This is a genomic window from Photobacterium sp. ABD4_091 (genome assembly GCF_056160145.1).
In genome coordinates this window covers 519,045-634,387 of sequence record NZ_JBSWWQ010000001.1, presented here as the reverse complement: position 1 = coordinate 634,387, position 115,343 = coordinate 519,045, and the positions used below count along the sequence as shown (strand labels likewise).

Below are 115,343 nucleotides of genomic sequence, written 5' to 3'. Positions count from 1 at the left end.
CCCGTTACGAGACGACAGATAACGGTCATATGGGCGCAGACAGCACTTTCACTGGTGAAGGTACTGAACTTGGCCTGAGCATTAATTACTTCATGGACAACAACATGTACATCAACGGTGATGTACTGAAAGAATTCAACATCATCCCTGAAGATGGCGATGGTTCTGACGATGACGACTTCTTGAAGTTTGGCTCGGTAGCTATCGGTGGCGACTTCGGTGAATTCCGTATGGGTCGTATGTCAGCGGTTCAAGATACATTGGCTGGCCAGTACGATATCTCTTGGGAGTACGGTGGTACGGCCAACATCAAAGATGATGCTTTTGCCACTGACCGCTTAACCAACGGTATCCAGTACAAGATTGATGTAAACAACTTTACGGTAATGGCGCAGTACCACACTGGAACGGAAAGCAGCGGTGTCGATATTGACCAAGCATTTGCATTGGGTGGTGCGTGGACTTCTGACTTTGGCCTAGGCCTATCGGGTACTTACACCCAGTCAGAGCGTACGGAACGAGATGCTGAGTTTGGTGGTGACAAGGACAAGTCTTGGACTCTGAACGCCACCTACGAGTGGCAGGCGCTATCTCTGGCAGCAATGTACTCTGATTACGACCTATCAGGTGATGAGCGGACAGGTGTTGGTGCGATGGCACGATACGACTTCCCAATGGGCTTCGGTGTGTACGGTGTGTATGACTACGTAGATTACGACACTCAGAACGACAAGCTGAATCAGTACACTATTGGTGCTGACTACTGGCTAACTAGCCAAGTGGTTTCTTACATGGAATACGCTGACCAAGACTTCGATAAGGCTAACGCCGGTCAGGATGACAACGCATTCACCATTGGTATGCGTCTGTACTTCTAATTTTAGATAATTGCTAGACTGTTCATTGTGTTTGGGGGAAGCTTGGCTTCCCCCCTTTTTTGTTAAAGTGGTTCTATGGATAGAGCGGTGCAATGATCCATATAAGAACACAGAACCACTCTTCAACGTCTCATCATCAAAACGCTGTCTACCTTGTGAGAGATCTCTTACAAGCACGTGGGATATTAAGGTTATAAACATAGGCTGAAATCACCTTGTTGTTGTTTAAATTACTGTATTTATTGATTTTTAAATTGTAATTGTCATATTTCAATAGTTTTGCAGGTGAGAGATCCGTTAGGAGTTGCTACTTAAATCGGTTCATCAGCGTATATTTATAAGTGTCGGAAGGAACTGACGGAACGGAACAGGAACCACCCAAGGATTCGGGGAGTCTCAGGATGAGGACGGTGTACTAGGACGGTATATCGAACAAGGACTGTGAAGGGATAGCCGAGGAACGGCAAAACGGTAACCTGGACGTTTACCAGTCAGGATGACACAAGGACCACTTCAGGACGAAGTCAGGGACACCTCCAGGAAGGATGTTGAGAGTCAGTACAGGATATGCTGACGGGTCAGGATGGCCAAGGGACAACTTCAGGACGAAGAATAAAAGGAATCTGCTGACGGATTACAGCAATTCAACGGAATGATGCAGGGAGCACCATAGTAGCGGGAATGCTGCATGTAAGACCTAAGGGCGCAACGAAAGTTGCGCCCGTTCTTTTATTGGTTTCCAGCCAACCACTCCGATTACCCTCAAGATACGCTTCACTAAGCTCACTTGTCTTCCAATGCTTCACATAGACCCTAGGAAAAGCAGATCCTAGTTCCTAACAAGAGCAGGATTTGAATCTGTGCTGCCATCCTTTTCAATGCTGCAGGATCTAGGATCTAGAGCCCCATTGCGTCTCAGTGCTAATATTCTATCTAGCTTGTGAGAGATCTCTTACAAGCGCGTGGGAAATTAAGGTTATTGAGGTAGGCTTAAGTCGCTCTTGTTGATCTTAAGTTACTGTATTTATGGTTATTTTATTGTTTTGGTTATCTTTGCAATATTATGGCGGATAAGATATTTGCCAGGAGCGGCTACTTAAACCGGCTGATCGGCGTATATTTATAAGTGTCGGAAGGAGCTGACGGAACGGAACAGGAAATACCCAAGGATTCGGGGAGTCTCAGGATGAGGCCGGTGTACTAGGACGGTATATCGAACAAGGACTGTGAAGGGATAGCCGAGGAACGGCAAGGCAAGCAGGACGTTTGCTAGTCAGGATGACAAAGGATCACTTCAGGACGAAGTCAAGGACCCCTCCAGGAAGGATGTTGAGAGTCAGTACGGGATATGCTGACGGGTCAGGATGGCCAAGGGACAACTTCAGGACGAAGAATAAAAGGAATCTGCTGACGGATTACAGCAATTCAATGGAATGATGCAGGGAGCACCATAGTAGCGGGACTGCTGCAAGTAAGACCTAAGGGCGCAACGAAAGTTGCGCCCGTTCTTTTTGCGTCAAGCAAAACACTTTCTATCTCCCCATTTAAGCGCTTTAGCTTTATCACTTATCTTATTGAATATCGCACTGGCCCTAGGAAGAGCTGGCCCTCGGACCTAGGAAAAGCAAAGTCAAAAGCTTGAAGTGATTGACTTTATTGCAAATGCGACTGCATAACCCAGATGTATGGACTCCCTCTCCCTGAGGAGTTACGGTCTTAATCCGACGAAAGATTAGCCAAAAGGAGTCCATACATGAACGACCTTAATACATTGGCCATCGACTTAGCAAAGAATGTTTTCCAAGTTTGCAAGCGAAGCCCGCAAGGCAAAGTATTCTTCAATCGGGAAATGACCCGGGCAAAGCTCAAGGAGCTGCTTGCTAACGAGAAAGTGGCTTTAGTCGCAATGGAAGCCTGCAGTAGTTCCCATTATTGGGCAAGGTATGCTGCTGAGCTCGGGCATGAAGTAAAAGTCATCAATGCCCGAGCTGTTAAGGCTTTCCAAATCAAGCAGAAAACGGATAGGAATGATGCATTGGCAATAGCTGTTGCTGCTGCTCAAGCCCATATCCCTAGTGTCCGTGTCCAATCGGCCGATGAACAGGCACTGCAATCCTTAGAGCGAGCCCGCCAATTAGCAACGTCCCATCAAATTGCACAAAGTAATCAAATTAGAGGGCTATTAGCCGAGTTTGGTATCGTCGCTCCAAAAGGCCTCAAAAGCTTGAGAGAGAAAATACCCTATATTCTCGAAGATGGGGATAACCGGTTACCTGGTAGTTTTAGGGAAATGTTACACCGATTATGGGAACACCTCCTTGCCCAGATTGAACATACCGAAGCCTTAGAAAAGCAGCTTGAAGCCACGGTAAAGTCGAACAATGTTTGCCAAAAGTTGATGAAGCTTGAAGGCGTTGGGCCGATATGTGCAATAGGTTTAGCCGTCAAACTAGGACGAGGAGAGAGCTTTGCCAATGGCAGGCAGGCTTCAGCCAATATAGGTCTCACCCCAAGGCAGCATAGTTCTGGTGGCCAAGAACGGATAATCAATATCTCAAAGTACAGTGCAGACAAGCGACTTCGTTCAACACTTTTTCAAGGAGCGCTTTCAGTCATTACTCAGGTAATGAAACGTCCAGCGAGAACGCATAAAGAACAATGGCTCCAAGCATTAGTCATGAGAAGGGGACAGAAGATAGCCGCGGTAGCCCTTGCCAATAAGACAGTGCGTACAGCGTATGCGATATTAAAGAATGACTCAGTGTACCAGCCAGTTGAGTTGACTTAGTACACTGCTCATAATCTGCAAAGAGCGATGTAAAACAGGTAAGACCGACCAGTAAAAGCTAGATGGGTTCTGAGGTACCTAAATACCGCTTCCTAGAGTTAGCTTACTGGTGCGACTACATTTTAGGGCGGGGTAGCTCCCCAAAGAAGCCCGTATATAAGTGCGCATCTATACCTTGTTTTGGTTTTTTTCTTTGTTGATTTCCCAAGGGAGTCCATATAAGAACCCAGGATCCAGGCCCCTAGAAAAACCAAAACCGCCCATTGCTGAGCGGTTTGGAATTTATCTAGCTGCGAATACTTAGCTTACAGCGAGTAGAGGATATGCGAGCCGTAAGACAAGCTGGTGAGCAGTATCGTCTTCTCGTCGATGATATCCATCCGGCGGCTCTGCTGGGCATCCATCCGGTAGATTTGGTTGATGATCTTCAGGTGTTCCGGCTTGAAGTCTTCGTTAGTACCAGAGGTGATATCTTTGAATTCTTTCGGTTCGGTTAGCAGGTACTTACCGCTGACATCCCAGTTGCCAGATTCAGAAATATGAATGGTTAACGGCTGCTCATGGTCACTGAACAATCTCATCAAAGTGATTCGTGAATACGTCATGTTCGGCAGGTAAACGACATGACTGGTCTGTTCAACACGGCGCAGCATACCCAGCTGCTCCAGTTCCGTTTCCTCAATACGGCTAACCGTTCTCGATTGCCATTCTCGGGAGATCAGCAGCTGTTCTTGCTTGTAGTCGCTGGAAAAATAGAGCCAAGCGCTGAAGGCAACAGACAGGCCTAGCAGGATAAATGCCCAGTATTTGTAGATGAGGTGCTTGATTGACTGCTTGTGGGTATTTACTGACATATCGCGGTATTGTCCTTGTGGCTAGTCAACAAACGAAGGGTGACATTCTCTGCTGGGTTCTCGTACGAGTGAACGTAATTAACCCAAAGCTGGGAGTTTTGACCACCGGATACGATAATTTCCATTGGCCGCTTCAGATCTGAGTGATAATTCAGATAACTTTCAACGCACTGGGTGATCATGCTCTTCCATTGGATGAGGGATGGATGATTGGTAGGGGTTAATACCGGTACATCATTGACAACGGTGAATTGATCGAAAGCGGCTGACTTTGGCGGCATGATGAGATTGACGACTACTGGAAGCAGCAGTGCAATAACGACCAGCATACCTGAAATGATCGGCATTGGCAGGATTGGCTGCTTGCTTTGGCGGTGTGTGGCCGCCGGCTTATGAGGCGTCGACTGCTGGCTGTGCTCGAACAATTCGCGCTCTAGCTTGGAAGGCTCTTCGAATTGTTGCGCAAGGATATCGTCTTCTTCGGTACTTGGGCTTGGGACCGACTCCGACAAAGGCTCAACCACGGCAATCATCTGGTAGCCGCGTTTAGGCACCGTTTTGATGAACTCTGGTGATTTCGTCGAGTCTTTAAGCGCTTTTCGCAAAGTAGAAATAGCTTGGGTCAGGCTTGAGTCATCGACCTCAAAGCCTTGCTCCCGCCAAACGAAGTCATGAAGGCGGTTGCGGGTAATGATGGCGCCCGGATCCTCGATCAACAAGCTGAGTGCCCGGCTTTCATTGCTACCTAGGCGGGTAAGCTCATCATTTTCATTTTGGTCAATTAAGCTGTTGTCATAGGGGTCAAACAAAAATCGTTGACCAATAAGGAATTTATTTTCTAATTTATTCATTTTTAGCACCAAGGGTACACTATCTGCGCATATCATACGCATTTACCCTGAATCTCTTCTGAATATAAAAAGTATAAAAATTGGTTCTGAAAAAATATCAAAAACATAAAACGTGTATTTTAGGTTGAAATCGCTGCGTTTGACCACATGTATAAAAGGAAATGTAGGGAGTGGCTGCATGGTGCGGCTGTTTTTAGATCCCCGAATGTTTATTGATACAAGTTTCGGAGTTGAAATGAGCGAACAAACTACCCACAACAATAAGGAAACCCGTGGTTTTCAGTCAGAGGTGAAGCAGCTGCTGCAACTGATGATCCATTCTTTGTATTCCAACAAAGAGATCTTTTTGCGTGAGCTGATTTCGAATGCGTCCGATGCGGCCGACAAGCTGCGTTTCCGTGCGTTGTCTCAGCCAGACTTGTATGAAAATGACGCCGAGCTCGGTGTGAAGCTGTCGTTCAACGAGCAGGCAGGTACGTTGACGATCAGTGACAACGGCATTGGTATGACCCGTGATGATGTGATTGAGCACCTGGGTACCATTGCCAAATCAGGTACTAAAGATTTCTTTGCCAAGCTAAGCGAAGATGAATCAAAAGATTCACAATTGATCGGCCAATTTGGTGTTGGATTCTATTCAGCCTTTATTGTGGCGGATGCTGTGACAGTGAATACCCGTGCGGCGGGTATTTCAGCTGACCAAGCTGTTAGCTGGCAGTCTGGCGGTGAAGGCGACTATACAGTTGAAGATATCACCAAAGAAACCCGTGGTACTGACATCGTTCTTCACCTGCGTGATGAAGAGAAAGAGTTCCTGAGTGAGCACCGCCTGCGTGACATTATCGGTAAATACTCTGACCATATCGGTATCCCAGTTCATATCCAGACTGTGGAGCGTGACGAGGAAGGCAAAGAAACCGGCCGCAAGTGGGAGCAAATCAACAAGGCGCAAGCGCTTTGGACCCGCAATAAGTCAGATATCTCAGAAGACGAATATAAAGAATTCTACAAGCATGTCTCCCATGACTTTGCTGAGCCGCTGACGTGGAGCCACAACCGTGTCGAAGGTAAGCAGGACTACACCAGCTTGCTATATATCCCATCGAAAGCACCGTGGGATATGCACAACCGTGACAGCAAGCATGGCCTTAAGCTATACGTCCAGCGTGTATTCATTATGGACGATGCCGAGCAGTTCATGCCGTCTTACCTGCGTTTCATGCGCGGCCTGATTGATTCCAACGATCTGCCACTGAACGTATCGCGCGAAATCCTGCAGGATAACAAAGTGACCCAGTCTTTGCGCAAAGCCTGCACCAAGCGCGCCCTGACAATGATGGAGCGTTTGGCAAACAACGATGCTGGCAAATACCAGACATTGTGGAATGAATTCGGCCAGGTGCTTAAAGAAGGCCCGGTAGAAGATTTTGCCAACCGCGAGAAAGTCGCCAAGCTGCTGCGCTTTAGCTCGACCCACGCCGAGACGGTTGAACAGACAGTATCGCTAACCGATTACATCGAGCGCATGAAAGAAGGCCAGGATAAGATCTACTTCCTGACTGCCGATAGCTTCAGCGCGGCGAAGAACAGCCCGCACTTGGAGCAGTTCCGTGCCAAGGGGCTAGAAGTTCTGTTGATGCACGACCGCATCGACGAGTGGTTGATGGGCCACCTGCCAGAGTTTGACGGCAAGCAATTCCAGGCGATCACTAAAGCGGATCTTGACCTTTCTGCGTTTGAGCAAGAAGAAGAGAAAGAGAAGCGCAAGGAAACAGAAGAAGCCTTCCAGTCTGTGGTTGAGCGCACCAAAACCTACCTTGGCGAGCGTGTGAAAGATGTACGTACTACGTTCAAGCTAAAAGACACCCCTGCGGTGGTCGTGACTGACGAAAATGAAATGGGCACCCAGATGGCGAAACTGCTTGCTGCGGCTGGCCATGACGCGCCTGAGGTACAGTACATCTTCGAGCTGAACCCAGAGCACCCGCTGGTGAGCAAGATGGCAGACGAAGCGGACGAGGAAGTGTTTGGCCGCTGGGTAGAAATGCTGCTGGGCCAGGCGATGCTGGCCGAAAAGGGAACGATGGACGATCCATCCCAGTTCCTGGTTGCCGTCAACAAGCTGCTGGCATAATAAGCAATAATATCGGCCGGGGCAGGGTAGGACTAAGGTCTAATCGCCGGCTACCGGTGTCAAATTGTATTCTGATAAAGCATGTAATCGCTGCCCAGTCGGGGACTGGGCTTGCGACTGCGGCGTAATCAGTGTATTTTTCACTTCTTTGAAAACTCCATTCAAATCTAAAGGGGAACAAGATGCGCATCATTCTTCTGGGCGCTCCAGGTGCAGGTAAAGGTACTCAGGCACAATTCATCATGGAGAAATTTGGTATTCCACAAATCTCTACTGGTGACATGCTACGTGCAGCAATCAAGGCAGGTACTGAGCTAGGTAAACAAGCGAAATCCGTCATTGATGCTGGCCAGCTTGTGTCAGACGACATCATCCTTGGTCTGGTTAAAGAGCGTATTGCTGAAGACGACTGTGCAAAAGGCTTCCTGCTTGACGGCTTCCCACGCACGATCCCTCAGGCTGACGGCCTGAAAGAAATCGGCGTTGACGTTGACTACGTGATCGAATTCGACGTAGCTGACGATGTGATCGTTGAGCGTATGGCTGGCCGTCGTGCCCACCTAGCTTCTGGCCGTACTTACCACACAGTTTACAACCCGCCTAAGGTTGAAGGTAAAGACGACGTAACAGGTGAAGATCTTGTTGTTCGTGATGACGACAAAGAAGAAACCGTACGTGCTCGCCTGGGTGTATACCATGATCAGACTGCACCTTTGATTGCTTACTACAACAAAGAAGCAGAAGCTGGCAACACTAAGTACCTGAAATTCGACGGTACTCAGCCTGTAGCCGCTGTAAGCGCAGAGCTGGAAAAAGCACTGGCTTAATTGCAAGCTGCTTAGCAAGTTCATAACGGGCTGGCCATTGGGCCAGCCCGTTTTTTTATGCGGCAGAAAATTGATCCAAATAATGCCACATAAGGTATAACCGACTGAAAAGAAAACTGATACAGTTATACCAACCTATTAATGAGTTGATTGATCGATACCGCCAAAAGCGGGAAGGATGATATGAGCGAGCAAAGCACAAATAACAATAATCAAACCCGCCCGTATGGCGTGCTGCTGGTTAACTTGGGTACGCCTGATGAAGCGACGCCTGCAGGGGTCAAGCGTTTCCTGTCTGAATTCCTCCATGACCTCCGTGTGGTTGATATGAGCCGCTGGTTATGGTGCCCGATCCTTCATGGTGTGATTTTGCCAATCCGCTCGCCGAAGGTGGCGAAGTTGTACCAATCGGTCTGGATGGATGATGGGTCGCCGCTGATGGTGTATTCGAAGCGTCAGCAGCAAGCACTGTCTGAAAAGCTGGGTGTACCCGTTGAGCTGGGGATGACTTACGGCAGTCCGAGTATGCTCGATGGCCTAGATGCTCTGAAACAGCAAGGTTGCGAGCGGGTGCTGGTGCTGCCGTTGTACCCTCAGTATTCACGTACTACGACGGCTGCGGTATTCGACAAGGTGGCAAAAGTACTGAAAGCGAGGGCTGATATTCCCGAGCTGCGCTTCGTGAACCACTATTATGACCACCCGGGGTATATTTCTGCGCTGGCTGAGTCAGTGAATGATTTTTGGCAGCAGAATGGCAAGGCCGATTATTTGCTGTGTTCTTACCATGGTATCCCGAAACGCTATGCTGACAATGGTGACCCATACCCTGAACACTGTAATGGCACCACGGCTTTGCTCGCTGAACAGCTTGATATGCCGCGTGAGAAAATGAGCATGAGCTACCAGTCTATTTTTGGCCGGGAGGAATGGCTCAAGCCGTATACCGAAGGCACCATTCGTGAACTGGCTCAGAAAGGGGTTAAGCGTCTGGATGTCATTTGCCCAGCATTTTCGGTGGACTGCCTTGAGACCTTGGAAGAGATTGCCGAAGGTTGCAAAGAGGTCTTCCTTGAAGCGGGAGGGGAGAGCTTCAACCTGATCCCTTGCCTGAATGATAACCCTGCCCATATTGATTTGATGGCTTCTCTGGTGCAGCAGCATAGCCAAGGTTGGTCGGTTTAGCGCTTTGGCGGTAGGGTGTCGACAATGGTGAACACCCTGTATGGGAATCTTGCCTGATTGACGATGGAGCTCTCACATTCTGTGAGAGCTTTTTCTTTTTTGTTCTATATTCTGTGATAGAATTCGCAAAAATTTCTCAACAGACAGCTCATTGACATGAAATTTCCAGGCCAACGCAAATCTAAGCATTACTTCCCGGTCCATGCTCGTGATCCCCTTCTTAGCCAGGCTAAGCAAGACAAGCGACTAACACGCACGCATATTGTCGGTATTGACCAAACACTGGTTGATATTGAAGCATGTGTCGAAGATGAATTCCTGGAACGCTATGAGCTAAGTAAAGGCCACTCGCTGGTTATCTCCGATGAGAAAGCAGAAGCTCTTTACCGTGAGCTAAAAGAAAAAGAACTGATCAGCCACGAGTTCGCTGGTGGCACAATCGGTAATACCCTTCATAACTACTCTGTGCTGGCTGATGATAAGTCAGTGCTGCTGGGTGTGATGAGTAAAGATATCGAAATCGGCAGCTACGCCTACCGTTATCTGTGCAACACCTCTAGCCGCATGGATATGAACCATCTGCAACCGGTCAATGGCCCGATTGGCCGTTGCTTTGCCCTGATCTCCAAAGAAGGTGAGCGTACCTTCGCGATCAACGAAGGCCGTATGAACCAGCTTGAGCCAAGCAGCATCCCGGAAGATGTGTTCAAGCGCGCTTCTGCGCTGGTACTGACAGCTTACCTAGTACGCTGTAAAGACGGCGACCCAATGCCAGCGGCAACCATGCAGGCGATCGAGTATGCGAAAAAGCATGATGTACCTGTGGTACTGACACTGGGCACCAAGTTTGTGATCGAAGACGATCCGCAGTGGTGGCGCGACTTCCTGCGCGATCACGTCACTGTGGTAGCGATGAACGAAGATGAAGCAGAAGCGCTGACCGGCGAGTCTGATCCATTGATCGCCTCTGAGAAAACCCTTGAGTGGGTTGATTTGGTACTGTGCACAGCTGGCCCTGTAGGCCTTTACACCGCTGGCTACACGGAAGATGAAGCCAAGCGTGAAACCAGCCTGCCGCTGCTACCGGGTGAAATTCCTGAATTCAACCGCTACGAGTTCAGCCGCCCGATGCTGAAAACCGAGTGCCAGAACCCGATCAAGGTATACTCGCACATTGCCCCTTATATGGGTGGCCCAGAGCGTATCAAGAACACCAATGGTGCCGGTGATGGCGCACTTTCTGCATTGCTGCACGATATGTCTGCCAACCGTTACCACAAAGATAATGTGCCGAAATCAAGCAAGCACCAGTTTGACTTCCTGACTTACTCGTCGTTCTCTCAGATCTGTCTGTACTCGAACCGTGTGAGTTACGAAGTGCTGGCCCAGCACTCACCACGTTTGTCTCGCGGCCTGCCTGAGCGTGAAGATAGCTTGGAAGAAGCATACTGGGAGCGTTAATTCGCCGTTGCTTGTTTATCAAGCCTTGGTAGAAAGTCATAAAAAAACCGCCGGTGCCGGCGGTTTTTTGTTATTCGCTCTGCATCTATCAGCTTATCAAGCTTGTGTTTTTGCCTCGTAGGCTTCGTTGTGTACGGCTGCTACCGCACGGCCTGATGGGTCAGCGCTGTTCTTGAAGCTCTCATCCCATTCAATCGCCTTGGCACTTGAACATGCGATAGATGGACCACCCGGTACACATTTCGCCGCATCTTCCAATGGGAACAACTCTTCGAATATCTCACGGTAGGCGTAAGCTTCTTTGGTGGTTGGCGTGTTGTATGGGAAGCGGAACTTCGCCGTCTCGAGTTGCTGATCTGACACTTTCGCCTCAGCCACTTCTTTGAGGGTATCAATCCAGCTGTAGCCTACGCCGTCTGAGAACTGCTCTTTTTGGCGCCATGCTACCGATTCTGGCAGGTAATGGCCGAAGCATTCGCGGACAATGTGTTTTTCCATCTTGCCGTTGCCGCACATTTTGTCTTCAGGGTTTAGGCGCATTGCCACTTCCAGGAACTCTTTGTCGAGGAACGGCACTCGAGCTTCGATACCCCAGGCGGCCATCGACTTGTTGGCACGGGCACAGTCAAACATGTTAAGTGCCAGTAGCTTACGAACTGTTTCTTCGTGGAACTCTTTGGCGTTTGGCGCCTTGTGGAAGTACAGGTAGCCACCGAACACTTCATCGGCACCTTCACCCGACAGCACCATCTTGATGCCCATGGCGCGGATTTTACGCGACATTAGGTACATAGGTGTAGAGGCGCGGATAGTCGTTACATCGTAAGTCTCGATGTGGTAAATCACATCGCGAATAGCATCTAGCCCTTCCTGAACCGTATAGGTCAGCTCGTGGTGAACGGTGCCAATACTGTCGGCAACAACTTTCGCCGCTTTTAGATCTGGTGCACCTTCCAGGCCAATGGCAAAGGAGTGCAGGGTTGGCCACCATGCTTGCGACTGTTCATCATCCTCAATACGCTTTGCTGCGAATTTCTTGGTGATTGCAGAAATAACGGATGAGTCCAAACCACCGGACAGTAGTACACCATAAGGAACGTCAGTCATTAGCTGGCGCTTAACAGCTCCTTCAAGGGCTTCAGTTAGCGCCACTTTATCCGTTTTGGCATCCGCCACTGAATCGAATTCCATCCAATCACGCTTGTAATAGCGTGTCGGCTCGCCGTTTTTGCTCCATAGGAAGGAACCTGGAGGGAATTCGCTGATTGTTTTACAAACAGGTACCAGTGACTTCATTTCTGACGCGACATAGTAGTTACCGTGCTCATCGTAGCCATGGTAAAGCGGGATGATACCGATATGGTCACGGCCAATCAGGTAAGCGTCTTCCTGCTCATCGTAAAGAATGAAGCCGAAAATACCGTTCAGGTAATCAAGCAGCTCTGGGCCTTTCTCTTTGTAAAGCGCCAGAATAATTTCACAGTCAGACTCGGTCTGGAAAGGGTAGTCAGGTGCAAATTCAGCACGCAGCTCTTTGTGGTTGTAGATCTCGCCATTGACAGCAAGGGCATGTGTTTTGTCAGCATTGTACAGAGGCTGCTCACCGCTGTTCAGGTCGACGATAGCCAGACGCTCGTGAACCAGAATGGCTTTCTCTGATGAATAAATACCAGACCAGTCAGGGCCGCGGTGGCGCATTTTTTTAGACATTTCCAATGCAGTGTGACGCAATGCTGCTGCATCACTCTTGATGTCTAGGATCCCAAATACTGAACACATACTTCCTACCCCAAAATTAACTAATGTTGCTATCCATGAAAAATGTCGGAATCAGCGTGGCGGTGAAGATAACCTGTTGTGTTGGTTTGTTTCTTCGATGCGTTAGCACTTTGTTATGTGCTAGGCAGATCTTGGCCACGTCATCGCTGTCCTTTCGTTAATTGTTAAAATTGCGTATTCGATAATAAATTGCAACCATCAATTTCAAATCAATAAACAAAAAGAGCTTTGACTGAATATTATTTAAAATAAATAAAAATAAACGAATAAAAGTTAAAGGTGGGCGATATTTTGCGCATAAAAACAAACGGCAGCCGAAGCTGCCGTTTGATCTAGGAGTGGAGAAAATTAGTTGGACTTAATTTGTGGCGTCAAATGTTCGCACACATGGCGGGCGAAACCACTACCGGCTTCATGGTAGATATTGAAGGCGGCATCGACCCCAAGAGCTTTCAATTCTTCCTCTTCATCACCGTACTTGGCGATGGCGGCAATTTGGCCCTGGTAATTGCGCTCGCGGATCTGCTCGAGAGCGAAGCTGTTGGCCTGGCTGTGTGGCATTGCCAAAAGGATCAGCTTGATATTCTGCTTGGAAATTACCCTGGCCCAGAAGTCCGGGTCGGTCGCATCGCCGTGGATAACATGGCGGCCTTGCTCTTGGTGTAGCTCGACAGAGTCTTCACGGGCTTCGACACCAATGATGTTGTTGCCATAGGTTTCTACTAGCTCGTCGTAGGCGCCGCTGCCGATGCGGCCCATACCAAGGATCAGGACTTGTTTTTTACCCAAGTCAATCAAGCGGTCGCTGGCGTTGAGTTTCTCCGGCTCGAACTCTTTGAGCCATTTTGAAGCATCCTTGTATAACTTATGGCCCAAGCTGTTGAGCGGCGCAGCCACTAGGAAGGAAAGGGATACTGCAATGGCAATAGCCACGAGGAAGCTGCCCGGCAGCATGCCCATCTTGTAGGCCAGGCCGCCGACAATCAGGCCGAATTCACTGTAGTTGAACAGGGTCAGGGTACCGAGCAGGGAAGTCCGGACGCGGTAGCGGAATAGGTTGAAGATGACGTAGTAAAGGATCCCCTTTAGCGGCAGCATCACCATTAGCAGCAGCGCCATCAGCAGGCCGTCGAGTGTCGGCTGCTCTGCCAAACCAATATTGAGGAAGAAGCAAACTAGCAGTAGCTCTTTGAAGTTGAACAGCGATTTGGACATTTCCGATGACTTGGGGTGGGCAGCAAGCATCATCCCCATAATCAGTGCCCCGAGATCACCCTTCATACCCACCAGTTCAAACAGGCCGACTCCGGCGACTAGCGCAAGGAAAATACCATATAGCACCAGCATCTCGCCATGGCCGGCACGGTCGAGGATTTTAAACAGGGACGGGCGCAGCAGCGGCAGGGCAAACAGGGCGAGTGCGGTAATTTCAGGAACCTTACCGGTTGAGACGGTCAGGAAGAGCACTGCAAAAATATCCTGCATGACCAGGATACCAATGGCGAGGGTACCGTAGGTGGCATTGAGCTCGCCTTTTTCCTGCAGGGCCTTGATGGCAAAAACGGTGCTTGAAAACGACAGGGCAAAGGCCAGAAGCGCGAGCTGTGCCACATCGAGATCGGCCATCATGCCTATGCCGAGCTGTTTTAAGATCAGCAGGGCCAGGGTAAATATTCCGGTTGTTAGCAAGTTATGCAGGGTCGCTCCGCCCCAAATCTCCTTGGCGAGAAGGGTTTTGACATCGAGTTTGAGGCCGATGGTAAACAGCAGCAAGGTGACACCGAGATCTGCCAGCGTCGATAATACCGGCGTTGATTCATAACCTGCGGTATTGAGGGCGAAACCTGCAACCAGAAAGCCCACCAGAGGGGGCAGTTTGCACCGGAGTGCGATAAAGCCAGCCAGAAAGGCGGCGATGATATAGATAAGTTCCATGCTAGGCTGACTTCCTTTATGGTGCTTTGCCAGGCCCGAATGTGGATGAATTATAAGTGAGGGCTGGCTGTTGGATAGGTACCTCTATCAATGAGGGTACTTTATTGATTGGCGAAATATAACATAAAGGGCAGTCACCTGTCTGGAGACTGCCCTTAATATTTTGTAACAGGATGAATAACTTAGAAAGCTATTCAAAGCGTTTTACATTGTTTCTTATTCTTCAAGCAAGCGTTGCAGCAAGACACCGTTGAGCATTGCACGCTTGATCATGGAGAAAGCACCGATGGTCGGCTGGGTGTAGAGCTGAGACTCAACGATCGGTAGATCTTTGTGGAAAGTCGACAGCGATTGAGTTTCTACACAGCGGCGGATAGCCGGGAAAACCACATCCTTAGCATGGGTAATGTTGCCCGCCACAATGATCTTCTGTGGATTGAACAGGTTAATCGTCATTGCCAGGGCTTTGCCTAGCTGGTTGCCCACCTTGATAAGCGCTTGGCTGGCTAGCTCATCACCTTTGTTTGCTGCTTCACAGATGGCAGGCATAGTGACGTCTTCTAGCTCCTGCAGTGAGCTAGGGTAGCCTTGGTCCAGCAGTGCCTGAACATGGCGAATAATCGCCGGATCGGCTGCGACGGTTTCAAGACAACCGAAGTTGCCGCACTGGCACTTGTCGCCTAATGGGTCGATCTGGATGTGACCGATCTCGCCGACATTGCGGTTATAGCCCAGGAATACCTGGCCGTTGACGATGATCCCGGCACCTGTACCGTGGTGAACGCTGACAAGGATAGAGTCTTTGCAGTCTTTGCTCGAACCGAAGTAATGTTCGGCCAACGCCAAGCCGCGGATATCATTGCCAACAAAGCAGGCAACGCCATACTTTTCGGTAATAATTTCTGACAGTGGCAGGTTGTCGACATCGATATGCGGCATGTACTCAACCACACCGCTTTCTGGGTCAATCAGGCCCGGAAGGGTAATACCAAAGGCAACCAATTCACGCAGCACGTTCTGGTTGTCTGCAATGAACTTGCGGATATGCTCTAGCAAGCCATCGATGAGTTCTTGCTGATTGGTATAGTGGAAAGGATGCGCAGAGCCGACAATGTGTTTGCCGCTGAGATCATAAATAGTTTGCTCGATGTAATTTCGCCCAAGACGAATTGCGATCGAGTGGAAAGGCGCTGACTCAGTCGTCAGCGAAATTGCACGCCGGCCTCCGGTGGAAGCCTGCTGCGCGACCTCTTTGATCAGGCCGCGCTCCAGCAGTTGGCGGGTGATTTTAGTAACACTTGCAGGTGCAAGCTGACTGACATCAGCTACCTGGATTCGCGATATAGGGCCTTGCAAGTCGATGAGCCGGTAAACAGCTGCACTATTTAGCTGCTTTACCAGATCAACATTACCAATTTGTCCGCCTGTCATAGTTAATTCTGCTCGTATTCACCGTTAACAACAGTCGCCCGAACCTTGTAGTCACGATCAAAAATAGCCAGGTTTGCTACCATGCCTTTTTTGATGGCTCCCAACTTCTGATCGACGCCAATCGCGCGAGCAGGGTAGAGGGTTGCCATACGGACCGCTTCGTCCAGGGCGATACCTGCATGTTCGACACTATTCTGAACCGCTTCGATCATCGTCAGTGCCGAACCACCAAGTGTGCCATTCTCATCAACACACTTGCCATCTCGGTAATATACTTTCTTGCCGACAAAAATAAAGTGATCCATGTCTGCTCCTGCAGGTGCAGTTGCATCGGTGACCAAAACAAGTTTGTCGCCTTTCATGCGGTGTGCCATACGGATATTGGCATAATCGACATGGAAACCGTCGGCGATCACGCCAGTATAGACTTCTGGTGTGTCGTAAATGGCGCCGACCATACCTGGCTCACGACCAGCAATTGGCGTCATCGCGTTGAACAGGTGGGTAGCAAACGTAATACCGGATGCGAAGCCTTTGCGGGCTTCCACATAAGTTGCATTGGTGTGGCCAGCTGATACTACGATACCGGCTTTAACCAACTGCTCGATATGGCTATGGTCGTTCTGCTCCGGCGCCAAGGTGACCTTGGTAACCACATCAGCGTTTTCGCAGATAGTGTTGATCATCTCGTTGTCAGAGCGGCGGATATGGTCAACAGAGTGAATGCCTTTCTTCATCACGTTCAGGTATGGACCTTCAAGGTGCAAGCCTAGTGAGTGATTGTTGTATTGGCTCTGGTAGTCACGCTCGGCAGCGATGGCTGCTTTCATATCTTCGTCTGAAGAGGTGATCAGCGTTGGCAGGAAGCTGGTGCAGCCTGATTTCAGGTTGGCACGGTGCATGGTGTGGATAGTGTCGGCGTTGATTTCGTCATTGAGCATGACACCGCCACAGCCATTTAGCTGGAGGTCGATGAAGCCTGGAGTCAGGTTGGCTCCATCTAGATCGCGGGTTTCGATATCAGAAGGCAGCTCTGATTCGTGGCAGACAGCATGAATGTTCACGCCGTCAATAATGACGGCGTGGTTATTCAGCACATCGCTACCGGTGTAAATGCGGCAATTGGTTAGCGCGTACATGAATAACTCCTTAATTACAGGTGCTTGATATTTTCAGCTTCTAGCTCTTTGAAGTACTTCACTGTCTTCACCTTCAACTCTTGTGTTGATGGCTCATCACACACAATCAGAGATTTAGGGTGAAGCTGAAGTGCAGAGACTGTCCATAGGTGGTTTACTGAGCCTTCAACCGCAGCCTGTAGGGCAAGTGCTTTGTTGTGGCCGGTTACCAGAATCATGATTTCCGCAGAATCTAGCAGGGTACCCACACCGATAGTCAGTGCGTACTTAGGAACCTGGTTGATATCGCCATCGAAGAAACGGGAGTTTGCGATGCGGGTATCTTCAGTCAGGGTCTTGATACGGGTGCGAGAAGCCAGTGAAGACGCTGGCTCGTTGAATGCAATGTGGCCGTCGTTGCCCACGCCACCCATAAATAGGTTGATTTTGCCGTAGGACTTAATTTTGTCTTCGTAACGCTGGCACTCTGCTTCGTGGTCTTCAGCATTACCATTCAGCAAATTGATATTTTCTTCTTGAATATCAATGTGGTTGAAGAAGTTGTTGTACATGAAGCTACGGTACGACTCTGGGTGGTCAGCCGGAATACCAATGTATTCGTCCATGTTGAAGGTTACAACATGCTTGAAGCTTACTTCGCCGGCCTGATAAAGCTCGATTAGGCGCTTGTAAGTCGCTAGCGGGGTGCCACCTGTTGGTAGGCCCAGGACAAAAGGACGTTCCGCTGTTGGCTCAAATTTGTTAATACGATCAGCAATATAGCGAGCTGACCACAAACCTACATCTTTAGCTTCATTCAGTGGGATTAGTCTCACAGTGACACCTCATTCCAAAATTAAATTACAGTTAAATCATAGCGTGATATCGCATTTGTTTTGCATGATAAAATAAGTTTTATGATCGAGCTAGCAAAATCGCCTGCCAATTGCCAATACTGGTGACTAAGATCACAAATGATGACGTTTTAATTTGCGGGGCGAAATAAAATTCTTAAACTGCAAGTAACTTAATCGGGTAGCTAAAATAAGTTACCTAACATCGAATCTAAGAAAACCATAGGGGGAACTAAGGGTGAACATTCTTGGATATTTTCAAAAAGTAGGTAAAGCATTGATGGTGCCTGTCGCCACGCTACCTGCAGCAGCAATTCTAATGGGTATTGGTTACTGGATTGATCCGAACGGCTGGGGTGCGAACAGTGCACTTGCTGCCTTCTTGATCAAAGCAGGTGCCGCGATCATCGATAACATGTCAGTACTGTTTGCAGTGGGTGTTGCTTACGGTATGTCTAAAGACAAAGACGGTGCGGCAGCACTATCTGGTTTCGTTGGTTTCCTTGTTGTTACCACTCTACTTTCTCCGGGTGCTGTGGCTCAGATCCAGGGTATTGACGCAAGCGCAGTACCAGCAGCCTTCGGGAAGATTAATAACCAGTTCGTTGGTATCCTAGTGGGTATCGTATCGGCTGAAATCTACAACCGCTTCTCACATGTTGAGCTTCATAAAGCGCTAGCATTCTTCTCTGGTAAGCGTCTTGTACCTATCTTGACTTCTTTTGCCGGTATCTTTATCGCGTTCATTCTGATGTACGTATGGCCAACTGTTTACGGTGGCCTAGTATCATTCGGTGAAGGTATCCAGGGTCTGGGTGAGCTAGGTGCAGGTATCTATGCATTCTTCAACCGTCTACTAATCCCAGTGGGTCTACACCACGCACTGAACTCTGTATTCTGGTTCGATGTAGCAGGTATTAACGATATCCCTAACTTCCTAGGTGGTGCGAAGTCAATTGCTGAAGGCGTAGCGACTCCAGGTGTAACGGGTATGTACCAGGCTGGTTTCTTCCCAATCATGATGTTTGGTCTACCAGGTGCAGCGCTAGCTATCTACCACACTGCTAAAGCGAAGAACAAAGAAAAAGTTGCTTCTATTATGATTGCAGCAGGTTTCGCATCATTCTTCACCGGTGTAACTGAGCCGCTAGAATTCTCATTCATGTTCCTAGCACCAGGCCTATACGTACTTCACGCATTCCTAGCGGGTATCTCTGTATACATCGCAGCGTCAATGCAGTGGATTGCTGGCTTCGGCTTCTCTGCAGGTCTAGTTGATATGGTTCTATCAACGCGTAACCCGCTTGCAACAAACTGGTACATGCTGATTGTTCAGGGTCTGGTATTCTTCGGCCTATACTACGCAATCTTCCGTACCGTTATCGTTAAGTTCAACCTGAAGACTCCTGGTCGTGAAGACGATGAAGAAGCTTCTTCAGAGGTAGGTGGTTCACAGGAAACTGGTGAGCTAGCGAAGCAATACATCGTTGCACTAGGTGGCGTATCTAACCTAGAAAACATCGATGCATGTATCACTCGTCTACGTCTAACACTGAAAGACAGCAGCCTTGCTGACGAGAAAACGCTGAAAGCACTAGGTGCAATGGGTGTGGTTAAGCTTGGTTCAAACAACCTGCAGGTTATCCTTGGCCCACTAGCTGAAATCGTTGCTGGCGAGATGAAAAAAGTTTCTCCGAACGAAGACCTATCAGCGGTAAAACTTCCTTAATGACTTCATCCTAAGTCATAGATAACGACCCTATCGGCCTCCATTCGGAGGCCGATATTGATTCAGACTCAATAATCACCTGATACCACACGCTTTACACTGCCTTCCAACCTTGCCGGCGATGCCGGGATTTCAAGGGGACTCTTGGTGCGTGCGGTTTCAGATCATTGTTATGTTTGTTTGCCCGGGAGGGCACCAATGGTTGGTGCTGCCTCGGGGTTTCGGGATAAGGAGTTACTCGTGAGAACATTCAAATTAAGCCTACTGGCCACTGTTGTTGCAATGGCAGCAACAGGTTGTGCTTCAGATTCAACCCGCTCAAATACTCAGGCCGATCAGCAAGTCGCCGATGCATTGGCTGCTAACTTGGGAATGAATTACCAAGTGGTCACCAATCATGGGGCAAACGAAGGACTGAAATGCCGTGAACTGGCCGCTGAGTGGGCATCGTGTGACTTGATCAACCTGACGCTGACCAACAATGGCCCGGCGCTGAATGATACTGACTGGAAAATCTACTTCCACAGTATCCGTATGATCTTGGATGTTCAGAATGAGCAGTTCAAGGTGACTCATATCACCGGTGACTTGCATACCTTGGAGCCGACAGACAAGTTTCAGGGCTTTGCGGCTGGTGAAAGCGTGGTGATCCCATACATAGGTGAGTATTGGACGCTGTTTGAAAATGACTACATGCCACGGGCCTATGTCGTGGCTGGCGATTCCGAGCCGAAGACACTGCAAAGTATGGAAAGCGAAGACCCATCGGCTTACCTATCGGTCATTGATGGCGAGAACTGGAAGCGTACCCCGGCAGACAACAATATCCTGGCAACGGCCCAGTCGCGCTTCGAGAAAAACAGCGATGTAGACTTGATTGCCAAGGAAGAGCTAGCGGGAACCATAATCCCGACACCGCTGGAAACGCGCTTGACCGGCAGTGCAGTGTCTCTTGCCAGCGGGATCCGTATTGATAACCAGGCAATCCCAACCCCAATGCTGGCAGCAGCCACTGAACGTATGGCAACCCTGGGGGTAGACACCCAGGGCCAGTACCCGGTTAAGCTGGTGCTGGACCCACAACGCTTTGATAAAGCCCATAAGGTCTCTGGAGCCTACCAACTCGAAGTCAGTAAAGGCAGCACAGTAGTTACTGGTTATGATTACCAAGGGGCCTTCTATGGCTTGCAGTCGCTGATGTCGCTGATGGGAACCGGCACCGAGCAGACAATCCCAACCTTGAAGGTTACGGATGCGCCTCGCTTTGACTACCGTGGGGTGATGGTCGATGTGGGCCGGAACTTCCACTCAAAAGAAGCGATATTGCGTACGCTTGACCAGATGGCAGCGTACAAGATGAACAAGTTCCATTTCCATCTGACAGACGATGAAGGTTGGCGTATCGAGATCCCGGGCTTGCCTGAGCTAACGGATATCGGCGGCCAGCGTTGCCATGACTTGTCGGAAACAACCTGTTTGTTGCCGCAGCTGGGCTCTGGCCCGGACAACAATAATTTCGGCTCGGGCTTTTACAGCAAGCAGGACTACCTCGATATCCTGGAATACGCCAAGGCCCGCGGTATTGAAGTGATCCCAGAAATCGACATGCCGGCCCACTCACGCGCTGCGGTGATTGCGATGGAAGCACGCTACCAGCGCTTGGCCGCTGAAGGTGACTTGGCGGCAGCCAACCAGTACCGCCTGATGGATCCTCAAGACACATCCAATGTCACGACGGTGCAGTTCTACGACAAGCGCAGCTTTATCAACCCATGTATGGACTCTTCGCTGAACTTCGTTGATAAGGTGATCATTGAAGTGGCAGCGATGCACCAGCAAGCAGGCATGCCGCTCAATACCTGGCATTTCGGTGGTGATGAAGCCAAGAACATCAAGCTAGGCGCCGGTTTCCAGGATATCAATGCAGCGGACAAGGTCGAGTGGAAAGGCGACCTGGATCTGTCCCTACAAGATAAGCCGTTTGCTAAATCGCCAATGTGCCAGCAGGCTATCGCTGATGGTGTCGTGTCCGATTACGCCCACCTGCCAAGCTACTTCGCCGAGAAAGTCAGCAAGGTGGTGGCAGAGAAGGGCATTGCTAACTTCCAGGCATGGCAGGATGGCCTCAAGTATTCTGAGGGCGCCAATGCCTTTGCCACCGAGAATGTCCGCGTCAACTTCTGGGATGTACTTTACTGGGGCGGCGGTGCATCCGCATACGACTGGGCAGCCAAAGGCTACGATCTGATTGTCTCTAACCCGGATTATGTCTACATGGACATGCCTTACGAAGTTGACCCGCAAGAGCGTGGCTACTACTGGGCGACCCGTGCTACTGATACCCGCAAGATGTTCGGTTTTGCGCCGGAAAACCTACCGCAGAATGCCGAAACCTCGGTTGATCGCGATGGTAACGGTTTTGCCAGCAAGGGGACTGCCGGCTTTGATGGCTTCCACGGTTTGTCCGCCCAGCTTTGGAGCGAAACGGTCCGTACCGACGAGCAATATGAATACATGGTTTTCCCTCGAGTACTTGCTGCTGCCGAGCGTGCTTGGCACCAGGCAAAATGGGAGCGTGACTACCAACCGGGAGTCGAATACAGCCAGTCTACCCAGTATGTTGATAAGGCTGCACTGCACGGCGATTGGGCGCGGTTTGCCAACCTGCTAGGCCAGCGAGAACTTGCCAAGCTGGATGCGGCCGGGATCCAATACCGCGTTCCGGTACCGGGTGCCAAGGTTGAGGCAGGCAAGCTGCATATGAATATCAGTATGCCGGGCCTGGCACTTCAATACTCAACTGATGCTGGGGCTACGTGGCAGACCTATGATGCTAACCGCAAACCAGCAGTGTCGGGTGATGTAGAGGTGCGGGCTGTGAGTGCCGATGGCAAGCGCTTTAGCCGCTCTGTTTCGCTATAAATTGTTCGCTAAAAATCACGACTGGGCGGGGTAAACCCGCCTGTTTCGGCCGATTCTATTTGAGACCCCGCGCGATTGCGGGGTTTTTTTATTCATATCGACAAACAATGTACACTATTTGTTGAGTCGGCCCCTATATTTATGGATCATAGGGGACTTAAAAATCCTGTAAGCACACGAGGTGTAATTGATGAGTGAATCTGAAGCTCGTCCAACTAACTTTATCCGCCAGATCATTGATGCGGATTTAGCAAGTGGCAAACATACAAGCGTACATACCCGATTCCCGCCGGAGCCAAATGGCTACCTGCACATCGGCCATGCGAAATCTATTTGTTTGAACTTCGGTATTGCTCAGGACTATCAGGGCCAATGTAATCTTCGTTTTGATGATACTAACCCTGAGAAAGAAGACATCGAATACGTTGAGTCTATTAAGAACGATGTTAACTGGTTGGGCTTTGAGTGGAGCGGTGAGATTTGTTACTCATCGAACTACTTCGATAAGCTGTACGGGTTTGCTATTGAATTGATTAATAAAGGCTTAGCGTATGTTGATGAGCTAAGTCCAGAGCAAATGCGCGAATACCGCGGCACCCTTACCGAAGCCGGTAAGCACAGCCCATACCGTGATCGCAGCGTAGAAGAAAACCTTGAGCTGTTCGAAAAAATGAAGAACGGCGAGATCGAAGAAGGCAAGATGAGCCTTCGCGCGAAGATCGACATGGCTTCACCGTTCATGGTGTTGCGTGATCCGGTGATCTACCGCGTACGCTTTGCAACTCACCACCAGACTGGTGACAAGTGGTGCATCTACCCGATGTATGACTTCACCCACTGTATTTCTGATGCGCTAGAAGGCATTACGCACTCTATCTGTACATTGGAATTCATGGACAACCGCCGCCTGTACGACTGGGTACTGGATAACATCACTATTGATTGCCAGCCACGCCAGTATGAGTTCAGCCGCCTGAACCTGGAATACACGGTGATGTCCAAGCGTAAGCTTAACCAGCTAGTGACTGAGAACTTGGTTAGCGGTTGGGATGACCCACGTATGCCGACTATCTCCGGCCTGCGCCGCCGTGGCTTTACGTCAGCGTCAATCCGTGAGTTCTGTAAGCGTATCGGTGTCACCAAGCAAGACAACACTATCGAGATGAGCTCGCTGGAGTCTTGTATCCGTGACGATCTGAACGAGAACGCACCACGTGCGATGGCTGTACTTGATCCTGTAAAAGTCGTGATCGAGAACTTCGAGGGCGACGCAGAAATGCTGGATGTTGCCAACCATCCGAACAAGCCAGAGATGGGCAGCCGCACAGTACCGTTCACCCGCGAACTGTACATCGAGCGTGAAGACTTCCGCGAAGAAGCGAACAAGAAGTACAAGCGCCTGGTACTAGGCAAAGAAGTTCGCCTGCGTGGCGCGTACGTGATCAAGGCTGAGCGCATCGAGAAGGACGAAGAAGGTAACATCACCACTATCTTCTGTACTTACGATAACGAGACGCTAGGTAAGAACCCAGCTGACGGCCGCAAGGTGAAAGGCGTAATTCACTGGGTATCTGCAGAGCAGGGTATCCCGGCTGAAATTCGTCTATACGATCGCCTGTTCACAGTACCAAACCCAGGTGCTGCGGATGATTTCGTTTCTGTTATCAACCCTGAGTCACTGGCCGTGATGAACGGTGTTGTTGAGCCATCATTGGTTGACGCAGAAGCGGAGAAAGCATTCCAGTTCGAACGTATGGGCTACTTCTGTGCTGATAGCAAAGACTCTTCGAAAGAGAAGTTGGTCTTCAACCGTACAGTTGGCCTACGTGATACTTGGGCAAAGATTGGCGACTAAGCCTGATTTAGCCTGATATGAAAAAACCAGCCGCAAGGCTGGTTTTTTTATTGGTGTACAACAACAAACGCTAAGCTGGATGAGTGGCCAAGTGTTGAGCTCCCGGCCTTATTGTTTTTTACTTGAGCTTAATTATTTTTTGTCGTGCAGTGTGCTGTCTTCTTGGCAGTTACCTTCGGCGCAGTGACCATATAGGTATAGGCTGTGATTGGTAAGGCGGACATTGAAGCTAGCAGCGATTTCTTTTTGGCGCTCTTCGATGATTTCATCAGAGAACTCAATAACTTTGCCGCAGTCAAGGCATACAAGGTGATCATGGTGATGCTGTGTCGCTAGTTCGAACACAGATTTACCACCTTCGAAATGGTGACGCGTAACAATGCCGGCATCGTCAAATTGGTTTAAAACGCGGTATACCGTCGCCAAGCCAATTTCTTCACCGATATCGATTAGCTTCTTATACAAGTCTTCAGCACTGATATGCTGGCAATCCGGCTGTTGTAACACTTCCAGGATTTTTAGGCGTGGAAGCGTTACTTTTAGGCCAGCTTGTTTTAGTGCATGGTTATTATCTGACATTGGAGTTTCCTATTGGCTACCCGCACCCTCATGGTACAGTAGTCTTTCTCTTCTATCCTCATTATAAGTGACCACAAGGTAACAATAAACCATAAAACAGGTCAATCTTGCTGATATCTAACTTTTCTTTGTGTTGCAATATTGTTGTGAAATTGTACGCTTGCGAGTTAGAATAGACTCATCGTACCAGTTTTGAGGGATTATGGCCGTGTACCGATTCTACCGCCCGTCAATTGTGAAGTTTGCCCTGAATTTATGGCCTCCCTTCTGGGGAGCGGGAATACGTATTGTTCGCATTTCTGATGATTTTCGCGAAGTGCAGATAAAGCTAAAGTTAAGATGGTGGAATAAAAATGCTAATCGTACTCAATACGGTGGTAGCATTTTTTCGCTGACCGATCCTGTCTATGCTTTGATGCTGATAGGGATCCTCGGCAAAGAATATTTCGTCTGGGACAAGCAGGCAGAAATTCATTTTATCAAGCCTGGCAATACTGATTTATATGCTGACTTTGTGATAACGGAAGATCACCTTGAACAGATCCTCCATGCGACAACAAGTGGGGAGAAGTATTTTCCTGAATTTGTGGTGCAGGTAAAAAATACCCGTGGTGATGTAGTGTCGCAGGTTAAGCGGGTGCTATACGTGCGCAAAAAACCGCAGTACCGAGAAGCCGAACAGCACGATGGGGAAGAAACCATTGATGATGGGCAGGCAGTCTCTTGATGAATGGCTGATGGCAGATAAAAAAATGCCGGGCATTGAGCCCGGCATTTTGGTATTCCGACAAATGAAATGATTAGTCAGCAAGCTCTGCTAGGCACATTTCATCGTAAATTTGGTTAACCCAGCTCTGAACACGCTGTTCAGTCAATTCAGGCTGGCGGTCTTCGTCAACACATAGGCCAACAAAGTGGTTGTCATCGACTAGGGCTTTAGAGGCTTCGAACTCGAAACCTTCGGTAGAGAAGTGACCCACGATAGTTGCGCCACGGCCTTCAACGATTTCACGCACTGTGCCCATCGCATCACAGAAGTATTCTGCGTAGTCTTCCTGGTCACCACAGCCAAAGATAGCAACTAGCTTGGTTGAGAAGTCTACCTGCTCTAGCTCTGGGAAGAAATCATCCCAGTCACACTGTGCTTCACCGTAGTACCAAGTTGGGATACCTAGCAACAGTAGGTCAAAGTTATCGATATCTTCTTTGCTGCACTTCGCGATATCTTTGACTTCAACTAGCTTTTTGCCCAGTTGTTTCTGGATCATTTTAGCGACCGCTTCTGTGTTACCAGTGTCGCTACCAAAGAAGAGTCCTACACTTGCCATAGTAGAAATTACCCGTAATTAATGTTGACCGTTAGCTTACTTGCCAACGATAGAAATAGCCTTGTCAGGAGTATACCCTGATGATCATTGAGTGCGTTTTTTAAGTCAGCGCATAACTGCTTATGGCAATCAATGACAGTATTCGTTCAATTTTAGCCGATGCCTGCGCCTTCCCAGCTGATTTGGATAAGACCTTTGGTAATAAATCCGGCACATCCAAGGAAAAGAACCAGCCAGACGATTTTTCGGCCAAAAGGCGGTACATTGCCTTGTTTTAGCACATCTTTAATGGCCATGCCGATAAAGAAAAATATCGCGGCAAAGAGCAAATCCAGCCCAATAGATTCAAGCAAATCCATGTGCTCATACAACATTTGTGTCTCCTTTCCACATTATCGTCATTCTTGAGCTAGGCGCGCACTATATCATAGACAATACCCGCCTGTTAACGCTAAGCACCTTGCAAGAAGTTCAAAATGATGCGATTGACCGTTTCTGGCTTCTCGGCATGCAGCCAGTGGCCGGTATTCGCCACCAAGTGCGCTTTGGCATTGGGGAACTGGGTGCCGATAGCCATACGGTGTTCCGGTAGAATGTACTCAGAATCCTGCCCTTTGATAAACAGGGTTTTGCCGGTAAAGGGAGTGATATCCTGCCAACCCATGATAGTGGCATAGTTGGCGATCAAGCCTTCGACATTGAAACGCCAGTCGAACAGACCGCTGTCTTGTTTGGCAAAGGATTTTAGCAGGAACTGGCGTACCCCTGGTTCAACCACGTGTTTTGCCAATAGAGGTTCGGCTTCACTGCGCTTGGTGACGGTATGGCGAGTAACCTCGCGCAGACCGTTGAACACATTTTCATGGCGGTGGACATGGTAGTGAACCGGGGCCATGTCCAACACTAAGAGATGGTTGATACGGGATGCGGCAAGTTCCGTTGCTGCCATTGCCACCTTGCCGCCCATAGAATGACCAATCAGCGAGAAGTGCTCGATGTCGAGTTGGTCGATAACCGTCAGGACATCCTGTGCCATTTCGCGGTAGGTAAATTGATCACTGTGTGGTGAGCGGCCATGGTTGCGAAGATCAACGCTGATCACTTTATATTTATCTTTCAATGATCTGGCCATGAGGCCGAGATTGTCGGCACTGCCGAGCAGGCCGTGGATCAAGACGATCGCATCGCCCTGACCGTCGACTTGGTAATGAAGATTCACTGACTATTTTCTCTTGTTGTTAACGCTTTACCGTAGAGTATAACTTCGGATCACGTTATAATCTCTCGGTGATTTTTAAACGGAACGATAATGAACACTACGATGAAGACTATTGAGGTAGACGAAGAGCTATATCGTTATATCGCAAGCCAGACCCAGCACATTGGTGAAAGTGCTTCGGATATCCTGCGCCGCTTGCTGATGATGCCAGACCAATCTGTAGCGACCTTGCAGCAAGAGGTAGTAATGCCAGTACGCCCGAAAGGCGTAGTGGTAAGCAAAGATGCTGGCAATGTGGTACCAAACAATGATCGCGTAAAAGAAATGCGCTCTTTGCTGATTTCTGACGAGTTTGCCGTGCAGGAAAAGGCGATTGGCCGATTTATGCTGGTATTGACCTCGCTTTATCGTATTGATCCTCAAGGTTTCTCTGAAGCGGCTGCTATTAAAGGGCGTACCCGAATTTACTTCGCCGACACAGAAGAGAAACTGCTGGCCAGTGGTAAAACCACTAAGCCTAAGCAAATTCCGGACACGCCTTTCTGGGTGATCACAAACACGAATACTGATCGTAAACGTCAGATGGTTGAGCAACTGATGGTCAAGATGAGCTTCGGTGGCGATATCATTGAAAAAGTTTGCGGTGAAATTTAACTGGCAATATGCCTATTTAGTTTTTACAAGGATACGTTAATGGCTATTCATCCTCGTGCGGGGCAGCGTGCCCAGCAAGAAGATATGCATAATATTCCCGCGTTGGTGGCAAATTATTTCCTGATTGAGCCTAGTGCTCAAAATCCGCAGCAGAAGGTCGCTTTCGGCACTTCTGGTCACCGCGGTACTGCCGACAAAGGAACTTTCAACCAGCACCATATCTGGGCTATTGCCCAGGCGGTAGCTGAAGTTAGAGCGGCCAATGGCGTAACAGGCCCACTTTTCCTAGGTAAAGATACCCACGCTCTGTCAGAGCCAGCCTTTACTTCGACGCTTGAAGTACTGGTGGCGAACGGTGTGCAGGTGGTGATCCAGCAGGGCCGTGGTTATACCCCGACCCCAGGTATTTCACATGCTATCTTGTGCCATAACAAGGTGCATGAGGACAAAGCTGACGGTATTGTTATCACGCCATCCCACAACCCACCTCAGGACGGCGGTATCAAATACAATCCTGTCCACGGTGGCCCGGCGGAAGGTGCACTGACAACAGCGATTGAAACTCGCGCTAATGAGATCATTGCAGCGGGTATGGCTGATGTTAAGCGCGTATCAATCGAAGACGCTTTTGCGAGCGACTTGGTTGAAGAGCGTGAGTTAGTTGCACCATATGTTGACGATTTGGTTAATGTCATCGATATGGCCGCTATCCAGAAAGCCAACCTGAAAATCGGTGTTGATCCACTAGGTGGCTCTGGTATCGAGTACTGGCGTCAGATCGCGGCACATTACGGTCTGGATCTAACGCTTGTAGATGAGTCTATCGACCCGTCTTTCCGTTTTATGTCGCTAGACAAAGACGGTGTTGTTCGCATGGACTGTTCATCGCCTTACGCAATGGCTGGCCTGCTGGCGCACAAAGACAAGTACGACTTGGCTTTCGGTAACGACCCAGATTACGACCGTCACGGTATCGTCACGCCTGCTGGTTTGATGAACCCGAACCACTTCCTTGCGGTATGTATTGATTACCTATACCGCCATCGTCCAGATTGGGCACAGCAAGTCGCTGTAGGTAAGACCTTGGTATCAAGTGCTTTAATCGACCGTGTGGTGGCTGATCTTGGTCGTGAGCTTTGCGAAGTACCGGTTGGCTTCAAATGGTTTGTTGATGGCCTGTACAGCGGTGAGCTTGGCTTCGGCGGCGAAGAAAGTGCGGGGGCTTCATTCCTGCGCATGGACGGTACGCCTTGGTCAACCGACAAAGACGGTATCCTGCTTTGCCTAGTGGCTGCTGAAATCACAGCGGTAACGGGTAAAAACCCGCAGCAGTACTACGAAGAGCTGGCTGCTAAGCACGGCGCTTCTGAGTACAACCGCCTGCAGGCCGTGGCAAACGGTGAGCAGAAAGCGGTACTTAGCAAGCTATCTCCTGAGATGGTTGCAGCTGAGACGCTGGCTGGTGATGCAATCACGGCACGCCTAACCCATGCACCGGGTAACGGTGCGGCTATCGGCGGCCTGAAAGTAACCACTGAAAACGGCTGGTTTGCTGCGCGTCCATCAGGCACGGAAGATATCTACAAGATCTACTGCGAGAGCTTCAAGGGCAAAGAGCACTTGGCTTTGATTGAGAAAGAAGCACAGGAAATTGTCAGTAAGGTATTTGCCGACGCTGGCCTGTAATCTCTCGGGACTATTGATGAAACGTCTGCTCTTTAGAGCGGGCGTTTTTTTATGCCTGTAGCTTTGGCTATTGGCACCTTTTTCATTGAAGAATGAGGCCAGTGCTCGGGCATCACAAACCACACCTGGCCATCAGGGGCGACAGCCATCGTCGGGTTGCTGACTGAGGTTAGGGCGGGCTCTTCGGCAATTTGGCCGTAATGGGGTGGAGCTATCCACTCAGGCTTGGCGATAGGCCTTAAGTTGAGCCGAGCGGCTTGCCCCGAATAGCACCACAAGCCTTTAGCCGCCTCTGCACCAAGCTGGATCCCTGACCCTGCATAATCAGCAAAGGCGGGGAAAAAAACACGCCCCTGCATGATCAGCCGGCGCTGACTGATTTGGCCAAATTGTGCTTGGTACTGATCTATAAAGGCCGGGTGGTCAGACAGCATGAGCTGGTGGCTGAGCATTTTGTTGGCTTTTTTATCCAGATCGTCACGGGCATTAGGGCCGGGCCACCTGTCTTCAAACGCGAGGTAAAACTTGATGGCGACTTCCCAGTGTTCAACTTCACCTGTCCTCAAGTTTTTAACCAGGAAATCAACCGCGCCGAGCGTGCGCTTGTCGACACTGAGTTGGATCTCCTCTGCCAGTAGTTCATAGCATGGGTGGTGCATGATCAGTTGCTGCCATAGCCATTGGTAGAAAAAGCCCAAACGACGTCCACCTTGGTACTCGATACCTTTTGGGATAATCGCATTACTGGCAAATTCATCCAGCCAACGCTGGTCAGCAATGAATGGATGGCCACCTAATAGTGGCGGGAGGGTAAGTATAGCGTTGAGGCTGTTATCGGCATGTTTGATGGCTGTGTTGTTATTGTAAAAAGTAGACATTTCGCTATAAAGCCCTTCTTTTTATAATGATATTGACTATGAAATAGCCTGTTTTAGAGTGTTGACTCTAGGTTATTTCAATAGATTAGAACAATAAGACCAGTATGTTGTTCTGCTTGGCCAAGGAGGCGTTATGTATACTCGCTATTCACCGTTGCGTATTTTTGTTCGCCGTGCGTTTGTAGTCACTGTCGGTGTAGTGACCTTTCCCGTCATGATGTTCACTCCAGTGGAAACACGCTCAAAGCTATATAGCTACCTGCACCGGGTATGGCTGAAAACCAGTACCAAACCCGTTTGGCTGACCCAGACCGAGCTGGCGGCTCAGCACCTTTACTAACTGCTAGCGCCTTCATCATTATGACCTGATAAAGCTGCCGTTCGGCAGCTTTTTTGTTGCTTAACTTGTTCTGAGTATAGGGTACAGGAAAAGATCAACAGCTACTGGGGTTTGGGTATAGAATATCGCTATTGAGGAGAAGGAAATAGACGATGAACAATATCCAACTTGAGTCAGTGCTTAACGAGCTGCTGAGTCCCCATCAAATCAAAGATTACTGCCCGAACGGCCTGCAGGTTGAGGGTAAGTCTGAGGTCAAGAAGATCATTACTGGGGTAACCGCCTGTCAGGAGTTGATTGACCGCGCGATCGACGAGCAGGCCGATGCGCTGCTGGTTCATCATGGTTACTTTTGGAAGGGAGAGCCGGCAGAAATTCGCGGCATGAAATATCGTCGCATTAAAGCCCTTATTGAGAATGGTATCAACTTGTATGCCTACCACCTGCCGCTGGATGTCCATCCAACATTGGGTAACAACACAAAGCTGGCTGAACTGCTGGACATCGAAGTGTTAGGTGGTTTGGAAGAGGGCAACCCGAACTCTGTCGCTATTTATGGTCAACTTTCCCAGCCTTTGAGTGGCGAAGAATTGGCGGCAAGGCTGTCAATTACCTTGCACCGTGAACCATTGCATATTGGCGATAATGCGACAAAGGAAATTAAAACGGTGGGATGGTGTACTGGTGGCGGCCAAGACTTTATAGAATTAGCAGCAAATAAAGGTTTGGATGCTTTTATTTCTGGAGAAATTTCCGAAAGAACAGTTCATATTTCCCGAGAATTAGGTATTCATTATTTTAGTGCTGGCCATCATGCAACTGAGCGTTATGGAATAAAATCATTAGGTGAGTATTTAGCCGATAAACATAATTTCGACGTCATGTTTATCGATGTGGATAATCCGGTTTAACGGTTTTTTTAACCAAAATAAACGCACAAAAAGGCTTAATGCGAGCGCGTTAAGCCTTTTATTTTGTGTTGTAAAATTTCATAATTCGATATTTCGGAGGTATTAATTCTGTTAGAACTGGGTCTAATTCATACTTTGTTTCAACTTCATGTCTGAAATTGTGACGCATTCGGTCTGAATCTTGATATTTGTCAAAGATCCATCCTGAACTATCGTATGGCCCTACGAAATATAATTACAACCCACCATTTTTTCGGTTAATTTAAATTTACTCGTTTAAATGAACTCGAATGCTTTATTCAGAAAGTATTCAGGAATGTGAAAAAAATTAATTGGCATGATGCCTTTAATAACGAGTTTTAAATTACTTTGACCTATTCAGCGAATGCTTTTTATCAGTTTGAATTTGTACTGATGTCGACTGAATGTATTTAATTGGAGATTCCCCCCATGACTAAAAAATGGTTTACCGAAACGGTTGCCAGTACTGTGTCCAATTTGGGTACGTCAACCGAGAATGGTTTATCTTCTGAGGAAGTGAAACAGCGCCAGGAGCAGTTCGGCTCCAATGAACTGCAGGAGCAGGCCGGCAAAACGGTACTGGAGCTGCTAGCGCATCAATTCAAGAACCCACTGATCTTCATCCTTGGGATCGGTGCAATTGTTTCCTTCTTCACTGGTCACTTGATTGATGCCGTCGCTATCGGCGTAATCATTGTCATCAACGTGCTGATTGCTTTTTGGCAGGAGTTCAAAGCCCAGAAAGGTATGGAAGCACTACGCGACATGGCTGCCCCTATGGCGCAGGTCCGTCGTAATGGTGAATGGGTAGATATCCCAGCCCGTGAAATTGTTCCGGGTGATGTATTGAAGATCAGCACCGGTGACATTCTGGCTGCCGATGTTCGTATTATTGAAGCGAACCGCCTGTCTATCGACGAAGCAGCGCTGACCGGTGAGTCAGAGCCAGTTGATAAGACGGCTGACGCACTGGAAGATGGTCATATTGGTCTTGGTGACCAGATTAACATGGGCTTCATGACCACCATGGTAACTTCAGGTACTGGCCTTGGTATTGTTGTTGGTACCGGCATGCAGACAGAAGTTGGCCATATCGCCGACATGATGGCGAATACCGAAGAAACCAAGACACCGATGCAAGAGCGTATGGACTTGATTGCCAAGTCGCTGATGGTTGTTGCGCTGGGCGTTGTAGCCGTTGTGTGTGTGATCGGTCTATACCACGGTATGCCATGGCTTGAAATTCTGAACACAGGTATTTCACTGTCAGTTGCTGCTATCCCTGAAGGTCTACCAACAGTGGTAACTATCGTATTGACCATGGGTTCAACCCGTATGGTTAAGAGCAACGCGCTGGCAAAGCAGCTTGCGGCTATCGAGACCCTAGGTTCAACCACCGTTATCTGTTCAGACAAGACAGGTACTCTAACCCAGAACCAGATGCAGGTAATGAAAGCCTACGATGCATCAGGCCGTAACTGGGAAGTCAGCGGTAAAGGTTTCTCTCCAGAAGGTGAGTTCAAGCCGCTAGCCCACGGTACAGATGTAATAGACAGCCCTGAGATGATGAAAGGTCTGGTTGTTGCAACTCTGTGTAATGATTCTGAATACATTCAAGACGGCGACAAGTCTTCTGTACGCGGTAATCCAACCGAAGGTGCACTGATTGTTGCTGCCGCTAAAGCTGGTCTACAGCAAGCAGAAATGCTATCGACTGGCGGCTACTCAATTGTTGAGAAATTCCCGTTCGACTCTGCGCGTAAGATGGCTTCGGTTATCGTTAAAGACCCACAGGGTAAGCACTTCCTAGCTATCAAGGGTGCGCCAGATGTCGTACTACGTAATGCGTCAGGCTTTATGGTTAACGGTGACGTTGTGGCATACCAGCCAGCAACGACTGAAGGTAACCTAGCGGTTGCTGCCAACCCAGCAGAAGAGATGGTTGCAAACTACGAAGCGGCTATCCAGGACTTTGCCGAGCAGGCGCTACGTACCCTGGCGGTAGGTTTCCGTGAGCTGTCTGAAGATGACTTGAAGCGTGACCATACCGAGCTAGAGCAGGATGTGACTATCCTTGGCCTATACGGCATCATGGATCCACCGCGTCCAGAAGTACGTGCAGCAGTAGACAGCTGTTACGATGCGGGTGTTCGCACCGTAATGATCACGGGTGACCACGCCCTGACAGCAGCCGCGATTGCACGTGACATCGGTATTATCCGTAGCGAAGAAGATCTAGTCGTTACTGGTAGCGAGCTAGATGACATGGACGATGAAGAACTACGTCGTATCTGTCCGAATGTTGCAGTATTTGCCCGTGTAACGCCTGAGCACAAGCTACGTATCGTACAGGCTCAGCAGTACAACAACGAAGTTGCTGCAATGACTGGTGACGGTGTGAACGATGCACCAGCACTGCGCCGCGCAGATATCGGTGTTGCCATGGGTATCACTGGTACCTCTGTTGCTAAAGATTCAGGTGACCTGATCCTGCTGGATGACAACTTCAGCACTATCGTTAAAGCGGTACGCCAGGGTCGTCAAATCTTCGATAACCTGCGTAAGTTCATCCGCCAGGCTCTGACTGCGAACGTGGGTGAAGTATCGGTAATCCTGTTTGCATTCCTGTTCATGGGCCCAGAAGTGGCACTACCACTGACGCCGCTAATGATCCTATGGATTAACCTGGTATCAGATGGCCTGCCAGCACTGGCTCTGGGTGTTGACCCTGAAGAGAAAGACCTGATGGAGCGTAAACCGCGTAAGCGTAACGAGAGCTTCTTCAGCGACCACCTAGGTACCCGTATCGTTATCCGTGGTCTAGCACAGGGTGGCATGAGCTTCCTGGCATTCAACTGGGCAATGAACGCTGGTCTAAGCGCTAACTACGCACAGACAATGGCGTTTGCAATGCTAGTGTTCTGTCAGCTATGGCACATCTTTGATTCACGTACGTTCAGCACGCTGTTCCGCAAGAATCCATTCACCAACAAATCATTGTTGGGTGCGGTAGCGCTGTCAGCATCACTGTCTCTAGGTGTGATTTACACAGGCGTTGGCCAGTTCATCTTCAGCACTGAAGGTCTAACAGCTGGTCACCTAATCACTGTGTTCCTAGCAGCATCTCTTCCAACGCTGGTTCTATCTGGCTTGAAAGAAGTGACCAAAATCAAGTTTGTTTAATCACAAACAGTTGATAAGACGATAATAAAAAGGGCCTTCGGGCCCTTTTGTCGTTAAAAGCAGGGGCGGGATTAAGAGCGATCCTAGTTCCTAGGAAAAGATTAAAAGCCAAAAGCTAAAATACAGTGTGCTAGTCCTTAGATTTAATCTGTAGAGCCTAGTTTTCGCTCTTTGCTCATCCTAGGAACTAGGATCTCGTTACTAGGTTCTGCTGTTATAACAAAAAAGGGCCCGAAGGCCCTTTCAATAGTGAATGCTAACATTACTCACGTTCGTGCAGCGGGCTGAACTCGCGCTGGTTGTAACCAGTGTACAACTGACGAGGACGGCCGATACGGTTGCCCGGATCGTTGTGCATTTCGTTCCAGTGGGCAATCCAGCCGATGGTACGAGACATCGCGAAGATAACCGTGAACATGGACACCGGGATACCAATTGCTTTCAGGATGATACCTGAGTAGAAATCGACATTCGGGTACAGTTTCTTCTCGATAAAGTACTCATCAGACAGGGCGATACGCTCAAGCTCCATTGCAACATCAAGTAGCGGATCTTGAATGTTCAGCTCCTGAAGAACCTCGTGGCACGCTTCACGCATTACCGTCGCACGTGGGTCGTAGTTCTTGTAGACACGGTGACCGAAGCCCATTAGGCGGAATGGATCATCCTTGTCTTTCGCACGCTCAACGTACTCTGGGATCTTATCAACACTGCCAATCTCTTCCAGCATCTTCAAGCAGGCTTCGTTAGCACCACCGTGTGCAGGGCCCCACAGTGACGCGATACCCGCCGCAATACAGGCAAATGGGTTAGCGCCTGATGAACCGGCAAGACGTACAGTCGAGGTCGAGGCATTTTGCTCGTGGTCAGCGTGCAGGGTGAAAATCTTGTCCATTGCACGAGCCACTACTGGGCTGACGTCGTACTCTTCACACGGCGTTGCGAACATCATATGCAGGAAGTTTTCTGCATAGTCTAGATCATTGCGCGGGAAGATAAATGGTTGACCGATAGAGTACTTGTAACACATTGCTGCTAGTGTCGGCATTTTCGACAATAGGCGGAACGCAGTGATTTCACGGTGGGTATCGTTATTGATATCCAGCGAATCATGGTAGAACGCAGCAAGTGCACCCACCACACCACACATAACAGCCATCGGGTGAGCATCACGGCGGAAGCCGTGGAAGAAGCTTGAGATCTGCTCATGCACCATGGTGTGACGCGTCACTGTGGTACGGAATGTTTCGTACTGCTCGCGGGTCGGAACCTCTCCGTAAAGAAGGATGTAACACACTTCCAGGTAGTCGGCGTTATTGGCCAATTGGTCAATCGGGTATCCGCGGTGAAGCAGAATACCTTTATCACCATCAATGTAAGTAATTTGAGATTCACATGATGCAGTGGCTAGAAAACCAGGGTCGAATGTAAAATAACCGTTAGCTCCAAGCTTACGTACATCAATTACTTCAGGCCCTTCAGTGCCCCCGATAATCGGCAGTTCGACGGGTGCTTTCCCTTCAATGTGAAGAGTAGCTTTCTTGTCTGCCATAACAATCTCCTTTGTTTTTTATAATCCTAATCCAAGGCGGATGTACATTTGTTGTACCGATCAGACGCCCAAATGTCAATTTTTGTGCTTGCTTGTGTGCGCTTGTTAATAAGTTTGCACAAAATAGTGCAAATTTCTAAAAGCGTGTTAGAGGTCATGTAACGGGGTTTGTATTTGATTGTTGCGAGGCGTATACTCGCGGCAGGTCTCTGGTTCTGCCGCCGCCAGACGCAAATGCCAAAGTTATCAATAATTAGAGTAAGTTAGGGAAGGCACTGTTTTACATTTGCATGTAGAACATAATTGCAACCTCGAGTTACAGTTATGTTAACGCACTTGTTCGGCGTCAGTAGAAGCAGGGAGTGATAACAATAACATTGCTTCAATGGAGCTGAGTGGGCAATCACCGTGAAAGTAAATAAGCCAAGACCTGTCAACCTCGACCTACAGACGATTCGTTTTCCCCTTACAGCGATAGCGTCTATCTTGCATCGCGTCTCCGGCGTGATCACCTTTGTTGCCGTGGCTATCTTGCTATGGCTGCTAGGGCTCTCCTTATCCTCTCCAGAAGGTTTTGCGAGTGCTGCTGCTATTGTAGACAGCTTTTTCGTGAAATTGGTGCTGTGGGGCATCCTGACGGCGCTGTTCTACCACATCGTGGTCGGTATTCGCCATTTGATAATGGACATGGGATATTTTGAAGAAATGGAATCCGGGATCAAAAGTGCCAAAGTGAGCTTTGTCATCGTCGGTGTTCTGTCTCTGTTTGCAGGAGGCCTGGTATGGTGAATAACGTCTCAACAATTGGCCGCAATGGAATTCATGACTTCATCCTGATCCGTGCTACCGCCATCATTCTTACGCTTTACACCCTTTATATGGTGGGCTTCTTCGCCTTTGGCCCGGAATTAACCTTCGACACCTGGACGGCTTTCTTCGGCAAGCTAAGTACCAAGGTCTTCACTATGTTGGCTTTGCTGTCGATCTTAATTCATGCATGGATCGGCTTATGGCAAGTGCTGACCGACTACATCAAGCCAGCCGCGCTTAGAGCGGGTATCCAGTTTGGTGTTGTTGCTGTTCTTTTTGTTTACCTGTTCTCAGGTTTCTTTATTGTGTGGGGTGCGTAAGTGAGCATTGCAGTTCGTGATTTTGATGCGGTAGTAATTGGTGCAGGCGGTGCAGGTATGCGCGCGGCACTACAAATTTCTGAGCAGGGCCTAAAGTGTGCGCTGCTATCCAAAGTTTTCCCTACACGTTCCCACACCGTTTCTGCGCAGGGCGGGATCACCGTTGCGCTGGGTAATTCCCATCCGGATAACTGGCAGTGGCACATGTACGATACCGTCAAGGGCTCTGATTATATCGGTGACCAGGACGCGATTGAGTACATGTGTAAAAATGGCCCTAAATCAGTGATTGAGCTGGAAAAGATGGGCCTGCCGTTTTCTCGTTTTGATAACGGTACTATCTACCAGCGCCCATTTGGCGGCCAGTCGAAAGAGTTTGGCGGCGAGCAGGCTGCGCGTACTGCGGCGGCAGCTGACCGTACCGGCCATGCCTTGCTGCACACGCTTTACCAGCAAAACGTGAAGCACAAGACCACGATTTTCTCTGAGTGGTATGCCTTGGACTTGGTGAAGAACCAAGACGGCGCCATCTTGGGTTGTACCGCGCTCTGCATGGAAACCGGCGAGATCTGCTACTTCAAATCGAAGGCAACGATTCTTGCGACGGGTGGTGCAGGCCGAATCTACGCTTCTACCACCAATGCCCACATCAATACCGGTGACGGTGTTGGTATGGCGCTGCGCGCCGGTGTACCGATGCAGGACATGGAAATGTGGCAGTTCCACCCGACAGGTATTGCCGGTGCCGGTGTTCTGGTGACCGAAGGTTGCCGTGGTGAAGGTGGTTACCTACTGAACAAAGACGGTGAGCGCTTCATGGAGCGTTATGCGCCGAATGCCAAAGACTTGGCAGGCCGTGACGTCGTTGCCCGTTCAATGATGGTAGAGATCCGTGAGGGGCGTGGTTGTGACGGCCCATGGGGTCCACACATTAAACTGAAGATGGATCACCTTGGCAAAGATGTGCTTGAGTCGCGTCTGCCGGGTATCTGTGAGCTGTCCCGTACTTTTGCCCACGTTGATCCGGTCAAAGAGCCAATTCCAGTTATCCCGACCTGTCACTACATGATGGGCGGTGTGCCGACGCAGGTATCGGGTCAGGCAATCAAGCAGACTGCCTCAGGCAGTGACGTTGAAGTACAGGGCCTATTCGCCTGTGGTGAAATCGCCTCTGTGTCTGTTCATGGCGCTAACCGTCTGGGCGGCAACTCATTGCTTGATTTGGTGGTCTTTGGCCGTGCAACTGGCCTGCACTTGGGCGAAACCCTATTGGCACAAGCCGAAGCGCGCCCGGCAACCGACTCGGATATCGAGGCGTCCTTGGCTCGTGTTAACCGCTGGAACAACACCCAGAAAGGTGAAGATCCGGTTGAGATCCGCAAAGATCTGCAAACGTGTATGCAGAACAACTTCTCGGTATTCCGTGAAGGTGACGCAATGGCCACTGGCTTGGAAGAGCTCAAAGTGATCCGTGAGCGCCTGAAAGAAGCGCGCCTTGACGATACCTCGACGGAATTCAATACCCAACGTATTGAGTGTCTGGAGCTAGAGAACTTGATGGAAACGGCCTACGCAACGGCGGTGGCGGCAAACTACCGTACCGAAAGCCGTGGTGCTCATGCCCGTTTCGACTTCCCTGAGCGCGATGATGAACAATGGCTATGTCACTCTATCTACAACCCAGAGACAGAAGAGATGTCCAAGCGTGACGTCAACATGACACCAATTCATCGTGAGGCATTTCCGCCTAAAGCGCGTACATACTAAGGGGAGGATAAAACTATGAAACTGAATTTCTCGATTTACCGCTACAACCCTGATGTAGACAACGCGCCGCACATGAAGGGCTACACCCTAGAGGTGCCTGAAGGCTCAGACATGATGGTGCTTGATGCGCTTATTTTGCTAAAAGAACAAGATCCGACGCTGTCGTTCCGCCGTTCCTGCCGTGAAGGTGTCTGCGGCTCTGACGGTATCAACATGAACGGTAAGAATGGCTTGGCGTGTATCACCCCGCTGTCGGCATTGACCGACCAGAGTACCATTGTGATCCGCCCGTTGCCGGGCTTGCCGGTTATCCGTGATCTGATCATCGACATGGAGCAGTTCTACACCAACTACGCCAAAGTGAAGCCATTCCTGATTGATGACGGTGCCCAGCCGCCTGCACGTGAAAACTTGCAGATGCCGGAAGAGCGCGCCCACCTTGATGGCCTTTACGAATGTATCATGTGTGCTTGCTGTTCAACGTCATGCCCATCGTTCTGGTGGAATCCGGATAAATTCATCGGACCAGCTGGCTTGCTAGCAGCTTACCGCTGGCTAATTGATAGTCGTGATACGGCAACTGATGAACGTTTATCCGATCTGGACGACGCTTTTAGCGTTTTTCGTTGCCATGGCATCATGAACTGTGTAAATGTTTGTCCTAAAGGGTTAAATCCGACGAAAGCGATTGGACACATCAAGTCGATGTTACTCAAGCGCGCGGTATAAATATAAGTATTATCGATATGCTGGCTTCATGATTCGCTCTCTGGAGTCAGCCTCAATTCCGGTCACCGAACCGGGAAAATGGCGATAACTAGTGGTTAAGGGAAAACAATGCAGAACGGCGTTATGAAGGCTTGGCTTGAGTCTTCACACCTGGCTGGCGCCAATGCAACTTATGTAGAGGAACTCTACGAGTTGTATCTTAGCGACCCAGATTTAGTAGATGAAGAATGGCGTCACGTATTCAGTGATCTGCCTGTCGTGAATGAGACTGTTGTTGAGCAGCCTCACTCGCGTGTTCGTGACTACTTCCGGCGTCTAGCGAAGGAAACAACCCATCTAAGTGCTACCGTCAGCGATCCAGATGTTGATGCTAAGCAGGTGAAGGTATTGCAGTTGATCAACGCATACCGTTTCCGCGGGCATCAGCATGCAAACTTAGATCCGTTGGGATTATGGCAGCAGGAGCGAGTATCCGACCTCGACCCTGAATTCCATAACCTGACCGTCGATGACTTCAACGAGACATTCAATGTCGGTTCTTTTGCCATCGGGCAGGAGACGATGAAGTTATCAGAACTTTATGATGCGCTGAAGAAAACCTATTGTGGTTCTATCGGTGCGGAATACATGCACATTACCAATACCGACGAAAAACGCTGGCTTCAGCAGCGTCTTGAGTCTGTAGTTGGGCGTGGCGACTTCTCCAAGGAAGAAAAACTCACCTTCCTCGATGAGCTGACAGCGGCAGAGGGGCTGGAGCGCTACTTGGGCGCGAAATTCCCGGGCGCGAAGCGATTCTCGCTGGAAGGGGGCGATGCCCTGATCCCTATGGTCAAAGAGCTGATCCGCTACGCCGGTACCAACGGTGCCCGTGAGGTAGTGGTCGGTATGGCTCACCGTGGCCGGCTGAACATGCTGGTCAATGTACTGGGTAAAAAGCCTCAGGACTTGTTTGACGAGTTTGCCGGTAAGCATGACGATACTTGGGGTACCGGTGATGTGAAATATCACCAGGGTTTCTCGGCTGACTTTGCAACACCGGGTGGCGACGTGCATCTAGTGTTGGCATTCAACCCGTCGCACCTGGAAATTGTCAACCCTGTGGTTGTTGGCTCGGTTCGAGCAAGGCAAGACCGCCTGGGCGACAAAGATGGCTCGCAGGTACTGCCAATCACCATCCACGGCGACTCGGCCATTGCTGGCCAGGGGGTAGTGGCAGAGACATTCAATATGTCCCAGTCACGTGGCTACCGCGTGGGCGGTACAGTGCGTATCGTGGTGAATAACCAAATTGGTTTTACCACATCCAACCCGAATGATACCCGTTCGACCCAATACTGTACCGACATTGCCAAAATGGTACAGGCGCCAATCTTCCATGTTAACGCTGATGATCCAGAAGCCGTTGCTTTTGTTACCCGCATTGCCCTTGATTTCCGTAACACCTTCAAGCGCGACGTAGTGATTGATCTGGTGTGTTACCGCCGCCATGGGCACAATGAAGCGGACGAGCCGAATGCGACTCAGCCGCTGATGTACCAGAAAATCAAGAAGCACCCGACACCACGTAAGATCTACGCGGATGCCTTGACTGATAATGGTACGGTCGATCTGGAAACGGCTACATCATTGATCAACGAATACCGTGATGCCCTTGACCGCGGTGAATGCGTGGTTAAAGAGTGGCGCCCAATGAAACTTCACTCGGTGGATTGGGAACCGTATATCGGCCATGACTGGACGGTTGATTGGAACAATAAGGTTGACTATGGCCGCTTGCAAGAGCTGGCTCAGCGAATCTGCCAATTCCCTGATAGCCACAAGCTCCAGAGCCGTGTCCAGAAGCTATATAACGACCGTATGTCGATGGCTGAAGGCGAGAAGGCCGTTGACTGGGGGATGGCTGAAACCTTGGCCTATGCGACCTTAGTTGATGAAGGTAATCGTATCCGCATCACCGGTCAGGACTCAGGCCGTGGTACTTTCTTCCACCGCCATTCGGTCCTGCATAACCAGGGCGATGCCAGTACGTATATCCCGCTTGCTAATATCCATGACAAACAAGGCCCTTTCCAGGTCTTTGACTCGGTATTATCCGAAGAGGCAGTGCTCGCGTTTGAATACGGCTATGCAACCGCAGAGCCAAGCGGCCTGACGCTTTGGGAAGCCCAGTTCGGTGACTTCGCCAACGGTGCCCAGGTGGTGATTGACCAGTTCATCAGTTCTGGTGAGCAGAAGTGGGGCCGTATGTGTGGCCTGACAATGCTATTGCCGCATGGTTACGAAGGGCAGGGGCCTGAACACTCATCGGCCCGCCTTGAGCGTTACCTACAGCTATGTGCTGAGCAGAACATGCAGGTGGTGATCCCATCGACGCCGGCTCAGGTCTACCACATGCTGCGTCGCCAAGTTGTTCGCCCGATGCGCCGCCCGCTGGTGGTAATGTCTCCTAAGTCTTTGCTGCGTCACCCGCTATGTACATCCAGCTTGGATGAACTGGCAAACGGTACGTTCCAGCCAGCGATTGGTGAGATTGACGATCTTGATCCGAAACAGGTCAAGCGCGTGGTCTTCTGTTCGGGCAAGGTGTATTTCGACTTGCTAGAGCAGCGCCGCAAGAACGAGCAGACGGATGTGGCGATTGTTCGTATCGAGCAACTTTACCCATTCCCTAAAGAAGACGTTGAAGCTGCCTTGGCAGACTATCAGCACGTTACAGATTTCATTTGGTGTCAGGAAGAGCCTCAGAACCAAGGTGCGTGGTACTCCAGCCAGCACAACTTCCGTTCTGCACTTCCGGCCGGCGCCCAGCTTGAATATGCAGGCCGCCCGGCTTCAGCATCACCGGCTGTAGGTTACATGTCGGTTCACCTGAAACAGCAAAAAGCGTTGATTGAAGACGCACTAACAATAGATTAATAAGAACTGGAACAAAAAGGACAAAGCCGATATGACGATCGAAATTCTGGTTCCCGATTTACCTGAATCAGTTGCAGACGCAACAGTAGCAACTTGGCACAAGCAGCCAGGCGATGCTGTCACCCGTGATGAAGTTCTGGTTGATATCGAAACAGACAAAGTGGTGTTGGAAGTACCAGCACCGGAAGACGGTATTCTTGAAGCAATTCTAGAAGACGAAGGTACCACCGTACTGACCAAGCAGCTGATCGGCAAGATCAAAGCGGGCGCAGTAGCGGGTGAACCAACAAAAGATGTCCCAGCAGAAGCAGAGTCGTCGCCTAACAAGCGCAACACTGCGGCGCTGGGTGATGAGACCAATGAGGCATTGAGCCCTGCGGTTCGCCGCCTGCTGGCTGAGCACAATATCAGTGCAGCCGATGTGAAAGGCACCGGCGTTGGTGGCCGTATCACGCGTGAAGATGTCGAAGCGTTCGTGAAAGAAGGCAAGCCGGCTCCAGCGCCTGCGGCACCTGCTGTAGAAGCGAAGGTTGAAGCACCGATTGGCCATCGAAGCGAGAAGCGTGTGCCAATGACCCGCTTGCGCAAGCGTGTGGCTGAGCGTCTGCTTGAAGCGAAGAACAGCACAGCGATGCTGACAACGTTCAACGAAGTCAACATGAAGCCAATCATGGATCTGCGCAAGCAGTACAAAGACATCTTCGAAGAGCGCCACGGCATTCGTTTGGGCTTCATGTCTTTCTATGTGAAAGCGGTTGTTGAAGCACTGAAACGCTTCCCTGAAGTGAATGCTTCTATCGACGGTGATGACATTGTTTACCACAACTTCTTTGACGTCAGCATTGCAGTGTCCACACCGCGTGGCCTGGTGACACCAGTCCTTCGTGACTGTGACAAGCTAAGCTTGGCGGAAATCGAAAAAGGTATCCGCGAGTTGGCTATCAAAGGCCGCGACGGCAAACTGACCGTTGATGAACTAACCGGTGGTAACTTCACTATTACCAACGGTGGTGTATTTGGTTCATTGATGTCGACACCAATTATCAACCCGCCGCAGTCAGCGATTTTGGGTATGCACAAAATCCAAGACCGCCCGATGGCCGTGGATGGCAAGGTTGAAATCCTGCCGATGATGTACCTGGCGCTATCTTATGACCACCGCTTGGTTGATGGTCGTGAGTCAGTGGGTTACTTGGTTACCATCAAAGAGTTACTTGAAGATCCAACACGTCTGCTTCTAGACGTGTAACCCTGCAGGCAGGTCAGTGAGGCTCGACAGTTGGCCTGCCACTTTTGCAGTTACAATCGAAGAAGTACCAAAGAGTACTTTACATGGATATAACGATTCCCCAAGGGATATGAAAACGGATAGAACATCATGAATTTGCATGAATATCAGGCGAAACAGCTGTTCGCCGAGTACGGTCTGCCAGTTCCAGAAGGTTACGCTTGCGACACGCCACAAGAAGCAGCAGAAGCTGCAGGTAAAATCAGTGGCGACAAATGGGTCGTGAAATGTCAGGTACATGCCGGTGGCCGTGGTAAAGCGGGTGGCGTGGAACTGCACGACACCAAAGACGGTATCAAGGGTTTTGCCCAGAAGTGGTTGGGCAAGAATCTGGTAACCTACCAGACTGATGCAAATGGCCAGCCGGTAACGAAAATTCTGGTTGAAGAAGCCTCTAACATCGCCAACGAGTTGTACCTAGGCGCGGTTGTTGACCGTGGTACACGCCGTATCGTGTTCATGGCATCGACTGAAGGCGGTGTGGAAATCGAAAAAGTCGCTGAGGAAACCCCTGAGCTGATCCACAAAGCAGCGATTGACCCTCTTGTTGGCCCTCAGCCTTACCAAGGTCGTGAGCTGGCATTCAAACTGGGCCTGGAAGGTGACCAGATCAAACAATTCACTAAGATCTTCCTGGGTCTTAGCAACATGTTTGCTGATTACGATCTTGCTCTGCTAGAAATTAACCCATTGGTGATCACCGGTGATGACAACCTGCTTTGTCTAGACGGCAAGATCAACATTGATTCCAATGCCCTTTACCGCCAGCCTAAACTACGTGAAATGCACGATCCTTCACAGGAAGACGAGCGTGAAGCACATGCGGCACAGTGGGAGCTGAACTATGTAGCACTTGATGGCAACATCGGCTGTATGGTCAATGGCGCAGGCCTTGCTATGGGTACCATGGATATCGTTAACCTGCATGGCGGCCAGCCAGCCAACTTCCTAGACGTAGGTGGCGGTGCAACCAAAGAACGTGTGACTGAAGCATTCAAGATCATCTTGTCTGATACCAATGTTAAAGCGGTATTGGTTAACATCTTCGGTGGTATTGTTCGCTGTGACCTTATTGCCGAAGGCATTATCGGTGCGGTCGAAGAAGTCGGTGTTGAAGTGCCGGTCGTCGTTCGACTTGAAGGTAACAATGCGGTGCTAGGGGCGGAAACCCTGGCGAAGAGTGGTTTGAACATCATTGCTGCGACTTCCCTTACTGAAGCAGCGGAAAAAGTTGTTGCTGCAGCGGAGGGTAAATAATGTCTGTTCTAATTAATAAAGATACCAAGGTGATCTGCCAGGGCTTTACTGGCGGTCAGGGTACATTTCACTCAGAGCAAGCGATTGAGTACGGAACGCAGATGGTCGGTGGTGTTTCTCCGGGTAAAGGCGGCACCACGCACCTAGGCTTGCCAGTATTCAATACGGTACGCGAAGCCGTTGAAGCCACTGGCGCAACAGCAACAGTCATCTACGTACCAGCGCCGTTCTGCAAAGACGCGATCCTTGAAGCGATTGATGCGGGTATCGAGTTGATTGTAACTATTACTGAAGGTATCCCAACGCTGGATATGCTGGATGTTAAAGTACGCCTTGATGAAGCAGGCGTGCGCATGATTGGTCCAAACTGCCCGGGTGTGATCACGCCGGACGAGTGTAAGATCGGCATCATGCCGGGCCACATCCACAAGGCGGGTAAAGTAGGTATTGTTTCTCGTTCGGGGACATTGACTTACGAAGCTGTTAAGCAGACAACAGACGAAGGCTTCGGCCAGTCTACCTGTGTGGGTATCGGTGGTGATCCTATCCCGGGTTCAAACTTCATTGACGTGCTGGAGCTGTTCGAAAAAGACCCTGCTACTGAAGCAATCGTGATGATCGGCGAGATCGGCGGTACCGCTGAAGAAGAAGCTGCTGCCTACATCAAAGAAAATGTCACTAAGCCTGTTGTGTCTTACATTGCCGGTGTTACTGCACCTCCTGGCAAGCGTATGGGCCATGCCGGTGCGATTATCTCTGGCGGTAAAGGTACTGCTGAAGATAAGTTCCAGGCACTGGAAGCGGCAGGTGTTAAAACCGTGAAGAGCCTTGCTGACATAGGTAAGGCACTGCGTGAAGTGACTGGTTGGTAAGCCAAAACTATCGCATTTTAATGAAACCCGCCAAATGGCGGGTTTTTTATTGCCCGCTTTTGTCTGGGCCTTACGTGAGGCTGGCAGATAGGTATGGGTATATGCTTAACGGAGGTAGTTGACCAAGAGGCCTGACAGTGAAAAAAGTGACCTTGCTGCTGCTAGTCGCGTTAAGCTCCGCGTTTAGCTTGGCCAAAGAAGACAAGGAAGGTTATGAAACCTGCATTCTCGAACATGTGTCATTAGCTGAAAATGGCACGTCGGCCAACCTGATGACCAACGCCTGCCACCGCCTGTATATCGATAACTTCATGCTGTCAGACAAGGATGAGGCGTATTTCCAATGCCTGCTTGACTACCTACCAGATACCAAGCATTTACGCACAGCAATGCAAGTAAAAAGCACGTGTAACAGCCGGCATCGAAGCTTGTTTAACTAGAAGCTTGTTTAACAATAGAGCTGCGTGATCAGGTTATATGGAAAGGTACTATGTCCAGCAACCCTCAACGGGCTGCTGGAGATTCGCTTTCAAATCAAGCTTCGCTGCGCTTGAATTGGCTGAGCAAGAACAAGGAAGCGGCAGCAACGACCACAGAAGGCCCTGCCGGAGTGTCATAGTGCCATGACATGGCCAAGCCACACATAACGGCAATAATACCCAATCCCGAGGCTAATGCCGCCATCATTTCCGGGCTGCGCGAGAACTTGCGGGCGGTTGCGGCTGGAATGATCAACAAGGAGGTGATGATCAGGGCGCCGACAAACTTCATCGCTACCGCAATTACCATACCGACCATTAACATCAATAGCAGGCGCATCAGGTCGACGTTGACACCTTCAACTTGGGCCAGCTCTTCATTGATGGTCATGGACAGCAGTGGACGCCACAATACAAGCAGCATGGTCATCACGATAACGCCGCCGCCGTAGATCCACAGTAGATCTGAAGGGGTGACGGCAAGCAAGTCACCGAACAGATAGGCCATCAGATCGATACGGACATGATCGAGGAAGCTGACTGCAACCATACCCAACGATAGGGCGCTGTGAGCCAAAATACCCAGCAGGGTATCGGTTGCCACATACTTTTGTTTCTGCAGGCTGACAAGGATCACCGCAAGTGCCATACAGCAAATAAGCAGCGCAAGGTTAAGGTTGATATTGAAAAGGAAGCCAAGCGCAATGCCCAACAATGAGGCATGAGATAGGGTATCGCCAAAGTAAGCCATTTTTCGCCAAACCACGAAAGAACCTAGTGGGCCGGAAAGGGCGGCGATGCCAATGCCCGCAATCAGTGCGGGAAGCAATAAATCAAGCATTGTTGCTCTCTTGTTGTTCGTTGTTTTGGTGTTCGTGCTGGCATGGGCCGACTGGGTTACCAGACAAATCATGCTCATGGTTGTGATGGTGCTGGTAAAGTGCCAACTGCTCACATTGGTGGCGGCCAAACAGTGCCACATATGATGGGTGATTGGTGATCATTTCAGGTTCGCCTGAACAGCAGATGTGATGGTGTAAACAAATCACATGGTCGGTTTTAGCCATCACTAAGTGCAAATCGTGGGAAACCATCAAAATAGCGCAGTTGAGTTTGTCACGTAGCGTTTGGATCAAGCTGTAAAGCTCAAGTTGGCCATTGACATCAACCCCTTGTACTGGCTCATCAAGCACCAGTAAATCAGGCTTTTGCAGTAGGGCGCGGGCAAGCAGTACCCGTTGGGTTTCACCACCTGATAGAGAGTGCATATTACTGTGGTGAAGGTGTTTGCCACTCACAAGTTCAAGGGCTTCGAGACGCTGGGACTCGTTATAGCGTCCAGCCAAGCGCATAAAGCGATCAACCGTTAGCGGCAGCGTGGTATTGAGTGCCAGTTTTTGCGGCACATAGCCAATGCGAAGTCCTTTTTGGCGAATAATTTTCCCAACGGTTGGCTTGTTTAACCCCGTAATGACTTTGACAAGGGTTGACTTACCGGCACCATTTGGGCCGATGAGTGTAGTGATCTGTCCTCGCTCTAATTTCAGCGAAACCTGATCCAGTACGTGCCGCTCGGAGAACGTAACGGTAACCGACTGTAATTCAACTAAGGAATTCATAAATTTATTTGCTTAGATATTTGCCAAAGTGAGATGTTATAATATAACATTCTTGGCAATTGTTGTAATCAAGAATTATTCAGGGAACCTATTATGCGCCGTTTACTCCTCACTTGCAGCACTTTAGGGCTTTTAGCCGCGCCTGCATTGCACGCCGAAGAACTCAAAGTTGTTTCAACAGTCAAGCCTATGACGATGATTGTCCAAGAGCTGACGCGGGGAGTAACGTCAACGGAGACGCTGCTGCCAGCAGGAGCATCACCCCATGATTATGCGCTGCGACCTTCTGATGTACGTAAGCTTAATGAAGCCGATCTGATAGTATGGGTTGGTCCAGAGCTTGAGCGTTTCTTGACTAAAGTAATTGATGGTAAAGAAAATGTACTGACTTTGACGGCTCAAGACAGTATTAATTTCCGTCATTATGGTGATGTTCATGACGACCATGAAGGCCACGATCATGATAAGCATGCTCATGATGACCACGAAGACCACGCTCATGACAAGCATGCACATGATGACCATGAAGGCCACGATCATGACAAGCATGTTCATGATGACCACGAAGACCATGATCATGATAAACACGCCCATGATGACCACGAAGACCATGATCATGACGAACATGCCCATGATGACCACCATGGTCACAGCCATGATGGTATTGACCCGCATTTATGGTTAGGTCCAGAGCAAGCGGTTCAGGCTGCACAGGTGATCACCGAGAAACTGATCAGTGTCGCGCCGGCTCATAAGGATATCTTTGAGCAGAACCTAGCCAACTTTTCAGCAGAGGTTCGTGCTACCGTCGCCTCTATTGAACAAACGCTGACACCGGTTTCCGATCGTGGCTACTTTGTCTTCCATGATGCATATGGTTACTTCGAAGAGCAGTTTGGCCTCAATAATCTTGGTCACTTTACTGTTGAACCGGATCGTCGACCTGGCGCCAAAACGCTGATTTCGATTCGTAACTCGTTAAAAGATCAGCACGCCAAGTGTGTCTTCAGTGAACCGCAATTCTCTCCAGCGGTGGTTGACAGTGTCGCCCGTGGCACCGGCGTAAATATTGGTACCCTAGACCCGCTAGCGACTGACATTGAGTACGGCAAAGGCAGCTATATAGAGTTTTTGAACCAAATGTCAAGAAGCTATAGCCAGTGTCTGAAATAAGCATTAGGGCCGCCCGCGAGGCGGCCGCTGTTTTTGGCCAGCTGCCGCGCCCTCATCGAATAGGGCTGGTGGTATGCTCGACTATCGTACTGGCTGCCACTATTTGCCACCCAGGTTCGTATGTGGCGCAAGGAATTAATACTCGGGTCGAGGTAAATATTCCCTCGACAGGCCGGGAGCTGTTGTCAGAAAGAAACAGCGAACCTTTGGGAGCGGTTATTGAGAACAATGACCCAGCTTTTGATATCCCTGAGGATGAGCTTGAGCAGCAACTGACCCAATACGCACAGCGCAACCATCGTCATACCGTTGCTAGCGGAGATACATTGGGAGGAATATTTGGTCAATATGGCTTGCCTCTTGCAGACATGTATCAAATGCTAAATGCTGAACCTAAATTGCAGCAACTTGGGGTCGGTCAGCGCCTGGAGTGGACACTCGATGATAATGGTAGGGTAGAAAGCCTAACGGTCCTCCGCAGCGCCAAGTTTGCTGACCACTATCAACTCGCTGATGAAGGTTATCGTCACCACCGCTCAGAAGAAACCGGGGAACTTAAGCCTGTTAGATACGCTGGCCAGGTCTCCGGGAGCTTCTATAATTCTGCCCTTGCTGCAGGGCTGACACCAAACCAGATCCAAGAGTTGGTACAGGCCCTGCAGTGGCGGTTTGATTTTGGCCGCCAGGCTCGCCGTGGAGACCGTTTTGCAGTGACGGTCGAACGCGAGTTTATTGATGGCAGAGCGGTCGGGCGTGGAGAGGTTAAGTCCCTTCTATATCTTAATGGTAATCGCGAAATCTTTGTCAGCCGGCACCGCAATGGTCTTTTCTATGATGAGGATGGTAACAGCTTGGATCGTGCCCTGCGTCGTTATCCGACGGCCAAGCGCTTTAGAATAAGTTCTCCTTTCAATCCACGTCGTAAGCACCCGGTAACAGGTAGGATATCTCCTCATAACGGCACTGATTTTGCCACACCGATTGGAACCCCTGTGCTGTCAGCGGGTGATGGGGTGGTAGTAAAGGCGCAGAAGCACCCGTTGGCCGGGAATTATGTGGTCGTGAAGCATGGTCGGGAATATGTTACCCGCTACCTTCATTTGCACCGGATACTGGTGAAGCCCGGTGAGCGAGTCACGATGGGGCAACGGATTGCTTTGAGTGGTAATACAGGTCGTTCTACGGGGCCGCATTTACACTACGAGTTGATCAAGAAGAATCGCCCAGTTGATGCAATGAAAGTACCATTGCCAGAGGCTGCTCCAGTGCCTGCTGGAGAAATCGTCGAATATGGAAAAATCGCGCGTGAAGAAAAATCTGATCTGCATCAGAAGCTGAATAGTTGACGGAGCACTATATCGCCCACGTCTCCTGCTGGCTATTGGTTGTATAAAAAACGCACTGATGTGCGTTTTTTTATGCATCCTGCCTCATTTTATAAATGTAAATCTATATTCGATCGGTCAATACTGCATAATAAATGAGGTTTTTTAGGGTAGAGATAACATTTACGCTGTATGGGCAGACGAATATTATTGGTGGCCTTCATCTTTGTTTTTGGGATGTTTAAGGCTGTGCCAACTTTTGCATCGAGCTATTTATTTCATTCGATGTCTGAGGTTAATGGGCCGAGTACGCTGTCCGTCCAAAAAGTGGTCAACGCAGCCGAGAAGGGTCTGTGGCTTATCGATACTCGCGGCCAGCTATTCTTTTATGACGGGGTGAACTTAAAGCCGGCTCTCGACAGAAAAGGCAAGCCAATATTGGGCGTCACCGATCTGGCTGTTGCCGCAGGCCAGGTGTGGTTGGTGAAAGACAGCCATGCGTATTCTTACTCCCCGCAATTAGCCAAGCTCGAGCGATATAGTATTAGTCAGGTGCCGATAGAATCGGTCGTGGCGTGGGACAATGAGCCGGTGTTTGCTAACCGCCGTGGCTTATATCGCCTAGTTGACTCCGAGCTAGATGCAGAGTTCTTTCCCTTCCCCCATCCGATCAAACTATCAGGCCTCCATGTTGTCGATGAACATCTCTTTGTTGCGGCTCAGAAAGGGGTGTACGAGTATCTGTCCACGACGGCATTACCCACCAAGCTTCTGGCCGACCAGCACGTCACCGCTGTTGAGCAGGACTCTCAAGGGGAGCTGTGGTTTGGTACACGGCATGGTGTAATCAAGGGTAGAAATGGTGAGTTACATCCGGTTGGCGGGCAGGGGCATGCGGTATTGAGCCTTCAGGCCACTCCTGAAGGGGTGTGGGTGGGAAGTACTGTAGGGCTCTACCTGATGGCAACAGATATGGCGATTAAGCAGTATTTTATGCCTTCCGATTATGATAGGTATGCGATACCTGGGCGTAGGGTGGAAGGGCTTCACCAAGATAGGCTTGGTAACCTTTGGGTTTTGACGCCGCAAGGGATCAGCCAGTTACCGTCAGGCTCCATGTCCCTCAACAGGCTCCGGTTTGGCAGTGCAGAAGGGCAGCTAAATGCCTCTTTGATCACCGGTGTCGCTATGGCAAACAGTGACCACTACTGGCTGGCAACCGATAACGGCTTGTTTGAGCTCTCCCCGATGTTCGATATTGTCCAGCACATACCGGAGCCGGGAGCGATAAAACAGCTGTACCTATCTAATAACCAGATCTGGATCCTCAATGCTAGGGGGCTATCGCTGTACGATATCGCAAGCTCTCAGTTACGCCCCATTGCTATGCCAAAGGAGTTGCAAGGCCACTCGGTCGATCGCATTTGGGGCGATCATTTTGGCTCGGTCTGGGTGGGTGCAGAAAATGGATTGTACCGATACTGGCTTGAATTCGGGGAGTGGATGCCGTTTGGTAACCACTGGCTTCGTGATCCTCTCGGTGGCGAGCAGATCACTAATATTGTGGCAGACAGTGAGCAGCAAGTTTGGATTGGAACATCTTACGGCTTGTATAAGTTCGATGCCGGAATGCTGCAATTTGTCCCGGGCTCAGCCAAATTGGGAGGGGTTGTAGACCTCTATGAAGACCGTATGGGGCAACTGTGGGTAGCAACCCACTCCGGTTTGTGGGTCTCCCAGGGGCTCAAGCCGCTCAAACTCCAGGAAGTGCAGCTATCCTCTGAGTTTGTCCAGCCCTATTGTATTGCAGGGGGAGGCAATGGCATATGGCTTACCTCCAGTAGAGGTCTGTCGTTTGTCAGCTACTATGCGGAATTAAAGCAGCACCTTGGATTTAATAGTGGCTTACTTCCCGACGATATAGGTTCCCAGGCCTGCCTGCTGGATAATATGAATACCTTGGTGCTGGGATATAGGCGCGGTGTATTGGCTATTCCCGATGAAGCCCTATTCAGTAAGCCTGCTGACGAGCCTGAATTGGCTTTGAGTGCGGTATGGGTTGATGATGATATTTGGCCGTTGGGGGATACGTGGAGCCAGCTCCGGCGCTTGCCCTTCGGCGCGTCGATCGCTTTTAAGCTTGATACTTTGCCATCGCATTCAACCTTGTACCAATACCGGGTCGTCGATGAGAATGAGCATGCTGCAGAGTGGCAGATCGCTACGCAGCCCCTGCTGGCCGTTGGGGCTTTGTCCGCAGGGCGTTATACGTTGGAAGTCCGTCGGGTGAGGGCATCAAACAATGAAAAAGCAGAGTTACGGTATGTCTTTCGGGTTCAGGCCGCTTGGCGGGTGTACCAGGCGCTGATAGGTTTTGTCATTGTGTCAGCCTTATTATTGGTATTACTGCTCTTTTATTGGCGAAGCAGAGTTTTTCGCGACCAGGCCCAGCAGCTCAAACAGGCCGTTTTTCAAAAAACCGCAAAAATCGAGCTGCAGAAAAAAGAACTCAATGCCAGCAATGTTCATTTGCAGCGTATTTTGGATGTGCGGCAACATATCATGGCACATCAATCGCATGAACTGAGAACCCCATTGCAGCTATCGCTTGGTTTACTGTCTGATCTGCGGCCATACTGCCAGGCACCGAGTAAAATCGATATTGCCGAACGCAACGTTGCCCATGCTTTGTATATTGCCGAGCAGCTGCTAGCTCGTGATGTTTTTGCTTTGGTCGAGCCAGATAAGACATGTGAACAGCTGGTGGCGCCGATCATTCAGGCTTGCTGCCTAAGCTGGCAGGCTGAAGCCGAGAAAAAACAGATCGCCTTGTGTCTTGAAGACCATATACCTGCGGACACCTGCATTGACCTTGCGCCTTATCACTTGGAAATGATATTGGGTAACTTATTGTCCAATGCCATGAAATACACCGATAGCAAAGGTGGGATCACGGTCAATGTTAAGCAGCATGAAAAGCAGCTGGTCATTTCGGTCAGTGATACTGGGCGTGGAATGTCTGAACAAACCAAAGCCCACCTGTTTGATAGCTATTACCAAGAAGAAATGCAATATACGGCTGAAGGAGGCTTTGGTCTTGGGCTAGGTACCGTCAAGCAATTGGTGGAGCAGTACAGCGGAACCATTTCGGTGATCAGCTACCAGGGGGTCGGGAGTGAATTTATTATTCGCTTGCCGCTCGTTGTTGGGATGTTAGAGCAGGGCGAGCAGTGTACTGGCCAAGAAGCCTCTGATTTACGTCGCTGGGTAATGGTAATTGGCGATGAAGCGGATGCCCAAAGTGACTGGAGTAAACAGCTTTCTGAACACTGTCATGTGAGCCATACCCGGGGCGACTATGAAGACCTGATGTTGCTTGAAGACCCGTTGCCCGAACTGGTGATGGTTGACAGAGATGTGCTTGAGCCAAGCGATGAAGAATTGCTACAGGGGCTGAAGGATGAATTTTTTAACAAGAAAGGTCCGGTGATCGTTGCGCTGTGTAGTGCCAGCGAGGGCAAACGCCCTCAAGCTGTTACTTGGGCAGATCATACTTTGCAAAAACCGCTACTCCCTCATACTGTGGTCGCCGAGATCGGATACTTACTCAGCCTGCAGCAATCGTTAACGGAAAATGGAGGGCAGCAAAACAAAGATTGGCAGGACAATGTCCAGTCGCTTGTGACTACCCAATTTCAGCATACCGGTTTTGGTACCTCGGCAGCAGCCAAAGCCTTGTATATGTCCGAGCGGACATTCCAGCGCCGCTTCAAGCAAGAGTTTGGCTTGTCTTTCAAGGACTACGTAACCCAATTTCGTTTCGAACAGGCCACGGTGATGCTCAGACAGGGAGACGACGTCTCTGATGTTGCCTTGGCGTGTGGCTTCAAGGACCCTTCCTATTTCAGCACTCGCTTCAAAGCCTATTGTGGCCAGACTCCTACCGAATTTGCCGCCAGCTCGGCGGCAGCTGATTAACAAAGCGCGATATGGCTATCTGGCCATATCGCGATTTTTAATTAATCATCTGTTTTTTCTGACTTTTTAATTGCTCGGTGTCGATGGTTAGCCTCACGCCCTTTTCGCTATAGCTGCAAAATGTGCCGCGTGTCAATAATGCAAACAATGAATGCAAAAATGAGAGTGATTTATTGATTTAAAACAACACTTAATGTGTTTCAATCTGTAACATTGAAAGTATTAATGCTAATTATTCTTATTTAGGGTAGCGGTTTAGAATGAAACTGTCAGAAATGTCATGCGGAGCTGAAGGAAGGGTAGCCAGTTTAGCTGGCTTACCAGCAGCTACCCGCAAAAAGCTTATGGTCATGGGGATGCTGCCGAATACACCGGTGAGTGTAATTCGTGTAGCACCGCTTGGGGATCCTCTTCAGGTGCGAGTACGCGGCGTGGATATCGCCCTGCGTAAACAACTTGCAGAAAGCATTGATGTGGAGGTGAACTGATGCAATACAGTATTCTGACAGTCGGTAACCCGAATAGCGGTAAGACGACGCTATTTAATGGCCTAACAGGTGCCAAACAACAGGTGGGTAACTGGGCCGGTGTCACGGTTGAGAAGAAAACCGGTCGTTATGACTGCGCAGGCGATAGCTTTGCGCTGACAGATCTTCCCGGCATCTATAACCTGGACAGCGCCAACGATGTAAATAGCTTGGATGAAGCGATTGCCTCCCGTGCAATCTTGACCATGCCAGCAGACGTGATTATCAATGTCGTGGATGCATCGTGCCTAGAGCGCAGCCTGTACATGACGTTGCAGCTTCGCGAGCTGGGCCGCCCTATGGTGGTGGTGCTGAACAAAATGGATGTGCTCGAGCGCCAACGCCAGAAGTTGGACATTAAAGGGTTGGAAAAAGCCCTGGGCTGTCCGGTAATGAGCCTGTCGGCGAATAACCTCAAGCAAGTCGCTGAATTCAAAACCCAGCTGCACAAGATGCTGGCGCAGGGTATCGCAGTCAATGAACTGACGCTGGATTACGGTACCCAATTTGAGCAAGCCATTGCCAAAACTGAAACCTTCTTTACCGATGCCCAGCTAGATAGCCGTGCCCAAGCAATTCGTGCTTTGGAAAATGATACCTTGGTGATCAACCAGTTGTCAGAAGAGCAAAAGAATCAGGTGTGCAATGTCCGTAATACCCTGATGGTGGATGTTGACCCTGATATCCAGGTGGCCGACGTACGCTATAGTTTCTTGCACCAGCTATGCAGCAAGGTTCGCCGCCAGGAAGGTAAGCTGAGCCGAAGCCTGAGCGATAAAATTGATGCAGTATTGCTCAACCGTGCTTTTGGTATCCCATTCTTCTTTGTGGTGATGTACCTGATGTTCATGTTCTCCATTAACATCGGTAGTGCATTTATCGACTTTTTCGATATCAGTGCCGGCGCTATCCTTGTCGATGGCGGCCATTACTTGCTTGATGCCCATCTGCCTGTCTGGCTGGTCACAGTCATTGCAGACGGTATCGGCGGCGGTATCCAGACCGTAGCAACCTTCATTCCTGTTATTGCCTGCCTGTACCTATTTTTGGCGATGCTTGAAAGTTCAGGCTACATGGCTCGCGCGGCGTTTGTGCTTGATAAAGTGATGCAGAAAGTTGGCTTGCCAGGTAAAGCGTTCGTGCCATTGGTGTTGGGCTTTGGTTGTAACGTGCCGGCTATCATGGCGACTCGTACACTGGAGCAAGAGCGTGAGCGTAAGCTGGCTGCGGCTATGGCACCGTTTATGTCTTGTGGTGCGCGCCTACCCGTGTACGCACTGTTTGCTGCCGCTTTCTTCCCTGAAAATGGCCAGAATGTCGTATTTGGTTTGTATATCTTGGGTATTGCTGCAGCGGTACTGACGGGTTTGGTATTGCGTCACACCATTTACCCGGGTAACAGCGATAGCTTTATCATGGAAATGCCGGATTATGAAATGCCAACACTGCGTAACGTTGGTATCAAAACTTGGCAGAAACTCAAGAAATTCGTACTGGGTGCCGGTAAGACAATCGTGGTTGTCGTGGCGATCCTGAGCTTCTTTAACTCACTGGGTACTGACGGTTCGTTCGGTAACGAAGATACCCCTAACTCAGTATTGGCGAAAACTGCTCAGATTGTTACGCCTGTGCTTTCTCCGATTGGTGTGAAAGAAGATAACTGGCCTGCTACCGTGGGTATCCTAACCGGTATCTTTGCCAAAGAAGCGGTAGTCGGTACTTTGAATAACCTTTACGCACCAGCTTCTGGTGAAGAAGAGGCCGAGTATGACCTGATGGGCAGCCTTCAGGAAGCCGTAGGCAGTATCGGTGCTAACCTAGCTGACCTTAGCTACTCTGATCCTTTGGGCATTACTGTTGGTGAACTGGAAGATAAAGCTGCGGCTGCTGAAGAGCAGGAAGTGGATGCATCGATTTTCGGCAATATCCAAGCCCACTTTGTCAGCTCAGCAGCGGCAATGGCATACCTAATCTTCATTCTGCTTTATACACCATGTGCAGCAGCGATGGGTGCCTACGTACGTGAATTTGGCCAGAAGTACTCGGTGTTTATTGCGGGTTACACTATGTTGTTGGCGTATACTTTCGCAACTTACTACTACCAGATCGCTCATTTTGCTGACCACCCGGCAACGAGCATGATGTGGATTGGTCTATTCACGGCTATCAATGCTGGCTTGTTTATTACCTTCAAGCGTAAAGGCCAGCAGATGCAAGCGAAGGAGCTGGTAACACAATGATCCTGCAGCAGCTGAAACAGTATATTGAGCAACACGGGCGTGCCAGTCGCAAGGCTCTGGCAATGCGGTTCGGGATGTCCGAAGACGGCGTCGAGGCCATGCTGGATGTATGGATCCGCAAAGGCAAGTTGGGCAAGGAGCTGGTCGGCTGCGACAGTGATGGATGTTGCCAAGGTGCCAAAGAGATTTGGTACCGACCGCTAAAATCTGATGAGCTTTCTATTACGGTAATGCGTGGATAGCAGGCATATCAATCTAGAAGAAAGGCAACCTTAGGGCTGTCTCTTATACACAAGTCCCCCGCCTCATGGCGGGGGCTTTTTTTGAACTCTTTTTCTTTATTGCGATCCGATCTTACACAATATGAGTAAAGGTCATCATCATGATAGGGAATTCTACTTTAGAATGGGCTCAACAAACCTTTTCGCATGCCAAGCTTGGCGACTCTAGACGTACACAACGACTAGTCCAATTAGCCAGTGATATGGCATCTAATGTTGGAGTGTCTATTGTGCAAGCCTGCCCTAATCCCGCCTCTATTGAAGGGGCATATCGCCTCATCCGTAACCCTGATGTTGAAGCCAATGCGATAGCTGAAGCCGGTTTTGTGGCAACAACTAACGAGGCTGAAGCGCATGACTTATTACTTGCCCTTGAAGACTCCACCGCTCTAACCTACACGCATAAAAGCCTCTCCGATGAACTTGGTCACGTGAACTCGGGAAATCGAACCCGGGGGATGCTAGCTCACTCTGTTCTGTTGTTTGCACCACGCGAGCAAAAGGTTGTGGGGCTAATCGAACAACAGCGGTGGACGAGGGATATTGCGACTCGAGGCCGGGGACATAAGTTCGCCAAGCGACCGTATGAAGAGAAGGAGACCTTCAAGTGGCAACAGGCATCAACCGCAATGTCTGAACGTTTAGGTCAACTCCAAGCCCGAGTCATTTCAGTGTGTGATAGGGAGTCAGACATCTACGAATACTTACATTACAAGCTGACCAACCAGCAGCGTTTTGTTGTGCGCTCGACCTATAGTCGCTGCATTGAGGAAAGTGGTTATAAGCTCCATGATTATGCAAAGGAGTTATCCCCATCGGGACAACGAACTGTCCATATTGCTCAACGGGGTGGTCGCAAAGCGCGTAAAGCAACATTAGATGTATGCTTTGCTCCTATTACGATTAAGGTTCCAGCCAATAAGTGTGGCAAGTCACTTTCTCTGTATTATGTTGGTTGTAAAGAGCGAGGTGACAACAACGAAAAATTGGAGTGGCACTTACTGACTTCAGAGCCAGTGACAACGTTAGCGAAAGCCCAGGAGATAATCAGTTACTACGAACAGCGCTGGTTGGTTGAAGAGTTCCACAAGGCGTGGAAAAGTGATGGAACCGATGTCGAAGCACTGCAACTTCAATCAAAGGACAACCTGGAGAGAGTTGCCGTCATTCAAGCGTTTATCGCTATCCGCTTGTTACAACTTAGAGCAGAAAGCCGCGGACAAGAAACCAGTAGCTGTGAGTCTGTTCTACCCGGAATATGCTGGAAATTATTATGGGTCAAACAAGAAAATAAGCCCTTACCAACAACAGCTCCAGATCTGAAATGGGCTCGAGTTACATTAGCAAGGCTAGGCGGATGGTATGACAGTAAGCGAACAGGGCGGCCCGGTTGGGCCGCCCTATGGCGAGGCTGGTATAAATTAGCAGCAATTCAAGAAGGATACCTTATAGCCCAATCCTTTACCTCTGATGAGATGTGATCAAGAGACAGCCTTAGGGTTGCCTTTTTTATGCGTTATTCAGTCGCACTGAAGCCGTCGATATGGCTCAGCTCAGCCCTTAGTTCTTCGGCTAATGCTTGCTGTAGGGCTTCGTCACGCTGGGTGCCATCGGTATTGCCCCAAACCGGGCCTGGCCAAGCGACATCATCTTTGAAACGCGCAATATGGTGGACATGCAGTTGCGGCACGAGGTTACCCAGCGCGCCGACGTTGATTTTGTCGGCTTGGTAATCTGTCTCCAGAACGGCAGCGACAGCGCTGGACTCTTTGATTAACTGAAGCTGCTCTGCATCAGGAAGGTGGTGGATTTCGCGCAGGTCGGCTTTGCGTGGCACCAATATTAGCCAAGGGCCAAGGGCTTCTTTGGAGAGTAAAACCCGGCACAGAGGAAGGTCACCAACAACCGTAGTATCTGCGGCCAGTCTCGGATGAAGTGTAAACTGCATGGGATGATTCCTTTTTTGTATTGTATAGCTCACATGATAGAAGATTTGCCAACAGCCAAAAATTCGCTTTGGGTTAGGATAAAAGGAGCTGCAATGATGACAGTAAGATAGTGCGAATATATAGCAGTAGCAATGCTTTCTGCTGCGGCAGCCAGCATTTTTTGGCAAGTTATGGTTTATAGGTTGTGATCAGGCAGTTGTCTTGGATTCGCCGCTGTGTGGAAGTTAGCGGTATCGTGACGAAGTTCTAGGTGGGAGTGATTCATGGTGGCTCAATATCAAGATGTACTGGACTTTTGGTTCGGAGAGATTGGTGAAGAAGTAACGATCAGTGATCGTAACAAGTTGTGGTTTAAAGGCGGTGAAGAGACTGATCAGCTTATTGCTGAACGTTTCCGCCTCCAGGTCAGCCAAGCAGGAGGGGGGCAGCTGAGCAAGTGGACAGAGGAACCTCGAGGTACCCTAGCCCTGATTATTCTGCTCGATCAGTTTACCCGCAATATTTACCGAGGGCTCAGCGCAGCCTTTCGTTATGACTCATTGGCTTTGGCCTTGTGCAAGCGAGGCTTGGCGAAAGACCAGGACTTGGAGCTTACGCCGATAGAGAGAGTATTTTTCTATTTACCCCTTGAGCATTCCGAAGCGATTGAAGATCAGGAGGAGGCCGTATTCCGCTTTGATCGCCTGAAGCAGTCGGTTACCCCGGCACATGCTGATACCTTCAAAGGCTTCTATCAGTACGCTGTCAGCCACCATGACGTGATAAAGCGCTTCGGTCGCTTCCCACACCGAAATGCGGCCTTCGGTCGTCTATCCACCCAAGAAGAGCTGGATTGGCTCAATAAGGGGGGGCAGCGTTTTGGCCAGTAGCCAGGACGGGTGTGCGCCGTCACCAGCCAAGCAAGCTGTCAGGAAATAGGCAGTACGCGGTTGCGTCCCAATTGTTTAGCTTGGTTGAGGTAATGGTCGGCACGCTCGATCAACACTAAGCTATGTTCATCGTCTTCAGAGCTGCTTACACCAAAGGAGGCTGTTATTGAATTGATCCTCTGCCCAGATTTTTTATCAAGGACGGAGATCTTTTCTATCGCACGGCGCATCGTTTCGGCTTGCTGCCGTGCTGATGGCAGGGATTTATGCGGTAACAAGACGGCAAACTCTTCGCCTCCGAAGCGGTAGGCTTTGGCATAGTCCCGGCAGCATTCGGTGAGCCTCCTCGCCACCATTTTCAATACCTGGTCACCCATCAGGTGGCCGAACTCATCATTGAAGTACTTGAAGTGGTCGATATCTAATAAAATCAGGCTTGTCGGGATCTGATTATCAAGGTAGCTCTGGATGTCCTGGTCAAATGCCCGGCGATTGTAGAGCATGGTCAGGGCGTCTTCGTTGGCTTGCTGCTGGCTCTTGCTCAGTGCCGCGCGCAGGGATTGGATTTCCTGCTGGGCAGAATCCAATTGGCCTTTGAATAAGCCTGTGGACTGGCGCATCTGCTGCGATCCCCGGATAAGTTCTCGCACCAAGCCAATGGTTTCCTCAAGAGAAATCCCATCCTTGCCAACCTGTTCTAGCCGGCCGAAGGTCGTTTCCAGTGCATTGTGGAAGTTGTTGGTGTCCGAAAGGGTGTCCGCCATGCTATGTGACAGTTCCTGCATCATCGCTGTGAGGCTGAGCTTGAGTTGCTTGACGTCGTTGTCGGTTTGGCTTCCAAGGTGATCTTGGTAGATATGCTCGCAAAGGGTTGGGGTGCAATGGCCAATAGACTCAATACCGCTATCCAGGGCCATATTGAGCTGGGGGGTTTGCTGAGAGCTATAGGTATACCACAGGGCATAGTTGGTCGGGGTCGTGGGTACCTTGTGCTTAATCATCAGAGGAACGGCCTGTTTCAGGATCTCCGTTGATTTCGCAAAGCTATCGTTATTCATGCCTAACATCCATTATTACAGGTCATCTACACTAAAGGCTATTATTTCTGGTTGTATTGCTTCTAGGACAATTTATTACTTTAAATAATAAAAAGCCTTCTAAGGATACCTTAGAAGGCTTTTTATTTTTAGGTATTTATCGAATTATGTCAGCGTTTTATTACATGCGCTCAAGGGTTTCGATACCTAGAAGATCCAAGCCTTGCTTGATGGTCTTCGCGGTCAGTAGCGCCAGTTTCAGGCGGCTCTGCTTAACGTCTTCTTCAGCATTCAGGATTGGACACGCTTCGTAGAAGCTAGAGAACTTACCTGCCAGCTCGAATAGGTAGGTACACATTAGGTGAGGCTGACCTTCGCGAGCAACACTCTGTACAGCTTCTTCAAACTGAAGCAGTGCAGAAAGCAAGGCTTGCTCTTTCTCGTCGTTAATCACAACAGGTTGAGTCAGATCAGCAAGCTCAACATCAGCACGCTTGAAGATAGAAGCAACACGGGTGTATGCGTACTGCATGTACGGTGCCGTGTTACCTTCGAATGCGAGCATGTTGTCCCAGTCGAAGATGTAGTCAGTGGTACGGTGCTTAGACAGATCCGCATACTTAACCGCAGCCATTGCAACGGTGTTGGCAATGTTCGCTTTCTCTTCAGCGTCAAGCTCTGGGTTCTTCTCTTCGATAAGCTTCGCGGCACGTACTTCCGCTTCGTCAAGAAGATCTGCTAGGCGGACAGTACCACCGGCACGGGTCTTGAATGGGCGGCCATCTTTACCCAGCATCATACCGAAGGCGTGGTGCTCCAGGCTCACATCTTCTGGCACATACTCTGCCTTGCGGACAATAGTCCATGCCTGCATCAGGTGCTGGTGCTGGCGAGAGTCGATGAAGTAAAGTACGCGATCGGCACCAAGCTGCTCGTAACGGTATTTTGCACACGCGATGTCAGTCGTGGTGTACAGGAAGCCGCCGTCGCGCTTCTGGATGATCACACCCATAGGCTCGCCGTCTTTGTTCTTGTACTCGTCAAGGAATACAACCTGAGCGCCGTCATCTTCAACTGCAAGACCTTTCTCTTTAAGGTCAGCAACGATGCCAGGCAGCATATCGTTGTACATTGACTCACCCATTACGTCATCACGGCTTAGTGATACGTTCAGGCGATCGTAGTTACGCTGGTTTTGGATCATTGTAACGTCAACCAGCTTCTTCCACATTTCAGCGCAGTATTCGTCGCCGCCTTGCAGCTTAACCACGTAGTTACGGGCGCGCTCGGCGAAATCTGCATCTTCGTCGTAAAGTTTTTTAGATTCGCGGTAGAAAGCTTCTAGATCAGAAAGCTCCATTGAGACTTCGCCAGACTCTTTCTGTACACGCTCGAGGTTTGCGATAAGCATACCGAACTGAGTACCCCAGTCACCGATGTGGTTAGCGCGGATCACTTTGTGGCCTAGGTGTTCAAGAGTACGAACAACGGCATCACCAATGATGGTCGAGCGAAGGTGGCCAACGTGCATCTCTTTTGCAACGTTTGGTGCAGAGTAGTCAACCACGATAGTTTTTTGCTCTTCTTTAGCCACACCCAGACGAGCGTCTTTTAGGGCGCTCTCAGCTTGTTCGGCAAGCCAAGTTTTGCTCAGGAAAATGTTGATAAAGCCAGGGCCGGCAATTTCAACTTTCTCAGCAATACCGTCAAGGTCTAGCTGCTCGATAACTTTTTGTGCGAACTCGCGAGGGTTGGTACCCAGTTTTTTGGCTACGCCCATAACACCGTTGGCTTGGTAGTCACCAAATTGTGCTTTCGCAGACTGGCGAACTGCAGCAGGGCTGCCGGCAGGTGCGCCTGCGGCTTCTAGCGCCTGAGAGACTTTGTCATTAATGAGTGCTTGAATGTTCACACGCTTATCCTTTAAATCGTTTGTAACGCCAAATGAAATGCATATTGGCGAGGCAAAAACGGCACCGTATTCAAGGGATATGACCGTCAAAAATAATCACGACCATTGGCCTATAAAGATAGCACCAAGTGATAATTTTATAACGTGAGTATTTTTGACGGGGCCGCCTCAGGAGTGGGTAGAGGGGAAACATCTTGAATACGCTGGTTGCATTGCCCTAATAATACCCACAAATTTAGGTGCTTTGGCAAGCCGTAAAGGCAATAGATTGCGATTTTTTTTAAATATCCATAGCAGGGTGAAAATTATGCAGGAGTCTAGCAAGCACAAGGGCTTTGCCGATGCGAATAGGGCTGTTGTCAAGCCGAAAACTATGGATAATTATGCGTTCAAACGCTCAGCGTGAATAATCGGAGAAAAGAGATGCACAAGCTAGAACAAAAGGGCATGCTACCCGAGCAAATGTTGGCCGCGTTGCCAGCCTTTATGGCGAAAATTGAGCGCCTTGCTGAACAGTTGGGCCTATCGCTTGCCGGTTACCAGGCTGATCATATTGCCTTGCGGGTTAACGATTGGGAAACCGCCGAACAATTGCACCAAGCCTGGTTGGTTTATGGCAAAGAATGGTCGACCAACGAAATCAACGGCCGCCCGATTGTGGTCATCGGTTTTGATAAGCCGCTAAGCTGCGGCCCATGGCAAATTGAAGCGCTGGAATTGCCATACCCGGGCGATAAAGCCTACCCACAAGAAGGCTGGGAACATGTCGAGTTTGTCATTCCATCAAATGCTGCTGATACAGAAGCGCTGAAAATCACGTTGGGTCAAGCTTTTCCACAACTGGCTGAGCAATGGGGGGATTTAGCAGGGAAGGGCATCAAGGTCAAAGCCAGCAGCCCGTCAGGCGAGAAAGAGCGCCTGTCTAACCCAACGTATGCATTCAAACATGACGGTGTATGTATCAAGCTGCATCCGCATTCGTTGAAGGATGTTATTGAGAGTGAAGCTGAGTAAGCAGCACTTATAGAGTTATGTATTTAGCAGGGTAAAATTTCAAAAACGCATGAAGACATCCCTGTCGCTCCGACCCGCCGTCCTTGGCGGGTAGGTTTTGAAATCTCACCCTTGCTAAATACAGTCAGCCAACATAGTAAATGTGTTGGTATTTACAAAATCACAGTACGGTTGCCGTAGACAAACACCCGGTCATCAATCACCAAGCCTAGCGCTTTGCTCAGCACTGACTTTTCAACATCTCTTCCCGCCCGTGCCATATCCTCGGCACTGAAGTTATGGTCTACCGGAATAACGTTCTGAGTAATGATCGGGCCCTCATCAAGATCGTTGGTCACAAAGTGGGCTGTGGCACCGATAATTTTCACCCCGCGCTCAAACGCTTGCTGGTACGGTTTGGCACCAATAAACGCTGGCAGGAAGCTGTGGTGTATATTGATGATTTTATGGGGGAACTGGGCGACAAAGTTTGGCGTGAGGATCCGCATGTACTTGGCCAGCACCACATAATCCGGGTTGTACTGTTGAACGGCGTCTAATAACAGGGCTTCATGCTCATCACGGCTAAGCCCTTCGTGGCTGACATGATGGAAGGGAATATCAAATTTGGTGGCCAAATCCGCAAGGTGGTCGTAGTTGCCGACAATGGCGGCAATCTCGATATCCAAGGTGCCATCGAAGGTCTTGACCAAGATATCCCCCAAGCAGTGGGCTTCCTTGGTGACCATAATCACCACCCGCTTGCGATCAGAACTGATCAGGCGGCGGTGGCTGCCTTCTGGTAGCGCGCGGTCTAAATCGTATAGGAACGTCTCATCATTGAAGTAGCCTTCCAGTTCGGTGCGCATAAAGAACTGGCTGTGCGAATGATCGACAAACTCATTATTGTGCACAATATTGAGTTGGTGCTTGTAGCAGATGTTAGTGATTTTGCTGATCAGGCCCATTGCATCCGGACAGTCGGTCAGCAGGGTTTTCTTTTCCATGGTGCTCTTCCTTGAACTACTATTTTTTACAAATCGGTTTACCTCTGGCTAGAAAATCAAGCATTTGTGTAATCCGGTTTAATAGTATTTACCTTGGATTGCTTGCGGGGTCAAAGGCTAAATGTTGAACGGGAATAAATCATGGCTGCTCGCTAGGAATATTGGCATAATACGCGGTCAACCAACGGCCACGCCCAAAGTCCGTTTTTCTAAACCCCAATAGTTGAAAGCCTAGAGACTCAAACGTCTATGATAGCCAAGTTTTTTGCCTCCGGTGGTGCACTGGACAAAGCCATTCCCGGGTTCCAGGCCCGCCAGCCGCAAATAGATATGGCGCAGGCCGTGGCCGATGCCATCAAGTCCGAGAACCAGCTTGTTGTCGAGGCAGGAACCGGTACCGGCAAGACGTTTGCCTACTTAGTGCCAGCCCTGGTCAGTGGTAAGAAAACCATCATTTCGACCGGCTCCAAAAACTTGCAGGAACAGTTGTTCCACCGCGATCTTCCCCTGATGGCTGATGCCCTTGGCTTTACTGGCCGGGTGTCCCTGCTCAAGGGACGCTCAAACTATCTGTGCCTTGACCGCCTCAGCAGGCAGATCACCGAAAGCCATGGCGTCCATACCGATCCGAAATTGCTTAGCCAACTGGTTCAGGTCAGAAGCTGGTCATCGTCGACCAAAAGCGGCGACCTGGGTGATTGCGAAGATATTGCCGAAGATAGCCCGGTGATCCCGATGATCACCTCGACCAATGACAACTGCCTCGGCCGCGAGTGTCCGTCCTATGAGGATTGCTTTGTGGTCAAGGCCCGTCGCAGGGCGATGGAAGCCGATGTCGTGGTGGTTAACCACCACCTGTTTTTAGCCGATCAGGCAATCAAGGAAACCGGTTTTGGTGAGCTTATCCCCGAAGCTGAAGTGTTCATCTTTGACGAGGCGCACCAGATGCCGGATATTGCCAGCCAATACTTTGGCCAAAGCTTGTCCAGCCGCCAAATCCAAGAGCTGGCCAAAGATGTCGAGATTGGCTACCGCACAGAAGCTAAAGATATGCGCCAGCTGCAAAAAACCGCCGACAGGCTGCACCAGGCCGCTGCCGATATGCGGATTGTGCTGGGGGAGCCAGGCTTTCGCGGCAACTGGCGCGAAGCCATTGCCAGCCCGACGATTCAGCGTGAAATCACCCGCTTGAGTGATGCCTTGGACTTGACCCATGAAGTACTGAAGCTGGCCTTGGGCAGGAGCCAGTTACTGGATGCTGCTTTCGAGCGGGCGACGCTGATCAAGGCGCGCTTGGAGCGGGTCTGCGATACCAGCATCATCGGCTATTCCTATTGGTATGAGTGTACCCCGCGCCACTTTAGCTTGCATATCACGCCATTGTCGGTCGCTGATAAGTTCAGCGAACAGATAGAGCAGCAGGGCGGGGCATGGATTTTTACCTCGGCAACCTTGGCGGTAAATGATGATTTCAGCCACTTCAGTGAGCGGTTAGGGCTCAAACCCAAACAGCAATTTTCACTGGAAAGCCCGTTTGATTACCAGCAGCAGGCTCTGCTTTGCGTGCCCCGTTTCTTGCCTGAGCCCAATAGCTTCGGTATTGCAGACCGGCTGGTTGAGATGCTGGCCCCGGTTATTGAAGACAATAACGGGCGGTGTTTCTTTTTGTGTACCTCACACCAGATGGTCCGGGATTTAGCCGAAGGATTCCGTGCCAAACTCGACTTGCCCGTGTTGGTGCAGGGCGAAACCACCAAACAAAAGTTGCTGGCAGAATACCTCGAGCGGGGCAACGCCTTACTGATAGCGACCGGCGCCTTCTGGGAAGGGGTCGATGTTAGAGGACAGGCCCTAAGCTGTGTTATCATTGATAAATTACCCTTTACAGCGCCGGATGACCCGCTGCTGAAAGCGCGTATTGAGGACTGCCGCTTACGCGGTGGCGATCCTTTTGCGCAAGTACAGATCCCGGATGCGGTGATCACCCTCAAGCAGGGGGTTGGCCGACTGATCCGCGACAAGCAGGACAAAGGTGTTCTGGTGATCTGCGACAACCGGCTAGTGACGCGCCCTTACGGCGCCGTATTCCTTAACAGCCTGCCGCCTATCCCGCGTACCCGGGATGTGATTGGCGTCGGGCAATTTTTATCTTCGGTGAATGGTCAGCAAACGCCTGCCGCCACCGAGGAACAGCATTCAGAGGCTTGAATGAGCAACAAAATTCTTGCAGTAGATACTGCCACCGAAAACTGTTCCGTTGCCCTGCTGGTGGGCGATGAAGTGATTTCTCACTGTGAATACGCACCGCGAGAGCACACCACCAAAGTGTTGCCTATGGTTGACAGCGTACTGGCTGAGGCTGGCCTGAAGCTAAACCAGCTAGATGCGCTTGCCTTCGGCCGCGGCCCGGGTAGCTTTACTGGCGTGCGCATCGGTATTGGTATCGCTCAGGGCTTGGCATTCGGTGCGGATCTGCCGATGTTGGGTATTTCGACGTTAGCGGCGATGGCGCAGGGAACATACCGCCAGCATCAGGCTGAGCAGGTGATGGCAGCCATTGATGCGCGCATGAATGAAATTTACTGGGGCCAGTATCGCCGTCAGGCCGACGGCGATTGGGCGCTGCAGGGTAGCGAGCTGGTTATCAAACCTGAGATGCTGATCACCCAACTACCGCAAAGTGATGGCCAGTGGTTAACGGCTGGTACAGGTTGGGAAAGCTATGCTGAGACATTGGCACAACTGCCTGTCGAAACGGTATCAGGTTCGGTTCTGTATCCTGATTCGGCCGATATGGTGCATTTGGCCAAATATGCATTTGCACGTGGCGAGGCTGTTACAGCCGAAGAAGCGAGCCCTGTGTATCTTCGCGATACCGTAACCTGGAAAAAACTACCAGGCCGCGAATAATACACTTGCCTCATTGCCGTGTATGCATACTATTGTATTAGCATACCCGGCAATTATTTGGATACTGGACGTTTCCTATGGTTTCTATTCAGCGCCTCCCCGTCACCATCCCCCAAACACCGTCGAAGACGAAAGTCACCCGCACCTCCGTTCAGGATGCCAGTGAACCAACACCTGTTGCCAAAGCCGTTGCCCAATCTGTTCGTGATCCTGAATTGCTAAACGCAGCCCACTCCCATATTCAGTACGATCAACCTGAGGGCAAGAACCGCCAGGCACTGGAGAGTTACTTGGGGGTGATGCACCAGCAAAAGCGTGATGAACTCTCGATGTTGGTTGGGGTCGATGTATATGTTTAAGCGTGATTAGTTATCGGAAAACCGGGAAGTTGCGCGGATATTCATCATTTACAATGGAGTTAGCAATGTTTAGGACGCTAATCGCTGGGTTGCTTGCTGCGACTATGGTAGGCTGCGCCGCGGTGCCCGAACCCCTTATGACCGATAGCGAAAACCCTATCACAGATGTGGCGGCTTTGAGCGATCCTGCTGGCCAGGATTTGGGTCAGGCTATCCGCCTCGGGGGCGTGATTGCCGCCATAGACAACGGGGAGCAGAAAACCCGGTTGGAGATTGTCGCCATGCCGATTGGTAGTGACGGCAAGCCTAAACTTGGCAGCGGCACCCAGCAGCGCTTTGTTGCTTATGTTGATGGCTTTCTCGAGCCGCTGGAATACCACCCTGGCCGGTTGATTTCTGTTGCTGGTCATGTCGATGGGGAAGAGCAAGGCAAGGTCGGCGAATTCAATTACCGCTTCCCTGTGGTGGCTGTTTCGGGATCCCAGCTGTGGCAAGTGAGGCAAGAAGTCTGGATTGATGATTTCGACCGCTATAGAAGCTGTATTGGCATGCACTGTTCACCTAGCCTAATTAACAAAGGGTTTTCCCGGGCTGAGGTCAGGGAGAGGGTGACCAAGTAGGTAGCCATGTACCAGATTGAGTTTCAATTGTCCCAGCAGCGGTTGTCAGGGCTTGCTTCGTTTGCCAGCGGGCAACCTATCACGTGCAAATCTCAGTTAAGCGGTGTTTTGTCGCTCCGGCCGGTGATGGTTATGCTACATGGCTGGCAGGATAATGCTGGCAGCTTTGAGCCCCTATTTGGCTACCTCTCTGAGCATTTCCATGTCATTGCGGTTGACTGGCCCGGCCACGGGTTATCGGCACCCAGAGCGAGCGATAATTTCTATCATTTTGTCGATTATGTTGATGACCTGGCCCAACTGGTCGATCTGTTGGATCAGCCACAGGTAATACTCGTCGGTCACTCCATGGGTGCCTTGGTGTCTGTCTGCTATGCAGCGGCATTTGCCGAAAAGGTGGCCGGCCTGGCCTTGATAGAAGGCTTGTCGCCGTTATCAGAGGCGGCAGAGAATGCCTCGCAGAGGTTGCGGCAGGGTATTGATAGCCGCCAGCGCTACCGGGCGAGGGCACTGCAGAGGCAGCGCCGCTCTATGGCCTCTTTCCAGCAGGCGCTAGCGCTTCGTTGTTCGGTTAATGGTTTGGCCCCTGAGCAGATCAAACCCGTCGTTGAGCGGGCTGTATTCCAGCAAGAGGGGCGCTGGTACTGGCGCCACGACCACCGTCTGCGTTGTGATTCGTTGTACCGGATGGCACAGGAGCAGGCGGATGACATGGTGGCATCGGTTACATGCCCGGTGCTATCCATTATTGGCGAAGCGGGCTATCGTTCGCTGAAGTTGGAAAACCCTCAGCAACACGGCTGGCAACAGCTTGAGCAGGTCGTTATTGCAGGTGGCCATCACTGCCACCTCCAGAGCCCTGGGGCGGTCGCCGGACAGATAGTGTTGTTCAGTTCAAAATTTAATGCATTGGCCAAATAGGCCAGTGTTACTTGTATGTTAATTGTGCTGTAATTGCGGTGTAAACACATGTTTTAAATACCCGTTAGCACATATAGGCACCATGCCAATTTCAAGAAGGAGAGTGCAAAGTGGATAAGGTTTGGCTTAACCGCTATCCGGAAGATGTACCGGCTGAAATCAACCCGGATCAATATCCGTCGTTGGTTGAAATGTTTGAGCAGTCAGTTCAGAAGTATGCTGATCAGACTGCTTTTATCAATATGGGGCAGGTGATGACCTTCCGCAAACTGGAAGAGCGAAGCCGTGCTTTTGCTGCTTACCTGCAAAATGAGCTGAAGCTGAAGAAGGGTGATCGCGTTGCCGTGATGATGCCGAACTTGCTTCAGTACCCAATTGCCCTGTTTGGTATCTTGCGTGCCGGTTGTGTGGTGGTGAATGTTAACCCACTTTATACTCCGCGAGAGCTGGAACACCAGTTGAACGATTCTGGTGCCAAGGCGATCGTCATTGTTTCTAATTTCGCCCACACTCTTGAGAGCATCGTTAAAAATACCAGTGTTCAGCATGTGGTATTGACCAGCCTAGGTGACCAGCTATCTCGCCCTAAAGGCACATTGGTTAACTTCGTGGTGAAATATATCAAGAAGATGGTGCCAAAGTATCACCTTCCTCACGCCACATCTATGCGTATGGCGCTGCGTAAAGGCCGCCGCATGCAATATGTGAAACCATTTATGTCGGGTGAAGATACCGCATTCTTGCAATATACAGGCGGTACAACGGGTGTTGCTAAGGGAGCGATCCTAAGCCACCGTAATATGCTGGCAAATGTAATGCAGGCGAAAGGTGCATACGGTCCGGTACTGACCGAAGGCCGCGAGCTGATCGTGACCGCATTGCCGCTATACCATGTTTTTGCCCTAACCGTGAACTGCTTGCTGTTTATCGAAATGGGTGGGCGTAACCTGCTGATCACCAACCCGCGTGATATCCCGACCTTTGTTAAAGAGCTGCAGCGCTACCCGTTCACCGCGATTACGGGTGTAAACACCTTGTTCAATGCGCTGGTCAACAATGAAGATTTCCATGAAATCGACTTCAGCCAGCTGCGCCTATCGGTAGGCGGTGGTATGGCTGTCCAGCGTGCAGTTGCTGACAAATGGAAGCAAATTACCGGTAACTACCTGCTGGAAGGTTACGGCCTGACAGAGTGCTCGCCATTGGTAGCGGCTTATCCGTATGATCTGACCGACTATAATGGTTCTATCGGTTTGCCGGTACCCTCGACAGACGTGCGTATTGTTGATGACGAAGGTCAGGTATTGGGTAACGATCAGACCGGTGAACTGCAGGTGCGTGGCCCGCAGGTAATGCAGGGCTACTGGCAGCGCCCAGAGGCGAGCAAAGAAGTGCTGACCGAAGACGGTTGGCTATCGACCGGTGATATCGTTCGTTTTGATGAAGATGGCTTCCTGCATATTGTCGACCGCAAGAAAGATATGATTCTGGTGTCGGGCTTTAATGTCTATCCGAATGAAATTGAAGATGTGGTCGCCCTGAACAGCAAGGTGCTGGAAGTTGCGGCGATTGGCGAACCGCATGAAGTCTCTGGTGAAGTGGTGAAGGTCTGTGTCGTCAAGCGAGATGCCAGCTTGACGCGTGATGAACTGCTTGAGCACTGCCGTGAGCACCTGACCGGTTACAAGATCCCTAAGATTGTTGAGTTCCGTGACGAGCTGCCGAAGACCAATGTCGGCAAGATCCTCCGCCGTGCTTTGCGTGAGGAGTCCACCCAGCAAGCTCAGGATGCGTAACCGTATCCTCAATGAAAACTCAAAATGCCGGCATCAAGCCGGCATTTGATATCAAGCTGAGTAATATTCTGCCTTATTGGTTTTGAGCTCAGTTTGGTATTTATGGTGAGATAACTGTGAATTTTGAAATGATCACCAGCCGCAACCGGTTGGAAACAATCTGCCTTCAGGCGCGTCGCCAGTCGGCAGTCATGCTCGATACCGAGTTTGTCAGAACTCGTACTCTTTACCCTAAGCTTGGTCTGATCCAGCTATTCGATGGTGAGTCGCTGGCTCTGATTGACCCGTTGGCCATTGATGACTTGGAGCCGTTGTGGGATCTGCTGCGCGACCAGTCGGTGATCAAAGTCCTGCACGCGTGTGGCGAAGATTTGGAAGTCTTCCAGTACTACGCGGGCTGCTTGCCGGTGCCGATGATTGACACCCAGGTAATGGCTTCGTTCCTCGGCTACGGGGTGTCTGCGGGTTTTGGTACCCTAGTCAAAGACTTCTTGGATATCGAGCTTGATAAGGGGGAGGCACGAACCAATTGGCTGGCCCGTCCTCTTACTGATCGCCAGTTGGATTATGCGGCGGCTGATGTCTACTACTTGCTGCCGTTGTACCAAAAGCTGATGCCGCAAGTGGAAGCCAAAGGCTGGCAAGAAGCCCTGGCACAGGAGTGTGCGGGGTTGATGCTCAAGCGTGTGAAGACCGTAGATCCAGATAAGGCTTACCTTGATATCAAAAATGCCTGGCAGCTGAACCCGAAGCAGCTGGCGGTTTTGCAAAAAGCGGCAAAATGGCGGGTACTGGAAGCACGTAAGCGCGACTTGGCCCTGAATTTTATCGTCAAAGAGCTCCACCTGTGGAAGCTGGCCCGTTACGGTATCAAGTCCAAGGCCGTGATGGTCAAAGAAGGCTTCGACAACATGGAGATCCAGCGCCACGCCAACCGGTTGCTGAAAATGGTTCATGATACCGATGACATGCCGGAAGATCAGTACCCAGAGAAAATCACCCGTTTAGTTGATTTGCCTGGCTACAAGCAAAAGGTTAAGCATATTAAAGATGTGGTCACGGTGGTAGAGCAAGAGACTGGCCTGATGGCTGAGTTCCTGGCGTCGAAGAAGCAAATCAACCAGCTGATTTCATGGGCGTGGAAAAAAGAGCGCTCGGCGGATCATATGCCGGATATGCTCAAGACATGGCGCAAGCCGCTGTTTGAAGCCAAAGTATTGCCTTTGCTGAAATCGAAGTAAGTACAGCGACAGAGAAAAAGAAAAGCCCCGCCCAATTTTATTGGACGGGGCTTTTTGCAACTGACCCAGGTTATTTCTCTTCGTCTGGCAGGGTGACGTTGAGCTCTAGCACAGAAAGATCTTCTTCTTTCTGGTCAAGGTTAACGGTAACCTGCTCCGGGCTGATCTCGACGTATTTGCGGATCACATCCAGGATATCTTGCTTCAACTGCGGTAAGTAGCTAGGTGCACCCTGATCGGCAGAGCGGCGTTCAGCAACGATAATTTGCAGCCGCTCTTTGGCTACACTGGCAGTCGTTGGTTTCTTGGGGCGGAAGAATTCTAACAATGCCATCGTGTATTACCCTCCGAATAGACGTTTTAGGAAGCCTTTCTTCTCTTCTTCAAGGAAGCGGAATGGGCGTTCTTCGCCAAGCAGGCGGGCAACCGTGTCTTCGTAAGCGATACCGGCGTCAGACTCTTTGTCGAAAATAACCGGCTCACCTTTGTTTGAGGCATTGAGTACCGCCTGGCTTTCAGGGATCACCCCCAGAAGTGGGATATGAAGGATTTCCTCAACATCACCGACGCTCAGCATTTCACCCAAGGTAACGCGAGCCGGGTTATAGCGAGTGAGCAGCAGGTGAGTTTTTACCGGCTCTTCGGCTTGCTCGGCACGACGTGACTTGGAGTCAAGGATACCGAGAATACGGTCAGAGTCACGTACAGAAGAGACTTCAGGGTTGGTGGTGACAATGGCTTCGTCGGCAAAGTACAGAGCCATCAATGCGCCGGTTTCGATACCTGCTGGCGAATCACAGATAATAAATTCAAAGCCCATTTCAGCCATGTCATTGAAGACGCGCTCAACGCCTTCACGGCTTAGTGCATCTTTGTCGCGGGTCTGTGACGCGGGTAGGACATACAGGTTGTCGACACGCTTGTCTTTGATTAGAGCCTGGTTAAGGTTGGCTTCACCATTGATGACGTTGACGAAGTCATACACCACGCGGCGCTCGCAGCCCATGATCAGGTCAAGGTTACGCAGGCCGATATCGAAATCGATCACCGCTGTTTTCTTGCCGCTAAGCGCAAGCCCCGATGCAATAGCTGCACTCGAGGTAGTTTTACCAACGCCACCTTTACCTGAGGTAACAACGATAATACGAGCCATCTTATAAATTCCTTATTAAACGTTATAGAGTCATTTGCTCTATGTTCAAATTGTTTTCAGCAAGCGAGATAACGACATTTTTTCCCCAGAACTCTTGTTGTATTTTGTCGCTCAACCAGTAGTTCCCTGCGATTGAGATGAGTTCTGGCTGTAAGTTATGGCAGAAAATCTTTGCCTCTTTTTGACCGCTGGCCCCAGCGATAGCACGGCCTCTTAAGGTTCCGTAAACATGGATGCAGCCATCAGCAATGATCTCGGCAGCCGCACTAACATGTCCAAGCACTATCAGATCACTATTTTTAGCATAAATTTGTTGGCCTGACCGAACCGGATTTTTAATGATTTTTGTCGGTGTCATCACAGGTTCAGCCGCTTTGGCCTGTTTAGCCGCATTCATAATCGCGAATCCAGCTTGTTTGGCCTGCTCTTGACGCTCACGCTGCTTACAGCCACTGATCCCGACTGGGATCATCCCTGCCTCGTGGACTTGGCTTTTGAGTAAAGCGAAATCTATGTCATTACCGACTTGGCTGACATCAATGACGATAGGGGCTGCTGAAAAGAAATTAGGCGCCTGTTCAACTTTCTCTTTGAGGAAGTTGACTGCTTGCGATATGTCGCCATCCACCAGGTGGAGGGCAGAGAGGGTAAAAGAGCCTCCCTTGAGTTCTGCAGATTTGGTCATGTGTGCTGATGACTGTCGCTAAATTAGTCGTCCGGGAACGTTATCTCTTGGGTAACTTGCATGTTATATTCCAAACCGTATATCAGCAAGCTATCCTTGCTTTTGCGTTGGAAATTCAGACAACCGTCTCATCAAGTAGGCGATCCCCCTTTAGCGAGGGAATGATTCAGTGGATTTGTTGTCTGACAAAATAGCGAAATTAACGAACAGGTTACCGACAATATGTTGTGTTCAATTTATAAAAGCCCGAAAAAAGACAACACCTATCTTTATATCAGCAACAAAGATGACTTCTCCCCAGTACCTGAAGCGTTGTTGAAAACATTTGGTACACCACAATTTGTCATGGTACTTAAGTTGGATGAACGCCATAAGTTGGCACAGGCGGATATCGAAAAAGTAAAAGCGGAACTCAAAGGCAATGGATATTACCTGCAAGTACCGCCACCCGTGCCAAACTTACTGGAGCAGTACAAAGCGGACAAAGCCGCCAGCAGCCAAGGATAAACTATGCATAAGCGATTGATATCGGCCTTTGTGGCCTTAGGGTTAGGATTATCATCGGCAGTTTATGCTGATGAAGGGTTTGATAACTATGTCGATGGACTGAAAGTAGAAGCCCGGGAAAAAGGAATTTCAGAGTCGATTATCAACTCTGCTTTTGATGGCATTACTTTTGTTGAACGCGCCGTTAAAGCGGATAAGAACCAACCAGAGCGAAAGCTAACACTGGACGAGTATATTCCTCGTGCGGTGCCGGCCTGGAAAGTAAAGCAGGCTAACGAGCTGTATCGTAAACATAAAGCAACACTGGAAAAAATTGGCTCGCAATATGGTGTACAGCCGCGCTTTATCGTCGCCCTATGGGGCGTTGAAAGTAATTTCGGTCGTTTGATGGGAAATTATAATGTGGTTGAAGCGCTCTCGACTCTCGCTTATGAGGGGCGTCGCGAAGCTTTTTTCCGTAGCCAAGTGATGGCTGCATTGGAAATATTGGATGCGGGTCATATTAGCCCTGAAGATATGAAGGGATCGTGGGCAGGAGCAATGGGGCAGCCCCAGTTCATGCCGACATCTTTCTTGTCTTATGCTGTGGACGGCAATAATGACGGTAAGATAGATATCTGGCAAACCGAGGCGGATGTTTTTGCCTCTGCTGCAAATTATTTAAAGAAGGCTGGCTGGGATGATGAATATACCTGGGGCCGACAAGTCTCTTTACCGTCTTCTATCGATGCTTCATTGATGGGCGTTGAAAAGAACAAAGCCAAAACCTTGGCTGAGTGGCAACAGGTTGGTGTTCGCAGATTAAACGGTCAGGCATTGCCTGGTGTTGATATTGATGCTTGGCTTATTCAACCAGACGATAAACAAGGTAGAGCTTACTTAATTTATGGTAATTATCAGTCTTTGCTCAAGTGGAACCGGTCGCATTACTTTGCTCTTGCTGTAAGCCATTTGGCCGACCAGATCCGATAAAGGAACGCAATGACAAAAAAGCCAGACCGAGAGGTCTGGTTTTTTATGCTTCAAAGGGTGCGAGCGGATTTTTATAACCATAATGACAGTTTTAAGCCATGCCCATATTAAGGGCTTTAGGCGGCTCGGTTTCCCCTTGGTCGATTGCCTTGTTGGTGCTCTTTGATTTAATTATCCTTTTAAATCAATAGTTTGAATTATTACTTGATGATATTTTATATAAATAAAAAAACCCGGCAAAAGCCGGGTTTTTAAAGGTGTTTTCAATAGTACTTGAATTACTTGATTTCAAACTCTTCTAGAGATTTACCTTCATCAAGTGCTTTTTTCAGCGCGCTTGGAGTACGGCCTTGGCCAGTCCAAGTTTTCTCTTCACCATTTTCGTCAAGGAAACGGTATTTTGCAGGACGCTGTGCACGTTTTGCTTTAGGTGCTTTATTTAGAGTTGCTAGAAGCTCTTCTGGGTCAATACCGTCGGCTAGAAGCATTTCACGGTATTGCGCTAGTTTTTCTGTACGTTCTTTTTCTTTAGCAACTTCTTCAGCTTCAGCTTCTTCACGCTCAGAAACTACAGTTTGAAGCTTTTCTAATGCTTCTTGTAGTTGCTCAAGAGAATATTCACGAGAAAGTGCGCGAAGGCTGCGAAGGTTAAGTAGCGCTTTCATTGCATCAGACATTTTTAATTTCCTGTAGGTCCAAAACTATAAAATAATAATAGCAGTGCCAAATCAATAATTGCAATAATAATACTTTTAGTACGGCGATGCCAAATAAAAAATGAAGGGTATATTTATTTTTTTGCAATTTATCGGGTTCATTTCTCATTTGCAATAAAATGTAATGGTCAGGCTAAGTAAATATTCTTATCCAAAATCATCTTTTGTTGATAAATATTTGCCATCAATTTCATATGTGAAAGGTATAATAAACTGCTTTTAAGTGGGTGTTTTTTGTACTGAGCAGCAAGACTATTCACTATTTTTGTCATTTTTTTCATCTTAACTTGTTGCATTTGGATATCTATTCCGTAGAATTGACCAGACCTAGACTAAGGGTAGAGGCGCATCGTCTATTAGTAGTAAATCGGAGGGTGATTCCGATGAGGATTTACGAAAGGAGCCGTTGCCGAAGTAAGCTCGGATTATCAAGCCAGCTTGCTGGGGTTGTCACCGAATAGGGACAACACTGCCATAGTATATAATTACATTAACTATGGAGCGCTACTGTGAAGTCGGGAAAGGGTAACATCTCTTCCTTATGCACTTCTATACACGACACGATGTCGAGTAAACAGTAGATCTCCAACCAGGATCGGTTGTAGTCGAGATCATGAATATTGTAGATTTTTCACACTCCGCCATGTCGTTGTTGCCACCTTTGGTTGCACTTGGCCTGGCTATCCTTACACGTCGTGTTTTAGTTTCATTGGGTGTCGGTGTCCTACTGGGCGCATTCCTGCTAACTGATTTTTCAATCGGTGGCACGGCATCTTATATCGGAACCACAGTGACTGGCCTGTTTATTGACGATGGTGCCATCAACAGCTGGAACATGAGTATTGTCGCCTTCCTTATTTTGCTGGGTATGACCACAGCGCTACTGACACTTTCTGGCGGTACTCGTGCTTTTGCTGAATGGGCGCAGACTAAAATCAAGAGCAAGCGCGGGGCAAAGCTGCTGGCTGCTTTCTTGGGCGTGTTCATTTTCGTCGATGATTACTTTAATAGCCTGGCTGTTGGCTCTATTTCCCGCCCAGTGACGGACCGTTTCTACGTGTCTCGCGCTAAACTGGCGTATATCCTTGATTCCACCGCAGCGCCAATGTGTGTATTGATGCCAGCTTCTAGCTGGGGTGCATACATTATTACCCTTATCGGCGGTATCTTGGTGTCGCACGGCGTAACTGAATACTCCCCGCTTGGCGCTTTCATGCAGCTGGCACCAATGAACTTTTATGCAGTATTTGCACTGCTGATGGTATTCGTGGTGGCTTGGTTCCAAATTGATGTGGGCCCAATGAGAAAGCACGAGCTAGAAGCAAGCCATTGCCGTGGCTTTGATGAAGGTGACGAGGATAGCCGTGCAAAAGACCTAAACGACGAGCTGGAAATTGAAGAGAGCAAGAATGGCCGCGTTGCTGACCTTGTGATGCCAATCGTCACCCTGATTGTAGCGACCTTCTTCTTCATGTTATTTACCGGCTACCAGGCACTAGCGGCTGACGGCCTTGACTTCAGTATTTTGGGCGCCTTTGAAAATACCGATGTGGGTATGTCTTTGGTATACGGTGGCCTGGTTGGCTTTGCCGCAGCACTTATTCCTGTACTGCGCCAGCGTATCCCAATGGCCGATGTATCATCTACTTTGTGGATTGGTGCCAAGTCGATGTTTGGTGCGATTTTGATCCTGCTGTTTGCTTGGAGCATCGGTACTGTCATTAGCGACATGGCGACAGGTAAATACCTATCGACACTGGTTGAAGGCAGCATTAACCCAATGCTTCTTCCGGCTATCCTGTTCTTGCTAGCAGGCGTGATGGCATTCTCTACCGGTACCTCATGGGGTACGTTCGGTATCATGCTACCAATCGCGGGTGATTTGGCGGCGGCAACAGATATTATGCTAATGCTTCCTATGCTGGGTGCAGTATTGGCTGGCTCGGTATTCGGTGACCACTGTTCACCAATTTCAGATACCACGATCCTGTCGTCAACGGGTGCACGTTGTCACCACATTGACCACGTATCGACACAGCTACCATATGCATTGTCTATGGCTGTAGTATCGACGATTGGTTTCTTGGTACTGGGCTTCACCGGCTCGCTGGCGGTGTCGTTCATGACTGCAACGGTGGCGTTCATCGTGGCTTGTATCCTGCTATCTTGGCTTTCTCGCCGTCCTCAGGAAGCAACTGCCAACGCGTAATACTGCCAACGCAAAATCATGTTTTGATGATGAAAAAGCCTGTATGTGATACAGGCTTTTTTTGTTTTTGTGGCAAATCAATCAGATTGGTGTTTTTTATCTATTTCAGGGTGATTTGGTAACAAAGAAGATGAGCTTGCTCCTTTCAATCTGGAGGGCTTTTCTGTAGCATTCCGGCTGATTTTTCACGCACCAATCGTATTACTAGGGAAGCTTAATGGCCCAGATGTATTTCTATTACTCTGCAATGAATGCAGGTAAGTCGACAACATTATTGCAGTCATCATTTAATTATCGTGAGCGCGGCATGACACCGGTGATTTTTACCGCTGCGATTGATGACCGTTACGGCAAAGGCATGGTCAGCTCGCGTATTGGTTTGCAAGAAGAGGCGGAGCTATTTAATGTTAGCGACGATCTTTATGCGCGTATGCAGGATATGAATACGGCGAAAAAAGTCGATTGTGTGTTGATTGATGAATGCCAGTTCTTGACCAAAGAGCAGGTATACCAACTAACCGAAGTGGTCGATAAGCTTAATATCCCTGTACTTTGCTACGGCTTGCGCAGCGATTTCCGTGGCGAGCTATTTGACGGTAGCCGTTATTTGCTAGCGTGGGCAGATAAATTGGTTGAATTGAAAACCATTTGCCATTGTGGCCGCAAAGCCAATATGGTTATTCGCCAAGATGCCAGCGGCAAAGCCATTGCTGACGGTGACCAGGTTGAGATTGGCGGCAACGACCGTTATGTCTCGGTTTGTCGCAAACACTACAAGGAAGCGCTTGAGCGTTAGTTCTTTGATATCAAATACTAAAAAGCCCGGCTATTTAAAAATAGCCGGGCTTTTTTATTTAATTGCCCACGATACTAAATTGAAGGGAATTATTTATGGCGTTCCTGCAACTTAGCAGTGACATCCGAGAGTGACTTGCCTTGGTCTTGTAGCAGTACCAGCAAGTGGTAAATCAAGTCGGCTGATTCACAGATCAGCTCCTCCTTGTCACCCGACGTTGCCGCAAGCGCGACTTCAACCCCTTCTTCACCCACCTTTTGCGAAATCCGCTTGGTGCCACGGGCATAGAGGCTTGCAGTGTAGGATGATTCAGGATCGGCACCTTTACGAGAAGCCAGGACCTGCTCAAGTTGATGAAGGAACACCAGGGCAGGCTGCTCGACCTGTCCTTCTTCAGCCGTATCGTTGCTAAAGCAGGTCGGGGTGCCCAAGTGACAGGTTGGACCGATAGGATCGACTTTAACCAGTAGCGTATCCTGATCACAGTCTAGCTTGATGCTTTTCAGGTGGAGCACGTTGCCCGAGGTTTCGCCTTTGGTCCATAGCCGCTCTTTGGTACGTGACCAGAAGGTGACTTGCTTGGTCTCCAGGGTTTTACTTAGGGCGGCATCATTCATGTAACCCAGCATCAGTACCTGGCCGCTGGTGTTGTCCTGGACAATCGCCGGAACTAATCCGTCTACTTTGTCCCAATTAATACTGCTTGCTAGGCTCATAGTCGGCTCTCCACATCTTGTTGTTTCAGGTATTGCTTGAGTTCGCCAATATTGATGATTTGTTTGTGGAATACCGAGGCAGCCAAAGCGCCATCGACATTCGTTTTATTGAAGGCATCGGCAAAGTGCACCATTTCACCGGCACCGCCTGAGGCGATAAGCGGTACATGGCAGACTTCTCGTACCATATTGAGCTGGGTGAGATCATAACCGTTACGGACACCGTCCTGGTTCATCATGTTAAGCACGATTTCACCGGCACCACGGCGTTGGACTTCCTGTACCCAGTCACGGGTTTCCCAGCGGGTTGCCTTGGTGCGGCTTTCATCCCCGGTGAATTGGTAAACTTGGTATTTACCGGTGTCGGCGTCGAAATAGGAATCGATACCGACCACAATGCATTGGACACCAAATTTATCGGCCAGCTCGGTGATCAAGTTAGGATCAGCTAGAGCTGGGGAGTTGATTGACACTTTATCGGCACCAAACTGCAAGATGCGGCTGGCATCTTCGGCAGATTTGATGCCGCCGGCGACGCAGAAAGGAATATCGATCACTTCTGCTACGCGGGCAACCCAACTTTTATCGACCACACGGCCATCGCTGGACGCAGTAATATCGTAGAAAACTAGCTCGTCAGCACCTTCTTCGGCATAGCGTTTGGCAAGCGGGACGATGTCACCGATGATTTCGTGGTTGCGGAACTGCACCCCTTTGACCACTTGGCCATCTCTTACATCAAGGCAGGGAATAATTCGTCTAGCTAACATGGTGGTTTCTCCTTGCCTTATTCTGCCCAGCAAGCAAAGGCTTGCTCAGCGGTGAATTTGCCATCAAGCAGGGCACGGCCAACGATCACGCCAGCAACACCTGAGCCTTTGAGGGCTGCAATGTCATCCAGCGAGCCAATGCCGCCAGATGACTGGAACTGAACTTGCGGGTACTGGGCGCACAGGTCTTGGTACAGCTCGACGTTTGAGCCTTCGAGCGTGCCGTCACGGGAAATATCGGTGCATAGCACATGCTGTAGGCCAACGGTTAGGAAGTCATCCAGCAGGGCTTCGATAGTGACACCTGAATCTTCCTGCCAGCCGGAAACCGCTACATTGCGTTTGCCGGTGGCATCGATATTGATATCGAGTGCCAGCACAATGCGCTCAGGGCCGTACTTTTCCATCCAGCCTTTGACCAACTCTGGCTGCTTGACGGCGGTCGAGCCGATCACCACACGCTGGGCACCGGCATTGAGCAGATCGGCGACATCCTGCTCGGTGCGGACGCCACCACCGATCTGAATATTGGCCGGAGTGCTAGCCAGCAGCTTGCTGATCAAATCAAGTTGGCGGGCGGAGGTATCTTTGGCACCGGTCAGATCAACCAGGTGCAGCCAGTCCGCGCCGGCTTGGTGGTATAAATTGAATTGCTCGGCAGGATCGACTTTGTATTCGGTCACTTTGCCGTAGTCTCCTTGAAACAGGCGGACAACCTGGCCTTCAATTAAATCGAGAGCGGGAATAATCATAACAAGTCCTTTTGGTGTCCTTACATTTCAAGAAAGTTTTTGATCAACTGGGAGCCAGCTTTACTCGAGCGTTCAGGGTGGAACTGGACGCCGAAGTAGTTGCCGCTCTGTACCGCTGCGGTAAACGGTTGGCCGTATTCGCAGCGTGCAATGGTGCGGCCAGCATCTGGTTCGTCAAACACCGGCATCGCATAGCTGTGCACGAAATAAAAATAGCTGTCCGCTGGGATATCTTTAAACAAGGGATGGCCCGGCTCGGCGGTGACGGTATTCCAGCCCATGTGGGGCAATGGTAACTCACCGGTTTGCATCTTTTTCACCGGTGCGCCGCATAGGCTAAGGCAGTTCACCTGCTCAGTTCCGTTTTGGCCTTGCTCTTCAGAAAGCTCACCGAGCAGCTGCATGCCAAGGCAAATGCCAAGCAGTGGCTTATCGACCTTTTTAACCAGGTTGATTAGGTCACGTTCCTCGAGGTTTTTCATTGCCTCACTGGCGGTGCCTACGCCCGGAAGGAACAGCTTGTCTGCCGCCAATACCACCTCGGGATCTTTGCTCACGGTAACCGGGTAGCCCAACCGCTCGATGGCAAAACGTACCGATGACACATTGGCACAGCCGGTGTCGATGATGACGACTTGCTGGTTAGATGCGGTCATTACAATACTCCCTTGCTGCTCGGCAGCTCATTACCTTCAACGCGAATCGCTTGGCGCAGAGTACGGCCAAAGGCTTTGAACAAGCTTTCGACGATGTGGTGGTCATTGTGGCCATCTGATGACAGGTGCAGGGTGCACGCTAGCGTATCGGTCAGCGAACGGAAGAAGTGCGACACCATTTCTGTCGATAGGTCGCCAACTTGCTCCCGGCTGAAGGTCGCATTGAATTTTAGGTACGGGCGGCCGGAAAGATCCAACGCGCACTGGGCCAGGCATTCGTCCATTGGCAGGCTGAAACCAAAGCGGCCAATTCCGCGCTTATCGCCGAGTGCTTTTTTCAAGGCATCACCCAGTGCCAGCGCGGCATCTTCCACGCTGTGGTGGTCGTCGATGTGCAGATCGCCGTCCACAGTCAGCTCCATGCGGAAGCCGCCGTGGGTTGCGATTTGATCCAGCATGTGGTCAAAAAAGCCAAGGCCAGTAGCAATGTGGTTGCCGCCGGTTTCGTCTAGGTTTACCTTGACGCGGATATCGGTTTCCTTGGTGGTACGCACGACCTCAGCGATCCGTGGACGGGTAGTAAGATCTTTAACGATCTGTTGCCAACCCATGGTTTGCGGGTTGTACTGGATGCCGCGGATGGCCATGTTTTCCGCCAGTTGCAGATCGGTTTGGCGATCGCCAATCACGGCCGAGGTTTCAAAGTCGACCTTGCCTTGCTGCAGGTAGCCTTTGACCAAGCCAAGCTTAGGTTTACGGCAGCTGCAGTTGTCTTCATCGAAGTGCGGGCAGATCAGGACATCATCGAATTTCACCCCTTGAGATTCGAAGATTTCCATCATCATATTGTGCGGGGCGTCGAAATCTTCCTGCGGGTAGCTGCTGGTACCCAGGCCGTCCTGGTTGGTCACCATCACCAGTTTGTAGCCCGCATCCTGAAGCTGCAGCAATGCCGGGATCACAAAAGGCTCCAGCTTGAGCTTGTCGAGACGGTCAACCTGGAAGTCGATTGGTGGTTCAACGATCAGAGTACCGTCACGGTCGATAAATAAGATTTTTTCCTTGCTCACAGTGTTGTCCTTACTCTTAATTTTTTGCTAGCTGCTCTCGGATGAAGGCCAGTGTTTTTTCGCATTCGTCGCGGCTACCGATACTGATACGGATACAGTTCTCGATCGGCGAGCGGCGCAGGATAATGCCGTGATCCCACAATGCACTGAATAGTGCGTCGGCATCGGTGAATTTCACCAGTAGGTAATTACCGTATCCCTCATACACGGTGACATCTTCCAGCATACCGAGTCCAGCCTGAAGATAAGCGCGGTTGGCGCTGATATCCAGCACCTGAAACTTGGTCTTGGCACGCCCTGCAGGGGAGAGCGCTTGAACCGCAATATCTGTTACTGGTACAGGTACCGGGTATGGGGCAATGACTTTAAGAAGTAATTCAATTACTTCTGCATTGGCTAGGGTAAAGCCACAGCGCAGGCCGGCAAGGGCAAATGCTTTTGACAGGGTGCGAAGTACCACTAGGTTCGGGTACTGATCCAGCATATTCGCCGTGGTTTCTTCAAGGCAGAAGTCAATGTACGCCTCGTCAACCACGACCAGTGCCTTGCCCTGGGTCATATCCAAAAGGGATTCGATATCCTGGCGTTTGATCAGGTTGCCAGTCGGGTTGTTCGGGCTGCAGACAAAAACTAGCTTCACACCGACGAGATTTTCGCGGATACCTTCAAGATCTAACTGCCAATCAGCCGTCAATGGAACGGTTTTGGTGTTCACATCGAACGTTTCCGCACTGATGGCATACATGCCGTAAGTTGGAGGACAATAAAGAATGCTGTCTTGGTTCGGTTCGCAGAAAGCGCGGATCAGCAGCTCGATACCCTCATCGGCACCGCGTGAGGTCAATACCTGCTCAGGGCGTACCGAGGCATAATCGGCATAAGCTTCAATTAGCTCTGATGGCTGGCAGGTGCTATAGCGGTTAAGGCGATCGCACTGGATGTTGTATTCGTTGGCAAACGGTGACTCGTTGGCATTGAGCCAGATATCACCGCTGCCGCCCAAGCGGCGGGCTGACTGGTATGGCGTCAGCTCGCGGACAGTTTTGCGTGCCAGTTGGTCTATTTTCATCTTATGCCCCTTTCGATACATCTTGTGCCGCGGCCAGTTTTTCAACTCGGATAGTCACCGCACGTTTGTGGGCATCGAGGCCTTCAGCTTCGGCGATAGCGACGACGGTCGGTGCTAATTCTTTCAAGCCGTTAGCACTGAGTTCTTGAACCGTCATGCGCTTGCTAAAATCAGCCAGCCCAAGGCTTGAATAGGTACGGGTATAGCCGTAGGTCGGCAGTACGTGGTTAGTGCCAGAGGCATAATCACCAACCGATTCCGGAGACCAGTTGCCAAGGAAAATAGAACCGGCATTGTCCAGTTGCGAGACCAGGTCACGCGGGTTGCGGGTCTGGACAATCAAGTGCTCAGGGCCGTAGTGATTGGAAATCGACACACACTGGGTCAGACTTTCCGCAACAATCAAAATGCTTGAACCTAGCGCCTGGCGCGCAATGTCAGCTCGCGGCAGGGCTTTGAGTTGCTGCTGAATGGCATCCGCTGTGCGATCGGCAATGCTTGGGTCTGGAGTGACCAGCACTACCTGCGAATCTGGGCCGTGCTCGGCCTGGCTAAGCAAGTCCGCAGCAATGAAATCAGGGTCGGCACTGCTATCGGCAATTACCAAAACCTCTGAAGGGCCCGCTGGCATATCAATCGCCGCGCCGCGGAAGTCATTGCTGACCTGGCGCTTGGCTTCGGTGACAAAAGCATTGCCCGGGCCGAAGATTTTATCGACTTTAGCCACGCTCTCGGTGCCGTAAGCCATTGCAGCGACAGCCTGTGAGCCGCCAACATTATAGATTTCGCTGATGCCGCACAGTTTAGCAACATAGAGGATTTCATCAGCGATAGGCGGTGGCGAGCATAATACAACCTGACGGCAGCCTGCGATTTGGGCTGGTACGCCTAGCATCAATACCGTTGATGGCAGCGGTGCACTCCCGCCTGGGATATACAAGCCTACAGAGTTAATTGGACGCGTAACTTGTTCACATACCACACCTGGCTGAGTTTCTACTCGCAACGTCGGCTGTTTTTGTGCTTGGTGGAAAGTGGCGATGTTCTGGTAAGCCTGCTGCAGTGCCTGCTTCATCTCATCACTCAACCTTGCCGAAGCCGCAGTGACTTCTTCTTCACCGACTTTGATGCTGTCTGGCTTGATGCCATCGAATTTCTCAGTTAGCTCAAGCAGGGCTTGGTCGCCACGGCTACGAACATCACTAATCACGCCTTCGACAATCGCAGTGATGTTGGCACCCTCGGTGATCGCAGGGCGCTCAAGCAGACTTTCTTGTTGGTTCTCGCTCAGGGATTGCCACACAACGGTTTTCATTGCTTACTCCATCATCTTTTCGATAGGCAGGACAAGGATTGAGCTCGCGCCCAGTTCTTTGAGCTGTTCCATGGTTTCCCAGAACAGGTTTTCAGAGCTGACAAGATGTACTGCAACGCGGCTCTTGTCCTGAGACAGCGGCAATACTGTTGGGTCTTCGGCACCTGGCAGTAGGGCTTTGATTTGGTCAAGGCGCTCAGCCGGCGCGTGCAGCATGATGTACTTGGACTCCTTAGCCTGGATAACGCCCTGCATACGGGTCAGCAAACGATCAATCAGAGCTTGTTTGTCGTCAGATAGCTCACCGGTTTGCTGAATAAGTACTGCTTTGGAGCGCAGGATCACTTCAGCTTCTTTGAGGCCATTGGCTTCAAGTGTGGCCCCCGTTGATACTAGGTCACAGATGGCATCGGCAAGACCAGCACGTGGAGCCACTTCCACCGAGCCGTTGAGCATACAGGTGCTGAACTTCACGCCTTGCTCATCCATGTAGCGTTTCACTAGCTGCGGGTAGGTCGTAGCAATACGCTTACCTTGCAGATCTTGCGGGCCGTTGTACTCGGCATCCTTGTCGATGGCAATGGACAGGCGGCAGCCCCCGAAGTCCAGACGGCGTAGTTTGATGTAGTTGGCAGGCTCGCCGCGGGCTTCTCGCTCAAGGCCGACTTCTTCTAGCTCGTTCTCACCGATGACACCGAGATCAACGACACCGTCCATGATCAGACCCGGGATATCGTCATCACGAACCAACAACAGGTCGATCGGCATGTTTTCAGAGTGAACCACCAAACGCTCACCCATCATGTTGAACTTTACGCCACAGCGCTTGAGTAGCTCCTGGCACTCTTTGCTCAGGCGTCCTTTCTTTTGAATTGCAATTCGTAGTCGTTGTGTCTGCATTGTTTTAATCCCTGTACTCGATGTTGAGCCTGAAAACGAAAAAACCCTCGGAAGATGTCTCTTCCGAGGGCCTTGTAATCTGTGCTATCACGACCGCTGGAAGAGTATTTTTGCGTCTTCCAGAGCGAGGCGTATCCTCCCGAAAGACTAATCAGGATGATGATGGTGATGTAGGTTTACCATTTGGATACGCATAGATATGTACTCTGTATAAATCATTATTAACGCTTGCTTGTGATTCACACTAACGAAGCTGGATTTATTTTGCAATAGCAATTTTACGGAAATATTAAAATTTTATCGGTGGTGTTTTTTGTTGCGTATAAATCGTAGTCAATTAGGGGTGTTGTGAGAAGATTTCAAACGGTTTTCTGCTTTTATAAAGATAATGGTGAATGCGGCTTGCAACAGCAGACTATACGATTTGTTAACGATTGATGGGAGGAGGAAGTGGCTGGAGCAGGGCGCTTTATTCGGTTGGGTGAATAATGTTTCTTAGTGCCAATACTCCCCTAGGTTGATAGGGGAGGTCTGCTGGGAAGTAAGGCAGGTGAAGGAACCAGCGTTAAGCGCAGCACTTTTTGAATTTCTTGCCGCTGCCACACGGGCACGGATCATTGCGGCCCACTTTGTCGCTGATGGCAGGCGACGGCTTGTTCTCTTCTTCTGCCGGCGGCTCCGGGTACTCGCCATCGATGTAAAACCACTGCGGTTTGCCATCGACCGTTTCTTTGAGGAAGCGTGAGCGTTCGTGCAGGCAGTATTGATCGTCGCCGTCTTGGTAAAACGCTTTGAATTCGACAAACCCTTCGGTGTCGGTCGCCACTTCGCTGCTGATCACTTCTAGTCCCTGCCACTGGCTGTGCACCGAGTCAGTAATGGCTTCACGGTGCTGCTCTGCTTCGCAGTCTGGATGGTACGTGGCCACAACATAGTCTACCAACCCCAGTACATGGGCGCTGTAGCGTGAGCGCATCAGTTGCTCGGGGTGGAGCGCTAGGCTCGGGTTCTGGTGGATCGGTTGGCAGCACTCAGATAGCTGGCGCTGGCTGCCACAAGGACATGACTGGTTTTGTTGGGTCATGGTTTACTCGGTAAAGTTTGCTCAAACACAGTGGCCCATTTTAAAGAGTCCATGTGGGTCTGTGCAACGACTGATTCCTTGACGTTTAGGGCTTGGCACAAGCGTTTGATGTTATGCCAATCTGCTTGGTCATGGGCGATTGCCAAGCGAAGTATCCCACCGAGGTAACCCTGACGGTTGATGAGGGCATGTTGCACTGGCTTTTCCAGTGGCAGTTGGTCGATCAGCGCTTCAATTGGCTGCTCGAGAATACTGTCGAGCAGGGAGAACAGCCCGGTCAGGAAAGCTTGGTTGCAATCAAGCTTTGATTGCATTTGCAGGCTTAGCTGTTCGCAGAAGCGGGCTCTTTGCAGTGACAGAAAATAGAGCGATTCCGGTTTGTCCTCGATGGCGTGAGATGTGGCGACAAAAGTAACAAACCGGCGTAATTTCTCTTCGCCTAAGTACACCAGCGCCTGTTTGAACGAAGAGATAGGCTTGGCACGGGTATAAGTCATGTTATTGACGTGGCGCAGCAACTTGTAAGAGAGCGTGACATCGGTAGCGATGATTTTTTCGATTTGTGTGAAATTCACTTCAGAGCGGCTGATCTCTTGGTATAACCTCAGGGTCGTTAGGGCCGAGGGCTTGAGGGCTTTTTTGCGGACGATTTCAGGGCGGCTGAAAAAGTAGCCTTGGAACAGATCAAACCCGGCTTCGCAGGCTGCCATAAACTCTTCGTAAGTCTCGACTTTTTCAGCCAAGAAGGTAATCCGGCTGCCTTTTTCCTTAAGTCGACGAATAAAAAAGCCGGCCTTTGCCAAGGGGGTCACACGAAGATCAAACTTTATGATATGGACAAAAGGGATGAAACGATTCCACTCCGGCGAAGGGATGAAGTCATCCAGCGCCAAAGTATACCCTGCTTGGTAAAGTTCCATGACAGCTGCCAACAACTCCTCATCAGGTTGGCAGGTTTCCAGGATTTCGATGATGAAGCTTCTTTTTGGGAATAGCAGCGGTATACGGTTTATCAGGCTACCATGCGGAAAATTGATAAAGGCTTTTTTGCCGGAGGAGACGTCACTGTTGCCGGTACTGAGGAAGTTGTCAGTCAGCAGGCGATGCGTGGCATGTTCTTCATCAACATCAGGGAAACTGTTGTTTGGACCGTCTCGGAATAACAGCTCATAGCCGATGGTGTCTTTGTCCCTGTTTAAGACGGGCTGTCTGGCAAGATATGAATTCATGTAAGTAAATAATCGAGCTTACGTTGGTGATGCCATTATTAATGTAGTTGCATTTGACGATTAATGTATGGCTTATCGTACAAATTATGACAAAATTAAGCCTAATAAGACAGTGTTACGTTTTTTGCCTATTAACAATGATACTGAACATGGAATTATTCGTGAGCATAATGGATAATCCGCGGCTTTCCGAAAAAATTTTGTGTAACTCATGACAGTATTCACAGTCATACAAGCGGGATTGCTTGTAGGTGGACTGATTTTTATCGCTATGTTGCTTTTATCATGGCGGAAAAATCGAGAGCAGGAAGCACAAACAAAAATCTTACCGATTGGCCTTATTGGTGGCTTTGCCAACTTCTGTGACACCCTAGGAGTGGGTAGCTTTGCTATCAAAACCGCAGGCTATAAACAGTTCAAGCTTATTGATGATCAGTTGCTGCCGGGCACACTCAACTGCCAAGCGGTATTAGCGACCGTGGTTCAGTCACTGATTTTCCTCACCGCTGTTGATGTCGATCCGACGACTATGGTTTCCATGGTGTTGGCTGCCTGCTTAGGGGCAACCTTTGGCGCCCGCTTGGTATCAAGCTGGGATCGTCAGTTGATCCGTCTGGTGATGAGCGGTGCCTTGCTGGTAGTTGCGAGCCTGATGCTGGCCGGGCAGCTTAAGCTGTTTCCGCTCGGTGGGCTTGAGCTTGGCCTGACGGGGTGGAAGCTGGCGGTGGCGGTTGCAGGTAACTTTCTATTCGGCGCCCTGATGACCGTCGGTATCGGCCTTTATGCCCCGTGCATGACCATGGTCTATCTGCTGGGCATGCACCCGCTGGCGGCATTCCCGATCATGATGTGCTCGTGTGCCTTCCTGAGCTTCTTCTCGGCAGGTGGTTTTATCCGTATGAACCGCATCAATAGCCGCGCGGCGTTGGTGGTGGCGATTACTGGCCCAATTGGCGTGGTGATTGCTGCGTATCTGGTGAAGTCGCTCGATTTACATCTGCTGGCGTGGCTGGTAATTGGTGTGGTGCTTTATACCTCTATTACGATGTACCGTTCATGGTCAAAAGAACGCGCGCTTGCTGGCACTGAAGCATTGGCAGGCTCTGCCAAGTAGGGTTTATACCCCATTAGGTGTGAAAAAAGGTACGCATGGCGTACCTTTTTTATTGCTTGCGTATGGCCGGGCGTACCTGTTTTGGATGTAGCTTAAAGTTGACTACGGCTGAAAATCGCGCGTTTCAAGCTGGCAGTCTTGCGGGGTACAAACCAATACAGAGCCATGATCATACCAGTCGCCAAGTACAATTCGGCGTGCGTCTTGCCCGTTGACTGACAGGGCATGAACGTTAGGTCTATGGGTATGGCCGTGGATCATATGCTTGACCCCAAGCTCTGCCATCACATGGACGACCTCTCCGGGGGTGACATCCATGATCGCTTGACTTTTGGCCTGGTTGGTCTCGTTGCTGCCGCTTCGCATCTTTTCACCGATTCGTTGGCGGTAGCGCAGGGGCAGGCGGAAAAACAGCCATTGAATGAAGCGGTTATGAACCTTCTTGCGGTATCGCTGGTAGCCTTCGTCGAGCGTGCACAAGGTATCGCCGTGTAGGAGCAGGGTTGGCGTGCCATAGAGATCAATCACCGTGTGTTCGGGCAGGAGCTCGACGCCGGTTTCTTGGCTAAAACGCTTGCCAATCAAGAAGTCCCTGTTGCCGTGGATAAAATAGCAAGGCACACCACTATCGGTGAGCTGGCGGAAGGCCAATTTTATTTGCTGGTGGAACGGGGAGTCGTCATCATCGCCAATCCACATCTCGAACAGATCGCCCAATACATAAAGGGCATCAATGCCACGGGCTTCGATGGACATAAAATGGAGGAAGCAGGCGGTAATGTCTGGCCTGTCGGCACTCAGGTGCAGGTCGGAAATAAAAAGTGTGGTCATAGGAGGGAAGGGTGGCACAACGGCCACCCTTTGTGAAGCATTACTCTTCGATAGTCACGTTGTTGATAACAACTTCTTCTACCGGTACGTCCTGGTGAACGTAGCCCCAGTTGCCAGTTGCAACGGCTTTGATCTTGTTCACTACGTCCATGCCTTCAACCACTTCAGCAAACACGCAGTAACCCCAACCGTCAGGTGTTTCTGATTTGAAGTCCAAGAATTTGTTGTCGTTCACGTTGATGAAGAACTGAGAGCTCGCTGAATGCGGTTCCATAGTACGCGCCATAGCCAGTGTACCCACTTTATTGCTTAGGCCGTTGCTAGCTTCATTTTTGATTGGTGCACGAGTTTCTTTTTCTTCCATGCCAGAAGCCATACCGCCGCCCTGGATCATGAAACCATCGATAACGCGGTGGAACAAAGTACCGTTGTAGAAACCGTCACGGCAGTACTGTAGGAAGTTTGCACAGGTCTCTGGTGCTTTTTCAGTGTTTAGTTGGATTTTGATGTCACCAAAAGTAGTGTGAAGCGTTACCATGAGCTTGTCCTTTAAATAGGTGTATATTGCTTTAAACGTTGGATTCTATCTTACCCAACATAGGCGTCAATATTAACTGTTGCCGACGGCAAACTCTGTGATATATAGGCGAAATATTGACCTTTTGCTTAACTATAGAATAAGTGTGAAGGCTTGGCACCATGGACGTTCGTCGTAGAGGCAGAGTGATGGCGGCAGGATCCCTAGCGATATTGTTGCAGAATCGTCCCGAAGGCGTGATTTTCCTTGCCATAGGCGGCCAATAAAGGTGTAATTACTTTCTTGAATTGTAACCCCACCAAATGAGTATCGAAGAGACATGTTGAAGATCTATAACTCACTGACAAGACAAAAAGAGGAATTTAAACCCATCCAGCCAGGTAAAGTTGGCATGTATGTCTGTGGGGTTACCATTTACGATCTCTGTCACATCGGCCATGGTCGTACGTTTGTGTCATTCGATGTGGTTTCTCGCTACCTGCGTTACTCGGGTTACGATCTGACTTTTGTTCGTAACATTACTGATATCGATGACAAGATCATCAAGCGTGCAGCGGAAAATGGCGAAAGCTGTGATTCACTGACCGAGCGCTTGATCGGCGAAATGCACGCTGACTTCGATGCACTTGGCATGAAGCGTCCGGATATCGAGCCGCGTGCGACGGAATTTATTGCTGAAATTATCGCAATGTGTGAGCGTCTGATTGAGCGCGGCTTCGCTTACGTAGCGGACAATGGCGACGTGATGTTCGAAGTGAGCAAGTTTGACGAATACGGCAAGCTGTCTAAGCAAGACCTTGACCAGCTTCAGGCCGGTGCCCGCGTTGATATCGAAACAGCCAAGCGTAGCCCGCTTGATTTCGTGCTTTGGAAGATGTCTAAGCCGGGTGAGCCAACGTGGGAGTCACCATGGGGTGCAGGTCGTCCGGGCTGGCACATCGAATGTTCTGCAATGAACTCGGCTATCCTGGGTGATCACTTCGACATTCACGGCGGTGGTTCTGATCTGCAGTTCCCGCACCACGAGAATGAAATTGCTCAGTCTTGCTGTGCAACTGGCTCCCAGTACGTGAATACTTGGATGCACAGCGGCATGGTAATGGTTGACCGCGAGAAGATGTCCAAATCGCTGGGTAACTTCTTCACTATCCGTGATGTACTGGGTTACTTCGATGCTGAAACCGTGCGTTACTTCCTGATGTCTGGCCACTACCGTAGCCAGCTGAACTACAGCGAAGATAACCTTAAGCAGGCTCGTTCAGCGCTTGAGCGTCTGTACACGTCACTACGTGGTCTTGATACTTCGGTTGCTGCTGCCGGTGGCGATGAGTTTATCGCACGTTTCAAAGAAGCAATGAACGATGATTTCAACACCCCAGAAGCTTACTCTGTGCTGTTTGACATGGCTCGTGAGATCAACCGCCTGAAAGCGGAAGATATCAATGCCGCTTCTGCACTGGGTGCGCGCATGCGTGAGTTGGCTGATGTACTTGGCCTGTTGGCGCAAGAGCCGGAAGCCTTCCTGCAAGGTGGCGCAGGCGAAGATGAAGACGTCGCGGAAATCGAAGCACTTATCCAACAGCGTCTTGATGCCCGTGCTGCGAAAGACTGGGCTGCGGCTGATGAAGCTCGCGACAAGCTGACCGCGATGGGTATCATCCTGGAAGACGGCCCTCAAGGTACGACTTGGCGCCGTAAGTAAAGAATAACTTTCTTTGAAATAAATGAGCCGGAGTGAAAACTCCGGCTTTTTTTATGTCTTATAATCAAAAATCACACCAAGATCACCATTCGAAACTAATACGTTCAATTTCGAGCGTTGTTGATCACACATAACGAAAGTCATGCTGCTGAAATATTAGCGAATCATTATTATGCTTATACAAAACAACACAATAACAACGTATGGACTAGGACATAATAATGAAAACAGCTTGCCTTGCTGCCGTAATAGGCAGTGCCCTACTTGCTTCCCCAAGCTTTGCCCAAACCAGCGCGACTGACACACAGGCAGATAAAGTGGTAGTTGCTCACCGTGGTGCTTCCGGCTACCTGCCTGAGCACACACTGGCAGCAAAAGCATTGGCTTATGCCATGAAGCCAGATTACATCGAGCAGGATGTGGTCATGACCAAGGATGATAGGTTGGTCGTGCTGCATGATCACTACCTTGACCGTGTTACCAACGTTGCCGAGGTGTTCCCAGATCGCGCCCGTAAAGATGGCCGCTACTACGCCATTGATTTTACTCTGGCTGAAATTAAGCAGCTGAGCGTAACAGAAGGTTTTAAGCTCGAAGAGGGTAAGCAAGTGCAGGGCTTCCCTGAGCGCTTCCCGATGTGGCAGTCAGATTTCAAGGTGCCGACCTTTGAAGAAGAGATTGAAATGATCCATGGCCTGAATAAAACCTTGGGTTATGACATCGGTATCTATCCAGAAATCAAAGCGCCATGGTTCCACCGCCATGAAGGTAAAGACATCAGTGCCGCAGTACTCAAGGTACTCAAGCAATACGGCTATACCAGCAAAGACAGCAAAGTGTATTTGCAGACATTCGACTTCAATGAGCTCAAGCGAATTCATGATGAGCTGATGCCGGCGATGGGAATGGATGTCAAACTGGTTCAGTTGATGGCTTACACCGATTGGAACGAAACCATGGAATACGGCAAGGACGGCAATGCGACGCCTTACAGCTATGACTGGATGTTCGAGCCTAACGGCATGGAAATGGTCGGCAAGTATGCCGATGGTATCGGCCCTTGGAAGCCGATGGTGGTGTCCGATGAGTCAACCAAAGGCAATATCAAGCTGACGGGCTTGGTCAAGGCTGCCCATGAGGCGGGCATGCAGGTCCACCCTTATACCTTTCGCTCAGATGAGGGGCGTATCCCAGCCTATGCCAGTGACTTTAACGACATGCTAGATATTTTCTACAACACTGCCGATGTTGATGGTGTGTTTACCGATTTCCCTGATAAAGCGGTGAACTTCCTACACAACTAGCGTGAGCGATTAACACGTCGATGAGATTTGAAAACGGCACCCACATTGGGGGCCGTTTTGTTATGCGGTGCGCTTAGTCGTAATTACCCCTGAGCCTCAGAGGTGCTCAGGTAACTCGGTGCCGCATTTCTTGCAGAAATTGGCATCACTTTCATGACCGCTGGCCGAGCAATTGGTACAGCGGGTCAGTTCACGCTGTGTTCTCATTTCCTGGCTGAGTTCGGCGGTAATGATCCCGGTGGGTACTGCCAATATGGAGTAACCCAGCAGCATGGTAAAAGAAGCAATGGCTTTGCCGAGGTCGGTCTGCGGCACGATATCGCCATAGCCAACGGTGGTAATGGTGACGATGGCCCAGTAGATACTGGTGGGGATGCTGGTGAAGCCGTTGTCCGGCCCTTCGACGATATACAGCAGTGAGCCCAGAACGGTTACCAATATCGCCACCGTGCTGAAGAAAACCAAGATCTTGCGCTGTGCCATGAGCAGGGAGCGTAGCAAGATATTGGAGTCTTTGAGGAAGCGGGCAAGCTTGAGGATCCGGAAAATCCGCATGACACGGATAAGTCTTACGATAAGCAGGTAATTCGAACCCGGGAACAAGAAAGCCAGATAGCTTGGCAATACCGCAATAAGATCGATGACACCATAGAAGCTACGTGCATAGGCCCAGGGTTTGGGGGAGCAGTACAGGCGTAAGATATACTCGATGGTAAAAAGCAGGGTAAAGACCCACTCCAGCACGGTCAGTGCTTCGCTGTATTTGAAATCGACAGAGCGGATGGTCGACATGATCAACACGACTTCAGAGCAGAGGATGGCTACTATCAGTGCAATATCGAAATTCCGGCCGGCTTTGGTTTGGGTGCCGAAGATGATCTGGTAAAGGCGTTGTTTACGGGTCAGGGTAACCAAAGCAATCAATTCCAAGTGATTAAGTTAAGTGTATAAATAATAAACCAAATTGTTTACAGATGACACTGAGTCTGCCTGCAAAGGGCTTTACAGCGCAGGCTAAGGATTAATAAGAAGAGATAGAAATGAATAATGGCCGGTGAAGCATCCGGCCATTTGAAAGGGGAGGTTGGGTGAGTTAAGCGAGGCCCGGGAACAGGGCCCGCAGACCGTTGGCGATGAACTCGATACCCAATGCCGCCAGAATCAAACCCATAATACGGGTGATGACGTTGATGCCAGTCTGTCCGAGGAAGCGCACGATGATTGGTGCGGCACGGAATAGCAGCCAACAACAAAACGCGAAAGCAACGATGGTCAGAGCAATGCCAACCGTGCTGCTCATTCCCGGGTAACGAGAGCCGTAGACAATAGTCGAACTGATGGCACCAGGGCCAGCCATCAATGGCATGGCCAGTGGAACAACACCTATCTGTTCACGGCTAATGGATTCGGACTTTTCCTGCTTGTTCTGTTTATCCTCACCCAACTTACCGCTCATCATCGAAAAGGCGATAGTCAACAGCAGTAGACCACCGGCGACACGGAATGAGTCGAGGGAAATACTGAACATATCCAGCAAGAGCTGGCCAGCAAGAAGCGACACAGTCAGGATAACAGCAACGGCCACGTTGGCTGTCAGGGCAGTTTTGTTACGTTCTTCCGGGCTCATATGGCCTGTCAACGAGACAAAGATAGGCATAATCCCAATCGGGTTGACGGCTGCAATCAGACCGACGAAAAATTGCAGAAAAATGGCTAATTCAAATGGTTGCATATGGGGTTTAGTGCTAATTATGGGAGTTTAAAGCCCAACAGGAACTCAGTGTAGCCAAAGGTCGGGAAAATTGCGTGACGGGAAAATGCGGCTTAGTCAGCAAGGCTTGTTCTTCCAATGATCTAACCTTCGATTAAAACAGTATAAACCTGTTGATCGGCGATACTTTAAGCCAAACGTTTGTATTTCACCAATTAAAAATAGTTATATCTTTCCCTATTTAAAGTTATTTATGAATATCTTGTTGCGGTGGTGTAAAACCGCCTGGTATGGGTTACTCTTTGATGAGTGAATCGCGTGCTACATTAATGAAACAAAACTGAATGATGACGCTCAGAAAACTGTGATTTGGCTCTCGTTATGACGCATATATGACAAATTGTGTAGCTTTATTACGTAATATTATGGCTTGATGTTCATGTGATTTAGCTTCACTTCGATGCACTTCAAGCGATCTGGTCACAAATCAATCGCTTAGGTTATTGTTTTTGGGTGATATGCGTCAAAAAATAACAAAGTGTAACTCTAAATGGTTACAAGTGATCTAAATCAATTTTTTTCGCGGTGTGAAAGAATATAATCAGTTTTGAAAGCAATTTACTAAGTATGTGTGTTACCGGTTTTTTCGAGCAGGATGGCTCCCGGATAACCTCCAAGGATGTGAACGCATCCTTACTAAAAAGTTTTCAATCTTAAGTTAGGAGTTAACTATGCCTGTTACTAATATGGCTGAACTAGATGCAATGGTTGCACGCGTTAAAGCGGCTCAGAAAGAGTTTGCGACTTACTCTCAGGAGCAAGTGGACAAAATCTTCCGTGCTGCATCTCTAGCGGCTAACCAAGCACGTATTCCTCTAGCGCAACAAGCGGTAGAAGAGTCAGGTATGGGTATCGTTGAAGATAAGGTTATCAAAAACCATTTCGCTTCAGAATTTATCTACAACAAATACAAAGATGAGCAGACCTGTGGCATCCTAGAAGAGGATGACAACCTAGGTACTATGACTATCGCAGAGCCAGTGGGCATCATCTGTGGTATCGTACCAACCACAAACCCAACCTCTACTGCTATCTTCAAATCTCTAATCTCTCTAAAAACCCGTAACGGTATCATCTTCTCACCACACCCACGTGCGAAGAACTCTACTAACGATGCAGCTAAATTGGTTCTAGAAGCGGCTATCGCAGCTGGTGCACCAAAAGACATCATCGGTTGGATTGACCAGCCATCTGTAGAGCTTTCTAACGCACTGATGAAGCATGACGACATCGCACTTATCCTTGCGACTGGTGGTCCAGGCATGGTTAAAGCTGCTTACTCTTCTGGTAAGCCAGCAATCGGTGTAGGTGCGGGTAACGTTCCTGTTGTTATCGACGAAACTGCAGACGTTAAGCGTGCTGTTGCTTCTATCCTGATGTCTAAGACTTTTGATAACGGCGTAGTTTGTGCTTCTGAGCAGGCTGCAATCGTTGTTGACGAAGTATACGACGAAGTGAAAGAGCGTTTCGCTTCTCACAAAGCTTACGTTCTATCTAAGGCAGAAGCTGAGAAAGTACGTAAAGTACTGCTTATCGATGGCAACCTAAACGCGAAAATCGTAGGCCAGCCAGCTCCAGCTATCGCTGAAATGGCAGGCGTTAAAGTTCCAGCTGACACCAAAGTACTTGTAGGTGAAGGTCTGGGTAAAGTGTCTTACGACGATGCATTCGCTCACGAGAAACTATCTCCAACTCTAGGTCTATTCCGCGCTGACAACTTCGAAGACGCTGTTGCTCAGGCTGTGACTATGGTTGAGATTGGTGGTATCGGCCACACATCTGGTCTTTACACTAACCAAGACGTGAATGCAGACCGCATCCGCTACTTCGGTGACAAGCTGAAGACTGCACGTATTCTTGTAAACATCCCTACTACCCACGGTGGTATCGGTGACCTGTACAACTTCAACGTTGCACCGTCTCTAACACTGGGTTGTGGTTCATGGGGTGGTAACTCTATCTCTGAGAACGTAGGTCCTAAGCACCTTATCAACAAGAAAACTGTAGCTAAGCGAGCTGAAAACATGTTGTGGCACAAACTACCTAAGTCAATCTACTTCCGTCGTGGTAGCCTGCCAATCGCGCTTGGCGACCTAGAAGGCAAGAAACGTGCATTCCTTGTAACTGACCGTTTCCTATTCAACAACGGTTACGCTGATGAGGTAGTTAAGCTACTTAAAGCTCAGGGCATTGAAGTTCAAGTATTCTTCGATGTAGAAGCCGATCCTACTCTATCTGTTGTAGAGAAAGGTGCAGCTGCAATGCAAAGCTTCCAGCCAGACGTTATCCTAGCGCTTGGTGGTGGTTCACCAATGGATGCTGCGAAGATCATGTGGGTAATGTACGAGCACCCAGAAACGCACTTCGAAGAACTAGCAATGCGCTTTATGGATATCCGTAAGCGTATCTACAAGTTCCCGAAAATGGGTAAGAAAGCAGAACTAGTATGTATCACTACTACTTCTGGTACAGGTTCTGAAGTAACTCCATTTGCGGTTGTTACCGATGACAAAACTGGTGCTAAGTACCCTCTAGCGGATTACGAGCTGACTCCACAAATGGCTATCGTTGATGCCAACCTTGTGATGAACATGCCTAAGTCGCTAACAGCGTTCGGTGGTTACGATGCAGTAACTCACGCCCTAGAAGCTTACGTATCTGTTCTTGCGAACGAATACTCTGACGGCCAGGCTCTACAAGCTCTTAAGATGCTTAAAGAGTACCTACCTTCAAGCTACGCGAACGGTGCTAACGACCCAATCGCACGTGAGAAAGTACACAACGCAGCAACTATCGCCGGTATCGCGTTTGCTAACGCCTTCCTAGGTGTTTGTCACTCAATGGCGCACAAAGTTGGTGCTGAGTTCCACGTACCTCACGGTCTAGCGAACGCTCTACTAATCTCTAACGTTGTTCGTTACAACGCGAACGACAACCCAACTAAGCAGACTGCTTTCTCTCAGTACGACCGTCCACAAGCACGCCGTCGTTATGCAGAAGTTGCTGACCACCTAGGCCTATCTCAGGAAGGTGACCGCACTGCACAGAAGATTGAGCGTCTACTAGCATGGTTGGATGAGCTAAAAGTTAACCTAGAAATCCCAATGTCTATCCAGGCTGCGGGTGTTGCTGAGTCTGACTTCCTTGCGAAGCTTGATGAGCTAGCGGTTGAAGCGTTCGATGACCAGTGTACTGGTGCGAACCCACGCTACCCTCTAATTGCTGAGCTAAAAGAAGTACTACTAGCTTCTTACTACGGTAAGGCGTTTGTTGAAGGTGAAACTTTCGAAGGCACAACGGTCATCAAGAAAAAAGAAGACCAGGAAGCTGTGAAAGCACCAAAAGCTAAAAAAGAGAAAGCTGAAGCTTAATCATTGTTTAGCTAGCGCACTTTAGACTACCTATTTAGCCCGCCATTTTGGCGGGCTTTTTTCGTTTAGCGCTTATGTAAAAAGAAAAAGTGATGGGGATAGAGGGAGTTCAGCTGACTTCTGCCTCAATCATCCTGCCGTTGAAATAATCATTGGCAACAATGTACTCGGCGCTGCGGGCGATTTCGTATTGCAGAGGGGAGCTGAGCTTATGGTGGTGGCTATTGCAAGGGCACTCGATAGTAAGTGGCACCACGCCGCCAACGCGGATATTGAACTCTGCCAACTCTTTGGCCCAGCTCTGGGTTAAGCCCGAAACAATGGCTTTGGAGCCAGAATGGACTGAGGTGTGCAAACAGTCTTCATTGGCAGCCAGGTTGATGATAACCCCATGGCAGTTATGATCCCGCATGTAATGGGCGGTTTGTTTGCCGAAGGTAAAGAAAGGGGTCGCTTTTTCATTCATCGAGCGGCTGAACTGGTCGACTGAAGAAGGGCTCAATAACGAAGGCAGGGCAGAATCGACCCAACAGTTCACCAGTACTTCTATTTTGCCAAAGTGCTGGTGGATGTTATTGATGAGGGTGCCGATGGTAAGCTCGCTCTGGTCTGGAATCAAATAGGATTGGCAAGATGCCCCTACCGCTTGGCAAGCTTGCAGAGTATGTCCCAAGGCATGCTGGCGTTCATCAACCAAGGCCAGTTTTGCCCCCAGGGAGGCAAAATGGAGCGATAGGGCTTTGCCCAATGGGCTACCTGCCGCGGTGATGATAATGACTGAATGTGCGATATTCATAGCTCTTCCTATATTAGGCTGCCGACACATTGTTACTGTCAAAAAGCCAACTTACAAATCATAGACTTAGGTTACTCAGTCCCACTGAGGCTGTCTGTGAATAATCCCCCAAACTTGCACCCCAGCATTAAAATGTTAGTGAACTGTGATCACTGTGCAGCATAAAGGTGACAAAGCTATGAAGGCGGTCACGAAATTAAATTTGTAATGATAATCATATCAACGTAATAACTAGAAAATTGGCTCATTTTGACTTCATAATTAGGCAAAATCACTAAATTGAGCGAGATCAGATCCCGTACATTTCGGCAAAACGCTTGGCTTGTACCAATGACAGGTAAAGATCCTGGGGGGATGCCTTGATGGTAGCATCCTCGGTGGGTGGCAACAGGCGGCGTTCATGGCCTGACAGGTTGTGGTAAACCTCTTCTGGCATGCCTTTGGTTCCCTGTGGCGGGTAGGTGAGCGGGGTTGGTTTTAGACTATCGAGCAGGCGGGCATCGGCTAAGCCGCTTTCATGAAAAGCTTGGGCTTGCAGGGCGGCATTCTGGTAACTGCTTTCTGTGGTTGATAGCGGCTGTGGGGCGGGTAATTCGAAATAAGCACGCAGCTCACTTTCTGTTTTTCCTGCGGCAGGCAGCGCATCAACTGGCGTGGTTTCTAGCTGCTCGGGAGAGAGCAGGGCCAGCATCAGGGCAAAATCAGCACGACGCCCGCCTTCAACCGCATGGCTGAGCTGGCTGCCTAGCTGAACTTCATTGATCAGCTGCGCTTTGTCGAGTGAGTGAATTTGCATTAAGTGCTGTACCGAGAAACCAAATCAGTGTGATGGGATCTGTATCGGTACAGCTTCTAATATCTTTAATAAAAAAAGAGCGATAGCGAGCAACTGGCTACTGTTTAGCCATTTGTTCCTGTTCTAATGCTGTAATAGCCTTTTCCATTCTGTTGAGTGCCTCCAATAATGTTTGATGGCGACAGGCAAAGTTGAGCCTGACAAAACCGGGATCACCGAAATCTGCGCCGGGCGACAGTCCCACACCCGCTTGTTCAAAAAACTTAAAGGGAGACGCGACAGGCATAGCGCTTGCGTCAATCCATGCTAGATACGTCCCTTCAATAGGATGGAGAGTGAGGTAGGACATGCTATTGATAGCCTGTTCAACTGTGGCTTTGTTTTGCCTCAGATAAGTAAGCTGCCGGTCGAGCCAAGGCTGGCCGTGTTGATAGGCAGCTTGGGCGGCAGTATAGGCTAGCACGTTAACGTCAGGTACGATGCCGGCTTTAGCCCGGATAAACTCGCGCCGTAATGCCGGGTTGGGAATAATTGCCATAGAGGCGCCGAGCCCGGCAATGTTGAAGGTCTTGCTAGGTGCGATCAATGTGATTGAGCGCTGTGCAGCATCCTCATTGAGGCTGGCAAAGGGGATATGCCGGCAGCCAGGCTCAAGTAGCAAGTCACTATGAATCTCATCGGAGCAAACAATTAAGTCCTGCTGCTTGGCAAAATCAGCAACCGCTTCCAGTTCATCCCTGCGGTATACCGTACCGCCCGGATTGAGCGGGTTGCAGAACAACAGCAGCCTCGTATCGGGCTGCAAAGCCTTGTCGTCCAGCGCCATCAGCCAGCGCTGATCTTCAAGCACCACCGGTAATTTGCTCAAGGGGCGCTTGGCCAGCTTGGCCGACGATTTGAACGGCGGGTAGATAGGGCTTGGGCTGGCAACACCTTGTCCCTCGCCACAAACAGAGCGGACCGCGAGGTTGATACCACAAACCAGCCCTGGCAGGTAGACAATCCACTCCGGTTCGATGTGCCACTGATAGAGGCGCTGCATCCGCTCGGCAATGAGCTCGGTCAGTGCCTTAGGAGCACTGCCATAGCCAAAAATACCGTGGTCAACATGGCTATGTAGGGCATCAGTAATGGCTTGCGGCACTTTGAAGTCGCTGTCGGCAACCCACATCGGCAAGATATCCTGCCCTTGGTACTTCTTCCATTTGATACTGTTGCTGCGGCTGCGGTCGATGTGCTGATCAAACAAGGGATCGGTCTGAGGGTGAGTTGAATTATCTGATTTAGCGGGCTGCATGAAGAATCCTTTGCGCAAGTGAATTAGCCTATTATTGCCACGTAGCAGCTGAATAAAAAAGCCCCAGTACAAGATTGGGGCTTACATCACGATAGGCTAGTGATACTGGCGCTAGAACTTTGATTTTACACCAAATTGATCTGCCGCGTAGGCGACTCGCTCTTCCGGTGTCGGTGGCTTGGATGGCACACCCAGGTTTTCGATATGCTGCAGGCGAGGCAGTAGGCCGGCGCCATTGGCGGTCTGGATAGCCAAGCCCGGTCGGGCATTGAGCTCGAGTACCATAGGGCCATAAACCTTATCCAGAACCATATCAGTCCCCATGTAACCCAAGCCGGTCATCTCCCACGCACTAGAGGCGAGAGTAAGCAGCTTGTGCCAATTGGGTACCGCTAGTTCACTCAGCAGTCGGTCGGTATCTGGGTGGCGCTCCACCGGTTGGTCGAACTGAACGGCTCTGATAGCTTTGCCGGTGGCAATATCAATACCTACGCCTACCGCACCCTGGTGCAAGTTGGCCTTACCGTCAGAGGCGGCGGTCGAGCAGCGCATCATCGCCATCACAGGGTAGCCCTTGAAGACAATAACCCGTACATCCGGCACACCTTCGTAACTGAAGCCATCGAACACATCGTCAAACTGGATCAGGTTTTCAACCATTGCCACATCGTTTTTGCCACCCAGCGAGAACAGTCCTGCCAGGGTGTTGGTGATGTGTCGCTCGACATCCTGCTTGTTCATCTCGGCACCGGACGGTTTTACATACACGCCATCCTTGTGCTTAACCACAACCAGAATGCCTTTACCGCCAGAGCCCTGAGCAGGTTTGATAACAAAACCCGGCCAGTCTTTGACCATGTCATGAACGCGCTTAACGTATACCTGGCTGTCGATAACGCCAATCAGTTCCGGAACCGTAGCCCCGGCTTGCTTGGCAATCAACTTGGTTTTGAGCTTGTCATCAACCAGTGGATAAAGGCTTCGGTCGTTATAGCGACCGATGTAGCTGTGGTTGCGCTGGTTCATTCCCATGATCCCGCGCTCGCGCAGCTTGAACGGGGACGTAAACTGTGAAAACAGTGACATAGTTTAGTCCTCCGCTAATGGCTTGAAGCGGCGTAGCTCACTCAAACGGTAGCCGGTGTAGTTACCCAGCATTAGGATCAGTGCCAAAATAATCAGCTGGATACCGATAAAGTTAAAGGTCAGGTGACGGATCAATGGGTTAGTCATCGCAAGGTATACGAATACCGCAGTAAGCAGCGAGCCGCCCCCCTGGATCAATACTTCTTTCGCCCCTTCCTCTTCCCATAGGATGGACATACGCTCGATGGTCCACGATAGGATGATCATCGGGAAGAAGGTAATGGTTAGACCCTCAACCAAGCCAATCTTGAAGGCAACAACGGTGAAGACCGAGATAATCATGATAACCGTGATGATCACCGCGGAAATCCTGGCTACCAGCAACAGGTTGAGCTTGGAGAGGTAACTACGGATCACCAAACCTGTGCCGACAATCAGCAGGAAGCCGAGAATACCGGTGATCAGCTGGGTCTGGACAAATGCGACCGCGATAAGGACTGGCATGAAGGTACCGGAGGTTTTCAAGCCGACAATAATCCGCAGGAATACCACGATCAGGGCACCGATTGGAACCAGCATGATGGTTTTGAACATCGCTTGTTCTTCAACCGGCAGGCTGTGGATCGAGAAGTTCAGCAGGTCTTCAGCCTGGACTTTCTCGCGAGTTGCCTGCTGCGGGGTGATGTCCTGGGCAATGATCGAGAAACTGATGTTGGAGTTGCGACCACCGATGACATCCAGCAGCGAGTGGCCTTGCTGGTTCCAAAGCAGGATATTGTCTGGTTTGCCTTCCTGGCCGGTTTGTAGGTCAAACAGCTCCCAAACGGTGCCATTCCACACTTCAACCATCGGGGTGATGCTCTGGCGACGGCGGCCATCTTCGAGCTGCAGGCCGCCAACGATGCGGGCGTGAATTTTCTCTAGCGATAGCAAGTTGATAATCGCTTGCTCGCGACTCAGGCTATTGAGCAACAAGGCCGCATTCTGGTTGTTGCGGTCGTTGAACTGCTTGATAAGCTCTCGGGTCAGGGTGACATTGTCGGAAGACAGGCTGCGGGCTTGGTCAAGCAGGGCAGTAGCTGCAGTCTGCTGTGGGTTGTCTAGGCTGACTGCAACCGTATCGCCCTTAGGCGGCATCATATTGTAGCTCGCCTGGTCGTCAACCAGCATCTGGGTTTTGTAGTACAGGATCTGCTTGCCGGTCGCTTCGCGGATAGACCATTCAGCGCGGCGGCCTTTGTTGGTATCAATCAGAGCGACGCCATAACCCGGGGATGAGGTACTCTCATCAATCTGGGTAAACCCCTGTTGGGTTTCCGGCGCAGCCATGGACACTTTGACCGGGTCACCGATGGCATCGAATTCGATCCGTGCCTCGAGTTCCCAAAGCGCGCGCTCTTCACCCGGCGTCCATGGCACCCCGTAGACATCGTGGCGGTACATACTCAGTGCCGCCCCTGCGATGACTAGTAGGGTAATAAGAAAATAAAACGGGATTCTTGATGTCATGACGTCCTCATCATTTGTTATTAGTTTTGTTGTACTTGTTGTTCATTCATTCCCTGAACAAACTTTTTACCTACGTCAACAAGCGCTATGTCTTTGAAAAACTCTCGCCCTAATAATACTGGATAGGTCATTTGTGTGCGATCTGCCAAAGTAAATTGTGCTTTTTCATGAAGCTGGCCGAGTTTTACCCATGCTTCAATCACTGGTCGGCGATTTACACCATTCGCACTGGCCTGACGGATCTTGACCCAGCGAACCACTGGCGCCTCGACAATATCTGCCTCGCTCGGGTTTTCATCCGACGTATGGTTCATGTTAAAGCGTGCCCACTCTTTGCCATCACGCTCGAAAATCTGGATGTTGGTGGCACTAACCGATGAAGTCGTTGCGCCAGTATCAACTCGGGCTTTGTAAAAGCTCTGGGTCGCGTCCAGCCATACCCACTCTTCTTCACCCAGAATCACCTTGCCGTGGGCAACGCGCGGATCGTTATCAACGATAACAGGGATAGGAGTCGCCTCTTCTTCCTCTTCGGTGTAAGTCAGCAGGGCAGAATCCGTATAGCGCTGGCTCATATCATCCGACAGGGTAGATATTTGCTTCTCTAACTTGTCAATATTAGCGTTTTGGTCATCAATTTGTTTGATCATTGTTGCAAGCTGGAAATTTACACGATCTTCCATGACGTTAATCGCTTGCATAGTTTGCTCATGGTCTTGTTGTGGCTGGGTAAGGCTACAGCCTGAAAGGATGGCAAAGGTCAGTAATGGTACAAAGCGGCGAAGCATTATATCTCCCGGAGGTACTTCTAATTTTTTCTTAGGCGGCAATATTTTAACTTACAAAAAGGGATGCGAACAGCACCCCCTTGTCAGTAGTTAGTCAGGATTTCGTGCAATTAGCACGGCACGCTTAGGTGCTGGGTATCCTTCGACCGTTTTCGATGGGTCGTTAGGGTCCAAATATTCCGGTAGGGAATTATTGGTCATCCAGCCTGTCGAGCGCTGTTCGTCAGTGGTGGTGACGCATTCATCGACAATCTTCACATCAACAAGGCCACATTTTTCCATCCATACCTTCAGCGCTTTGGCTGACGGGAAGAAGTAGACATTGTGCATCTGGGCGTAGCGGTGGGTCGGCACCAGTACATCGTTCTCGTCACCGTCAATCACCAGGGTTTCCAAGATCATTTCGCCGTCTTTGCGTAGCTGGTTCTTGAGTTGGATGATGTGATCAAGCGGTGAGCGGCGGTGGTATAGCACACCCATCGAGAATACCGTATCGAAAGCCTTCAGCTCGGGTAGCTGTTCGATCCCCAGCGGCAGCAAGTAAGCGCGATCGTCCATGCCCATCAGGCGTTTGATGGCCTCGAATTGGATCAGGAACAGGTTTGACGGGTCGATACCGACAGTTAGCTTGGCTTCTTCACCCAGCATGCGCCACATGTGATAACCGTTACCACAGCCGACATCCAGCACCGTACGGCCTTTCAGCGGGGAAATATGCGGCAGTACGCGATCCCATTTCCAGTCTGAACGCCACTCGGTATCGATATTAATACCGTGCATTTCATAAGGACCTTTACGCCATGGGTGCAGCAAACGCAGCAGGCTCTCTAGGCGCTTTTGCTCACCTTCGGCAATACCGTCTTCATTGCGTACGCTTACCGCATTTTTCAGGTCGATAATGTCGGGCTTGTCGGTTGGGAATTTCTTCAGGGCTCGCATCCAGCGTCCCATGTCACCGTGGGCTTGGTCTTCCCAGTCATTCAGCTGCTGAGGCAGGGTATTTAGCCACGGGCGCAATGTTTCATGCTGGGCGAGGAGCTGATAAAACTCAGCAAAAGTAAAGATAGACATTAGAAACCTTATTTAATGGCAAACATCGAGCCGAAGTTGAAGCATTGGAACCAGACTTCCGAGCTGGTGAAGCCAATTTTTTCAAAGCGCTGCTTATGGGTATCGATGCTGTCTGGCAGCATGACATTTTCAATGGCACTGCGTTTCTGGCTGATTTCCAGTTCGCTGTAACCGTTGGCGCGCTTGAAGTCGTGGTGCAGGTCGATAAGCAGCTCGTGGGCACGCTCATCGTCGAAGATATATTTCTCCGACAGGATCAGGATACCGCCCGGGCGCAGGCCAGCGTAAATTTTCTCCAGCAGGGTCTGGCGATCATCGGGTGCTAGGAACTGCAGGGTAAAGTTCAGTACCACCACCGAGGCATCGCTTATTTCGATATCACGGATATCGGCTTCCACGACCTGCACCGGGGTGTCTGAGCGGTAGGCATTGATGTGCAGGCGGCAGCGTTCCACCATGGCGCTGGAGTTATCGACGGCAATGATTTCACAGCCTTCCTGCTGGATATGGCGGCGCATTGACAAGGTTGCTGCGCCCAGCGAGCAGCCCAGATCGTACACTTTAGAGTGCGGTTTGGCGAAGCGTTCGGCCAGCATACCAATGGCTGAAATAATGTTGCTGTAGCCCGGTACCGAGCGCTGGATCATATCCGGGAAAACTTCGGCTACGCGTTCGTCAAATGTAAAATCACCGATTTTATCTATCGGTGCCGCAAATATATTGTCGTGACCGGCCATCTTCACGAACCTCATCTATACAAAAAAACAGGGATCCCAAATGATAAGTATGAACTTTTCTGCGCTGTTGGCGTCAATCTACATACTGGGGTGATCCGTCACCGCTGAAAGGTCGCGTATTGTAGTGAAAATCACGCCATTTGTCTTTACTGATTTTGTGACGGCTTGAAGATCCCCAGCAATCTATGTTTGAAAATCTCCCTCCAGAGTTCAGCGGCTTTTGCCAAACGATGGCTTGCTAAGCTGTAACAAAATATTTGTTGCGATAGTGTAGAAAAATAACATTTACTCGGTACAACTGCATCAAACTGCTTATTATTTGGCTAATGGTTGTTAAGGTAATGTTTTATCGGATAAATCAATCAGCCTTTACGCTTTTTTCAATTGGAAACGTGATTAGCTAGCTTTTATTTTCCCCCGCATATTTAGGGGGAGTAGTAAATGCGTAAATTTTATTATGCGGTCGGTGTGGGCCTTGTCGGCTACCTGGCCTCAGTCTACATGGTTGATAAGTTTGACCAGCAGCTGGCGGTGACTCGCTACCATGAGCTTGCCAAGCAGGATATCAGCCCGCTTTCTACAGCGGCGTTTGATGTACTGAACAAAAATGGTTGTTCATACTGCCACACCAGCGACAGCGAAATGCCGTTCTACGGCAACCTTCCGGTTGCCAAGCAATTGATGGACGCCGATGTCACCCGGGGTATGCGCCATTTCAATATCGAAGCCATGATGGAGCAGGTTCGTACCGGTGAGCTGGTTTCCGAAGTCGACCTGGCGAAGCTGGAGTCGGTGATGGAAGACAACTCGATGCCGCCGGCGTTGTACCTGACTATGCACTGGCGCTCTAAACTGTCGGAAGAAGAGTCGGCTACGCTGCAGGACTGGGTGAAGCAGGAGCGTTTACGTCACCACCAAGGCCAAGCCAAGATCACCGAAGAATTCAAATACGAGGCGGTACAGCCTATTCGCACCACGTTTGAGGTTGATATGGCAAAAGTGGAATTGGGTGACAAACTCTACCACGATACCCGCCTTTCTGGCGATGACACGGTTTCGTGTGCGAGCTGTCATGGCCTTGAAACTGGTGGTGTTGACCGTTTGGTAAGCTCGGTTGGTGTCGACGGTGCCATTGGCCCAATTAACGCGCCAACGGTATTCAACTCGGTGTTCAATACCCACCAATTTTGGGATGGCCGCGCCCATGACTTGCAGGCACAGGCTGGTGGCCCGCCATTGAACCCGTTGGAGATGGCTTCTGAGTCTTGGGAGCAGATCATCGACAAGCTTGCAGTCGACGAAGAAATGAATGCTGCCTTTGCTGCGATTTATGCCGAGGGCATTACCGAGCACAGCATTACCGATGCGATTGCCGAGTTCGAGAAAACCCTGGTGACACCGAATAGCCGCTTCGATCAGTTCCTGCGTGGTAACCATGAGGCACTGAACGACGAAGAGCAAGAAGGCTACGCGCTGTTCAAGCAGTACAAGTGCAGCACCTGCCACGTCGGTGAAGCTATGGGTGGGCAGAGCTTTGAAGTCATGGGTCTTAAAAAAGACTACTTTGCGGATCGTGGCAATGTTACCGAGGTAGATAACGGTCGCTTCAATGCCACTGGTGATGACAGTGACATGCACCGTTTCAAGGTGCCAACCCTACGTAATGTTGCACTTACTGCGCCGTACTTCCACGACGGTAGCGTAGAGACCTTGGCAGAAGCCGTTGATAAGATGGCGTACTATCAGGTGGGCGTGAAGTTGTCGGAAGCCGAGATTGGTAAGATCACGGCTTACCTAGAGACGCTGAACGGTGAGTACAACGGCCAGATTTTGCAGTAATAGCCATACGCTATAGTTGCAAAATAGAACACCCCGTAGTTTAAGCCTGCGGGGTGTTTTTTTGATCTTAAAGTAATGTGATCTGCGGATCCGGCTCTGCTTTCGGCAGTTCGACATCCGGCAGGTTTGCCTCTGCCGCTTTTTGTTGTAGCAAGCGGTAGAGCCGGGTTGCTAGCTCAGGGGCATGGTTGTTGTCCGGGGTATGGATGAACAGGTATGGCTGCTTGCCGTCGCGAAGCCACTGGGGCAGGCGGACTAGCCAGTTGGCAAAGAAAGCGTCGTTGCTGGCGTCATCGGGATGACCGATAAAGCGGATCATCGGCGAGCCCGCGGTAGAGATAGCATGGACCGGCACCTTTGGTTTTTTCTGGTGGGCATCGATCACAGCCTCAGTTGTCGGCGGCGCGGCAAACACCGGGCGGCTATCCATAATAATGCGGTTGGCGCCGTGTTCGATGAGCAGGCGGTTAAGCTGCTTTTCTTCTTCCCCCTTGGCAAAGAAGGCTGGATGGCGTACCTCGACCCCGACGGGATAATTGGCTGGTAGCCTTTGGAGAAACTTTTCCAGGGCCGGCAATGCAGCCGGGCCGAATTGGGCCGGTAGCTGGACTTTCCATAGCCCGATTTTGCCTTCAAGCGGTGCCATGGTGGTGAAGAAGTCAGCCAATAGCTGATCACAGTGCACCAACTGGTTCTGGTGGGTTATCGCTTGGGGAAGCTTGAAGGTGAAACGGAAGTTGTCACCTGTGGCGTCATGCCATTTTTTTACTGTCGGGAGCCCCGGCGTGGCATAGAAGGTGGTGTTACCCTCGACGGTGTGAAATACCTCTGCATACCTTGCCAATCTGTCGCCAGCTTTGCAGCCGCTGCCATACAAGCTCTGCTGCCAGTGGTTATGGGACCACATGGCAAGGCCGAGGCGAACATGGAGATTGGCATGAGCTGATGGCATAGCAAGGCTTCCAGATTAAAAGTTAAGGGAGCATTGTGCTTAGGCTTTGTGTGCTAGGTCAATCTTTTAAGTCCTTGATCTTGGATTTTCCCTTGATCTCATTGGGTACTTTTCCCTAAAGTGGTATTTCGCATTATTCCCCCTGCTTTTCAAAATATAAAGTGCTACGCCAGAGCTTGGCTGCCAGCTCAAGTGTTTTCGCTTGGGGCGGATTGCCAATTTATTCTCGCGGATCATGTATGTTGAAGGCGCTTGGGTATATAATGCCTCGTTATTTTTGTCTCTCGGCCTGATTGAGCACAATAGTTGTGCAATGTTTAATCAGATTGGCCGGGAAGGATTCAGCTTGTGTGTGGCCGAGTGCTTCGGGCATTGCCATACGCACAGGAAAGTTAGTAAACAGATCGGGAATTTCATATGCGCACCCAATATTGTGGTCACCTGAACAAGTCCCTAGCAGGGCAAACAGTAGAGTTATGCGGCTGGGTTAACCGTCGCCGTGATTTAGGCGGTCTTATCTTTATTGATATGCGAGATCGTGAAGGTATTGTTCAGGTTGTTGTTGATCCGGATATGAAAGATGTATTCGAGATCGCTAACCAACTGCGCAACGAATTCTGTATTCGCCTAACTGGTGAAGTACGTGTACGTCCAGAAAGCCAGGTAAACAAAGACATGGCTACTGGTGAAGTTGAAATCTTGGCTACTGGCCTGGAAATCATCAACCGTTCAGACGTGCTACCGCTAGACTTCAACCAGAAGAACACTGAAGAGCAGCGCCTAAAGTACCGTTACCTAGACCTACGCCGTCCAGAAATGAGCGACCGCATCAAGCTACGTGCAAAAGCATCTAGCTTCGTTCGCCGTTTCCTAGACAGCAACGATTTCCTGGATATCGAAACGCCAGTACTGACCAAAGCGACACCAGAAGGTGCACGTGACTACTTGGTACCAAGCCGTGTTCACAAAGGTAGCTTCTACGCTCTGCCTCAGTCACCTCAGCTATTCAAGCAGCTGCTGATGATGTCTGGCTTCGATCGCTACTACCAGATCGTTAAGTGTTTCCGTGACGAAGACCTACGTGCTGACCGTCAGCCAGAATTCACCCAGATCGATATCGAAACCTCATTCATGTCTGCCGAGCAGGTACGTGGCGTGACTGAGCGCATGATCACTGAGATGTGGCAAGAGCTACTAAACGTAGACCTAGGCACGTTCCCAATCATGCCATTCGAAGAAGCAATGCGTCGTTTCGGCTCTGACAAGCCAGACCTGCGTAACCCGCTTGAGCTAGTAGACGTTGCTGACATCCTGAAAGATGTTGACTTCAAAGTGTTCTCTGGCCCTGCGAATGACGAGAAAGGCCGTGTGGCAGTTATCCGCGTACCGGGTGGCGCTAAGCTAACACGTAAGCAAATCGACGAGTACACCAAGTTCGTTGGCATCTACGGTGCGAAAGGCTTGGCATGGATGAAGGTGAACGACCGCGAAGCGGGCTTCGAAGGTGTTCAGTCTCCAGTGGCTAAGTTCCTGAACGAAGAAGTGGTTGCACAACTGCTTGACCGTACTCAGGCTGAGTCTGGCGATATCATTCTGTTCGGCGCAGACAAGAAGCGTATTGTTGAAGAAGCAATGGGTGCACTTCGTCTGAAGCTAGGTACTGACCTTGAGCTGACGGATACGAATGCTTGGGCACCGCTATGGGTTGTTGACTTCCCAATGTTCGAAGAAGACGACGAAGGTAACCTGCACGCGATGCACCACCCGTTCACTTCTCCACTAGGCGTAAGCCCGGAAGAGCTGAAGGCGAACCCAGCAGCAACCAACTCTAACGCTTACGACATGGTTATCAACGGCTACGAAGTCGGTGGTGGTTCTGTTCGTATCCACAACGCTGAAATGCAGTCTGCAGTATTTGACCTTCTAGGTATTGATGCAGAAGAGCAGCAGCTGAAGTTTGGCTTCCTGCTTGACGCACTGAAGTTCGGTACGCCACCGCACGCAGGTCTGGCGTTTGGTCTTGACCGCTTGGTGATGCTGCTTTGCGGTACGGAAAACATCCGTGACGTGATTGCCTTCCCGAAAACAACAGCAGCTGCGTGTCTTCTGACAGACGCACCAAGCCTGGCTAACCCAGCCGCGCTTGAAGAGCTGGCGATTGCAGTCAACTTGGCGAAAGAAGAAAGCGCCGAGCAAGAGTAAGCAACAACCTTGATTAAGACTGGCCGAAAGGCCAGTCTTTGTTTTAGGGCTAGATTTTCCCAACCTTTACTTGCAAGCCGGTTCCGGCACTTATCAGAATATTTTTAGGTTGGTTATTTGTGGAACATTCGCCAGTTGGCGAGCAACAAATTGGAGTGTGATATGGCAGGTCATAGTAAATGGGCCAACATCCGACACCGTAAAGCGGCACAGGATGCTAAGCGCGGTAAGATTTTCACTAAGTTGATCCGTGAGATTGTCGTGGCAGCAAAAGAAGGCGGTGGCGACATTGACAATAACCCTCGCCTACGCGCAGCTATTGATAAAGCACTATCAAACAACATGACCCGTGATACGGTCAACCGTGCTGTCAGCCGTGGTGCTGGCGGTGAAGGTGACGACAACATGGAAACCGTGATCTACGAAGGTTACGGTCCGGGTGGTACAGCAGTCATGGTTGAGTGTATGACTGACAACCGTAACCGCACTGTATCGGGTGTTCGCCATGCGTTCTCGAAAGCCGGTGGTAACTTGGGTACCGATGGCAGCGTTAACTACCTGTTCGACAAGAAAGGGGTTATCTCATACGCGGCGGGCCTTGATGAAGATGCAGTGATGGAAGCGGCATTGGAAGGCGGCGCGGATGATGTCGAGACCAATGATGACGGCTCTATCGATGTCTACACCACACCAGCTGATTTCGGCCCGGTAAAAGATGCTTTGGATGCTGCAGGCTTTGAAGCCCAGAACGCCGAAGTGACTCTAGTGCCGTCTACCAAAGCAGAGCTAGATGCCGACACGGCACCGAAACTACTACGCCTGATTGATGCATTGGAAGATCAGGATGATGTCCAGGAAGTCTACCATAACGGCGATATCTCTGATGAGGT

Annotated in this window: 97 protein-coding genes, 1 riboswitch and 1 other annotated feature (2 of these 99 cut by a window edge); of the genes, 51 read left to right on the top strand and 46 right to left on the bottom strand. The window is 49.9% G+C overall.

Annotated elements, in window-relative coordinates:
• Positions 1 to 878, top strand: partial view of a porin gene (locus ACXAGQ_RS02630; protein WP_475251583.1) — the 3' portion only. Its footprint begins 118 nt before the window's first position; only the last 878 of its 996 coding nucleotides appear in the window; its start codon lies beyond the left edge, outside the window; its stop codon occupies positions 876 to 878.
• Between the two features lie 1,753 nt (positions 879 to 2,631).
• Positions 2,632 to 3,666: an IS110 family RNA-guided transposase gene (locus ACXAGQ_RS02625; RefSeq protein WP_475251581.1), complete on the top strand. Its 1,035-nt coding sequence runs from the start codon at positions 2,632 to 2,634 to the stop codon at positions 3,664 to 3,666.
• A 305-nt stretch (positions 3,667 to 3,971) separates the two neighbouring features.
• On the opposite strand, the gene ACXAGQ_RS02620 is transcribed toward ACXAGQ_RS02625, so the two are convergent.
• Positions 3,972 to 4,520, bottom strand: coding sequence for a regulatory protein ToxS (locus ACXAGQ_RS02620; RefSeq protein ID WP_475251579.1), 549 nt, complete (start codon positions 4,518 to 4,520; stop codon positions 3,972 to 3,974).
• Positions 4,511 to 5,371 (bottom strand): winged helix-turn-helix domain-containing protein, encoded by an 861-nt coding sequence (locus ACXAGQ_RS02615; protein WP_475251577.1) that lies wholly within the window; start codon positions 5,369 to 5,371, stop codon positions 4,511 to 4,513. The genes ACXAGQ_RS02620 and ACXAGQ_RS02615 overlap by 10 nt, the downstream gene beginning before the upstream one ends.
• Positions 5,372 to 5,606: 235 nt before the next feature.
• Between ACXAGQ_RS02615 and htpG the strand changes: the two genes are divergently transcribed.
• The 4 genes from htpG (at position 5,607) to ACXAGQ_RS02595 (ending at position 10,978) form a co-directional block, all read left to right on the top strand.
• Positions 5,607 to 7,505 carry a molecular chaperone HtpG gene (gene htpG, locus ACXAGQ_RS02610; RefSeq protein ID WP_475251576.1) on the top strand — a complete coding sequence of 633 codons (1,899 nt, stop codon included), beginning with the start codon at positions 5,607 to 5,609 and terminating at the stop codon, positions 7,503 to 7,505.
• Positions 7,506 to 7,687: 182 nt separating this feature from the next.
• Positions 7,688 to 8,332: an adenylate kinase gene (adk, locus tag ACXAGQ_RS02605; protein WP_475251574.1), complete on the top strand. Its 645-nt coding sequence runs from the start codon at positions 7,688 to 7,690 to the stop codon at positions 8,330 to 8,332.
• A gap of 183 nt (positions 8,333 to 8,515) precedes the next feature.
• On the top strand, positions 8,516 to 9,517 hold the full coding sequence (gene hemH, locus ACXAGQ_RS02600; protein ID WP_475251572.1) for a ferrochelatase: 1,002 nt from the start codon (positions 8,516 to 8,518) through the stop codon (positions 9,515 to 9,517).
• Between the two features lie 156 nt (positions 9,518 to 9,673).
• Entirely contained in the window at positions 9,674 to 10,978 is a 1,305-nt protein-coding gene (locus ACXAGQ_RS02595; RefSeq protein ID WP_475251570.1) for an inosine/guanosine kinase, read from the top strand.
• Positions 10,979 to 11,074: 96 nt separating this feature from the next.
• Here ACXAGQ_RS02595 and asnB read toward each other — a convergent pair whose 3' ends face one another.
• The 5 genes from asnB to nagB all read right to left on the bottom strand — a co-directional run bounded on the left by asnB (position 11,075) and on the right by nagB (position 18,077).
• Positions 11,075 to 12,757, bottom strand: coding sequence for an asparagine synthase B (asnB, locus tag ACXAGQ_RS02590; protein ID WP_475239125.1), 1,683 nt, complete (start codon positions 12,755 to 12,757; stop codon positions 11,075 to 11,077).
• A gap of 348 nt (positions 12,758 to 13,105) precedes the next feature.
• Positions 13,106 to 14,692, bottom strand: coding sequence for a cation:proton antiporter domain-containing protein (locus tag ACXAGQ_RS02585; protein WP_475251568.1), 1,587 nt, complete (start codon positions 14,690 to 14,692; stop codon positions 13,106 to 13,108).
• A gap of 216 nt (positions 14,693 to 14,908) precedes the next feature.
• Positions 14,909 to 16,123 carry a DNA-binding transcriptional regulator NagC gene (nagC, locus tag ACXAGQ_RS02580; RefSeq protein ID WP_475251566.1) on the bottom strand — a complete coding sequence of 405 codons (1,215 nt, stop codon included), beginning with the start codon at positions 16,121 to 16,123 and terminating at the stop codon, positions 14,909 to 14,911.
• A 2-nt stretch (positions 16,124 to 16,125) separates the two neighbouring features.
• Positions 16,126 to 17,262, bottom strand: a complete 1,137-nt coding sequence (gene nagA, locus ACXAGQ_RS02575; RefSeq protein ID WP_475251564.1) for an N-acetylglucosamine-6-phosphate deacetylase — start codon at positions 17,260 to 17,262, stop codon at positions 16,126 to 16,128.
• Positions 17,263 to 17,276: 14 nt separating this feature from the next.
• A complete protein-coding gene (nagB, locus tag ACXAGQ_RS02570) occupies positions 17,277 to 18,077 on the bottom strand; it encodes a glucosamine-6-phosphate deaminase (RefSeq protein ID WP_475251562.1) in 801 nt (266 codons plus the stop codon).
• A gap of 256 nt (positions 18,078 to 18,333) precedes the next feature.
• Between nagB and nagE the strand changes: the two genes are divergently transcribed.
• The 3 genes from nagE (at position 18,334) to glnS (ending at position 24,601) form a co-directional block, all read left to right on the top strand.
• Entirely contained in the window at positions 18,334 to 19,824 is a 1,491-nt protein-coding gene (gene nagE, locus ACXAGQ_RS02565) for an N-acetylglucosamine-specific PTS transporter subunit IIBC (protein ID WP_475251560.1), read from the top strand.
• A 282-nt stretch (positions 19,825 to 20,106) separates the two neighbouring features.
• Positions 20,107 to 22,746 (top strand): beta-N-acetylhexosaminidase, encoded by a 2,640-nt coding sequence (locus ACXAGQ_RS02560; protein ID WP_475254649.1) that lies wholly within the window; start codon positions 20,107 to 20,109, stop codon positions 22,744 to 22,746.
• A 190-nt stretch (positions 22,747 to 22,936) separates the two neighbouring features.
• Positions 22,937 to 24,601 carry a glutamine--tRNA ligase gene (gene glnS, locus ACXAGQ_RS02555; protein ID WP_475251558.1) on the top strand — a complete coding sequence of 555 codons (1,665 nt, stop codon included), beginning with the start codon at positions 22,937 to 22,939 and terminating at the stop codon, positions 24,599 to 24,601.
• A gap of 132 nt (positions 24,602 to 24,733) precedes the next feature.
• On the opposite strand, the gene fur is transcribed toward glnS, so the two are convergent.
• Positions 24,734 to 25,180 carry a ferric iron uptake transcriptional regulator gene (gene fur / locus ACXAGQ_RS02550; protein ID WP_107298496.1) on the bottom strand — a complete coding sequence of 149 codons (447 nt, stop codon included), beginning with the start codon at positions 25,178 to 25,180 and terminating at the stop codon, positions 24,734 to 24,736.
• 202 nt (positions 25,181 to 25,382) lie between these two features.
• Between fur and ACXAGQ_RS02545 the strand changes: the two genes are divergently transcribed.
• Positions 25,383 to 25,907 carry a DUF4442 domain-containing protein gene (locus ACXAGQ_RS02545; RefSeq protein WP_475251556.1) on the top strand — a complete coding sequence of 175 codons (525 nt, stop codon included), beginning with the start codon at positions 25,383 to 25,385 and terminating at the stop codon, positions 25,905 to 25,907.
• Positions 25,908 to 25,980: 73 nt separating this feature from the next.
• On the opposite strand, the gene fldA is transcribed toward ACXAGQ_RS02545, so the two are convergent.
• The 3 genes from fldA to ACXAGQ_RS02530 form a co-directional block, all read right to left on the bottom strand.
• Complete coding sequence (gene fldA / locus ACXAGQ_RS02540) at positions 25,981 to 26,508, bottom strand: flavodoxin FldA (protein ID WP_475251554.1); 528 nt, start codon at positions 26,506 to 26,508, stop codon at positions 25,981 to 25,983.
• Between the two features lie 152 nt (positions 26,509 to 26,660).
• Complete coding sequence (locus ACXAGQ_RS02535; RefSeq protein ID WP_107298499.1) at positions 26,661 to 26,882, bottom strand: DUF2788 domain-containing protein; 222 nt, start codon at positions 26,880 to 26,882, stop codon at positions 26,661 to 26,663.
• A 77-nt stretch (positions 26,883 to 26,959) separates the two neighbouring features.
• Positions 26,960 to 27,727: an alpha/beta fold hydrolase gene (locus ACXAGQ_RS02530; RefSeq protein ID WP_475251552.1), complete on the bottom strand. Its 768-nt coding sequence runs from the start codon at positions 27,725 to 27,727 to the stop codon at positions 26,960 to 26,962.
• Between the two features lie 102 nt (positions 27,728 to 27,829).
• Between ACXAGQ_RS02530 and seqA the strand changes: the two genes are divergently transcribed.
• Together seqA and pgm are read left to right on the top strand one after the other, a co-directional pair.
• Positions 27,830 to 28,381 carry a replication initiation negative regulator SeqA gene (gene seqA, locus ACXAGQ_RS02525; RefSeq protein ID WP_475254647.1) on the top strand — a complete coding sequence of 184 codons (552 nt, stop codon included), beginning with the start codon at positions 27,830 to 27,832 and terminating at the stop codon, positions 28,379 to 28,381.
• Positions 28,382 to 28,420: 39 nt separating this feature from the next.
• A complete protein-coding gene (gene pgm / locus ACXAGQ_RS02520) occupies positions 28,421 to 30,067 on the top strand; it encodes a phosphoglucomutase (alpha-D-glucose-1,6-bisphosphate-dependent) (RefSeq protein ID WP_475251550.1) in 1,647 nt (548 codons plus the stop codon).
• A gap of 32 nt (positions 30,068 to 30,099) precedes the next feature.
• Here the strand turns inward: pgm and ACXAGQ_RS02515 are convergent, their stop codons facing one another.
• Positions 30,100 to 30,945 (bottom strand): DUF1853 family protein, encoded by an 846-nt coding sequence (locus ACXAGQ_RS02515; RefSeq protein WP_475251548.1) that lies wholly within the window; start codon positions 30,943 to 30,945, stop codon positions 30,100 to 30,102.
• A gap of 133 nt (positions 30,946 to 31,078) precedes the next feature.
• Between ACXAGQ_RS02515 and ACXAGQ_RS02510 the strand changes: the two genes are divergently transcribed.
• The 3 genes from ACXAGQ_RS02510 to ACXAGQ_RS02500 all read left to right on the top strand — a co-directional run bounded on the left by ACXAGQ_RS02510 (position 31,079) and on the right by ACXAGQ_RS02500 (position 35,400).
• The gene (locus ACXAGQ_RS02510; RefSeq protein ID WP_317523450.1) at positions 31,079 to 31,285 is read left to right on the top strand and encodes a DUF2517 family protein; all 207 of its coding nucleotides are present in this window, start codon (positions 31,079 to 31,081) and stop codon (positions 31,283 to 31,285) included.
• Between the two features lie 152 nt (positions 31,286 to 31,437).
• On the top strand, positions 31,438 to 32,196 hold the full coding sequence (locus ACXAGQ_RS02505; RefSeq protein WP_475251546.1) for a Nif3-like dinuclear metal center hexameric protein: 759 nt from the start codon (positions 31,438 to 31,440) through the stop codon (positions 32,194 to 32,196).
• A gap of 450 nt (positions 32,197 to 32,646) precedes the next feature.
• A complete protein-coding gene (locus ACXAGQ_RS02500; protein ID WP_475251544.1) occupies positions 32,647 to 35,400 on the top strand; it encodes a cation-translocating P-type ATPase in 2,754 nt (917 codons plus the stop codon).
• 262 nt (positions 35,401 to 35,662) lie between these two features.
• On the opposite strand, the gene ACXAGQ_RS02495 is transcribed toward ACXAGQ_RS02500, so the two are convergent.
• Positions 35,663 to 36,952 carry a citrate synthase gene (locus ACXAGQ_RS02495; RefSeq protein WP_317523448.1) on the bottom strand — a complete coding sequence of 430 codons (1,290 nt, stop codon included), beginning with the start codon at positions 36,950 to 36,952 and terminating at the stop codon, positions 35,663 to 35,665.
• A 408-nt stretch (positions 36,953 to 37,360) separates the two neighbouring features.
• On the opposite strand from ACXAGQ_RS02495, the gene sdhC reads away from it, so the two are divergent.
• The 9 genes from sdhC (at position 37,361) to ACXAGQ_RS02450 (ending at position 47,354) form a co-directional block, all read left to right on the top strand.
• Positions 37,361 to 37,741 carry a succinate dehydrogenase cytochrome b556 subunit gene (sdhC, locus tag ACXAGQ_RS02490; protein ID WP_475251542.1) on the top strand — a complete coding sequence of 127 codons (381 nt, stop codon included), beginning with the start codon at positions 37,361 to 37,363 and terminating at the stop codon, positions 37,739 to 37,741.
• Entirely contained in the window at positions 37,735 to 38,082 is a 348-nt protein-coding gene (gene sdhD, locus ACXAGQ_RS02485; protein WP_317523446.1) for a succinate dehydrogenase, hydrophobic membrane anchor protein, read from the top strand. The genes sdhC and sdhD overlap by 7 nt, the downstream gene beginning before the upstream one ends.
• On the top strand, positions 38,083 to 39,849 hold the full coding sequence (gene sdhA, locus ACXAGQ_RS02480) for a succinate dehydrogenase flavoprotein subunit (RefSeq protein WP_475251540.1): 1,767 nt from the start codon (positions 38,083 to 38,085) through the stop codon (positions 39,847 to 39,849).
• A gap of 15 nt (positions 39,850 to 39,864) precedes the next feature.
• A complete protein-coding gene (locus ACXAGQ_RS02475; RefSeq protein WP_317523444.1) occupies positions 39,865 to 40,578 on the top strand; it encodes a succinate dehydrogenase iron-sulfur subunit in 714 nt (237 codons plus the stop codon).
• 108 nt (positions 40,579 to 40,686) lie between these two features.
• Positions 40,687 to 43,497 carry a 2-oxoglutarate dehydrogenase E1 component gene (gene sucA / locus ACXAGQ_RS02470; protein WP_475251538.1) on the top strand — a complete coding sequence of 937 codons (2,811 nt, stop codon included), beginning with the start codon at positions 40,687 to 40,689 and terminating at the stop codon, positions 43,495 to 43,497.
• Positions 43,498 to 43,528: 31 nt separating this feature from the next.
• Positions 43,529 to 44,746, top strand: coding sequence for a 2-oxoglutarate dehydrogenase complex dihydrolipoyllysine-residue succinyltransferase (odhB, locus tag ACXAGQ_RS02465; RefSeq protein ID WP_475251536.1), 1,218 nt, complete (start codon positions 43,529 to 43,531; stop codon positions 44,744 to 44,746).
• Positions 44,747 to 44,875: 129 nt separating this feature from the next.
• Positions 44,876 to 46,042 carry an ADP-forming succinate--CoA ligase subunit beta gene (sucC, locus tag ACXAGQ_RS02460; protein ID WP_475251534.1) on the top strand — a complete coding sequence of 389 codons (1,167 nt, stop codon included), beginning with the start codon at positions 44,876 to 44,878 and terminating at the stop codon, positions 46,040 to 46,042.
• Positions 46,042 to 46,914, top strand: coding sequence for a succinate--CoA ligase subunit alpha (gene sucD, locus ACXAGQ_RS02455; RefSeq protein WP_475251532.1), 873 nt, complete (start codon positions 46,042 to 46,044; stop codon positions 46,912 to 46,914). Before sucC ends, sucD begins: the two co-directional genes overlap by 1 nt.
• A 137-nt stretch (positions 46,915 to 47,051) precedes the next feature.
• Positions 47,052 to 47,354, top strand: a complete 303-nt coding sequence (locus ACXAGQ_RS02450) for a VF_A0006 family four-cysteine protein (RefSeq protein WP_475251530.1) — start codon at positions 47,052 to 47,054, stop codon at positions 47,352 to 47,354.
• Between the two features lie 94 nt (positions 47,355 to 47,448).
• On the opposite strand, the gene znuB is transcribed toward ACXAGQ_RS02450, so the two are convergent.
• Both znuB and znuC read right to left on the bottom strand, forming a co-directional pair.
• Positions 47,449 to 48,234: a zinc ABC transporter permease subunit ZnuB gene (znuB, locus tag ACXAGQ_RS02445; protein WP_475251528.1), complete on the bottom strand. Its 786-nt coding sequence runs from the start codon at positions 48,232 to 48,234 to the stop codon at positions 47,449 to 47,451.
• A complete protein-coding gene (gene znuC, locus ACXAGQ_RS02440) occupies positions 48,227 to 49,012 on the bottom strand; it encodes a zinc ABC transporter ATP-binding protein ZnuC (protein ID WP_475251526.1) in 786 nt (261 codons plus the stop codon). Before znuC ends, znuB begins: the two co-directional genes overlap by 8 nt.
• A 93-nt stretch (positions 49,013 to 49,105) precedes the next feature.
• Here znuC and ACXAGQ_RS02435 point away from each other — a divergent pair, with 93 nt between their 5' ends.
• The 7 genes from ACXAGQ_RS02435 to ACXAGQ_RS02405 all read left to right on the top strand — a co-directional run bounded on the left by ACXAGQ_RS02435 (position 49,106) and on the right by ACXAGQ_RS02405 (position 60,017).
• Positions 49,106 to 50,185 (top strand): zinc ABC transporter substrate-binding protein, encoded by a 1,080-nt coding sequence (locus tag ACXAGQ_RS02435; RefSeq protein WP_475251524.1) that lies wholly within the window; start codon positions 49,106 to 49,108, stop codon positions 50,183 to 50,185.
• A 2-nt stretch (positions 50,186 to 50,187) separates the two neighbouring features.
• On the top strand, positions 50,188 to 51,531 hold the full coding sequence (gene mepM / locus ACXAGQ_RS02430; RefSeq protein ID WP_475254646.1) for a murein DD-endopeptidase MepM: 1,344 nt from the start codon (positions 50,188 to 50,190) through the stop codon (positions 51,529 to 51,531).
• Positions 51,532 to 51,795: 264 nt separating this feature from the next.
• Positions 51,796 to 55,488, top strand: coding sequence for an ATP-binding protein (locus ACXAGQ_RS02425; RefSeq protein WP_475251522.1), 3,693 nt, complete (start codon positions 51,796 to 51,798; stop codon positions 55,486 to 55,488).
• 260 nt (positions 55,489 to 55,748) lie between these two features.
• The gene (locus tag ACXAGQ_RS02420) at positions 55,749 to 55,976 is read left to right on the top strand and encodes a FeoA family protein (RefSeq protein WP_281026747.1); all 228 of its coding nucleotides are present in this window, start codon (positions 55,749 to 55,751) and stop codon (positions 55,974 to 55,976) included.
• Entirely contained in the window at positions 55,976 to 58,255 is a 2,280-nt protein-coding gene (feoB, locus tag ACXAGQ_RS02415) for a Fe(2+) transporter permease subunit FeoB (RefSeq protein ID WP_475251519.1), read from the top strand. Before ACXAGQ_RS02420 ends, feoB begins: the two co-directional genes overlap by 1 nt.
• Complete coding sequence (locus tag ACXAGQ_RS02410) at positions 58,252 to 58,497, top strand: FeoC-like transcriptional regulator (RefSeq protein ID WP_107298522.1); 246 nt, start codon at positions 58,252 to 58,254, stop codon at positions 58,495 to 58,497. The genes feoB and ACXAGQ_RS02410 overlap by 4 nt, the downstream gene beginning before the upstream one ends.
• 140 nt (positions 58,498 to 58,637) lie before the next feature.
• Positions 58,638 to 60,017 (top strand): IS4 family transposase, encoded by a 1,380-nt coding sequence (locus ACXAGQ_RS02405; protein ID WP_475251517.1) that lies wholly within the window; start codon positions 58,638 to 58,640, stop codon positions 60,015 to 60,017.
• Between the two features lie 35 nt (positions 60,018 to 60,052).
• Here the strand turns inward: ACXAGQ_RS02405 and ACXAGQ_RS02400 are convergent, their stop codons facing one another.
• On the bottom strand, positions 60,053 to 60,484 hold the full coding sequence (locus ACXAGQ_RS02400; RefSeq protein WP_475251515.1) for an HIT domain-containing protein: 432 nt from the start codon (positions 60,482 to 60,484) through the stop codon (positions 60,053 to 60,055).
• 264 nt (positions 60,485 to 60,748) lie between these two features.
• On the opposite strand from ACXAGQ_RS02400, the gene ACXAGQ_RS02395 reads away from it, so the two are divergent.
• Positions 60,749 to 61,354 carry a DUF924 family protein gene (locus tag ACXAGQ_RS02395; protein ID WP_475251514.1) on the top strand — a complete coding sequence of 202 codons (606 nt, stop codon included), beginning with the start codon at positions 60,749 to 60,751 and terminating at the stop codon, positions 61,352 to 61,354.
• 38 nt (positions 61,355 to 61,392) lie between these two features.
• Here ACXAGQ_RS02395 and ACXAGQ_RS02390 read toward each other — a convergent pair whose 3' ends face one another.
• Positions 61,393 to 62,412 (bottom strand): GGDEF domain-containing protein, encoded by a 1,020-nt coding sequence (locus ACXAGQ_RS02390; RefSeq protein WP_475251512.1) that lies wholly within the window; start codon positions 62,410 to 62,412, stop codon positions 61,393 to 61,395.
• Between the two features lie 160 nt (positions 62,413 to 62,572).
• Entirely contained in the window at positions 62,573 to 64,303 is a 1,731-nt protein-coding gene (gene argS, locus ACXAGQ_RS02385; RefSeq protein WP_475251510.1) for an arginine--tRNA ligase, read from the bottom strand.
• Positions 64,304 to 64,726: 423 nt separating this feature from the next.
• On the opposite strand from argS, the gene ACXAGQ_RS02380 reads away from it, so the two are divergent.
• A complete protein-coding gene (locus ACXAGQ_RS02380; protein ID WP_475251508.1) occupies positions 64,727 to 65,317 on the top strand; it encodes a VOC family protein in 591 nt (196 codons plus the stop codon).
• Between the two features lie 152 nt (positions 65,318 to 65,469).
• On the opposite strand, the gene purU is transcribed toward ACXAGQ_RS02380, so the two are convergent.
• Positions 65,470 to 66,303, bottom strand: a complete 834-nt coding sequence (purU, locus tag ACXAGQ_RS02375) for a formyltetrahydrofolate deformylase (RefSeq protein WP_475251506.1) — start codon at positions 66,301 to 66,303, stop codon at positions 65,470 to 65,472.
• Positions 66,304 to 66,552: 249 nt separating this feature from the next.
• On the opposite strand from purU, the gene ACXAGQ_RS02370 reads away from it, so the two are divergent.
• The 7 genes from ACXAGQ_RS02370 (at position 66,553) to rnd (ending at position 74,150) form a co-directional block, all read left to right on the top strand.
• The gene (locus ACXAGQ_RS02370; RefSeq protein WP_475251504.1) at positions 66,553 to 68,511 is read left to right on the top strand and encodes an ATP-dependent DNA helicase; all 1,959 of its coding nucleotides are present in this window, start codon (positions 66,553 to 66,555) and stop codon (positions 68,509 to 68,511) included.
• Positions 68,512 to 69,213, top strand: a complete 702-nt coding sequence (gene tsaB, locus ACXAGQ_RS02365; protein WP_475251502.1) for a tRNA (adenosine(37)-N6)-threonylcarbamoyltransferase complex dimerization subunit type 1 TsaB — start codon at positions 68,512 to 68,514, stop codon at positions 69,211 to 69,213. It abuts the gene before it with no gap.
• A 77-nt stretch (positions 69,214 to 69,290) separates the two neighbouring features.
• On the top strand, positions 69,291 to 69,572 hold the full coding sequence (locus tag ACXAGQ_RS02360; RefSeq protein WP_475251500.1) for a hypothetical protein: 282 nt from the start codon (positions 69,291 to 69,293) through the stop codon (positions 69,570 to 69,572).
• Positions 69,573 to 69,637: 65 nt separating this feature from the next.
• Positions 69,638 to 70,192, top strand: coding sequence for a Slp family lipoprotein (locus tag ACXAGQ_RS02355; protein ID WP_475251498.1), 555 nt, complete (start codon positions 69,638 to 69,640; stop codon positions 70,190 to 70,192).
• Between the two features lie 6 nt (positions 70,193 to 70,198).
• Positions 70,199 to 71,113 (top strand): alpha/beta fold hydrolase, encoded by a 915-nt coding sequence (locus tag ACXAGQ_RS02350; protein WP_475251496.1) that lies wholly within the window; start codon positions 70,199 to 70,201, stop codon positions 71,111 to 71,113.
• A 110-nt stretch (positions 71,114 to 71,223) separates the two neighbouring features.
• Complete coding sequence (gene fadD / locus ACXAGQ_RS02345; protein ID WP_475251494.1) at positions 71,224 to 72,909, top strand: long-chain-fatty-acid--CoA ligase FadD; 1,686 nt, start codon at positions 71,224 to 71,226, stop codon at positions 72,907 to 72,909.
• 116 nt (positions 72,910 to 73,025) lie between these two features.
• Complete coding sequence (gene rnd, locus ACXAGQ_RS02340; RefSeq protein WP_475251492.1) at positions 73,026 to 74,150, top strand: ribonuclease D; 1,125 nt, start codon at positions 73,026 to 73,028, stop codon at positions 74,148 to 74,150.
• A 70-nt stretch (positions 74,151 to 74,220) separates the two neighbouring features.
• Here the strand turns inward: rnd and minE are convergent, their stop codons facing one another.
• From minE to minC, 3 genes are read right to left on the bottom strand one after another with little or no spacing between them, the layout of a single operon-like run.
• On the bottom strand, positions 74,221 to 74,484 hold the full coding sequence (gene minE, locus ACXAGQ_RS02335) for a cell division topological specificity factor MinE (protein WP_039463265.1): 264 nt from the start codon (positions 74,482 to 74,484) through the stop codon (positions 74,221 to 74,223).
• 6 nt (positions 74,485 to 74,490) lie between these two features.
• Positions 74,491 to 75,303, bottom strand: a complete 813-nt coding sequence (gene minD, locus ACXAGQ_RS02330; protein WP_107298537.1) for a septum site-determining protein MinD — start codon at positions 75,301 to 75,303, stop codon at positions 74,491 to 74,493.
• A 22-nt stretch (positions 75,304 to 75,325) separates the two neighbouring features.
• Positions 75,326 to 75,988 carry a septum site-determining protein MinC gene (minC, locus tag ACXAGQ_RS02325; protein ID WP_475251490.1) on the bottom strand — a complete coding sequence of 221 codons (663 nt, stop codon included), beginning with the start codon at positions 75,986 to 75,988 and terminating at the stop codon, positions 75,326 to 75,328.
• Positions 75,989 to 76,210: 222 nt separating this feature from the next.
• On the opposite strand from minC, the gene ACXAGQ_RS02320 reads away from it, so the two are divergent.
• Together ACXAGQ_RS02320 and ACXAGQ_RS02315 are read left to right on the top strand one after the other, a co-directional pair.
• Positions 76,211 to 76,495, top strand: coding sequence for a YcgL domain-containing protein (locus ACXAGQ_RS02320; RefSeq protein WP_475251488.1), 285 nt, complete (start codon positions 76,211 to 76,213; stop codon positions 76,493 to 76,495).
• A 3-nt stretch (positions 76,496 to 76,498) separates the two neighbouring features.
• Complete coding sequence (locus ACXAGQ_RS02315; protein ID WP_475251486.1) at positions 76,499 to 77,467, top strand: lytic murein transglycosylase; 969 nt, start codon at positions 76,499 to 76,501, stop codon at positions 77,465 to 77,467.
• A gap of 278 nt (positions 77,468 to 77,745) precedes the next feature.
• On the opposite strand, the gene ACXAGQ_RS02310 is transcribed toward ACXAGQ_RS02315, so the two are convergent.
• Positions 77,746 to 78,144: an H-NS family histone-like protein gene (locus ACXAGQ_RS02310; protein ID WP_187461752.1), complete on the bottom strand. Its 399-nt coding sequence runs from the start codon at positions 78,142 to 78,144 to the stop codon at positions 77,746 to 77,748.
• 370 nt (positions 78,145 to 78,514) lie between these two features.
• A riboswitch (Lysine riboswitch) is annotated at positions 78,515 to 78,698 on the top strand.
• Positions 78,699 to 78,796: 98 nt separating this feature from the next.
• Here ACXAGQ_RS02310 and ACXAGQ_RS02305 point away from each other — a divergent pair.
• Both ACXAGQ_RS02305 and ACXAGQ_RS02300 read left to right on the top strand, forming a co-directional pair.
• Complete coding sequence (locus ACXAGQ_RS02305) at positions 78,797 to 80,392, top strand: Na+/H+ antiporter NhaC family protein (protein ID WP_475251484.1); 1,596 nt, start codon at positions 78,797 to 78,799, stop codon at positions 80,390 to 80,392.
• 217 nt (positions 80,393 to 80,609) lie between these two features.
• Positions 80,610 to 81,188, top strand: coding sequence for a thymidine kinase (locus ACXAGQ_RS02300; RefSeq protein ID WP_475251482.1), 579 nt, complete (start codon positions 80,610 to 80,612; stop codon positions 81,186 to 81,188).
• 89 nt (positions 81,189 to 81,277) lie between these two features.
• On the opposite strand, the gene hisIE is transcribed toward ACXAGQ_RS02300, so the two are convergent.
• The 10 genes from hisIE to ACXAGQ_RS02250 form a co-directional block, all read right to left on the bottom strand.
• Complete coding sequence (hisIE, locus tag ACXAGQ_RS02295; RefSeq protein ID WP_475251480.1) at positions 81,278 to 81,904, bottom strand: bifunctional phosphoribosyl-AMP cyclohydrolase/phosphoribosyl-ATP diphosphatase HisIE; 627 nt, start codon at positions 81,902 to 81,904, stop codon at positions 81,278 to 81,280.
• On the bottom strand, positions 81,901 to 82,674 hold the full coding sequence (gene hisF / locus ACXAGQ_RS02290; RefSeq protein WP_475251478.1) for an imidazole glycerol phosphate synthase subunit HisF: 774 nt from the start codon (positions 82,672 to 82,674) through the stop codon (positions 81,901 to 81,903). Before hisF ends, hisIE begins: the two co-directional genes overlap by 4 nt.
• Positions 82,675 to 82,691: 17 nt before the next feature.
• On the bottom strand, positions 82,692 to 83,426 hold the full coding sequence (gene hisA / locus ACXAGQ_RS02285; RefSeq protein ID WP_475251476.1) for a 1-(5-phosphoribosyl)-5-[(5-phosphoribosylamino)methylideneamino]imidazole-4-carboxamide isomerase: 735 nt from the start codon (positions 83,424 to 83,426) through the stop codon (positions 82,692 to 82,694).
• 20 nt (positions 83,427 to 83,446) lie between these two features.
• On the bottom strand, positions 83,447 to 84,082 hold the full coding sequence (gene hisH, locus ACXAGQ_RS02280; protein ID WP_475251474.1) for an imidazole glycerol phosphate synthase subunit HisH: 636 nt from the start codon (positions 84,080 to 84,082) through the stop codon (positions 83,447 to 83,449).
• Positions 84,082 to 85,152: a bifunctional histidinol-phosphatase/imidazoleglycerol-phosphate dehydratase HisB gene (hisB, locus tag ACXAGQ_RS02275; protein WP_475251472.1), complete on the bottom strand. Its 1,071-nt coding sequence runs from the start codon at positions 85,150 to 85,152 to the stop codon at positions 84,082 to 84,084. Before hisB ends, hisH begins: the two co-directional genes overlap by 1 nt.
• A 16-nt stretch (positions 85,153 to 85,168) precedes the next feature.
• A complete protein-coding gene (hisC, locus tag ACXAGQ_RS02270; protein WP_475254645.1) occupies positions 85,169 to 86,215 on the bottom strand; it encodes a histidinol-phosphate transaminase in 1,047 nt (348 codons plus the stop codon).
• Between the two features lie 7 nt (positions 86,216 to 86,222).
• Positions 86,223 to 87,536, bottom strand: coding sequence for a histidinol dehydrogenase (hisD, locus tag ACXAGQ_RS02265; RefSeq protein ID WP_475251471.1), 1,314 nt, complete (start codon positions 87,534 to 87,536; stop codon positions 86,223 to 86,225).
• Between the two features lie 3 nt (positions 87,537 to 87,539).
• Positions 87,540 to 88,436 carry an ATP phosphoribosyltransferase gene (hisG, locus tag ACXAGQ_RS02260; RefSeq protein ID WP_475251469.1) on the bottom strand — a complete coding sequence of 299 codons (897 nt, stop codon included), beginning with the start codon at positions 88,434 to 88,436 and terminating at the stop codon, positions 87,540 to 87,542.
• Positions 88,437 to 88,471: 35 nt separating this feature from the next.
• Positions 88,472 to 88,608 (bottom strand) — a sequence feature (His leader region).
• Positions 88,609 to 89,001: 393 nt separating this feature from the next.
• Entirely contained in the window at positions 89,002 to 89,520 is a 519-nt protein-coding gene (locus tag ACXAGQ_RS02255) for a YchJ family metal-binding protein (protein ID WP_475251467.1), read from the bottom strand.
• On the bottom strand, positions 89,517 to 90,749 hold the full coding sequence (locus ACXAGQ_RS02250; RefSeq protein ID WP_475251465.1) for an EAL and HDOD domain-containing protein: 1,233 nt from the start codon (positions 90,747 to 90,749) through the stop codon (positions 89,517 to 89,519). Before ACXAGQ_RS02250 ends, ACXAGQ_RS02255 begins: the two co-directional genes overlap by 4 nt.
• A gap of 211 nt (positions 90,750 to 90,960) precedes the next feature.
• Here ACXAGQ_RS02250 and ACXAGQ_RS02245 point away from each other — a divergent pair, with 211 nt between their 5' ends.
• Positions 90,961 to 91,863, top strand: coding sequence for a sulfite exporter TauE/SafE family protein (locus ACXAGQ_RS02245; RefSeq protein ID WP_475251463.1), 903 nt, complete (start codon positions 90,961 to 90,963; stop codon positions 91,861 to 91,863).
• 102 nt (positions 91,864 to 91,965) lie between these two features.
• On the opposite strand, the gene lpxH is transcribed toward ACXAGQ_RS02245, so the two are convergent.
• Positions 91,966 to 92,694, bottom strand: a complete 729-nt coding sequence (lpxH, locus tag ACXAGQ_RS02240) for a UDP-2,3-diacylglucosamine diphosphatase (protein WP_475254643.1) — start codon at positions 92,692 to 92,694, stop codon at positions 91,966 to 91,968.
• A 40-nt stretch (positions 92,695 to 92,734) separates the two neighbouring features.
• Positions 92,735 to 93,232 (bottom strand): peptidylprolyl isomerase, encoded by a 498-nt coding sequence (locus ACXAGQ_RS02235; protein WP_475239221.1) that lies wholly within the window; start codon positions 93,230 to 93,232, stop codon positions 92,735 to 92,737.
• A gap of 319 nt (positions 93,233 to 93,551) precedes the next feature.
• Between ACXAGQ_RS02235 and cysS the strand changes: the two genes are divergently transcribed.
• Entirely contained in the window at positions 93,552 to 94,934 is a 1,383-nt protein-coding gene (cysS, locus tag ACXAGQ_RS02230; protein ID WP_475251461.1) for a cysteine--tRNA ligase, read from the top strand.
• A gap of 221 nt (positions 94,935 to 95,155) precedes the next feature.
• Entirely contained in the window at positions 95,156 to 96,238 is a 1,083-nt protein-coding gene (gene glpQ, locus ACXAGQ_RS02225; RefSeq protein ID WP_475251459.1) for a glycerophosphodiester phosphodiesterase, read from the top strand.
• Between the two features lie 96 nt (positions 96,239 to 96,334).
• Here glpQ and ACXAGQ_RS02220 read toward each other — a convergent pair whose 3' ends face one another.
• On the bottom strand, positions 96,335 to 97,153 hold the full coding sequence (locus ACXAGQ_RS02220) for an ion transporter (protein WP_475251457.1): 819 nt from the start codon (positions 97,151 to 97,153) through the stop codon (positions 96,335 to 96,337).
• A 178-nt stretch (positions 97,154 to 97,331) separates the two neighbouring features.
• On the bottom strand, positions 97,332 to 97,970 hold the full coding sequence (locus ACXAGQ_RS02215) for a YchE family NAAT transporter (RefSeq protein ID WP_475251455.1): 639 nt from the start codon (positions 97,968 to 97,970) through the stop codon (positions 97,332 to 97,334).
• Positions 97,971 to 98,680: 710 nt separating this feature from the next.
• Here ACXAGQ_RS02215 and adhE point away from each other — a divergent pair.
• The gene (adhE, locus tag ACXAGQ_RS02210) at positions 98,681 to 101,380 is read left to right on the top strand and encodes a bifunctional acetaldehyde-CoA/alcohol dehydrogenase (protein WP_044622835.1); all 2,700 of its coding nucleotides are present in this window, start codon (positions 98,681 to 98,683) and stop codon (positions 101,378 to 101,380) included.
• A 109-nt stretch (positions 101,381 to 101,489) separates the two neighbouring features.
• Here adhE and ACXAGQ_RS02205 read toward each other — a convergent pair whose 3' ends face one another.
• From ACXAGQ_RS02205 to cmoA, 8 genes are all read right to left on the bottom strand, one after another.
• Positions 101,490 to 102,176 (bottom strand): SDR family oxidoreductase, encoded by a 687-nt coding sequence (locus tag ACXAGQ_RS02205; protein ID WP_475251453.1) that lies wholly within the window; start codon positions 102,174 to 102,176, stop codon positions 101,490 to 101,492.
• Between the two features lie 289 nt (positions 102,177 to 102,465).
• Entirely contained in the window at positions 102,466 to 102,972 is a 507-nt protein-coding gene (locus ACXAGQ_RS02200) for a VC2046/SO_2500 family protein (RefSeq protein WP_475251451.1), read from the bottom strand.
• A gap of 97 nt (positions 102,973 to 103,069) precedes the next feature.
• Positions 103,070 to 104,269, bottom strand: a complete 1,200-nt coding sequence (locus tag ACXAGQ_RS02195) for a MalY/PatB family protein (protein ID WP_475251449.1) — start codon at positions 104,267 to 104,269, stop codon at positions 103,070 to 103,072.
• A gap of 111 nt (positions 104,270 to 104,380) precedes the next feature.
• On the bottom strand, positions 104,381 to 105,349 hold the full coding sequence (locus tag ACXAGQ_RS02190; RefSeq protein ID WP_475242715.1) for an alpha-L-glutamate ligase-like protein: 969 nt from the start codon (positions 105,347 to 105,349) through the stop codon (positions 104,381 to 104,383).
• Between the two features lie 9 nt (positions 105,350 to 105,358).
• On the bottom strand, positions 105,359 to 106,864 hold the full coding sequence (locus tag ACXAGQ_RS02185; RefSeq protein WP_475251447.1) for an inactive transglutaminase family protein: 1,506 nt from the start codon (positions 106,862 to 106,864) through the stop codon (positions 105,359 to 105,361).
• A 20-nt stretch (positions 106,865 to 106,884) separates the two neighbouring features.
• Complete coding sequence (locus ACXAGQ_RS02180) at positions 106,885 to 107,652, bottom strand: ATP-dependent zinc protease family protein (protein WP_475251445.1); 768 nt, start codon at positions 107,650 to 107,652, stop codon at positions 106,885 to 106,887.
• 90 nt (positions 107,653 to 107,742) lie between these two features.
• Positions 107,743 to 108,717 carry a tRNA 5-methoxyuridine(34)/uridine 5-oxyacetic acid(34) synthase CmoB gene (cmoB, locus tag ACXAGQ_RS02175; protein WP_475254642.1) on the bottom strand — a complete coding sequence of 325 codons (975 nt, stop codon included), beginning with the start codon at positions 108,715 to 108,717 and terminating at the stop codon, positions 107,743 to 107,745.
• 14 nt (positions 108,718 to 108,731) lie between these two features.
• Positions 108,732 to 109,460, bottom strand: a complete 729-nt coding sequence (cmoA, locus tag ACXAGQ_RS02170) for a carboxy-S-adenosyl-L-methionine synthase CmoA (protein WP_475251443.1) — start codon at positions 109,458 to 109,460, stop codon at positions 108,732 to 108,734.
• 441 nt (positions 109,461 to 109,901) lie between these two features.
• On the opposite strand from cmoA, the gene ACXAGQ_RS02165 reads away from it, so the two are divergent.
• Positions 109,902 to 111,299 (top strand): cytochrome c peroxidase, encoded by a 1,398-nt coding sequence (locus ACXAGQ_RS02165; RefSeq protein WP_475251441.1) that lies wholly within the window; start codon positions 109,902 to 109,904, stop codon positions 111,297 to 111,299.
• A 67-nt stretch (positions 111,300 to 111,366) separates the two neighbouring features.
• On the opposite strand, the gene ACXAGQ_RS02160 is transcribed toward ACXAGQ_RS02165, so the two are convergent.
• Positions 111,367 to 112,251, bottom strand: coding sequence for a DUF72 domain-containing protein (locus tag ACXAGQ_RS02160; protein WP_475251439.1), 885 nt, complete (start codon positions 112,249 to 112,251; stop codon positions 111,367 to 111,369).
• A gap of 417 nt (positions 112,252 to 112,668) precedes the next feature.
• Here ACXAGQ_RS02160 and aspS point away from each other — a divergent pair, with 417 nt between their 5' ends.
• Both aspS and ACXAGQ_RS02150 read left to right on the top strand, forming a co-directional pair.
• The gene (gene aspS / locus ACXAGQ_RS02155) at positions 112,669 to 114,453 is read left to right on the top strand and encodes an aspartate--tRNA ligase (RefSeq protein ID WP_475239254.1); all 1,785 of its coding nucleotides are present in this window, start codon (positions 112,669 to 112,671) and stop codon (positions 114,451 to 114,453) included.
• A 162-nt stretch (positions 114,454 to 114,615) separates the two neighbouring features.
• A protein-coding gene (locus tag ACXAGQ_RS02150; protein WP_475251437.1) for a YebC/PmpR family DNA-binding transcriptional regulator crosses the window boundary here: on the top strand, positions 114,616 to 115,343 show its 5' portion. The gene runs 16 nt beyond the window's last position; 728 of the gene's 744 nt are visible here — the first part of the coding sequence; its start codon is at positions 114,616 to 114,618; the stop codon falls past the right edge of the window.

Coding starts and splice junctions, on each gene's coding strand:
- ACXAGQ_RS02625 (WP_475251581.1), top strand. CDS start 2,632: ATGAACGACCTTAATACATTGGCCATCGACTTAGCAAAGAATGTTTTC.
- ACXAGQ_RS02620 (WP_475251579.1), bottom strand. CDS start 4,520: ATGTCAGTAAATACCCACAAGCAGTCAATCAAGCACCTCATCTACAAA.
- ACXAGQ_RS02615 (WP_475251577.1), bottom strand. CDS start 5,371: ATGAATAAATTAGAAAATAAATTCCTTATTGGTCAACGATTTTTGTTT.
- htpG (WP_475251576.1), top strand. CDS start 5,607: ATGAGCGAACAAACTACCCACAACAATAAGGAAACCCGTGGTTTTCAG.
- adk (WP_475251574.1), top strand. CDS start 7,688: ATGCGCATCATTCTTCTGGGCGCTCCAGGTGCAGGTAAAGGTACTCAG.
- hemH (WP_475251572.1), top strand. CDS start 8,516: ATGAGCGAGCAAAGCACAAATAACAATAATCAAACCCGCCCGTATGGC.
- ACXAGQ_RS02595 (WP_475251570.1), top strand. CDS start 9,674: ATGAAATTTCCAGGCCAACGCAAATCTAAGCATTACTTCCCGGTCCAT.
- asnB (WP_475239125.1), bottom strand. CDS start 12,757: ATGTGTTCAGTATTTGGGATCCTAGACATCAAGAGTGATGCAGCAGCA.
- ACXAGQ_RS02585 (WP_475251568.1), bottom strand. CDS start 14,692: ATGGAACTTATCTATATCATCGCCGCCTTTCTGGCTGGCTTTATCGCA.
- nagC (WP_475251566.1), bottom strand. CDS start 16,123: ATGACAGGCGGACAAATTGGTAATGTTGATCTGGTAAAGCAGCTAAAT.
- nagA (WP_475251564.1), bottom strand. CDS start 17,262: ATGTACGCGCTAACCAATTGCCGCATTTACACCGGTAGCGATGTGCTG.
- ACXAGQ_RS02560 (WP_475254649.1), top strand. CDS start 20,107: ATGGCAGCAACAGGTTGTGCTTCAGATTCAACCCGCTCAAATACTCAG.
- glnS (WP_475251558.1), top strand. CDS start 22,937: ATGAGTGAATCTGAAGCTCGTCCAACTAACTTTATCCGCCAGATCATT.
- fur (WP_107298496.1), bottom strand. CDS start 25,180: ATGTCAGATAATAACCATGCACTAAAACAAGCTGGCCTAAAAGTAACG.
- ACXAGQ_RS02545 (WP_475251556.1), top strand. CDS start 25,383: ATGGCCGTGTACCGATTCTACCGCCCGTCAATTGTGAAGTTTGCCCTG.
- fldA (WP_475251554.1), bottom strand. CDS start 26,508: ATGGCAAGTGTAGGACTCTTCTTTGGTAGCGACACTGGTAACACAGAA.
- ACXAGQ_RS02535 (WP_107298499.1), bottom strand. CDS start 26,882: ATGTTGTATGAGCACATGGATTTGCTTGAATCTATTGGGCTGGATTTG.
- seqA (WP_475254647.1), top strand. CDS start 27,830: ATGAAGACTATTGAGGTAGACGAAGAGCTATATCGTTATATCGCAAGC.
- pgm (WP_475251550.1), top strand. CDS start 28,421: ATGGCTATTCATCCTCGTGCGGGGCAGCGTGCCCAGCAAGAAGATATG.
- ACXAGQ_RS02515 (WP_475251548.1), bottom strand. CDS start 30,945: ATGTCTACTTTTTACAATAACAACACAGCCATCAAACATGCCGATAAC.
- ACXAGQ_RS02510 (WP_317523450.1), top strand. CDS start 31,079: ATGTATACTCGCTATTCACCGTTGCGTATTTTTGTTCGCCGTGCGTTT.
- ACXAGQ_RS02505 (WP_475251546.1), top strand. CDS start 31,438: ATGAACAATATCCAACTTGAGTCAGTGCTTAACGAGCTGCTGAGTCCC.
- ACXAGQ_RS02500 (WP_475251544.1), top strand. CDS start 32,647: ATGACTAAAAAATGGTTTACCGAAACGGTTGCCAGTACTGTGTCCAAT.
- ACXAGQ_RS02495 (WP_317523448.1), bottom strand. CDS start 36,952: ATGGCAGACAAGAAAGCTACTCTTCACATTGAAGGGAAAGCACCCGTC.
- sdhD (WP_317523446.1), top strand. CDS start 37,735: ATGGTGAATAACGTCTCAACAATTGGCCGCAATGGAATTCATGACTTC.
- ACXAGQ_RS02475 (WP_317523444.1), top strand. CDS start 39,865: ATGAAACTGAATTTCTCGATTTACCGCTACAACCCTGATGTAGACAAC.
- sucA (WP_475251538.1), top strand. CDS start 40,687: ATGCAGAACGGCGTTATGAAGGCTTGGCTTGAGTCTTCACACCTGGCT.
- odhB (WP_475251536.1), top strand. CDS start 43,529: ATGACGATCGAAATTCTGGTTCCCGATTTACCTGAATCAGTTGCAGAC.
- sucC (WP_475251534.1), top strand. CDS start 44,876: ATGAATTTGCATGAATATCAGGCGAAACAGCTGTTCGCCGAGTACGGT.
- sucD (WP_475251532.1), top strand. CDS start 46,042: ATGTCTGTTCTAATTAATAAAGATACCAAGGTGATCTGCCAGGGCTTT.
- znuB (WP_475251528.1), bottom strand. CDS start 48,234: ATGCTTGATTTATTGCTTCCCGCACTGATTGCGGGCATTGGCATCGCC.
- znuC (WP_475251526.1), bottom strand. CDS start 49,012: ATGAATTCCTTAGTTGAATTACAGTCGGTTACCGTTACGTTCTCCGAG.
- ACXAGQ_RS02435 (WP_475251524.1), top strand. CDS start 49,106: ATGCGCCGTTTACTCCTCACTTGCAGCACTTTAGGGCTTTTAGCCGCG.
- ACXAGQ_RS02425 (WP_475251522.1), top strand. CDS start 51,796: ATGTCTGAGGTTAATGGGCCGAGTACGCTGTCCGTCCAAAAAGTGGTC.
- ACXAGQ_RS02420 (WP_281026747.1), top strand. CDS start 55,749: ATGAAACTGTCAGAAATGTCATGCGGAGCTGAAGGAAGGGTAGCCAGT.
- feoB (WP_475251519.1), top strand. CDS start 55,976: ATGCAATACAGTATTCTGACAGTCGGTAACCCGAATAGCGGTAAGACG.
- ACXAGQ_RS02410 (WP_107298522.1), top strand. CDS start 58,252: ATGATCCTGCAGCAGCTGAAACAGTATATTGAGCAACACGGGCGTGCC.
- ACXAGQ_RS02405 (WP_475251517.1), top strand. CDS start 58,638: ATGATAGGGAATTCTACTTTAGAATGGGCTCAACAAACCTTTTCGCAT.
- ACXAGQ_RS02400 (WP_475251515.1), bottom strand. CDS start 60,484: ATGCAGTTTACACTTCATCCGAGACTGGCCGCAGATACTACGGTTGTT.
- ACXAGQ_RS02395 (WP_475251514.1), top strand. CDS start 60,749: ATGGTGGCTCAATATCAAGATGTACTGGACTTTTGGTTCGGAGAGATT.
- ACXAGQ_RS02390 (WP_475251512.1), bottom strand. CDS start 62,412: ATGAATAACGATAGCTTTGCGAAATCAACGGAGATCCTGAAACAGGCC.
- ACXAGQ_RS02380 (WP_475251508.1), top strand. CDS start 64,727: ATGCACAAGCTAGAACAAAAGGGCATGCTACCCGAGCAAATGTTGGCC.
- purU (WP_475251506.1), bottom strand. CDS start 66,303: ATGGAAAAGAAAACCCTGCTGACCGACTGTCCGGATGCAATGGGCCTG.
- ACXAGQ_RS02370 (WP_475251504.1), top strand. CDS start 66,553: ATGATAGCCAAGTTTTTTGCCTCCGGTGGTGCACTGGACAAAGCCATT.
- tsaB (WP_475251502.1), top strand. CDS start 68,512: ATGAGCAACAAAATTCTTGCAGTAGATACTGCCACCGAAAACTGTTCC.
- ACXAGQ_RS02360 (WP_475251500.1), top strand. CDS start 69,291: ATGGTTTCTATTCAGCGCCTCCCCGTCACCATCCCCCAAACACCGTCG.
- ACXAGQ_RS02355 (WP_475251498.1), top strand. CDS start 69,638: ATGTTTAGGACGCTAATCGCTGGGTTGCTTGCTGCGACTATGGTAGGC.
- ACXAGQ_RS02350 (WP_475251496.1), top strand. CDS start 70,199: ATGTACCAGATTGAGTTTCAATTGTCCCAGCAGCGGTTGTCAGGGCTT.
- minE (WP_039463265.1), bottom strand. CDS start 74,484: ATGGCATTGTTAGAATTCTTCCGCCCCAAGAAACCAACGACTGCCAGT.
- minD (WP_107298537.1), bottom strand. CDS start 75,303: ATGGCTCGTATTATCGTTGTTACCTCAGGTAAAGGTGGCGTTGGTAAA.
- minC (WP_475251490.1), bottom strand. CDS start 75,988: ATGACCAAATCTGCAGAACTCAAGGGAGGCTCTTTTACCCTCTCTGCC.
- ACXAGQ_RS02320 (WP_475251488.1), top strand. CDS start 76,211: ATGTTGTGTTCAATTTATAAAAGCCCGAAAAAAGACAACACCTATCTT.
- ACXAGQ_RS02315 (WP_475251486.1), top strand. CDS start 76,499: ATGCATAAGCGATTGATATCGGCCTTTGTGGCCTTAGGGTTAGGATTA.
- ACXAGQ_RS02310 (WP_187461752.1), bottom strand. CDS start 78,144: ATGTCTGATGCAATGAAAGCGCTACTTAACCTTCGCAGCCTTCGCGCA.
- ACXAGQ_RS02305 (WP_475251484.1), top strand. CDS start 78,797: ATGAATATTGTAGATTTTTCACACTCCGCCATGTCGTTGTTGCCACCT.
- ACXAGQ_RS02300 (WP_475251482.1), top strand. CDS start 80,610: ATGGCCCAGATGTATTTCTATTACTCTGCAATGAATGCAGGTAAGTCG.
- hisIE (WP_475251480.1), bottom strand. CDS start 81,904: ATGAGCCTAGCAAGCAGTATTAATTGGGACAAAGTAGACGGATTAGTT.
- hisF (WP_475251478.1), bottom strand. CDS start 82,674: ATGTTAGCTAGACGAATTATTCCCTGCCTTGATGTAAGAGATGGCCAA.
- hisA (WP_475251476.1), bottom strand. CDS start 83,426: ATGATTATTCCCGCTCTCGATTTAATTGAAGGCCAGGTTGTCCGCCTG.
- hisH (WP_475251474.1), bottom strand. CDS start 84,082: ATGACCGCATCTAACCAGCAAGTCGTCATCATCGACACCGGCTGTGCC.
- hisD (WP_475251471.1), bottom strand. CDS start 87,536: ATGAAAACCGTTGTGTGGCAATCCCTGAGCGAGAACCAACAAGAAAGT.
- hisG (WP_475251469.1), bottom strand. CDS start 88,436: ATGCAGACACAACGACTACGAATTGCAATTCAAAAGAAAGGACGCCTG.
- ACXAGQ_RS02255 (WP_475251467.1), bottom strand. CDS start 89,520: ATGACCCAACAAAACCAGTCATGTCCTTGTGGCAGCCAGCGCCAGCTA.
- ACXAGQ_RS02250 (WP_475251465.1), bottom strand. CDS start 90,749: ATGAATTCATATCTTGCCAGACAGCCCGTCTTAAACAGGGACAAAGAC.
- ACXAGQ_RS02245 (WP_475251463.1), top strand. CDS start 90,961: ATGACAGTATTCACAGTCATACAAGCGGGATTGCTTGTAGGTGGACTG.
- lpxH (WP_475254643.1), bottom strand. CDS start 92,694: ATGACCACACTTTTTATTTCCGACCTGCACCTGAGTGCCGACAGGCCA.
- ACXAGQ_RS02235 (WP_475239221.1), bottom strand. CDS start 93,232: ATGGTAACGCTTCACACTACTTTTGGTGACATCAAAATCCAACTAAAC.
- cysS (WP_475251461.1), top strand. CDS start 93,552: ATGTTGAAGATCTATAACTCACTGACAAGACAAAAAGAGGAATTTAAA.
- glpQ (WP_475251459.1), top strand. CDS start 95,156: ATGAAAACAGCTTGCCTTGCTGCCGTAATAGGCAGTGCCCTACTTGCT.
- ACXAGQ_RS02215 (WP_475251455.1), bottom strand. CDS start 97,970: ATGCAACCATTTGAATTAGCCATTTTTCTGCAATTTTTCGTCGGTCTG.
- adhE (WP_044622835.1), top strand. CDS start 98,681: ATGCCTGTTACTAATATGGCTGAACTAGATGCAATGGTTGCACGCGTT.
- ACXAGQ_RS02205 (WP_475251453.1), bottom strand. CDS start 102,176: ATGAATATCGCACATTCAGTCATTATCATCACCGCGGCAGGTAGCCCA.
- ACXAGQ_RS02200 (WP_475251451.1), bottom strand. CDS start 102,972: ATGCAAATTCACTCACTCGACAAAGCGCAGCTGATCAATGAAGTTCAG.
- ACXAGQ_RS02195 (WP_475251449.1), bottom strand. CDS start 104,269: ATGCAGCCCGCTAAATCAGATAATTCAACTCACCCTCAGACCGATCCC.
- ACXAGQ_RS02185 (WP_475251447.1), bottom strand. CDS start 106,864: ATGACATCAAGAATCCCGTTTTATTTTCTTATTACCCTACTAGTCATC.
- ACXAGQ_RS02180 (WP_475251445.1), bottom strand. CDS start 107,652: ATGCTTCGCCGCTTTGTACCATTACTGACCTTTGCCATCCTTTCAGGC.
- cmoA (WP_475251443.1), bottom strand. CDS start 109,460: ATGGCCGGTCACGACAATATATTTGCGGCACCGATAGATAAAATCGGT.
- ACXAGQ_RS02165 (WP_475251441.1), top strand. CDS start 109,902: ATGCGTAAATTTTATTATGCGGTCGGTGTGGGCCTTGTCGGCTACCTG.
- ACXAGQ_RS02160 (WP_475251439.1), bottom strand. CDS start 112,251: ATGCCATCAGCTCATGCCAATCTCCATGTTCGCCTCGGCCTTGCCATG.
- aspS (WP_475239254.1), top strand. CDS start 112,669: ATGCGCACCCAATATTGTGGTCACCTGAACAAGTCCCTAGCAGGGCAA.